111 protein-coding genes, 1 tRNA gene and 1 pseudogene (2 of these 113 cut by a window edge) are annotated in these 113531 nt (G+C 64.8%); 62 read left to right on the forward strand and 51 right to left on the reverse strand.

Translation table 11 applies throughout. From position 1 onward, the window contains the following. Positions 1–862, reverse strand: the 5' portion of a protein-coding gene (locus tag ACVWYO_RS05910; protein ID WP_457349194.1) for a hypothetical protein. Its footprint begins 407 nt before the window's first position; the window shows 862 of its 1269 coding nt (coding positions 1–862); the start codon lies at positions 860–862; the stop codon falls past the left edge of the window. A gap of 229 nt (positions 863–1091) precedes the next feature. Between ACVWYO_RS05910 and ACVWYO_RS05915 the strand changes: the two genes are divergently transcribed. After that, positions 1092–2678, forward strand: a complete 1587-nt coding sequence (locus ACVWYO_RS05915) for a class II 3-deoxy-7-phosphoheptulonate synthase (RefSeq protein WP_457349195.1) — start codon at positions 1092–1094, stop codon at positions 2676–2678. Positions 2679–2699: 21 nt separating this feature from the next. Here ACVWYO_RS05915 and ACVWYO_RS05920 read toward each other — a convergent pair whose 3' ends face one another. Then, a complete protein-coding gene (locus ACVWYO_RS05920) occupies positions 2700–2846 on the reverse strand; it encodes a lmo0937 family membrane protein (RefSeq protein ID WP_140847275.1) in 147 nt (48 codons plus the stop codon). A 160-nt stretch (positions 2847–3006) separates the two neighbouring features. On the opposite strand from ACVWYO_RS05920, the gene ACVWYO_RS05925 reads away from it, so the two are divergent. The 3 genes from ACVWYO_RS05925 (at position 3007) to ACVWYO_RS05935 (ending at position 5168) form a co-directional block, all read left to right on the forward strand. Next, positions 3007–3081, forward strand: a tRNA-Glu gene (locus ACVWYO_RS05925). Positions 3082–3174: 93 nt separating this feature from the next. Continuing rightward, entirely contained in the window at positions 3175–4929 is a 1755-nt protein-coding gene (locus ACVWYO_RS05930) for a DUF6538 domain-containing protein (protein ID WP_457349196.1), read from the forward strand. After that, a complete protein-coding gene (locus ACVWYO_RS05935) occupies positions 4926–5168 on the forward strand; it encodes a hypothetical protein (protein ID WP_457349197.1) in 243 nt (80 codons plus the stop codon). Before ACVWYO_RS05930 ends, ACVWYO_RS05935 begins: the two co-directional genes overlap by 4 nt. A 181-nt stretch (positions 5169–5349) precedes the next feature. Here ACVWYO_RS05935 and ACVWYO_RS05940 read toward each other — a convergent pair whose 3' ends face one another. Further along, complete coding sequence (locus tag ACVWYO_RS05940; RefSeq protein ID WP_457349198.1) at positions 5350–6270, reverse strand: hypothetical protein; 921 nt, start codon at positions 6268–6270, stop codon at positions 5350–5352. A 653-nt stretch (positions 6271–6923) separates the two neighbouring features. On the opposite strand from ACVWYO_RS05940, the gene ACVWYO_RS05945 reads away from it, so the two are divergent. Continuing rightward, entirely contained in the window at positions 6924–7940 is a 1017-nt protein-coding gene (locus ACVWYO_RS05945; protein ID WP_457349199.1) for a hypothetical protein, read from the forward strand. Positions 7941–8196: 256 nt separating this feature from the next. Here the strand turns inward: ACVWYO_RS05945 and ACVWYO_RS05950 are convergent, their stop codons facing one another. Continuing rightward, positions 8197–8421: a hypothetical protein gene (locus tag ACVWYO_RS05950; RefSeq protein WP_457349200.1), complete on the reverse strand. Its 225-nt coding sequence runs from the start codon at positions 8419–8421 to the stop codon at positions 8197–8199. A gap of 26 nt (positions 8422–8447) precedes the next feature. On the opposite strand from ACVWYO_RS05950, the gene ACVWYO_RS05955 reads away from it, so the two are divergent. Next, positions 8448–9392 (forward strand): hypothetical protein, encoded by a 945-nt coding sequence (locus ACVWYO_RS05955; protein ID WP_457349201.1) that lies wholly within the window; start codon positions 8448–8450, stop codon positions 9390–9392. After that, positions 9389–9592, forward strand: coding sequence for a hypothetical protein (locus ACVWYO_RS05960; RefSeq protein WP_457349202.1), 204 nt, complete (start codon positions 9389–9391; stop codon positions 9590–9592). Before ACVWYO_RS05955 ends, ACVWYO_RS05960 begins: the two co-directional genes overlap by 4 nt. A gap of 187 nt (positions 9593–9779) precedes the next feature. Here the strand turns inward: ACVWYO_RS05960 and ACVWYO_RS05965 are convergent, their stop codons facing one another. After that, the gene (locus ACVWYO_RS05965) at positions 9780–10400 is read right to left on the reverse strand and encodes an HD domain-containing protein (protein WP_457349203.1); all 621 of its coding nucleotides are present in this window, start codon (positions 10398–10400) and stop codon (positions 9780–9782) included. 557 nt (positions 10401–10957) lie between these two features. On the opposite strand from ACVWYO_RS05965, the gene ACVWYO_RS05970 reads away from it, so the two are divergent. Next, positions 10958–13879: a TonB-dependent receptor plug domain-containing protein gene (locus ACVWYO_RS05970; protein WP_457349204.1), complete on the forward strand. Its 2922-nt coding sequence runs from the start codon at positions 10958–10960 to the stop codon at positions 13877–13879. Between the two features lie 99 nt (positions 13880–13978). On the opposite strand, the gene ACVWYO_RS05975 is transcribed toward ACVWYO_RS05970, so the two are convergent. Further along, positions 13979–14128 (reverse strand): hypothetical protein, encoded by a 150-nt coding sequence (locus tag ACVWYO_RS05975; RefSeq protein ID WP_457349205.1) that lies wholly within the window; start codon positions 14126–14128, stop codon positions 13979–13981. A gap of 55 nt (positions 14129–14183) precedes the next feature. Continuing rightward, a complete protein-coding gene (locus ACVWYO_RS05980; RefSeq protein ID WP_457349206.1) occupies positions 14184–14585 on the reverse strand; it encodes a VOC family protein in 402 nt (133 codons plus the stop codon). Between the two features lie 255 nt (positions 14586–14840). Here ACVWYO_RS05980 and ACVWYO_RS05985 point away from each other — a divergent pair, with 255 nt between their 5' ends. From ACVWYO_RS05985 to ACVWYO_RS06000, 4 genes are all read left to right on the forward strand, one after another. Beyond that, a complete protein-coding gene (locus ACVWYO_RS05985; protein WP_457349207.1) occupies positions 14841–15545 on the forward strand; it encodes a LysR family transcriptional regulator in 705 nt (234 codons plus the stop codon). Between the two features lie 265 nt (positions 15546–15810). Next, complete coding sequence (locus ACVWYO_RS05990) at positions 15811–16683, forward strand: CPBP family intramembrane glutamic endopeptidase (RefSeq protein ID WP_457349208.1); 873 nt, start codon at positions 15811–15813, stop codon at positions 16681–16683. 299 nt (positions 16684–16982) lie between these two features. Then, positions 16983–17705: an NAD-dependent epimerase/dehydratase family protein gene (locus ACVWYO_RS05995; protein ID WP_457349209.1), complete on the forward strand. Its 723-nt coding sequence runs from the start codon at positions 16983–16985 to the stop codon at positions 17703–17705. A gap of 86 nt (positions 17706–17791) precedes the next feature. Further along, a complete protein-coding gene (locus ACVWYO_RS06000; RefSeq protein WP_457349210.1) occupies positions 17792–18796 on the forward strand; it encodes a zinc-dependent alcohol dehydrogenase family protein in 1005 nt (334 codons plus the stop codon). Positions 18797–18919: 123 nt separating this feature from the next. Here ACVWYO_RS06000 and ACVWYO_RS06005 read toward each other — a convergent pair whose 3' ends face one another. The 3 genes from ACVWYO_RS06005 to ACVWYO_RS06015 form a co-directional block, all read right to left on the reverse strand. After that, positions 18920–19921, reverse strand: coding sequence for an alpha/beta fold hydrolase (locus tag ACVWYO_RS06005; RefSeq protein WP_457349211.1), 1002 nt, complete (start codon positions 19919–19921; stop codon positions 18920–18922). A gap of 153 nt (positions 19922–20074) precedes the next feature. Continuing rightward, positions 20075–20338 (reverse strand): RidA family protein, encoded by a 264-nt coding sequence (locus tag ACVWYO_RS06010; RefSeq protein ID WP_457349212.1) that lies wholly within the window; start codon positions 20336–20338, stop codon positions 20075–20077. A gap of 106 nt (positions 20339–20444) precedes the next feature. Then, positions 20445–21350: a PhzF family phenazine biosynthesis protein gene (locus ACVWYO_RS06015; RefSeq protein ID WP_457349213.1), complete on the reverse strand. Its 906-nt coding sequence runs from the start codon at positions 21348–21350 to the stop codon at positions 20445–20447. Positions 21351–21412: 62 nt separating this feature from the next. Between ACVWYO_RS06015 and ACVWYO_RS06020 the strand changes: the two genes are divergently transcribed. The 7 genes from ACVWYO_RS06020 to ACVWYO_RS06050 all read left to right on the forward strand — a co-directional run bounded on the left by ACVWYO_RS06020 (position 21413) and on the right by ACVWYO_RS06050 (position 27824). Continuing rightward, positions 21413–21715 carry an ArsR/SmtB family transcription factor gene (locus ACVWYO_RS06020; RefSeq protein WP_457349214.1) on the forward strand — a complete coding sequence of 101 codons (303 nt, stop codon included), beginning with the start codon at positions 21413–21415 and terminating at the stop codon, positions 21713–21715. 146 nt (positions 21716–21861) lie between these two features. Further along, complete coding sequence (locus tag ACVWYO_RS06025; protein ID WP_457349215.1) at positions 21862–22776, forward strand: ABC transporter ATP-binding protein; 915 nt, start codon at positions 21862–21864, stop codon at positions 22774–22776. Positions 22777–22790: 14 nt separating this feature from the next. Then, positions 22791–23525 (forward strand): ABC transporter permease, encoded by a 735-nt coding sequence (locus ACVWYO_RS06030; protein WP_457349216.1) that lies wholly within the window; start codon positions 22791–22793, stop codon positions 23523–23525. Between the two features lie 85 nt (positions 23526–23610). Next, on the forward strand, positions 23611–24633 hold the full coding sequence (locus ACVWYO_RS06035; protein WP_457349217.1) for a sensor histidine kinase: 1023 nt from the start codon (positions 23611–23613) through the stop codon (positions 24631–24633). Then, on the forward strand, positions 24630–25235 hold the full coding sequence (locus tag ACVWYO_RS06040; protein WP_457349218.1) for a response regulator transcription factor: 606 nt from the start codon (positions 24630–24632) through the stop codon (positions 25233–25235). Before ACVWYO_RS06035 ends, ACVWYO_RS06040 begins: the two co-directional genes overlap by 4 nt. A gap of 102 nt (positions 25236–25337) precedes the next feature. Next, positions 25338–25655 (forward strand): MBL fold metallo-hydrolase, encoded by a 318-nt coding sequence (locus tag ACVWYO_RS06045; RefSeq protein ID WP_457349219.1) that lies wholly within the window; start codon positions 25338–25340, stop codon positions 25653–25655. A 363-nt stretch (positions 25656–26018) separates the two neighbouring features. Next, positions 26019–27824 carry an aspartyl protease family protein gene (locus ACVWYO_RS06050; protein ID WP_457349220.1) on the forward strand — a complete coding sequence of 602 codons (1806 nt, stop codon included), beginning with the start codon at positions 26019–26021 and terminating at the stop codon, positions 27822–27824. A 226-nt stretch (positions 27825–28050) separates the two neighbouring features. Here ACVWYO_RS06050 and ACVWYO_RS06055 read toward each other — a convergent pair whose 3' ends face one another. After that, positions 28051–28974: a LysR substrate-binding domain-containing protein gene (locus ACVWYO_RS06055; RefSeq protein ID WP_457349221.1), complete on the reverse strand. Its 924-nt coding sequence runs from the start codon at positions 28972–28974 to the stop codon at positions 28051–28053. 98 nt (positions 28975–29072) lie between these two features. Here ACVWYO_RS06055 and ACVWYO_RS06060 point away from each other — a divergent pair, with 98 nt between their 5' ends. The 4 genes from ACVWYO_RS06060 to ACVWYO_RS06075 all read left to right on the forward strand — a co-directional run bounded on the left by ACVWYO_RS06060 (position 29073) and on the right by ACVWYO_RS06075 (position 31467). After that, entirely contained in the window at positions 29073–29648 is a 576-nt protein-coding gene (locus ACVWYO_RS06060; RefSeq protein WP_457349222.1) for a cysteine hydrolase family protein, read from the forward strand. Between the two features lie 110 nt (positions 29649–29758). Continuing rightward, a complete protein-coding gene (locus ACVWYO_RS06065; protein ID WP_457349223.1) occupies positions 29759–30235 on the forward strand; it encodes an OsmC family protein in 477 nt (158 codons plus the stop codon). Between the two features lie 52 nt (positions 30236–30287). Beyond that, positions 30288–30854 carry a carboxymuconolactone decarboxylase family protein gene (locus ACVWYO_RS06070; RefSeq protein WP_457349224.1) on the forward strand — a complete coding sequence of 189 codons (567 nt, stop codon included), beginning with the start codon at positions 30288–30290 and terminating at the stop codon, positions 30852–30854. A 136-nt stretch (positions 30855–30990) separates the two neighbouring features. Beyond that, positions 30991–31467 (forward strand): DUF3291 domain-containing protein, encoded by a 477-nt coding sequence (locus tag ACVWYO_RS06075; protein WP_457354887.1) that lies wholly within the window; start codon positions 30991–30993, stop codon positions 31465–31467. A 6-nt stretch (positions 31468–31473) separates the two neighbouring features. On the opposite strand, the gene ACVWYO_RS06080 is transcribed toward ACVWYO_RS06075, so the two are convergent. From ACVWYO_RS06080 to ACVWYO_RS06095, 4 genes are all read right to left on the reverse strand, one after another. Beyond that, positions 31474–31788: a TetR/AcrR family transcriptional regulator gene (locus tag ACVWYO_RS06080; RefSeq protein ID WP_457349225.1), complete on the reverse strand. Its 315-nt coding sequence runs from the start codon at positions 31786–31788 to the stop codon at positions 31474–31476. 51 nt (positions 31789–31839) lie between these two features. Continuing rightward, the gene (locus ACVWYO_RS06085; protein ID WP_457349226.1) at positions 31840–32178 is read right to left on the reverse strand and encodes an SWIB/MDM2 domain-containing protein; all 339 of its coding nucleotides are present in this window, start codon (positions 32176–32178) and stop codon (positions 31840–31842) included. Positions 32179–32336: 158 nt separating this feature from the next. Further along, positions 32337–33908: an ABC-F family ATP-binding cassette domain-containing protein gene (locus tag ACVWYO_RS06090; protein WP_457349227.1), complete on the reverse strand. Its 1572-nt coding sequence runs from the start codon at positions 33906–33908 to the stop codon at positions 32337–32339. Positions 33909–34466: 558 nt separating this feature from the next. Next, positions 34467–35369 carry a LysR substrate-binding domain-containing protein gene (locus ACVWYO_RS06095; RefSeq protein ID WP_457349228.1) on the reverse strand — a complete coding sequence of 301 codons (903 nt, stop codon included), beginning with the start codon at positions 35367–35369 and terminating at the stop codon, positions 34467–34469. A 97-nt stretch (positions 35370–35466) separates the two neighbouring features. Here ACVWYO_RS06095 and ACVWYO_RS06100 point away from each other — a divergent pair, with 97 nt between their 5' ends. Next, positions 35467–35889 (forward strand): cupin domain-containing protein, encoded by a 423-nt coding sequence (locus tag ACVWYO_RS06100; protein WP_457349229.1) that lies wholly within the window; start codon positions 35467–35469, stop codon positions 35887–35889. A gap of 289 nt (positions 35890–36178) precedes the next feature. Here the strand turns inward: ACVWYO_RS06100 and ACVWYO_RS06105 are convergent, their stop codons facing one another. Then, positions 36179–36502 carry a winged helix-turn-helix transcriptional regulator gene (locus ACVWYO_RS06105; RefSeq protein WP_457349230.1) on the reverse strand — a complete coding sequence of 108 codons (324 nt, stop codon included), beginning with the start codon at positions 36500–36502 and terminating at the stop codon, positions 36179–36181. 222 nt (positions 36503–36724) lie between these two features. On the opposite strand from ACVWYO_RS06105, the gene ACVWYO_RS06110 reads away from it, so the two are divergent. From ACVWYO_RS06110 to ACVWYO_RS06120, 3 genes are all read left to right on the forward strand, one after another. Continuing rightward, positions 36725–37600, forward strand: coding sequence for a LytR/AlgR family response regulator transcription factor (locus ACVWYO_RS06110; RefSeq protein WP_457349231.1), 876 nt, complete (start codon positions 36725–36727; stop codon positions 37598–37600). A gap of 87 nt (positions 37601–37687) precedes the next feature. Further along, entirely contained in the window at positions 37688–38467 is a 780-nt protein-coding gene (locus ACVWYO_RS06115) for a DUF3108 domain-containing protein (protein WP_457349232.1), read from the forward strand. 86 nt (positions 38468–38553) lie between these two features. Then, positions 38554–39540 (forward strand): hypothetical protein, encoded by a 987-nt coding sequence (locus tag ACVWYO_RS06120; RefSeq protein ID WP_457349233.1) that lies wholly within the window; start codon positions 38554–38556, stop codon positions 39538–39540. A 212-nt stretch (positions 39541–39752) separates the two neighbouring features. Here ACVWYO_RS06120 and ACVWYO_RS06125 read toward each other — a convergent pair whose 3' ends face one another. Beyond that, positions 39753–40910 (reverse strand): FAD-dependent monooxygenase, encoded by a 1158-nt coding sequence (locus ACVWYO_RS06125; RefSeq protein WP_457349234.1) that lies wholly within the window; start codon positions 40908–40910, stop codon positions 39753–39755. A 112-nt stretch (positions 40911–41022) separates the two neighbouring features. Here ACVWYO_RS06125 and ACVWYO_RS06130 point away from each other — a divergent pair, with 112 nt between their 5' ends. Beyond that, on the forward strand, positions 41023–41598 hold the full coding sequence (locus tag ACVWYO_RS06130) for a TetR/AcrR family transcriptional regulator (protein ID WP_457349235.1): 576 nt from the start codon (positions 41023–41025) through the stop codon (positions 41596–41598). A gap of 136 nt (positions 41599–41734) precedes the next feature. Here ACVWYO_RS06130 and ACVWYO_RS06135 read toward each other — a convergent pair whose 3' ends face one another. Next, positions 41735–42139: a GFA family protein gene (locus ACVWYO_RS06135; protein ID WP_457349236.1), complete on the reverse strand. Its 405-nt coding sequence runs from the start codon at positions 42137–42139 to the stop codon at positions 41735–41737. 82 nt (positions 42140–42221) lie between these two features. Here ACVWYO_RS06135 and ACVWYO_RS06140 point away from each other — a divergent pair, with 82 nt between their 5' ends. Beyond that, positions 42222–42929, forward strand: a complete 708-nt coding sequence (locus ACVWYO_RS06140; protein ID WP_457349237.1) for a helix-turn-helix transcriptional regulator — start codon at positions 42222–42224, stop codon at positions 42927–42929. Positions 42930–43191: 262 nt separating this feature from the next. Then, positions 43192–43683 (forward strand): DUF4262 domain-containing protein, encoded by a 492-nt coding sequence (locus ACVWYO_RS06145; RefSeq protein ID WP_457349238.1) that lies wholly within the window; start codon positions 43192–43194, stop codon positions 43681–43683. A 71-nt stretch (positions 43684–43754) separates the two neighbouring features. Here the strand turns inward: ACVWYO_RS06145 and ACVWYO_RS06150 are convergent, their stop codons facing one another. After that, positions 43755–44537 carry an isocitrate lyase/PEP mutase family protein gene (locus ACVWYO_RS06150; RefSeq protein WP_457349239.1) on the reverse strand — a complete coding sequence of 261 codons (783 nt, stop codon included), beginning with the start codon at positions 44535–44537 and terminating at the stop codon, positions 43755–43757. Positions 44538–45064: 527 nt separating this feature from the next. Between ACVWYO_RS06150 and ACVWYO_RS06155 the strand changes: the two genes are divergently transcribed. Both ACVWYO_RS06155 and ACVWYO_RS06160 read left to right on the forward strand, forming a co-directional pair. Next, positions 45065–45415 carry a hypothetical protein gene (locus ACVWYO_RS06155; RefSeq protein ID WP_457349240.1) on the forward strand — a complete coding sequence of 117 codons (351 nt, stop codon included), beginning with the start codon at positions 45065–45067 and terminating at the stop codon, positions 45413–45415. A 261-nt stretch (positions 45416–45676) separates the two neighbouring features. Then, positions 45677–46168 carry a hemerythrin domain-containing protein gene (locus ACVWYO_RS06160; protein WP_457349241.1) on the forward strand — a complete coding sequence of 164 codons (492 nt, stop codon included), beginning with the start codon at positions 45677–45679 and terminating at the stop codon, positions 46166–46168. A 111-nt stretch (positions 46169–46279) separates the two neighbouring features. Here the strand turns inward: ACVWYO_RS06160 and ACVWYO_RS06165 are convergent, their stop codons facing one another. Beyond that, entirely contained in the window at positions 46280–47194 is a 915-nt protein-coding gene (locus tag ACVWYO_RS06165; protein ID WP_457349242.1) for an amidohydrolase family protein, read from the reverse strand. Positions 47195–47371: 177 nt separating this feature from the next. Here ACVWYO_RS06165 and ACVWYO_RS06170 point away from each other — a divergent pair, with 177 nt between their 5' ends. From ACVWYO_RS06170 to ACVWYO_RS06190, 5 genes are all read left to right on the forward strand, one after another. Further along, entirely contained in the window at positions 47372–47734 is a 363-nt protein-coding gene (locus ACVWYO_RS06170) for a hypothetical protein (RefSeq protein ID WP_457349243.1), read from the forward strand. After that, the gene (locus tag ACVWYO_RS06175) at positions 47688–48824 is read left to right on the forward strand and encodes a M23 family metallopeptidase (RefSeq protein WP_457349244.1); all 1137 of its coding nucleotides are present in this window, start codon (positions 47688–47690) and stop codon (positions 48822–48824) included. Before ACVWYO_RS06170 ends, ACVWYO_RS06175 begins: the two co-directional genes overlap by 47 nt. Before the next feature lie 340 nt (positions 48825–49164). Then, positions 49165–49623 (forward strand): hypothetical protein, encoded by a 459-nt coding sequence (locus tag ACVWYO_RS06180; protein ID WP_457349245.1) that lies wholly within the window; start codon positions 49165–49167, stop codon positions 49621–49623. A 524-nt stretch (positions 49624–50147) separates the two neighbouring features. Next, a complete protein-coding gene (locus tag ACVWYO_RS06185; RefSeq protein ID WP_457354889.1) occupies positions 50148–50498 on the forward strand; it encodes a GmrSD restriction endonuclease domain-containing protein in 351 nt (116 codons plus the stop codon). Next, on the forward strand, positions 50495–50896 hold the full coding sequence (locus ACVWYO_RS06190; protein ID WP_457349246.1) for a hypothetical protein: 402 nt from the start codon (positions 50495–50497) through the stop codon (positions 50894–50896). The genes ACVWYO_RS06185 and ACVWYO_RS06190 overlap by 4 nt, the downstream gene beginning before the upstream one ends. 2 nt (positions 50897–50898) lie before the next feature. On the opposite strand, the gene ACVWYO_RS06195 is transcribed toward ACVWYO_RS06190, so the two are convergent. The 3 genes from ACVWYO_RS06195 to ACVWYO_RS06205 all read right to left on the reverse strand — a co-directional run bounded on the left by ACVWYO_RS06195 (position 50899) and on the right by ACVWYO_RS06205 (position 52670). After that, entirely contained in the window at positions 50899–51279 is a 381-nt protein-coding gene (locus tag ACVWYO_RS06195; RefSeq protein ID WP_457349247.1) for an antibiotic biosynthesis monooxygenase family protein, read from the reverse strand. Continuing rightward, the gene (locus ACVWYO_RS06200) at positions 51276–51605 is read right to left on the reverse strand and encodes an NIPSNAP family protein (protein WP_457349248.1); all 330 of its coding nucleotides are present in this window, start codon (positions 51603–51605) and stop codon (positions 51276–51278) included. The genes ACVWYO_RS06195 and ACVWYO_RS06200 overlap by 4 nt, the downstream gene beginning before the upstream one ends. A 129-nt stretch (positions 51606–51734) precedes the next feature. Next, positions 51735–52670, reverse strand: coding sequence for an alpha/beta fold hydrolase (locus tag ACVWYO_RS06205; protein WP_457349249.1), 936 nt, complete (start codon positions 52668–52670; stop codon positions 51735–51737). A 167-nt stretch (positions 52671–52837) separates the two neighbouring features. Here ACVWYO_RS06205 and ACVWYO_RS06210 point away from each other — a divergent pair, with 167 nt between their 5' ends. Next, on the forward strand, positions 52838–53512 hold the full coding sequence (locus tag ACVWYO_RS06210) for an ArsR/SmtB family transcription factor (RefSeq protein ID WP_457349250.1): 675 nt from the start codon (positions 52838–52840) through the stop codon (positions 53510–53512). Between the two features lie 132 nt (positions 53513–53644). On the opposite strand, the gene ACVWYO_RS06215 is transcribed toward ACVWYO_RS06210, so the two are convergent. From ACVWYO_RS06215 to ACVWYO_RS06230, 4 genes are all read right to left on the reverse strand, one after another. Continuing rightward, positions 53645–53977 (reverse strand): DHCW motif cupin fold protein, encoded by a 333-nt coding sequence (locus ACVWYO_RS06215; RefSeq protein WP_457349251.1) that lies wholly within the window; start codon positions 53975–53977, stop codon positions 53645–53647. Positions 53978–54146: 169 nt separating this feature from the next. Next, a complete protein-coding gene (locus ACVWYO_RS06220; protein WP_457349252.1) occupies positions 54147–54647 on the reverse strand; it encodes an ATP-binding protein in 501 nt (166 codons plus the stop codon). Positions 54648–54661: 14 nt separating this feature from the next. Beyond that, positions 54662–56773, reverse strand: a complete 2112-nt coding sequence (locus ACVWYO_RS06225; RefSeq protein WP_457349253.1) for an AAA family ATPase — start codon at positions 56771–56773, stop codon at positions 54662–54664. Beyond that, a complete protein-coding gene (locus tag ACVWYO_RS06230) occupies positions 56770–57933 on the reverse strand; it encodes a metallophosphoesterase family protein (protein ID WP_457349254.1) in 1164 nt (387 codons plus the stop codon). Before ACVWYO_RS06230 ends, ACVWYO_RS06225 begins: the two co-directional genes overlap by 4 nt. A 272-nt stretch (positions 57934–58205) precedes the next feature. On the opposite strand from ACVWYO_RS06230, the gene ACVWYO_RS06235 reads away from it, so the two are divergent. The 7 genes from ACVWYO_RS06235 (at position 58206) to ACVWYO_RS06265 (ending at position 66865) form a co-directional block, all read left to right on the forward strand. After that, positions 58206–59267 (forward strand): hypothetical protein, encoded by a 1062-nt coding sequence (locus ACVWYO_RS06235; protein WP_457349255.1) that lies wholly within the window; start codon positions 58206–58208, stop codon positions 59265–59267. 66 nt (positions 59268–59333) lie between these two features. Further along, positions 59334–59813 carry a hypothetical protein gene (locus ACVWYO_RS06240; RefSeq protein WP_457349256.1) on the forward strand — a complete coding sequence of 160 codons (480 nt, stop codon included), beginning with the start codon at positions 59334–59336 and terminating at the stop codon, positions 59811–59813. Between the two features lie 172 nt (positions 59814–59985). Next, positions 59986–60942, forward strand: a complete 957-nt coding sequence (locus tag ACVWYO_RS06245) for a hypothetical protein (RefSeq protein ID WP_457349257.1) — start codon at positions 59986–59988, stop codon at positions 60940–60942. 143 nt (positions 60943–61085) lie between these two features. Further along, positions 61086–62360: a tyrosine-type recombinase/integrase gene (locus ACVWYO_RS06250; RefSeq protein WP_457349258.1), complete on the forward strand. Its 1275-nt coding sequence runs from the start codon at positions 61086–61088 to the stop codon at positions 62358–62360. Continuing rightward, on the forward strand, positions 62357–64276 hold the full coding sequence (locus ACVWYO_RS06255; protein WP_457349259.1) for a hypothetical protein: 1920 nt from the start codon (positions 62357–62359) through the stop codon (positions 64274–64276). Before ACVWYO_RS06250 ends, ACVWYO_RS06255 begins: the two co-directional genes overlap by 4 nt. Positions 64277–64278: 2 nt before the next feature. Then, on the forward strand, positions 64279–66372 hold the full coding sequence (locus ACVWYO_RS06260) for a hypothetical protein (protein WP_457349260.1): 2094 nt from the start codon (positions 64279–64281) through the stop codon (positions 66370–66372). Next, positions 66350–66865, forward strand: a complete 516-nt coding sequence (locus ACVWYO_RS06265) for a hypothetical protein (RefSeq protein ID WP_457349261.1) — start codon at positions 66350–66352, stop codon at positions 66863–66865. Before ACVWYO_RS06260 ends, ACVWYO_RS06265 begins: the two co-directional genes overlap by 23 nt. On the opposite strand, the gene ACVWYO_RS06270 is transcribed toward ACVWYO_RS06265, so the two are convergent. The 4 genes from ACVWYO_RS06270 to ACVWYO_RS06285 are packed head-to-tail and all read right to left on the reverse strand — an operon-like array spanning position 66862 to position 69009. Beyond that, entirely contained in the window at positions 66862–67596 is a 735-nt protein-coding gene (locus ACVWYO_RS06270; RefSeq protein WP_457349262.1) for a hypothetical protein, read from the reverse strand. The two genes, ACVWYO_RS06265 and ACVWYO_RS06270, sit on opposite strands and share 4 nt — an antisense overlap. Positions 67597–67640: 44 nt before the next feature. Then, positions 67641–68366, reverse strand: coding sequence for a hypothetical protein (locus ACVWYO_RS06275; protein WP_457349263.1), 726 nt, complete (start codon positions 68364–68366; stop codon positions 67641–67643). Continuing rightward, positions 68324–68680, reverse strand: coding sequence for a hypothetical protein (locus tag ACVWYO_RS06280; RefSeq protein ID WP_457349264.1), 357 nt, complete (start codon positions 68678–68680; stop codon positions 68324–68326). Before ACVWYO_RS06280 ends, ACVWYO_RS06275 begins: the two co-directional genes overlap by 43 nt. Continuing rightward, the gene (locus ACVWYO_RS06285; protein WP_457349265.1) at positions 68677–69009 is read right to left on the reverse strand and encodes a hypothetical protein; all 333 of its coding nucleotides are present in this window, start codon (positions 69007–69009) and stop codon (positions 68677–68679) included. Before ACVWYO_RS06285 ends, ACVWYO_RS06280 begins: the two co-directional genes overlap by 4 nt. Positions 69010–69242: 233 nt before the next feature. On the opposite strand from ACVWYO_RS06285, the gene ACVWYO_RS06290 reads away from it, so the two are divergent. Next, positions 69243–69497: a helix-turn-helix transcriptional regulator gene (locus tag ACVWYO_RS06290; RefSeq protein WP_457349266.1), complete on the forward strand. Its 255-nt coding sequence runs from the start codon at positions 69243–69245 to the stop codon at positions 69495–69497. A 175-nt stretch (positions 69498–69672) separates the two neighbouring features. Here ACVWYO_RS06290 and ACVWYO_RS06295 read toward each other — a convergent pair whose 3' ends face one another. The 6 genes from ACVWYO_RS06295 to ACVWYO_RS06320 all read right to left on the reverse strand — a co-directional run bounded on the left by ACVWYO_RS06295 (position 69673) and on the right by ACVWYO_RS06320 (position 75527). Continuing rightward, complete coding sequence (locus ACVWYO_RS06295) at positions 69673–71238, reverse strand: S41 family peptidase (protein ID WP_457349267.1); 1566 nt, start codon at positions 71236–71238, stop codon at positions 69673–69675. Between the two features lie 282 nt (positions 71239–71520). Next, positions 71521–71982, reverse strand: a complete 462-nt coding sequence (locus ACVWYO_RS06300) for an EamA family transporter (RefSeq protein ID WP_457349268.1) — start codon at positions 71980–71982, stop codon at positions 71521–71523. A gap of 2 nt (positions 71983–71984) precedes the next feature. Further along, positions 71985–72347 carry an EamA family transporter gene (locus tag ACVWYO_RS06305; protein ID WP_457349269.1) on the reverse strand — a complete coding sequence of 121 codons (363 nt, stop codon included), beginning with the start codon at positions 72345–72347 and terminating at the stop codon, positions 71985–71987. 60 nt (positions 72348–72407) lie between these two features. Next, positions 72408–73304 (reverse strand): dihydrodipicolinate synthase family protein, encoded by an 897-nt coding sequence (locus ACVWYO_RS06310; RefSeq protein ID WP_457349270.1) that lies wholly within the window; start codon positions 73302–73304, stop codon positions 72408–72410. Between the two features lie 145 nt (positions 73305–73449). After that, the gene (locus ACVWYO_RS06315; RefSeq protein WP_457349271.1) at positions 73450–73908 is read right to left on the reverse strand and encodes a hypothetical protein; all 459 of its coding nucleotides are present in this window, start codon (positions 73906–73908) and stop codon (positions 73450–73452) included. Between the two features lie 737 nt (positions 73909–74645). Further along, the gene (locus ACVWYO_RS06320) at positions 74646–75527 is read right to left on the reverse strand and encodes an MOSC domain-containing protein (RefSeq protein ID WP_457349272.1); all 882 of its coding nucleotides are present in this window, start codon (positions 75525–75527) and stop codon (positions 74646–74648) included. Positions 75528–76401: 874 nt separating this feature from the next. On the opposite strand from ACVWYO_RS06320, the gene ACVWYO_RS06325 reads away from it, so the two are divergent. Then, positions 76402–76719 carry an EthD family reductase gene (locus ACVWYO_RS06325; RefSeq protein WP_457349273.1) on the forward strand — a complete coding sequence of 106 codons (318 nt, stop codon included), beginning with the start codon at positions 76402–76404 and terminating at the stop codon, positions 76717–76719. Positions 76720–76965: 246 nt separating this feature from the next. Here ACVWYO_RS06325 and ACVWYO_RS06330 read toward each other — a convergent pair whose 3' ends face one another. The 5 genes from ACVWYO_RS06330 to ACVWYO_RS06350 all read right to left on the reverse strand — a co-directional run bounded on the left by ACVWYO_RS06330 (position 76966) and on the right by ACVWYO_RS06350 (position 80459). After that, positions 76966–77358, reverse strand: a complete 393-nt coding sequence (locus tag ACVWYO_RS06330; RefSeq protein ID WP_457349274.1) for a PhzF family phenazine biosynthesis protein — start codon at positions 77356–77358, stop codon at positions 76966–76968. A gap of 103 nt (positions 77359–77461) precedes the next feature. Beyond that, positions 77462–77830 carry a UrcA family protein gene (locus tag ACVWYO_RS06335; RefSeq protein WP_457349275.1) on the reverse strand — a complete coding sequence of 123 codons (369 nt, stop codon included), beginning with the start codon at positions 77828–77830 and terminating at the stop codon, positions 77462–77464. 640 nt (positions 77831–78470) lie between these two features. Continuing rightward, positions 78471–79331 carry a hypothetical protein gene (locus ACVWYO_RS06340; protein WP_457349276.1) on the reverse strand — a complete coding sequence of 287 codons (861 nt, stop codon included), beginning with the start codon at positions 79329–79331 and terminating at the stop codon, positions 78471–78473. 288 nt (positions 79332–79619) lie between these two features. Next, a complete protein-coding gene (locus ACVWYO_RS06345; protein ID WP_457349277.1) occupies positions 79620–80003 on the reverse strand; it encodes a VOC family protein in 384 nt (127 codons plus the stop codon). 219 nt (positions 80004–80222) lie between these two features. Next, on the reverse strand, positions 80223–80459 hold the full coding sequence (locus tag ACVWYO_RS06350; protein WP_457349278.1) for a hypothetical protein: 237 nt from the start codon (positions 80457–80459) through the stop codon (positions 80223–80225). Positions 80460–81590: 1131 nt separating this feature from the next. Here ACVWYO_RS06350 and ACVWYO_RS06355 point away from each other — a divergent pair. After that, positions 81591–82952 (forward strand): anti-phage deoxyguanosine triphosphatase, encoded by a 1362-nt coding sequence (locus ACVWYO_RS06355; protein ID WP_457349279.1) that lies wholly within the window; start codon positions 81591–81593, stop codon positions 82950–82952. Here ACVWYO_RS06355 and ACVWYO_RS06360 read toward each other — a convergent pair. The 4 genes from ACVWYO_RS06360 to ACVWYO_RS06375 all read right to left on the reverse strand — a co-directional run bounded on the left by ACVWYO_RS06360 (position 82949) and on the right by ACVWYO_RS06375 (position 88758). Continuing rightward, the gene (locus tag ACVWYO_RS06360; RefSeq protein WP_457349280.1) at positions 82949–86335 is read right to left on the reverse strand and encodes a TM0106 family RecB-like putative nuclease; all 3387 of its coding nucleotides are present in this window, start codon (positions 86333–86335) and stop codon (positions 82949–82951) included. The genes ACVWYO_RS06355 and ACVWYO_RS06360 overlap by 4 nt on opposite strands. Before the next feature lie 104 nt (positions 86336–86439). Continuing rightward, complete coding sequence (locus ACVWYO_RS06365; protein WP_457349281.1) at positions 86440–86925, reverse strand: DUF6527 family protein; 486 nt, start codon at positions 86923–86925, stop codon at positions 86440–86442. Next, positions 86922–88121: a ThiF family adenylyltransferase gene (locus tag ACVWYO_RS06370; protein WP_457349282.1), complete on the reverse strand. Its 1200-nt coding sequence runs from the start codon at positions 88119–88121 to the stop codon at positions 86922–86924. The genes ACVWYO_RS06365 and ACVWYO_RS06370 overlap by 4 nt, the downstream gene beginning before the upstream one ends. Further along, entirely contained in the window at positions 88096–88758 is a 663-nt protein-coding gene (locus tag ACVWYO_RS06375; protein WP_457349283.1) for a multiubiquitin domain-containing protein, read from the reverse strand. The genes ACVWYO_RS06370 and ACVWYO_RS06375 overlap by 26 nt, the downstream gene beginning before the upstream one ends. A 152-nt stretch (positions 88759–88910) precedes the next feature. Here ACVWYO_RS06375 and ACVWYO_RS06380 point away from each other — a divergent pair, with 152 nt between their 5' ends. Further along, entirely contained in the window at positions 88911–89297 is a 387-nt protein-coding gene (locus ACVWYO_RS06380) for an MbcA/ParS/Xre antitoxin family protein (RefSeq protein ID WP_457349284.1), read from the forward strand. Positions 89298–89334: 37 nt separating this feature from the next. Beyond that, positions 89335–90033: an RES family NAD+ phosphorylase gene (locus tag ACVWYO_RS06385; RefSeq protein ID WP_457349285.1), complete on the forward strand. Its 699-nt coding sequence runs from the start codon at positions 89335–89337 to the stop codon at positions 90031–90033. Positions 90034–90237: 204 nt separating this feature from the next. Here ACVWYO_RS06385 and ACVWYO_RS06390 read toward each other — a convergent pair whose 3' ends face one another. Continuing rightward, complete coding sequence (locus tag ACVWYO_RS06390; protein ID WP_457349286.1) at positions 90238–90690, reverse strand: hypothetical protein; 453 nt, start codon at positions 90688–90690, stop codon at positions 90238–90240. Between the two features lie 450 nt (positions 90691–91140). Between ACVWYO_RS06390 and ACVWYO_RS06395 the strand changes: the two genes are divergently transcribed. Continuing rightward, complete coding sequence (locus ACVWYO_RS06395; RefSeq protein WP_457349287.1) at positions 91141–91488, forward strand: response regulator; 348 nt, start codon at positions 91141–91143, stop codon at positions 91486–91488. Between the two features lie 20 nt (positions 91489–91508). On the opposite strand, the gene ACVWYO_RS06400 is transcribed toward ACVWYO_RS06395, so the two are convergent. Then, on the reverse strand, positions 91509–93407 hold the full coding sequence (locus ACVWYO_RS06400; protein ID WP_457349288.1) for an HWE histidine kinase domain-containing protein: 1899 nt from the start codon (positions 93405–93407) through the stop codon (positions 91509–91511). Between the two features lie 152 nt (positions 93408–93559). Between ACVWYO_RS06400 and ACVWYO_RS06405 the strand changes: the two are divergent. Next, positions 93560–93763: pseudogene (locus tag ACVWYO_RS06405) on the forward strand (transposase domain-containing protein); the annotation flags it as partial. Here ACVWYO_RS06405 and ACVWYO_RS06410 read toward each other — a convergent pair. From ACVWYO_RS06410 to ACVWYO_RS06420, 3 genes are read right to left on the reverse strand one after another with little or no spacing between them, the layout of a single operon-like run. Next, on the reverse strand, positions 93714–94154 hold the full coding sequence (locus tag ACVWYO_RS06410) for a hypothetical protein (RefSeq protein WP_457349289.1): 441 nt from the start codon (positions 94152–94154) through the stop codon (positions 93714–93716). The pseudogene ACVWYO_RS06405 and the gene ACVWYO_RS06410 overlap by 50 nt on opposite strands. Positions 94155–94159: 5 nt before the next feature. Continuing rightward, the gene (locus tag ACVWYO_RS06415) at positions 94160–94840 is read right to left on the reverse strand and encodes a hypothetical protein (protein WP_457349290.1); all 681 of its coding nucleotides are present in this window, start codon (positions 94838–94840) and stop codon (positions 94160–94162) included. Beyond that, the gene (locus ACVWYO_RS06420; RefSeq protein ID WP_457349291.1) at positions 94837–95187 is read right to left on the reverse strand and encodes a hypothetical protein; all 351 of its coding nucleotides are present in this window, start codon (positions 95185–95187) and stop codon (positions 94837–94839) included. The genes ACVWYO_RS06415 and ACVWYO_RS06420 overlap by 4 nt, the downstream gene beginning before the upstream one ends. Before the next feature lie 90 nt (positions 95188–95277). On the opposite strand from ACVWYO_RS06420, the gene ACVWYO_RS06425 reads away from it, so the two are divergent. From ACVWYO_RS06425 to ACVWYO_RS06470, 10 genes are all read left to right on the forward strand, one after another. Next, on the forward strand, positions 95278–95712 hold the full coding sequence (locus tag ACVWYO_RS06425; RefSeq protein ID WP_457355137.1) for a transposase: 435 nt from the start codon (positions 95278–95280) through the stop codon (positions 95710–95712). Positions 95713–95968: 256 nt separating this feature from the next. Beyond that, positions 95969–97930: an anti-phage ZorAB system protein ZorA gene (zorA, locus tag ACVWYO_RS06430; protein WP_457349292.1), complete on the forward strand. Its 1962-nt coding sequence runs from the start codon at positions 95969–95971 to the stop codon at positions 97928–97930. Further along, positions 97927–98688: an OmpA/MotB family protein gene (locus ACVWYO_RS06435; protein ID WP_457349293.1), complete on the forward strand. Its 762-nt coding sequence runs from the start codon at positions 97927–97929 to the stop codon at positions 98686–98688. The genes zorA and ACVWYO_RS06435 overlap by 4 nt, the downstream gene beginning before the upstream one ends. Further along, a complete protein-coding gene (locus ACVWYO_RS06440; RefSeq protein WP_457349294.1) occupies positions 98685–100106 on the forward strand; it encodes an EH signature domain-containing protein in 1422 nt (473 codons plus the stop codon). The genes ACVWYO_RS06435 and ACVWYO_RS06440 overlap by 4 nt, the downstream gene beginning before the upstream one ends. After that, positions 100099–103794: a DEAD/DEAH box helicase gene (locus ACVWYO_RS06445; RefSeq protein WP_457349295.1), complete on the forward strand. Its 3696-nt coding sequence runs from the start codon at positions 100099–100101 to the stop codon at positions 103792–103794. The genes ACVWYO_RS06440 and ACVWYO_RS06445 overlap by 8 nt, the downstream gene beginning before the upstream one ends. 82 nt (positions 103795–103876) lie before the next feature. Further along, positions 103877–105073, forward strand: a complete 1197-nt coding sequence (locus ACVWYO_RS06450; protein ID WP_457349296.1) for a DUF6361 family protein — start codon at positions 103877–103879, stop codon at positions 105071–105073. Continuing rightward, positions 105070–106878, forward strand: a complete 1809-nt coding sequence (locus ACVWYO_RS06455) for a hypothetical protein (protein WP_457349297.1) — start codon at positions 105070–105072, stop codon at positions 106876–106878. The genes ACVWYO_RS06450 and ACVWYO_RS06455 overlap by 4 nt, the downstream gene beginning before the upstream one ends. Next, a complete protein-coding gene (locus tag ACVWYO_RS06460; RefSeq protein ID WP_457349298.1) occupies positions 106875–109874 on the forward strand; it encodes a DEAD/DEAH box helicase family protein in 3000 nt (999 codons plus the stop codon). The genes ACVWYO_RS06455 and ACVWYO_RS06460 overlap by 4 nt, the downstream gene beginning before the upstream one ends. A gap of 4 nt (positions 109875–109878) precedes the next feature. Continuing rightward, positions 109879–111627, forward strand: a complete 1749-nt coding sequence (locus ACVWYO_RS06465) for a methyltransferase domain-containing protein (protein WP_457349299.1) — start codon at positions 109879–109881, stop codon at positions 111625–111627. Between the two features lie 52 nt (positions 111628–111679). Beyond that, a protein-coding gene (locus tag ACVWYO_RS06470; protein ID WP_457349300.1) for a hypothetical protein crosses the window boundary here: on the forward strand, positions 111680–113531 show its start. Its footprint extends 2639 nt past the window's final position; 1852 of the gene's 4491 nt are visible here — the first part of the coding sequence; it begins with the start codon at positions 111680–111682; the stop codon falls past the right edge of the window.

The raw sequence follows: 113531 nt of genomic DNA on the forward strand, positions 1-113531 counted from the left end.
ATGACCACCAGACGATGTCGCCGGTATCGGTGTTGCCGCGCCGCCCGGCATCCTTCGCCCCCATCATCCAGGCGTAATAGCCGGTCGCCATCGGCACGCCGTTCCACGACAGCTGGACCGCGCCGTCGGGTCCGCCACCGGTGCGCACGTGAAGGCCCTGCAGATAGTCCTGCTGCAGGTTGAAAGTGATCGAAGGCGCGAAGGTCGATTGGATCCGATGATCGCCCAGCAGCGACCCGCCCTGCGGCTGGCGGCCCGACCGTGGGTTGGGCCATTCGGCATAGCTGCGGCTGTTGGCGAGCGTCGGCCCACGATCGACTGGTACGCGGGCGGTGAACAGGTCGGGCGGCATCTGCCCCGCCGCGAGCTTGGAGAAGTCGATCACCACCGGCTGGCCCGGCCGCGCATGCGCGCCACATCCCCAGAAGATGAGCAACCGTCCCTTCGGACGCTCGAACCGTTCGGGCACGTCCTCGCGTCCGCCGGTCCGCTGCGGCGCAAGCAGCGGGACCGAAGCGCCCATCGCCGCTTGGGGAAGGAAATAATGATCGCCCTGCACCGCCCCCGTCGCGCCGAGCGTCGAGCCGAGGCGCAAATGCACCTCATGCTGGTCGCCGTCACGGCGGCCGCCCATGCCCGCCATCATCGCACCGATGTTCGGCTTGCCGCCGCTAGCGGCCATGCCGCCCATTCCGCCGATGCCGGTCGATGTGCCGACATCCATCGCGTACCGCGCCTTGGGGCCGGTAATGGGCTGGCTCGATGTGGGCCGGGGCGTTTTCGGTACGGGCTTGCGCTGGGCGACGACGGAGCCTGCGCTCAACGCTGCGACGGCAGTTGCGATTACGATCAGACGGCGCATTGACGACCCCCCTCTTGAAACGGCGCGGAAATAATAGTCTCAAAACGGCCCCATAACCAGAGCAGGTTTTTCCCGCGCATTGAGCGAGATGCCCGACGCCAGCGGAGAAGTGGCCCGTCCTCACGCCGCGCCGGATATGTAACGCGCCACGAGTCGCGCCTCGGATGATTTACCCCAACAGGGAAAATCGCCCTTGCCTCCATTACCTCATCTGGGTAATGCGACACGTATGACGACGATGGCCGGCCTCAAGATCAAACGTTTCCGCGAAGACCGCGCGCTCACCCGCGCTGCGTTCGGCGCATGGTACGGCGCGCCGGGCTCGACCGTCCAGGGCTGGGAAGAAGATGGCAAGCGCGCCAGCGGCCCAGTCGTCAACCAGATCGCCGCCAACGCGATCGCCACCCACGCCGATTGGTATATTCAGATTCGCACGGAGAATGACATGAGCAGCTGGGCCCCGGATAGCTGGACGCGCGCCGATGCGCGGCAGATGCCGACCTATCCCGACGCCGCCGCGCTCGACGCCGCGACCGACCAGCTCGCCTCCTTCCCGCCGCTCGTCTTCGCGGGTGAAGCGCGCAACCTCACTGCCGACCTCGGTCGCGTCGCCGAGGGCAAGGCGTTTCTGCTGCAGGGCGGCGACTGCGCCGAATCGTTCGCCGAGCACAGCGCGAACAACATTCGCGACACCTTCCGCGTCATCCTGCAGATGGCGGTCGTGCTCACTTTCGCCTCGAAGCTGCCGACGGTGAAGCTCGGGCGGATGGCGGGGCAATTCGCCAAGCCGCGCTCGGCCGATACCGAGACGATCGGCGACGTCACGCTCCCCGCCTATCGCGGCGACATCGTCAACGATATCGACTTCACCGACGCCGGCCGCCAGCCCGACCCGCAGCGGATGATCCGCGCTTACTCGCAATCGGCCGCGACGCTCAACCTGCTGCGCGCCTTCGCAACGGGTGGCTATGCCAACCTGCACCAGGTCCATCGCTGGACGCACGATTATATGGGCCGCAGCCCGTGGGCCGAGAAATACAGCCACGTCGCCGACCGGATCGGTGAGGCGCTCGACTTCATGGAAGCGTGCGGGATCAGCCCCGAGACGGTGCCGCAGCTGGCGCAGACGCAATTCTATACGAGCCACGAGGCGCTGCTGCTGCGTTACGAACAGGCGCTGACGCGCCAGGATTCGCTGACCGGCGACTGGTACGACACGTCGGCGCACTTCCTGTGGATCGGCGACCGCACGCGTTTCGAGGGCAGCGCGCATGTCGAATATCTGCGCGGGATCGGCAACCCGATCGGCATGAAATGCGGCCCGAGCCTCGAGCCCGACGCGTTGCTGCGGCTGCTCGACACGCTCAACCCCAATCGCGTCCCCGGCCGCATGACGCTGATAACGCGCTACGGTCACGACAAGATTGAGGCGGGCCTGCCCAAGCTGGTGCGCGCCGTGCTGCGCGAGGGGCATCCGGTGGTGTGGAGCTGCGATCCGATGCACGGCAACGTCGTCAAGGCCGCCAACGGCTACAAGACGCGGCCGTTTGACAGGATCCTGGCGGAAGTGCGCGGCTTCTTCGCGGTGCATCGCGCCGAAGGCTCGATCGCGGGTGGCATCCATGCCGAGATGACGGGGCAGAACGTGACGGAATGTACCGGTGGTCTGGTCGATGTGACCGAGCAGTCGCTCGCGGACCGCTACCATACGCATTGCGACCCACGGTTAAACGCCGGTCAATCGCTCGAGCTCGCGTTCCTGCTGGCCGAAATGCTCAACGAGGAAATGGCCGAACGGCGGCGCGCGGCGGCCTGAGCCACCGCGCGCTGCCCAGGGTCAGAGGGCGCTGCGGCCCTGCAGCAGGCGGACCACGACGACGATCAGCGCGATCACGAGCAGGATGTGGATCAAGCCACCGCCGATATGAACGGCAAACCCGAGTGCCCAGAGAACGAGCAAGACAACGACGATAGTCCAAAGCATCGGGAAACCCTTTATTTTCGCGGCAGGAAATTCAAACCGTATCTGAAACAAAAACGCCGATCGGCGCGGCAAGTTCCGCTTCACCGGTGAATTGCACCGCCTCGACCGCACCGTCTTGACGGGGCGCCCCCCGGTGGGTATTGCGCCGTTTCGCGCAAGCGGCCCCTTCGTCTAGCGGTTAGGACGACGCCCTCTCACGGCGTAAGCACGAGTTCGATTCTCGTAGGGGTCACCAATTTCGGCTCAATCCGCAGAAATCCAGCATTTACGTTGGTTTCACCTCCTCCTGGTACAGCGAGCAGGTACAGCGGGACGAACTATGGTGGCGATGGCGGAGCCCTGGCGGCATCCTGAAACTGGAACATATTACCTGCGCAGGCAGATCCCGAAGCCGCTCCGCGAGGAGTTCGGCGGGCGGCAGCTGTGGAAGCGTTCTTTGGACACGAAGGATCCTGGCGAGGCGCGCCGAGTGTTCGCCGCGCTCAACGCCGAACTCGAGGCGAACTTCGAGATGGCTCGGCGGGCTATCTCGGAGCGCGCGACCGGCACGCGCCTCACCACAACGCAGGCAGAAGCTGCCCTGTCGAGAGCGTGCGCCCTCCACCGCGGTAGTCGGCTCGATCGCTTCCCCGTTCTGTCCAACCTCTACTGGTCGGAAGAGGCAGCGGTGTCGGCGATCGGGTGCGGACCAATTACCCTTTTCCAAGATCCTTCGCCGGCAGGGTTTGCAGCAATGGACGCGACGCGGCTCCCGGGCGATGTGTGGATGCGCGTCGTCAGGACACGTTCGCGCAAGGACACCCTTTTCATGGCCGAGCACGCGGTCCTATGGATCCATGGTGCCTTCCGGAACGAGGGCGGCTTCGGCGACTTGGTGCGCGACACCGAAAACGACTGGGCGCTCGTCGAGGCAATTACCGCGGCAGTCGAGCGCGAGCAGGCGGACCTGCGTGCGCTGATCGCATCACCGTTCCGGCCGACAAATACCCGCCTGCGCCCCGACATGACGCTGCGCGAGTTGTTCGACGAATGGAAGGTCAAGACGCCTGCGCCCGGCGCACAGGGCGCGCACGAGACCGGAACCACGGTGGAGGACTTCATCGACTTCGCTGGCGACGTGCCCGTAGCGCAGATCAGCGGCGACCACGTCTACAACTTCCGTGACGCAGTGGCGTCACTGCCGAAGGCTATGCCGCTGCACATCAGAGCAATGACCTTCAATGCGCGAATGGCGGCCTGCCGGGCCATAACCGGACCCAAGGTGGCGCCAGCCTCGGTGAAGCGTCGCGTCGGGCACATGCAGTCGCTGCTCACGCACGCGTTCAACCAGCGCTGGATCGAGACGAATTCGGGAAGCGGCATCCGCATCGAGGGCTACACCAAGAACACCGGCGGCCGGCGTCCCTTTCTCGACGACGAGCTCGCCACGCTGTTCGCCAGCGATCTGTTCCTACGGCCCGGTAGCTGGTCTGAGAGGCGGGAGTCGGTCGGAGACATGACGCTCGCCTGGCTGTTCCTCCTCGGTCTCACGAATGGCGCACGCATCGAGGAAATCGGCCAGACCGAGCTCGCGAACGTGAAGCGCGATGGCGGCGTACTATACCTCGACCTCGGTGCGGATGCAGTGGTGAAGAACGAAACCTCACGGCGCATGATCCCGTTGCATGATCTCGTCATAGATCTTGGGTTTGAGGCCTATGTCGCCGCCCTTAGGAAGGCCGGCAGGACGCGTCTGTTCCCGGATCTGAAGCCCAACAAGTTCGACAAGCTGTGTCAGGCGGCCTCGCGGGTCGCCAACCGCCTGATTGACAAGGTCGTGGCGGACGATTCGCGGATCGCGTTTCACTCACTGCGGCACAACTTCAAGGATCTCGCACGCGACGTCCCAATCGAGAAGTACATCGTCGATCAGATCATGGGTCACGCCGGCATCTCCACCGGCGACAAGTACGGCGTCGGGGCCCGGCTCAAAACTCTCAAGCGCGAGCTCGACCGGGTGAAGTTCGAGATGGTCGACTGGACTGCGGTGAGGACCGCTTTCACGATGGTCGATTGGGAAAAGTCAGTGGGCGACCGGACATGATGCACTGCTATGTTGTCTTCACGGACCCGGGTCACGTGTTCGAGAGCATTCACCGGACGGTCGACGGGGCGACCGCGATGGCTGCGAGCATCGGAGCCGCCAGCATGCCAGATGGATCGGAGATCACCATCGACGCGGTCACTGCCGTTCTTCGGCACGCCGCATCCATCTCCTTCGCCTGTCACGCAGAAGATGGAATCGCCACCGCGCACATCGAACGGCACGCGATCCTTGTCTAGCTCTTAGACCACGCAAGGGCGCGGTCCCCCTCCGCACCCTCGGATCCTTCACTCAATCCCTACGGCTCAGGCTTGCGAGGCGATGAAACATTCTCCGGGCCGCGTACGCCAGGTCTCAGCCGGAACACATCTCGACCGCTTTCAAGTACGCTCAAGGTTGCCGCTTTCGATTGGATACCGGTCACGGCGCGGACACCAACTTCGCTACGTAGTACGCATGAAGCATTTGCTGGGCCGCAAGCGCCATACCATGCTCTTCGTGCGCCAACCCCGGAACCTCGGTAAACCAGACGTTCGGGGTGCGACCACTTTCGAGCGCGAGCGATCGCATCACGGAGACCCAGGCGCGCCCCCGCTCCAGGCGCGAGGTTCCGATCTGCCCAAGAGCGGGCGGCCGGGGTTCGACATCCCTCGACCCGACAATCACCTCGACGGGCGCACCCGCCGCAGCCCGGACCCAGGCGACCTTGGAGGGTGCCGCCCGCAGTGACTTTCCGGGGCCCATTCCAAATGGCCATTCGACCAACTCGGTCGGCATCGCGTAGGTGGATGGCGCGCTAAGATAGGCGCACTCGATCCGTTCGGGGTGCGCGACGACGAAGCGCGCGACGAACTGGCCACCTGCCGAGTGGCCGTGGATGCAAAAGCGGCCAGATGAACCAGGCAGCGCGCGCTTGACCGGCCCGTCGGCCAGCGCATCGACGAACGCGTCGGGCGGCACGACGCGGCCCTCGAGCGTCCTGTAATCGAGAAAGTCGGTGCCGCCGAGCACCGGCGCCACGATCAGGACGTGATTGCGCTCGGCGAAGGGTATCCACTCAGCCAAATTCCTCCAAGCGTAGGACAGGATGGTTGCGTCCGAGGCCTCGTCCCATGGATAGCCGAACGCAAGCACGAGAACGTGCCTTGGATGATGGGGGACAAAATAGGTCACCGGAGCGTAGCGCGTCGACAAGATCGCAACGGCACCGGTTCTGTTGAAGCGCCACCTGTCAGCACCTTGGACCGCCGGCGTCGCCTTACCGGAAGCCGGCGTGGGGTGCGCGATGAGGAGGCTGGCGGCACTCAGCGCACACGCTCCAAAGCCCAGGCTGAGTCGCATTGGGTAATGCCTTTCCGCCTCTGACGGTCGCTACAATGTCATCCGATGAATGCGGAATGCCAGACTTTGCCGGATCAGATCAATGCGATTGGGGCAGGCGACCTCCGAGATGTCGCAGACGAAGCCGGGAACCAAACCGCTACCCATCGAGGCCGTAGCACGGTCCGTCTGACAGGCTTTGTGATACGAACGACCGTCTATGCGGCGTAGTTAACAGATCCACGGGTGGACCCATTGCCGCTATCATCTACCGTTATTGCCGAAGAACGGGGTGCGGCCACATCCGCGCCCATCCCACGACAGGAGCAACCGAAATTTCCAGGCAGTCTCGTCAGAGCATCCGATCAACGGCTACGCGCCGACCCGGGCTCAGGATTGCCGCGCTGCTCGTTGCGGCGCTCGGATCAACGGGAACGTCGAGCGCCAACACGTCCCCGACCATCGCACGCGAGCGGGCCGGCTGGCACAGCGACCTTCTTCTGCTCGCGCATGAGCTACCAAGCAGGCACGCCAACGCCTTTCATCTGATCACGCGCGAGAAGTTCAGAACAGAGGTCTTCTCGCTGGAGGCTCGCATACCAACGATCGGCGCCGATGCGTTCTGGGTAGGCCTCGACCAGATCGCGAACTCGATAGGTGACGGGCACACGCTTATGCGCCTGCCGCATGATGCCCCCAGCTTCGCACTCGCGTTCCGGCGGTTCGGCCATGACTACCGGTTGATTGCGGCGCCTGCGGCCGAAAGCACGGGCGCTCTCGTCGGTGCCCGCCTCATAGCGATCGGGCGTCTGCCGGTCGAAAGCATCCGCCGCAAGCTGATGCCGCTGACGCCGGTCGACGAAACGCAGCCCCTCCGAGAGTCCCGGGCAGAGTCACTGCTGATCAGCGGAACCGTCCTCCATGGGCTCGGCATAACTAGTGATGCGTCGCACGCCCGATACACCCTGCAGAAGGACGACGGGCAGATGGTCTCGGTTGACGTCACCAGCTCGAATGCCAAGCCGTCATCTAACTGGAAGTTTGCGAGTCGGACCGCCGCACGCTCACTAGTACGACCGAACACCGGCCTGAACTGTTCCAAGACCGAGGTGCCGACTACGGTCTACTGCTCCTTCACCGCCTATGACGATCTGGCCAGGACTTCGCCCCGCGCACTGGATGTGATCGACCGCTCGGGCACCAACCGGCTGATCCTAGACTTGCGCGAAAATGGTGGCGGCGATTTCTGCGAAGGGCTCAAGTACGTCGTCGAGCCCTTGGCGGCCCGCCGGGTCAACCGCCCAGGCCATCTCGTAGTTCTGGTCGGCCCCCGCACCTTCTCGGCGGCGATGTCCAACGCCGCTCACTTTCGCCAGACCACGAGCGCGCTCCTGATCGGCGAGCCGATCGGGGAGCGCCCGAACAGCTATCAGGAGGCTGACGAAGTCGTTCTGCCCTATACTGGTTGGACATTGCGCTATTCAACCCGCCTCTACCGTTTCTCGCAGTCGCGGGATAATCTCATACGGCCCGATTTCGTGGTTCCCACCAGTTGGAGCGATTTCAATCGGGGCCGCGACGCGCCGCTCGAATTGGCGCTCACGATCAGGTCCGATAAGGCGCCGCGCAGCAATCACCGTCTTCGGACTAGCCATGCATCAGAGAGCGAATCCTGCACTACGCGTCAGTAGTCGGCGCCGCCTCGATCGAAGCGGCGCACACCGAGCGGCACCCCAACCTCGTTCAGCTCGTTCACCGAATCGGCACCGAGCAGATCGGCCCGATGCCCGGATAGACTATGAGCGCCTGTGCCGCTCCATTGGCATCGACGTAGAGACAAATCAGTTCGCTGCGCCGAAGGTTCCTGAGCTTCCTAACCTTCCGACGGCCATCATTAGGTGTGGCGATCCGAGATACGGCGACGCGTGTCATCCGGGCCAACGCGAGTTAGGCGCTCGTCGGGTAGACATTGAATCGACTTGGAAAGGCTGTCGGACTGCCGGAGGCGTGACGGCGCTTAATCGAACTCCCGAAGAAGGACTTCTTGTCGTTCGTCGACGTACGGCAGCCGTTCGTATCCGAGATTTCGCCCGGATCCGTGATCCTGCCGTTCATGCCCTGGCGCGAGCAATAGCTCTTGAGTCCGCGAATATGCGCCATCGTCGCGGTCATTCCGGTCGCGTTGGAGGACGCGGCCAGTGCGGCTTATCGACATAGTGATGCAATCTCCGAAGACGCAGAGCTGCACGGTTGGCCGCGTCACCCGCGACATGCCCGCCGCCGGCGTGCTCGCGTCCGCACTAGACGGCTGTGCCACCCGCTATGTTCTTGATCGGGCCGCGTCCGCGCAGGTCTCGAGACTGGTATCGATTCCAGGTGGTCCGATCGCATACCCGGACGAGCTTACGCGACTGCCCGCAAGACCGTTTTGGCTCGAATGCTGGCCAGACGCGGATCCCTACCCCGTAACCGGCAAGCAAACCCTATGTCGCTACGGCTTCTACGTCGAACCGTTTGCCGATGGGCGCGGGGGAATGGTCGAGTGCGTGGTGGAGACTACGAACGGCGAAGCATGCCTGCTTGCCGCGCACGTTGAGTTCGACCTGACCGAACGAACGCTGTCACCTATCGGGGAGCGATGCCACCGAATGCGACATGCCGAGAACCCGGAGGTGGACCGGCTGCTCGCCATGTCGCGCCTCATCGTCGGAGAGGACTGGATGCGTCTCGCCCGTAACGTCCCGGCGAAATATTCGGAGTTCGTCGCTTGGCAGGCACAGCGTGCTTGGAACTCGGTGCCGCTGCTGCTCGGCTTCTCCGCCCTGCTGAACACGCGTATGGCCTTCATCGAACGGCCTTCGTCGTTGGACCGACTGAACAGTGGCCGAACCTACAAAGGAAGACCGGCGCTGCTCGAGCATATCGAGCTTGGCCTCAATCTCACGCCAGGCGAGACGACCCACCCGGGGGGTCAAGGCGTTGCGGCGGCGCGTCAGACACCCCGCTTCCACTTCGTCCGCGGGCACGACGTTACGCGCGGCGGCCGCACGTTCTGGCGCACCTCCCACTTTCGTGGAGATGGCTCCATAGAACCGACGCGAACATTCCGGGTGACAGCGCGCGGAGGATGTACGGTAACATGACCTTCGAACCGACAGGCCTGCGGCACATCGAGATGGACAATTTGCATCGGATCGACGTCGGCCCCGGCTGCACCCGCTACGATCTGCCGAGCCGGAACGGCATGCGGGCGTGGGTGGTCGACATCGCGGTGCGGTCTGGCCGCATGTGGACCGCCATGATGAGTTCGGTGAGGACATCTTCGTCGTGTCGGGCGAGTTGATTGAGGGCGGCAGGTGCTACGGGCCTGGCTCCTTTCTCCACTTCGAGCCAAACAGCAGCCATCGGCCTCGCAGCGAGGCTGCCGTGCGCCTGTTCGGGGTCAACCTTCAGTGGCAGGAAGCGTCGCTCGCCAGTCCGGCTTTGTAAACAAAGCAATGAGCGCGAGGGTGACCGCAGTGCACCTTGCCCTAGGCGAGAAGGAACCCCTGCGCGACGGCGTCGGTGATCAGCCTCTCCGCGAGGTCGCCGAGATCGGGGGACGCCTCTCCTATCAGCTGCATCTGCTCCCTCACCTGCGAGGCCCGCACGCCGTTCGCCTGCCAGGTCCGTCCCCTAATCTGGTAGCTGTGCAGCAGCGGCTGCAGGCGATCCATTGCACGAGCAAAGCGCGCGTCCGGGCTCTTGCGTGCCTCGAATTCTTCCCAGATCTCGCGAAGGGCCTCCCCCTGATCCGCCGGGAGCAGGGCATAGATCCTGTCGGCCGCTTGCCGCTCTCGATCCTCACGGCCTAGGTTCGCCGCCACATCGTAGACATAGGCATCCCCGGCATCGATCTCCACGAGGTCATGGATGACAAGCATGGTCATGACGCGGAGTATGTCAGTGCCAGGCGGCGCGTATTCGGCGAGAACCACCGCCATCAACGCCATTTCCCAGCTATGCTCAGCGTCATTCTCGACGCGGGAACCGTCAATCAGGACTGTGCGCCTCCAGACTTCCTTTAGCGCGTCGATCTGGCGAATGAACCGGAGCTGCGAGAGGAGCCGCTCCGGAAGCGTCAGCCCGTCTACGGGTTCCATTTCAGCCATCAGACATCCTTGCTCGTAGGCCTATTACTATCCGCCCGTGGGAAATGACCGACAACTGCGGGCGGCTTTCATCGACGGTCCGCCCAGGTCCGCAAGTCACCAGTCGTGAAGGGTCGCAAATCTGGCTTGGACGGCCGCAACCGTTCGCTTGGGATTGCAACATCCCGGGAATGCATCCCGCAGGCGCGACGTCCCCACGACTTAAAGGGAGCGCACGCGGCATTTCCACCGGTCGCAGTCTTGATCGGGTCCATGACAGCGTTGGTCTAGCTCGGATGCAGCCTAGCATGATCTGCGGATTATCTCACTGCAAAGCCTTGGCCTGACAACGCGTTGCCGCAATGCGACGATCGGACGCCAAGTGACGAACGACCGCCAGCACGTCTCGGGCGGCGCTAGCCGGCGAACATTATTTCGACCATTTTCCTATCAATCCTATCCGACGAGATGTCCCGCCGGGTCTTGGATCGCCCCCGTCGGGGCGCGATGCCGGCAGTTCCCATCGATTGGCGCTCCGGGTTCCGTCCCCGCCGATCACATAAAAGGGAACAGACTCCATGCATCGCAACACGACCTTCCTGCTCGCTACGACGGCCGCATTCGCCCAGATCACCAGCGCGGGAGCCGCGCGGGCGCAGGCGATCGCCGACGCGGTTTCGCAGGAGCCATCGGCCCCGGCGACAACGTCGGACGCCGTGGACAAATCGCAGGAGATCGTCGTCACCGGATCGCGGATCGCGCGCACCGGCCTGACCTCGTCGACCCCGGTCTCCGTGATAAGCACGCAAGCGATCCAGAACACCGGCCAGGGCAACATCCAGGACATCGTGGGTGAACTGCCGTCCGTCGGAACACCCAACCTGTCCCGCAGCAGCTCGAACTTCCTCTCGAGCGGCAACGGCTCTGCCACGCTGAATCTGCGCAACCTGGGTCAGTCTCGCACCCTGGCTCTCATCAACGGACGGAGGTCCGTCGGTGTACCGGGCGGTTCCGCGCTGGACGTCAACAATGTCCCGACTGACATGGTCGACCGCATCGAGGTGCTTACGGGTGGCGCATCTGCGACGTACGGGAGCGATGCCGTCGCGGGCGTGGTGAACTTCGTGCTGAAGGAAAAGTTCGACGGCTTGCGGTTGCGGGCCCAGAACACGATCTCGGACAAGGGCGACGCGGCGCGCCAGCTCGTGTCGGTCACCGGCGGTCAGTCCTTTGCGGACGACCGTGGGCACGTCATCGCGAACTTCACCTTCGACAATGACCAGGGGCTTCGCTCGGCGAACCGGGGTTTCTCGGCGCGCGATACGACGAATAGCAGCTATGCCGCGCAGGGTCTTTTCAGCGTGGACGGCAATTTTAGCGGGTCGAATGGGAAGACCTTCACCTTCGACAGGTCGAACAATCTGAAGGCGTATCAAGGTGCGGCCGTGGATGGATACAACCGCAACGGCGACCGCTACTTGGCTGTCCCGGTGCAGAGGCTGCAGGGTGCGGCGCTCGCAAACTTCCAGTTCTCGGACGCGCTCAAGCTGTACGCGGAGGGGGAATACTCCCACGTCTCGTCCCGCTCGAGCCTGGAGCCTGCTCCGGTCGCCAACGCAGGAGCCGGAGCGGCGACGAACTTCGATGGCAGCCCGCTCGCGGGGATTCCGATCACCAATCCCTTCATCCCTGATGCGATTCGAGCGGCGATGATCACCGCCGGGACGACCGCGCTGCCGTTCCGTCGCCGATCGAACGACATCTTCAGTCGCAGCAACGACGACCGTCGCGATTACTGGCGCGCCGTGGGCGGGCTGAAGGGTGACGTTGGCGCTTGGCACTACGACGTTTCCTACGAGCATAGCGAGGACAAGGAGCGCACCCAGACGCAGAACATCTCCGCGGCTGCCTACGGCGCGGCTCTGAATTCGGTCCGTGACGGGAGCGGCAACATCGTTTGCGCGGACCCCGCCGCCCGGGCTGCCGGATGCGTTCCCATCAACATCTTCGGCTTCAACACGGTTACGCCGGCCGCGGCGGCGTTCCTACAGAAGTACCCTGGTGCTTCGAATCCGGCCCTTGGATTGGTGCAGGGTGCGAGCCTGACCTATCTCGACATCTCGAAAGTGCAGCAGGACGACGTGGCCCTGAACGTCACCGGAACGTTATTCCGGCTCCCGGGAGGGCCCGCGACGGTGGCGGTCGGCGGGGAGTATCGCAGGGAGGCCAGTTCAGATCTCCTCGATCCCTACACCCGCGCCGGCGTGACGACTGGTAACCAGATAGGCAACACCGTGGGGAGCTTCGACGTAAAGGAGGAGTACGTCGAAGCGGTTTTCCCCATCCTCAAGGATCGGCCCTTCGTGAACTTCCTGCAGCTCGAGGGTGCATTCCGTCACGCCGACTATTCCACTTCCGGGAGCGTCAACAGCTACAAGTTCGGAGGCGAGTACGCGCCCGTCCCGGACCTTAGGTTCCGTGCGGTCTACGCGCAGGCGACGCGGGCTCCCAACATCGTCGATCTCTATCAGAACAACAGCCAGACCTTCTATGGAAGCATCAGCGACCCGTGCGATCAGGGGGCTGGGCTGGGTGACCGGGCGACCACGTTAAGGACGTTACCCGCTGCATGCAGTGCGATTCCGGGCGTCTCCGCCACCGTAGCGAGGAACGGCTCCTTCACCTACACGACAGCGCAGCTGCAGGGCGTGGACGGTCTGCTCGGAGGCAACACTAAACTGCAGCCGGAGACCGCTCATACCCTCACCGCGGGCGTGGTCTTCACTCCGCGCGCTATCAGAGGGTTCTCCCTCACGGTGGACTACTACCGCATCAACATCGAGAACGCGATCGGCACGATCGATCAGAACCTCTCGGTGCAGCAGTGCGTCGCGACGAGCAATCCCGTCTTCTGCTCGAGCGTCGTTCGCAATGCCGCCGGTTTCGTCACGCGCGTCAACACCTTGTCGGTCAACACGGGCACGGCCAAGGTCGCGGGCATCGACGTGCAGGCGAACTACGCACGGCATTTCGGCACGAACGACGCGCTCACGCTGAACGTCTACTGGAACCACCTTTTGAAACAGCAGACGGTGCCCTACCCTGGTGGTGACGTGCAGAACGAAGTCGGTCAGAGCGACACGTATCCGAATGGCACCCGCCTTGGCTCGGGCTTTCGAGACCGCGTATTCGGCACCGCGACGCTGCAGCATGGGCCAGTCAACCTGAACTACCGCCTCGATTACATGAGTGGTGTGTCCGTAGATAACTCCGACCCCACGGCGCAGCGGATCCCGGCATATCTCTATCACAACGTGCAGCTGCGTTTCGATATCGACCAGGCAAGACGGTTCCAGTTCTTCGCGGGGGTCAACAACATGTTCGACAAGAAGCCCCCGGTCGTGAGCGATGCCTATAATTATCCTGGCACCAACACGATCGCGAGCTCCTACGATCTGTACGGGCGGATGTTGTACTCGGGCGTCGACGTGAAGTTCTAGACTGGAGTTGTAGGGCGGCGCGCGAACTGGTCGTGCGCTGCCCTATTCGAAGATGCCTCATCGAGGTCGTTTATCGTCCCGCCACGGACAGGCAGCAGCTCAGTCGAGCACGTCTCCGTAGAGCGAGACTTGAAGTCCAAAGCGCAGGCGGGGAGCACTTGGCTGGCGCTCCTCGGCGGCGCCGAGCGGATGCTCGCCCTGTAGCTGGTTCCCGAAGTCGTCGAATGCCCTGCCCTCTGCCGCTCTCACGTTCCATCGTGCCCACATACGGCGGCTGCCCGACTTCGTGCTGCCAGCAATAGTTTCACAGCACATCAGACGAGTGATGCTCGATGAGGTCCCACAAGTTTCCGTATAGATCCTCGAATACCGCGACGGTGCCGTACGGCTCACGCTTCGGCGGCCTTACGAAGCGGACCCCCCTTGCGGTGAACGCGGAGTAGTCGCGCCAGAAATCGTCGGTCTGCAGAAAGAGGAACACTCTGCCGCCAGCCTGCCGTCCGATGAACTCGGCCTGCTCCTCGTTTGACGCGCGAGCGAGCAACAGGGAGGTGGTTGACCCCGGCGGGGCTATAGTCACCCAACGCTTTGACTGTTCGGCTACCTCGGTGTCCTCGACAAGCGAGAAGCCCAACACGTCCACATAGAAGGCGATCGCTTCGTCATAGTCCCTTACCAACACCGCGATGTGTACGATCGAACGCACTTATCCCTCCTTTTTCAAGCAGCTCGCTATTTGACCATCAGGCAAAATCGATCCTTCCCGCTAGGACCGGGATGGACGTCAAGGCCTCGCACGACCGTAAAGATAAGCGGCTATATTGGCTCGCAGTCTACGGTCTGCTCGCGCTCGATGGCGAGCAGGACAGCGGTCGTTCGATCGATCGTCGCTGCAGGTGAGTAGATTGCACTTCCCCGCTCCCGTTCGTGCAGAGACCATTCAACCGTACCGGATCACAACATGCACCCTCGCTACCTTCGCACCTTCATCGCCGCCGCGACGACGCTCAACTTCACCCGCGCCGCCTTGGCCGTCCACTTGGCGCCCTCAAGCGTCTCTGAGCAGATGCAGGCGCTTGAGGCGGAGCTAGGCACCCCGCTATTCGACCGGTCGCGCCGCAAAGTGCGCCTCACAGCCGCGGGCGAAGTTCTGCTGACGTACGCTCGTGAGCTCATCGATTTGTCGGACGAGGCAAGGACGTCGGTTGCAACTGCTTCCAGGGGTGATCGCGGCACCCTGACGATCGGTGTCCTCGAGACATTGGCTTCCCACTGGCTGCCACAGGTGCTGGCCGAATTCCATCGAGATCATCCCGGGATAGCGCTCAGTCTGCAGGTAGCGGGGAGCGGCGAACTTAAAGCTGCGGTCCGGGGCGGCACGTTGGACGTGTGTTTCGCCTTCAACACTAAACCAGATCTCGATCTCATTGTCCGCACACTGGACCATACCAGGATGGTCGCCATCGTCCCGTCGGATCACAGATGCGCCGAGATGGATAGGTTGGCGCGGCCAGACCTAGCTACCGAAGCCTTCATCGTTTCGCAAAAGGGATGCGTATACCGCCACCTTTCGCAGGAAGTGCCCGACGCGCGAGGCTTCCCTGCCGTGCCGCCTCAGCCGACCATGGAATCTAGGGCGTACGGCCGCGGCAGCCGGAGTAAGTAAAGCGGTAGGACCTGACTGAGCCCCGCACCTATTTCCCGCCGTTTGGCGGCTCCGCGAGGGGCAATACGCGACGGGCGACCCACTACCGATCCACCGGAAGCGCCGCCGAGAAGTGGGACGCATTCCGAACCCAACGCAGGACCGGATCCGAAAGCGGGGTTGCTGCTGTTGATCCCACAGGAACAGCGGCTCATGCCTTCGATCGCGCCGACGCCGCCACCGCGCGCGAGAGCACAAATGGAAGAGCTCGAAGAGGACCGTAACTATGAAGGACGGACCACAGCAGATGGCCGTCGGCGCGATCACGCTGTTCTTGGCGCTCGTCGCTATCATGAGCCTGCCGCTCGACCTGCTGCTGATCCGCGCGGGCAGGCTAGACATCGGCAGGGGCTTCCCGATCCACACGCTCATGTGGGTTCCCGCCGTTGCCGCCTTGATCACCTGCCTCGCCTATAAAGTGGAGCTCGGCTTCCTCGGCCTCTCCCGCTTCGCCACCAGACGAGCCCTGTTCGGATACCTGCTCGTCTGCGGATACAGTCTGACCACATTCCTGCTGCTCTGGTTGACCAATCTCGCGCCACTCGACTGGCACAGCTTCGCGCTCGCATGCGGCAAGCTCTACGGAGGCAACGCAGGCGCGCCGGTCTTGACGATCCTGTTCACGCTCACCTTCGGCGTCGTACAGAGCGCGGCGTCTGCGCTCGGCGAGGAGATCGGTTGGCGCGGCTTCCTTGTGCCAGCGCTCCGGTCGCGCCTCGGGATGGGTTCGACGCTGGTCGCGAGCGGGTTGATCTGGGCCGTCTGGCACTTCCCGTTGACGATCTTCTCCGACTACGGGGGCGGGGCGCCCCTTCCCTACCAACTCTGCTGCTTCACTATCATGATCGTGGCGACCGGCGCGATCTACGGTCTTCTACGGCTGAAGTCGGGATCGGTCTGGCCCGCAGTGGTTATGCACGCCGTCCACAACGCGGCCATTCAGTGGCTGCTGGATCCGATGACCGTCGAGACTGGTCGCGCAACGTGGTACGCTGGCGAATTCGGTGCCGGACTGGCCCTTGTGACCGCGGTCTTCGCGCTCGCGATGCTCGCCCGTGAACGACAACGCCATCAAGGGGGTGGCGAGATCACTGAGTGATCACGATCCCGTCCGGCCCACGAACCTTAGTCGACGACAGGCGAAACGTAGCAAAGAGGTTCTTGAAACCCCCTCTCGTGCGGTTCGCGACATTTACGATCCGCACGCCATCGGCGGACGGTAGGCCGCTCATACGCGTTCGGGGCACCGAAGTCCGCCTCCCAGTGGACGCTCAGGAAATCGTCACTGGCAAGCGCCCGATATAACAACCCGCTGCCAGACCGCCTCGGTGTCCGATAGATGGAGTCAAGAACTTGAGGCCGTCGCTGCGGTCTCGGCAAGCAGGATGAGACGTGCAAATGACCCGAACCCTGTTTCTCGCTGGCTCCTCGGGCGCGATTGGCAGGCGTCTGACGCCGATGCTGGTCGGCCGCGGCTGGCGTGTATTCGGAACTACACGCTCGGCGGCGCGGAGTGACCTCATCCGTGAAATGGGCGCGGAGCCGGTGGTCGTCGACGTCTTCGATGCGGCCTCCCTCGCGAAGGCGGTCCAGCACGCAGCGCCCGACGTGGTGATCCATCAGCTCACGGATCTGCCAGCCGGTCTCGACCCCGCTCGCATGGTTGCTGCCACGGCCTCCAACGCCCGCGTGCGGGAGATCGGCACCCGCAACCTCGTAGACGCGGCGATAGCGGCAGGCGTTCGGCGGCTGGTGGCCCAAAGCGTGGCGTTCGCCTATGCCGAGGGGCCCCGGCCGCATAACGAGGACGCTCCGCTCGCAGTGCTAGCGGACGGCCGCGCCGGCGTCTCGGCCAGAGGCGTCGCGAGCCTGGAGCAGCAGATAATGGCCGCTGCGCTAGATGGCGTCATCCTACGGTACGGCCACCTGTACGGACCGGGCACCGGGTTTAACGTTCGAACGGGCGAGGCCCCGCTGCATGTTGACGACGCCGCGCTCGCGGCGGCCTTGGCCGCTGAGGGAGGACCGCCGGGTATCTACAACATTGCCGAGGATGACGCCGTCGTCAGCATGGCCAAGGCACGCGTTGGCCTCGGTTGGCGACCGGCCGCGAGAGCGTAAGCACCCGCCACGCACTGCAACGCCCCGCCGCACCGATGCGAGCGAGATTAGAACCAAGCCACCGTAAGCATCTGAAGGAAGCCGGCATGAACGCCATTCAACTCTCGTCGCCGAGTCTCGACGGCTTAGCCCGCATCGTGATCGCCGATCCAGAGGAGCCGGCACGTGGGCAGGCCCTGGTCCGAATGAGGGCGGCAAGCCTGAACTTCCTCGACGTCGCGGTGGCGGACGGCAAATATCCCGCGAGCTTCCCTCTGATCCCGGTAGCTGACGGTGCCGGCGAGGTCGTCGCTATCGGCGACGACGTGACCGGGATCGCGATCGGAGACCGGGTCGCCGTGCATCCCAAGGCGCAGTGGATCGCCGGTCAGGGCACCGCCGAGAACGCCCGGGCAATGCGCGGCGTGAACGCGCCCGGATCGCTCATCGAGGTCGCTACGGTTGATGCGGGCACGCTCGTGAAGGCACCCGACCATCTCACCGCGAGCGAGATCGCGACGCTGCCGATCGCTGCGACGACAGCGTGGAACGCCCTCGAATCCGTGGCTGCCGGTCCAGGCTCGACAGTGGTCCTTCTCGGAACGGGAGGCGTGTCGGTCTTCGCCCTGCAGCTCGCCAAAGCGCGAGGCGCACGCGTCATCATCACGTCCTCGTCCGACGAGAAGTTGGAGCTCATGCGCGCGCTCGGCGCCGACGAGACCGTCAACTATCGCTCTCATCCCCAATGGGACGAACGGGTTCGTTCGATGACCGACGGGCTCGGTGCCGATCTCGTCGTCGAAACGGCAGGTAGCGCGACGTTCGAACGATCGGTCGCGGCTGCCAAGCACGGCGGGACGGTTTTCGCGATCGGCTTCGTGAGCGGCGGCTCTGTCGCGCTGAACCTAATACCTTTGATCGCGAGGGCGATCCGCATCCAGGGCAACAACACCGGTTCGGTCGCAGACCTGCGGCGCGTAGTCGCCGCTATTGCCGCTGCCGAGCTGCGGCCGGTGGTGGCGGAGACTTTCAGCGTGAGTGACCTCCGCTTAGCCTATATAAGGCAGAAGGAGGGCGTGACCGGCAAAATTGCCATTACGCTCGATTGGTGAGCGTGATCTGCAACTAAAGGCCGGGCGATGCGCGCGTTGCGCTACTGCGATCCGTGAGAGTGCGCTAGCAGGGCGGCGGCTCCTCACCCCTCTAAGGAGCACGAAACGACGCTGATTCCGGGGTCAACGGAGCCCTGCGACACTAGCTGACAGGGCGTGGTTGAGCGCCGCAGGTTGCTCGACGTGGATGAAGTGCCCCGCCCGCGGCACCTGCACAATGCGACCGCGGGGCAACGCCGCAACGGTGGCCACCTCCTCGGCTGAGGTAACATGATCGGTCGCGCCCTTCAGGAGGACCACCGGCCCCCGCCATGCGCTCATGCTCGCGAGCATCGGTTCCAGGATCTGCCCATCGTCGAACAACTTCGTCGCCTGAGCCTGCCCCTGACCCCAACGCGCATCGGAAATTCCGGACGATTGTTGCAGGCGACCGAAGAAGCCGCGGTAGCGCTGGTCGTACAGGTAAAGCTGCTGACGCTCCTCACCAAGGCCACCCATGCCCTTCATCGAGCGGTCGAGCAGCGTCCGGGGAGGCAGATCGGAACCCGCCAGCTCCATGGCCTGACGGGCAAGATCCACTTTGCCGAGCTTCGCGTAGAGCGCGGAGGTCGCCCGCAGTGTCGACCGGGTAGACTCGGGAAAGCTGTACGCCGGGTTCTCGAGGTACATCGTGCTGACGCGGGTCGGATGACGAAGCGCATAGCGAAGAGCGTAGTGGCCGCCGAAGGAGTGCCCCAGCAGCGACCAGCGCGCGACCCCGAGGGTTTCACGCAGGGCCTCGATGTCGGCCACCAGATCATCCATCCCGTACCTGGCATCCGCCGGGAGCGGGTCCGATCGGAGGACCCCGCGCTGGTCGAACGCGATGAGGCGCCACCCCCTCGCCAGCAAAGCGCCGGCGTAGCTTGAGAATTCGTAGCACCCGACCCCGGGCCCGCCATGCAGGTAGACCAGCGCCGGCGCTTCCCTCGGTCCCAGGTCCTCCACGTAAAGGCGCGTGCCGTTCACCGTCAGGAGGCGGCCCGGCGATGACGCCGAGATCGAGCTGGCGGACGCGCGTACGGCAAGTGCTAGGGCCAAGCCGGCGCCAAGCGCTTCGCGACGTGAAATCTGCGGACCAAACATGTTCATTCCACTCCGGCCCAAGTGATCCCTTCACTCGACGTCAGCAGCACTTTCCGAGACAGCTCAGTGCCCACCTTCACGAATGCCGACAGGAACACTGTTCTCAATGACCGCATAAACGCCTTCAATCGACGCAAGTTCGACGCTCCACCATCATCTGGCGCTCCGAGAAGCCGTCATCTCGATCTCGATCCGTGCGTTCAGCGGCAGCCCGGCGACCGCGATCGTCGTGCGGGCGGGCGGCGGCGTTCTGAAACGCGTCTCATACGCGGCGTTCATCACCTCGAAGTCCGCCATGTCGACGATGTAGACGACGCAGCGCAACACCTCGTCCAGCGTAAGGCCCGCGGTGGCGAGCACGTGCTCGGCATTCGTGATCGCGGCGTGCGTCTGCGCGGCGACGCCCTCTGCAAGCACATCACTACGAGGCCAACCCGGCCGGAAAGTATCACAAGCCCTGCCGCCTCCACAGCATCTGAATATGAGCCGAGCGAGCGCCCCGCTGCGAAGTGCGCTATGCGAGTCACGCTACCCCCATCTCGCCGAGATCGATGCTACCGCTAAGCATTGGGACGCAACCGCCAGAAACCGTGGCGATGATCGAGTCGGCGGTCCGCTTCGCCTCGACGATGAGCAGGCTCGGCCGGCCCATCTCGAGGCCCTGCCGGATCTCGAACCGGCGTTGGGCAGCGGTGCCGCGGGCGAGAAGCAGCGCCCCAAGCGGTGCGTTGGCGCTTCCCGTCGCAGGATCCTCCCAAGTGCCCGCAAGCGGGGCAAACATCCGCGCCCTGAGACGGTTGCCCTCCCAAGCGTAGACATGGACCGAGAAGCGCCCGTTCAGCGATGGTCGAGCAGCGGCCGCCAGCCTGAACGCGGCAAGGTCGGGGGTGCACTTGGAGAGGGCGCCGAGATCCAGCTCCGCGATGACATACGGATTACCCACCGACGCGATGACCGGCGGGTGCGTTGATGTCTGAACGTCCTCGTGGCGGAGCCCGAGGCACGCCGCGATGGTGTCGGCAGCGACCTCCTCCCCGATCGTGAGGGGCTGCGGTGCCGTGAAGGTGCCGCCGGTCGGACGCCCGGTCTCGTCGCGCAGGACCTTCACGTTCACGACGCCAGCAGGCACCTCGAGGATCAGCGGCCCCGCTGTCCCGAATCCCCTGGTGGCCAGTACATAGCCGGTTCCTACTGTCGGGTGACCGGCGAACGGCATCTCTGTCGTGCGGTTGAAAATCCTTACCCTAGCAGTGTGGGCAGGATCGGAGGGCGGCAGCACAAATGTCGTCTCACTTAAATTGAGCTCGGCCGCGAGCGACTGCATCTCACGGTCCGTGATCCCCTCGGCATTAGGGAAGACCGCAAGCGGGTTCCCCCCGAAGCGCACGTCGGTGAAAACGTCGAGTGTCTCGAATTCGTAACGCCTCATCACTGCTCCCTCCAACGAAGCGAACTATTGACATAACTTCGTTGATTGGCAAAGTAACGAATATGAGTGCGGCCTACATATTTCGGGTATTGGGGAATGAGCGCCGGCTGCAGATCCTCGTCTGGCTGCGCGACCCGACCAAGCACTTCCCGCCGCAGGTCTACGGAGACCTCATAGAGGACGGCGTCTGCGGCCTCTTCATTGCGGAGAAGCTGGGCATCTCCCAGTCGACCCTGAGCGAGCACATGCGATTGCTCGTCGCGACTGGAATCGTCGTGCCCAAGCGGATCAAGCAGTGGACCTTCTACCGGCGCGATACCGAGCGGTGCGCCCAACTCGCCGGGGATTTCGGCAACGAGTTCTGAATTGCGCGCGTAAGCGCCTGCCCCGAATTCGCACACCGGCCTGTTTCAATCCCCCAGGTGACAAGTGTCATGCCGTTCGCATGACCGCCGCCACTGCATTTGCGCCGCCGTCCTGTCACTGTTGGCCAACTCGATGGAGGTTTGGAATGGATGGTCTGGGCAACTCGAATATCGCCACCCTGCGGAACTGCTACAAGCAACTGGGGTCAACGCTCGCGGTCGACGATCTGACGCTGTCGATCCCGGCCGGGCGCGTCACGGCCCTGCTCGGCCCCAACGGAGCGGGCAAGAGCACATCCATCGCGCTTCTGACGGGCCAGCTAGCACCGGACCGCGGGACCGCAAGCCTCTTCGGCAAGGATCCCCGCCAGCCCTCCGCTCGCGCGTCGCTGGGTGTCATGCTTCAGATGGCGGGTCTGCCCTCACAGCTGACCGTAGTGGAGCAGATCAAGCTGTTCTCCGGCTACTACCCGCTGCCGCGCCCGCTCGGCGAGACGATCGATCTAGCCGGACTTCACGGGCTCGAATCACGCCGCTGTCGGGCGCTTTCCGGTGGGCAGCAGCGCCGGCTTCAGTTCGCGCTCGCGATATGCGGGCGACCGCGTCTGCTCGTGCTCGACGAGCCAACCACAGGTCTCGACACCGATTCCAGACGGTTGTTCTGGAACGTAGTGCGCTCCGAGGTCGCCGACGGGACCGCCGTCCTTCTCACAACGCACCTCCTCGAGGAGGCGGACGCGCTCGCGGACCACATCGTCGTCCTCGGGAACGGACATGTCCAAGCGGAATGCACGCCCGCGGCGCTGAAGGCCCGGGTCAAAGGCAGCACGATCCGGTGCCGAACCGTGCTTCCCGAAACAACGATCCTGACAATGCCGGGCGTTCAGCGGTGCATCCGAGACGGAGGCCGCACCGCGATAGTGACGACGTCCGCCCCTAAGACCCTGCGCTCGCTGCTCCGCCTCGACGATGGCGTGCAGGACATCGCCGTCTCCGGCGCGACGCTCGACGCCGCGTTCACGTCGCTCGTAGCGCCGCAGGCTTTGGAGAAAGCAGCGTGAGAACCGGAGACAGGATGCATGTTATCAAGATGTACGCGAGGGAAGCCGCATCGGAACTGCGGAAGCTGGTTCGGTCGCCGCAGTTCCTGGTGCCGACCCTAATCCTGCCGGTGGGATCGTTCGCGATTTCCGCTAGCTTCGCCGCCGCAAACCGTACGGAGGCATTGCTGTCGATGATGGCCGCCTTCTCGATCATGGCCGCGCTCGGCCCCGCCCTCTTCGGCTTCGGCTCGGGCATCGCGACCGAACGCGAGGCCGGTCTGCTAGATCTCAAGCGGGTATCGCCTCTGCCCGCAACAGCCTACCTGGCGGCGAAGCTTGCCGCCTGCATGACCGCCACCGCCATATCCATCTGCGCCATCCTCGTAATCGGCGCACTCCATCACGACGGTCTCGCCTGGTGGCGTTGGCCGCTCCTGATTGCGGCTGGCTCCACCTCGGCCGTCCCCTTCACGCTGGTCGGTTTAAGCATCGGGCTGAGGTTTAGTGCGCAAGCGGCAACGGCAATGTCGAACGTCCTCCTCCTCGCATTCACAGCGCTGGGCGGCATGCTGATCCCAGTCGCCGCGCTGCCGACTCCGCTCGGCGGCGTCTCCGAGGTGCTGCCGACCATCCACTTCGGGCGGCTCGCCCTCGCACTCCTCGGGAACGTCGGGGGGTTCGGCTACCTCGACGCAGTCGAGATGCTGACGTTCACATCGGTCTTCGCGGCGATGGCGCTGAAGGGCTGGCATCGCCCGGTCGCTTAAACTGAAACGGATGCTAGAGGTAGACCGGGAGGGAATGACATTGCTCGGACGCGGTAGGCTGATCGCGGGGCGCGACCCCACCTGGATGGCGCCGCTCGCGCTCTACGCCGCCACCCTGCTCGTCCTCCCGATGCCGGTATGGGCGATTGCAGGCACGCTCGCGGGCCTGTCCTTCCTGATCGTGCTGTGGTTCGCCGCCGCACGCCTCGACGGCACAGCGATCATCCCCCTGATCGTGATCGCCGCCGCCATTGGCATGGCGCTCGCGTCAGGTGGTGGCGCGTGGAGCCTCTTCTTCGCATACGGGGCGGCCATGGCGGGCCGGATCCGGCCGCGCTCGATCGCCATCGCGGCAATGGCAGCGCTTGGCCTGACCCTCGTCGCATACGGCGCCGCACTTGCCTTACCACTGCTCGAGTGGGGTCCAGGTCTGCTGTTCGGGGCAACGGCGGGCATGTCCGCGATGCACCGGCGTGAGCTGGAGCTGAAGAACGGCGCGCTCGCCGCGGCAAATCTTGAGATCAGGCACCTTGCCGCGGTCGCCGAACGCGAGCGTATCGCTCGCGACCTTCACGACCTTCTAGGACAGACGCTAACGCTCGTGGCCATCAAGGCCGATCTAGCCAAACGCCTTATCGGCCGCGATGACGTTGGCGCCGCTCAGGAGGTCGGTGACATCGCCGAGGCTGCGCGTACGGCTCTGGCTGAGGTTCGAGCAGCCGTCTCCGGGATGAGAAGCTCCTCGATAGGTGCGGAGCTCTCGCGGGCTTCGTCGAGCCTCCAGGCCGCCGGCATCGCCGCATCCCTACCGCACGCCGTCGCCGCGATCACGCCAGGCGGAGAGGCGGTCCTCGCGATGGTGCTGCGCGAGGCCGTGACCAACGTGATCCGCCATTCGGGCGCGACAATCTGCAGAGTGGAGGTCGAGCGTCTCGAAGACGACGTCACCCTGACAGTCGAGGATGATGGTGACGGGTCGGAAATGGTCGAAGGATGGGGCCTGACCGGCATGCGCGGACGCCTCGCGGCAGCCGGCGGCGAGCTGTCTGTCGCCGGTGGCCGGGATGGGACCCGGATCATCGCCAAGATGAAGGATGCAGAGCAATGATCAGGATCGCCGTGGCGGAGGATCAGGCGATGGTGCTGGGGGCGCTGGCAGCGCTGCTCTCGCTCGAGCAGGACATCGAGGTCGTCGGCCGCGCGGGCGACGGCGAGGCCGCATGGCGGCTGGTGAACGATGATGCGCCCGACGTGCTCGTCACCGACATCGAGATGCCGCTGCTGGACGGTCTCGAGGTCGCAGCACGGATCAAGGAGGCGGGCCTGCCCACGAAAGTCCTCATCGTGACCACCTTCGGCCGGCCCGGCTATCTCCGTCGCGCCATGGATGCCGGTGTTCGCGGCTACCTTCTGAAGGATGGGCCGAGCGACAAGCTGGCCGAAGCCGTGCGTTTGGTCGTCGCAGGTCGGCGCGTTATCGCGCCCGAACTCGCCGAACTCGCATGGGACGCGCCCTCCAACCCGCTGAACGACCGTGAACGCGAGGTGCTGCGCTGGGCAGAGGCGGGCCTCGGTAACAAGGAGATCGCACAGAGGCTCCGCCTCTCCCCGGGAACGGTGCGGAACTACCTGTCGGAAGCGGCGCAGAAACTGAACGCGTCTAACAGGATCGAGGCTGGACGGGCTGCACGTCTGGCGGGATGGCTATGACATGGTCCGTTTCGCACGCGTCGTACCTGCAATCGGCGTAATGGCCGGCCGCCTGAAGGTTCATCAAAACAAGTTCAGCGATCTTCTTGGAGCCACGTTGTAATGGATCGCAGCGGCGTGAGGTTGACGGTCGTGGCGACTCCGGCGCGGCACCGTCTTCGGGGTGCCGAGCAGAAGCTCGGCGACGTGGCGGGCTTCGTGATCCGCGACGCATCGGGCCGGGACCTCGGCTATGTCACGGGCGACACGTTTTACTACGACGGTGTCGCGGATGTGGCGAAGCGCTTCCATCCGGCGGTCGTGCTGGTGTTCGCTGGCGTCGCGCGGACACGTAGGCCTTTCAATCTCACCATGAGCAATAATGGACGTGCTCGATGCGGCTGCGGCTTTTCCGAAGGCGCGCGTGTTCGTCGCGCATAACGAGGGCTGGGCCCACTTCACCGAAAGCGCGGATCAACTCGAAGTGGTTGCCGGCGCCTTTGGCCTCGAGAACAGATTGGCTAGCCTGATCCCGGGGCAGACCGTGAACATTGACCATTCTAGTGGGGACCGCCGTTAGAGATGACGCGCCCAAACAAAACGGCACCGGGCCCAGGGTGCACCCGCTCGAGCGATCCCGGCTTCCACCGGGCAGTCGGGTTTACAGCTGCCGCGGATGCGTAGGCAGGCATGACATCTGTCATGTGGATCAGCTGACGGACGACACTGCATCGATCATACGGCCTGCGTCATGTTCTCGGAATGGCGGTCCCCGGTGGGGCCTGCAGCCGGAGAACCAACACGATGATCGCCTCACTCGCAGCCCTCGCACTTGCCGCCGGAACCGGCAGCGACCCCCATGCGCTCGCCAACCTCTATCTCGCATGGCGCGGCGGACCACGTCTCGAAAAACTCACCTCGATGCACGCCCGAGGATCGATCAAGGTCATGGGTCTTGGCGGAACGATCGATCGATGGTCGACCTCGGACGGCAGCGAGCGCGAGGACAGGGATCTCACGGTATTCAAGGTCAGCGAGGGCAACGGACCGGCTGGCGGCTGGTCCCGGGGCCCTGGGGGACAGGTCGACCGACTCTCCCCCGCCGCGACTATGGCCCTCGTCGAGGACGCGGGCGTCGATTTTGGGAGCGCGCTACGCGAGCCGCAGGGAGTCGCGCTCACGGAGTTAGGCGATGAGGTTCGTGCCGGCAGGGCCTGGAAAGTGCTCCGGGTCAGCTACGCGTCGGGTTCGACGTACGACATGCTCATCGACGGCGCGACCGGCGAACTCGAAGGCGAGCGGATCACGCGCGATGGCCGCTCCAAGCTCATCGAATTCTCCGACTGGCGAATGGTAGAGGGAGTGCGAGTGGCATTCCGCGAGAGTGCATCCGGGGCGCTCCCGGGCGAGACAAGGCAGGTCGCCTATCTATCCGTCGAGCTAAACGTGCGACCGGGCGCTGCACTACTCTCTCGCCCCGCTCCCCGTGAAATCGCCGTCTTCGACGCCGGGCACCGCTCGACCGGACCGCTTCACATCGACATCTTCGATGGCCGGCGCATCTTCGTCGACGTCAAGGTCGGTGGGCGCAAGGTCGCGGCGATGATAGACAGCGGTGCCGCGAGCAGTGTTGTGGACACCGCCTTCGCGTCAGCGACTGGCGTGCGAAGCAGCGGCGGAGGCTCGGTAATCGGTGCCGGCGGAACGGCCGCGGTCGCAATGGGCTCGTCCGAGGACGTCAGGCTAGGGTCGCTCACTTTGAAGGCGCTGCCGCTCGCGGTCATGGACCTATCGGGAATCTCCTCGCAGCTCGGGCGTAGCCTAAATCTGGTGATCGGCCGCGACCTGTTCGACCAACTCATAGTCACGATAGATGCACAAGCGCGAACGATCACGCTATCCGAACCCGCCTCCTTCAAGCCGAAACGGGGTGCGACCGCCGTCGAGGTCACCGCGGAGGGCCCGCTCCGTATTGTGCAGGCGACAATCGAAGGCGGGAAGCCGGCAAAGCTCCACTTCGACCTCGGCAACGGTACGCCGCTTGTCCTCTACCCCGCCTACTGGCAGCGCGCGGCCCTTGCGGACGGCCGTCGCTCGTCGAGGACACTCGTAGGGGGCGTTGGCGGAAGCGTCGCTGCCGAAACGGTGGCGACGCGCTCACTCGTCTTCGGAGGCGTGCGTTTCAGCGACGTGCCGACCATCCTCATGCCGGCAACCGGCGGCGCTGGAGATAACACCCGTGTTGATGGCAATCTCGGATTCCCCGTACTCTCCCGCTTCCGGATCTCCATCGACTACACCCACGATCGGATGTGGCTCACCCCGACGAAGCGCGGTGCTACCGTCGAATTTGACAGGGACCGCTCCGGCCTGGGATTCCTCGCAGGTCCCAACGGTCTGACGGTAAAGCTCGTCGCGCCTAAGTCGGCTGCGTCCGCGGCCGGCGTACATGCCGGAGACGTCATCGTATCTATCGACGGCAGGAGGGTCGGAGCGGATTACGTCGCGAGCGGACTGTCGCGATGGCGGACGGCACCGGCCGGACGCCACGTCACGCTGACGCTCTCCGACGGATCAATCCGTCGGCTCACCCTGGCCGACTTGTATTAAGCCAGACAGTAGCAGATCCGCACTGGTGACATCACGGAGGCGTGCCAGCGCCATTCCCTCGCTCGGCTCCGGAGCGAGGAATCTCTCCTACGGCTGGCCTGTCGATTGTGGCGCCAATCGGGGGCCGTTTAGTCCCAAAAGTATGTATCCCAGCCGCGTTGATCCTGAAGGCCAAGGGCTTTCGGAGGTGAGTTGCCGCCGCTCTTTCTCGTCGAACAAGCCGGTTTCAGATTGGCCAAGTTTTGGAAGTGGTCCGAAGTAAGACGTCTAGAGACCGTCCGACCGCCGCCTCAAGAGGCAAGCCATCACCTGAGTTCGCTAGCCTCGCTCCGGTAGTCGCGAGAAGCAGCATCGGACGGATGGGGTAGGCCGGGTCCAGGCTCGCGACCTGAGTCCCAGTTTGAGGCCCTCCCATCACATAGGCCGGCAGCGCGCCCAAGGCCGCACCGAGCCCGACACCCCGCTTCACGCCTTCGACGCTCCCCGCGGAACGGATCCGAAGACGCATCCCCGACCGTCCGATCCATTCGGCAAGGTGCGCGGTGAGCTGCCCCGTTGGATCAGGGACTAACAGATCCTGTCCCTCCGACGCTTCGAAAGCGAGCTCGCCAACCCCTGCCCGGTCACCCATTCGGAATATGACAATGGGCACTTCGCCGATCAGCCGCGTAGCCGGCCCGGCGTCCAGCGGCGCCCGAGCCTCCATGGTGAAGCACATGTCGAGGGTCGCCGCGGCCACCATGCCCCGAAGATCCCCGCACAGTCCGACGGTCACTTGCGACGCGATAGCTCGGCCGGGCCGCGAGATCGCAGCAAGCGCCGGGGGAAGGAGGTAGGAACTGATGGACTCCGTCGCCCCCAGCCTCAAGGTCGAACCCACCGCAGGTGTGAGCGACGCCAGGGCATCATCGGCTGCGGCGACCAGTGCGCGGGCATGTCGCAAAAACTCGACGCCGTCGGCGGTGAGTGTCGCCTCCAAGCCATGTCGGCGCACAAGCAGCGGTGATCCGACGACTCGCTCGAGCGCGAGGCACGTCTCCGACACGGTCGACTGAGCCCAGCCCAGCCTGCGGGCGGCGCGCACGAGACCACCCTCCTCGGCCACGGCAATCAACGCCCTGCAGTGTCGAACTTCGAGCTGACGATCCAACGAACACCCATCGGCATGACGATGACCCAATCGCAGCTTTGGCGGACCCAGACCGTGCTGACAACGAGCGATCAACGGTCACTATGGAATAGAATCCGATGAACCTAGGTGAACGACCCGGCCTGCTGATCATAGACGTCCAGATCGGCTTCGAGGATCAGCGTTGGGGACCACGCAACAACCCGAACGCCGAGGCGTCCGTCGCGGAGCTGATCGCCGCGTGGCGCACGGCAGGCCGCCCAATCGTGCACGTGCGGCATGACTCGCAGAGCGCTCTCGGATGCTTCCAGACCCTCACCCGGGGCAACGATCCCAAGCCGGATGCCGAGGCCATCGACGGCGAGCCGATCCATCATAAAACCGTCAACAGCGCTTTCATCGGGACGTCGCTCGAACGCGACCTCCGCTCAGCCGGAATCGACGAGGTCGTCATCGTCGGCCTCACGACGAACCACTGCGTGTCCACGACCGCGCGCATGGCCGCCAATCTGGGCTTCCGTACGATCGTCGTGGCCGATGCGACAGCGACCTTCGACGGCCTGGCGCTCGACGGATCGGTACGGCTTGCGGCCGACGTCCACGCCACCGCCCTCAGTGACCTGAAGGGAGAGTTCGCGGAGATCGAGGACACGGTCGATGTCGTGGCGGCACTTCGTCGGAGCGCATCGGCGTGAAGGCTGGATAAAAGTGGCAGGTCGTCCGATCCATCCGTGCGCGCGTCGATGCCACCTGCATCGACCGTCATCGGGTTGGGTCAGTATCAATCGGTTGGGGAGAAAACGAGATGGCCTTACACACTGCATCGATCAGCTGGACGCGCGGCGACGAGGCCTTCGTCGACAACCGCTACAGCCGCCGTCACGAATGGCGCTTCGACGGTGGCGCGGTGGTACCTGCTTCCAGTTCCCCACATGTCGTCAGGCTTCCATTCTCGGACCCGGCTGCGGTGGATCCGGAGGAGGCCTTCCTGGCCGCGCTCTCGAGCTGTCACATGCTATGGTTCCTGGGCCTTGCGGCGCAGCAGGGCGTGCTGATCGAGCGCTACGACGACGTTCCGGAGGCGCAGCTGGTCAAGGACGATGCCGGCCGGGAGTGGTTCGCGGAGGTCCGCCTAGCGCCCCATGTAGTTATCTCGGGCAAACCGCTCCAGGACGGCGGCGTCGAAGACCTCCATCACCGGGCCCACGAGGCCTGCTTCCTCGCCAACTCGGTCCGTTCGCGCATCCAGATCGACGGCACGTGGACATTTGAGGCCGGATGACACCGGTCATAAAGCGGCGGGGTCGTGCAGCGCCGTTTGAAGGAAAAACGCCATGTCGAGAATGACGCCATTGGAGCCTCCCTACGAGGAGGAGGTCGAGAAGCAGTTCGGCCGGATCATGCAGGAGGGGAAGGAGCCGCTCGCCCTCTTCCGGACGATCGCCCGCAGCCCCCGCGCCTGGAAGAAGTTCCGGTCCGGGTCGCTGCTCGACGACGGCCCGTTGACGCTTCGGGAGCGCGAGATCGTGATCAACAGGGTCTGCGCACGCACGGGCTGCGAATATGAGTGGGGTGTACACGTCGCCGTCTTCGCCGAGCGTGCCGGCCTCACCGAGGCCGAGATAGACGCCACCGTCCATGGATCCGCCGATGCGGACTGCTGGAGCGGAACGGAACAGGTCCTCATAAGCACTGTCGACGCCCTGCACGACCGGTCGACGCTGAGCAGCGACGAGTACCGCGATCTGTCGCAACGTTACGACACGGACCAGATCTTCGAGATCCTCATGCTCGCCGGCTTCTACCGGACCGTGTCATATCTCGCCAACGGCCTTGCGCTCCCCCTCGAGGACAACGCCGCGCGCTTTCCCAAACCGGCTAGCGCGAGCGCTGCTGCCTGAATAGTGGCAACCCAGTGTACCTCGTCACACCCACAGGGCCGTTCGATGATAGCTGGTCCACTGGGTCCAACGATCGCAGCAAGACGCCCGGGCCGTCGATCAGGAGCTTGAGCCGATGTCATACAATCTTGCTCAGATGAACGTTGCCAGGTTCCGGCTTCCGGTCGCGGATCCCGCGAATGCAGACTTCATGAAGGATCTTGCCAGGGTGAACGCCATCGCCGACCGGAGTGCCGGCTTCGTCTGGCGGCTTGTGGGTAGCGGGGATGACGCGACCGATCTGCGTGTCGACCACGATCCGAACCTGGTCGTGAACATGTCGGTGTGGTCGACCATCGATACGCTCTGCGCGTTCGCTTATGGCGATCCCGACCACCTCGCGATCATGCGTCGAAGACGTGAGTGGTTCGACAAGATGGAATTCCACATGGCACTCTGGTGGGTGCCGGCGGGCCACCTCCCGACCGTCGCGGATGGACTCTCGCGTATCGACCTTATCCGGACGCGCGGACCCGGGCCGGACGCGTTCAACTTCAGCTCGCGTTTCCAGCCAACATCTCATCTTCCTCCTTGTTCACAACATCCGGGAGATCGTCATACTCAGCCGACATGAAGCTGCCTAAGCAAAGGCGATTGTCGCGTTCCAAGGACCGACGGAAGCCATCCGGATACCTATGCATGCGGCCTTAGGATCGGATACATCTTCCAGCATGGCCTCCAGATCGGTGACGGTGTCATCCCAGTAGCGCTTCGCCACGGCGAAGCCGACGTCAGCCTTGCTTGGGAAATGATGGTAGATCCTCGCCGCCTTGATGCCGACGTCGGCCGCGAGATCGCGGAAATTCAGTCCGTCATATCCGTGCGACTGGGCGCTGTTCCTTGCAGCCAACAGAATGGCCTCGCCCACAGGCAACGGGACTGCCGCAAGCTGCACCTTCCGCGCCGCACGCCGCTCCGGTAGATTGGTCGTGAGTTCGCTGGCGGCCTATACTTTGGGCGTACTCAGATGGGCGGCCAAGTGCTTGTTCATCTCAAACATGCTCGCCGACTTCTTGCCGAACACCTTCTCGAGCTTGGCGTCGGCGTTGATCTGACGACGGTCCTTGGCATCCTGCAGATCGTGCTTCTTGATGTAGTCCCAGACCTTCTTGACGACCTCGCTTCTAGGTAGGTCGCTTGTGCCAACGATCTCCGCCAGATCTGGCGACGGGGTCACAGGCGCCGTGATGCCGCCACGCGCCCCTCCTGCTGGCTTCGCCGTCGCCTTGACCTTTTTCGTGGAGGCTGTCTCGGCCTTACTCGTCTTTCCAGCTTCTCGCGCCATGGGGTTCTCCGTACGCCGTTGCCCCGCCCTCTGCGGTTGCCTGTGCCGGAGACTGCACCAGCGCACCGCACCGTGCAAGCAACCACGTCCTAGGCGTCGATTGCGCACCTCCACGGTATTTCTAGGCATCCGATCCACCAGATGCCGGGGGCTAAAACCTAAACCGGTACCTCCCGCTCCACCCCAACCGCATCCAGGAAACCTCGGTCGTGACTTACCACCAGCAGCGCACCGTCGAAACCGGCCATTGCCGCCTCAAGCACTTCGATCGCCGCGATATCCAAATGGTTGGTCGGTTCGTCGAGTAGCAGCAACTGCGCCGGCTCCGCCCCACCCAGAACGCACGCCAGCCCCGCACGTAGCCGTTCGCCACCCGACAGCGTCCCGGCCAGCCGGAGCGCGTCCCGGCTGCGGAAGGCGAATTGGGCCAGCGCGGCGTGTGCTTCTTGGAGCCCGAGCGTTGGGTGTAACCGCCGGAAATTGTCGACCAGCGTCGTTTCGCCGTCGAGCAACCCGACACGCTGGTCGAGCATCGCCAGCCGCCCCTCCGCCCGCCGCACGCTTCCGGTCACCGGAGCGGCCAGCCCCATCGCTACACGCAGCAGGCTCGACTTGCCCGCGCCGTTGCGCCCGGTAACAGCGACGCGCTCTGGCCCACGAATCGCGCACGTCCACGGCCCGAGCACGCGTGACCCGACGTCGAGCGTCACCGCGTCCATCACCAGCAGCTCGCGGCCCGACGACAACCCGGTCGGCGGCAAGTCGATCTTTAGCGGGGTCACCACCTCAACCGCCCCGCGCGCCGCCGTCAGTCGGTCGGCCGCGGCGTCGGCCTGGCGCTCGGCCAGTATTTCGCTGCGCGCGCCACTGTTCTCGGCACGCTCAGCCTGGCGCCCCATCAGGATCTTCGGCGCGCTGCCGCTGGCGGCGAAGGCGCGCCCGGCCTTGTCACGCCGGGCCTGCGAGTCTCGCCTTGCCTGCCCCGCGCGATCCACCTCCCGCGCAGCCCGCGCAGCCTGATCCAGCACCTCGGCCGCGCGGGTCCGCTCCGCCTCGCGCACCGCGGCGAAGGCCGACCAGCCGCCGCCGACTTGATGGATGCCTAGCGGAGTCAACTCGACGATGCGGTCGACCTGTTCTAGGAGCACGCGGTCGTGACTGGCGATTATCGCCCCGCCGCGCCAGCGTGCCAGCAACGCCGCGACGCTCGCGCGGCCTGCGGCATCAAGGTTGTTGGTCGGCTCGTCGAGCAGGATCAGGTCGGGCGCTTCGATCAGCAGCCGCGCGATCCCGACCCGAGTGCGCTCCCCGCCCGACAGTGTCGCCATCGTCCGCGACAAATCGATCCCGTCCATCCCGACCTCGCGCAGCGCCGCCGCGACGCGCTCGGGCAGCGTCCAGTCGGCGCCTCCGAAATCACGCGCATCTCCCGCACCGGCCTCGATCCGGTCGAGCACATCCTGCGCCGCCGCCACCCCCAGCGCCTCGGCGGCCGACAGCTCAAGCGCGAAATCTTGCGCCAGCCGCCCGATCCGCCCGCCCGGCACCACGCTCCCGCCCGTCGCCGCTCGCACACCCGCGACGATATCGAGCAGCGTCGATTTGCCGCTGCCGTTGCGCCCGACGAGCCCAATCCGCTCGGCCCCGACCGCCAGCGTCAGGTTGTCAAACAGAATGCGTCCGTCCGGCGTGACGGCGGACAGGCGGTCGAGGGTCAACAGGGCGGACATGGGCGGGCGGAATGCGGCAACAACACCGCGGCGACAACCCGCCACAGCGCCTGCGTGTAGATAGGTGTCGAAAGGGGACCCCACCTCATTAATTTGTAACACTCTAACTTAAAGCGAAAGTTCCGAATTAGATGGGGTCCGGACCGGCGCCGATCGGGATCTCACGGAAAATCAGATCGCAGTTCAGATCCAGTGACTTGTGTTGGAGATAGGTGGGGTCCCGTTTCTAAGCCTATCTACACCGTGACGAACTGGGCGATCTCCACAGCCGGCAGCAGGGGCGCCGAGGAGCTATACCTGACCGTGCTCGATCATAACGCGCGGGCCAAGCGCTTCTACGCGCTGCACCGGCTCACCGAGGTCGGCACATGCACGTTCCAGCTTGGCGACCGGGTCGATGGTGACCGGATCTGGTGCAGGCGCCTGGGCGAAACGAACAGGCGGCCCACTGACACTGATGCGAATTCGTGTCGGCGTGGCCCGAGAACAACGCGGTCAGTTGACTAGCGTCCGAGGAAAACGCCGGTTCGCGGACAGCTCCCGCAGCAGGTGGATCGATCAGCCCATAGTTCGGCGCGCGGAATTCTCGCGAACGGCCGATGCGATAATGCCAGAAAGAAGTGAGACCGCCGGCGTCCCGCCCCCGGGACTGGCGTTCAAGAGTCGGATGCCAACGCCCCGCGAGGGGTTAGGCAGGGCATCCCCAACCACCAGCGCCAACTCGCCAGGCAGTCCGATTGCGCTGCGGAGCGTCACGCCAAGGCCGGCGCTCGTGGCAGCCCAAATCCCGGCTAAGCTGGTGCTTGTGAATGCTATCCGCCATGCAATACCTGCGGCATCGAGCGCCGCCGTCGCCGAAGCACGGAACAGACACGGTCCCTCCATGACGACGAGGGGCACGGGATCCTCTTGGCGCGGATAGCCATTCAGGGAAGAGCCGATCCAGGCCATCGGCACTTCGACGAGCAACTGTCCCTCCCCCTCGTTCCCGCGGTCGCGCTCGTCAGTCCACACAAGGGCGAGATCGAGGTGCCCGATCGCCAGGCGTTCCCGGATCTCTGCGTTGCGGGCGATGCGGGCCTCGATGCGAACGTCAGGATGGGCGCGCGCGAACCTCCCGAGCACCATCGGCAGAATCGCCTCCCCGAAGTCCTCCTGAATCGCCAAGCGGACCCACCCCTCGACCCGGGCACCAGTCACCGCCACGGCGGCCTCGTCGTTCAGGTCGAGCAGCCGCCGCGCATAGCTCAGGAGCTTCTCGCCGGAGTCCGTCGGGACGAGCCCCCTGCCTGACTTTCGCATCAACGGCGTGCCAGCCTGTTCCTCGAGCTTGCGCAGGTGTGCACTGACGGCTGAGGTAGACCGAGCCAGCCGATCGGCTGCCTTGGCGAAGCTGCCAAGTTCATTCCCCGTGACGAATGTCCGGAGCGCTTCAAGGTCGAACGTGACCAGACGTGACATTGAACGTCCTGTTCTGCGGGACGGTCTGTCCCGAACTTTTCGATATTCAGCACGAACCCGATCGTTGATCAAGCTCCGACACAATCGGAGCACCCTCATGGCTGAGCACTATCTCAAAACCGGCGCACTTGTGCTGAGCGCCCTCGGCACAGCCGGCGCCACCGCCCCGTCCGCAGCCCCGAACGTCCAGCGTCATTCAATTCTCGACGTGACCCCGCCCGCCGCTCGCGTCCTCACGAAAGTGGAGGCGTCGACCGTCCGCTTCGGGCCTGGCCAGGCTAGCGGGAGGCACATGCATCCCCACCCCGTGGTCGGCCTCGTCTCGGAGGGAACCTTCATCCTGCAAATCGAGGGCCAGGCGGCGGTGACCCTGAAACAGGGCGACGGCTTCTACGAACCGGCCGACGTGACGATCCTACGATTCGACAACGCTTCGTCAGCCGCGGCAGCGACCATGACGGCCTTCTACCTGGTTGGCGACGCATCGAAGCCCGTCACTGTCATGTTGCCTGACCGGTGAGCGGGACCCGGAAGGCGTTGCAGCGACGAACGGACCTCAAGACTTCTTGCGTCCGCGAAGCTGTCCTCGTTACCTGTCGAGACCAATCTGTCATTCCCGCTCCAGGAGGCCGGGACCACGTAGGGGTGACACCCGCGCCCTCTCGTGCTACGGATTCTGTAGCACAGAAGCGTTGGAGAATGTCGCCAGGCGCGATCCACCGAAATTTGTGTCCCTTGGTCGGCGAGCTTCGGAGCTCGCACCGATCCAGTCATTCGGAGTGATCGGGTGCAAATAACGACTTGCTGTCCTACCCTAACTGCTTGGTCTGCTGCGCGAGCTTCCAGCGATCGGCGAACGCGTATAGCGGCAGGAACGCCTCGATGAGTTCCAGCCCAATCTCCGTGAGGGCATATCCGCCAGAGGGCGCGAGCTCGACCAACCCGGCGTCACGAAGCTCCGTCAGTCGAAGCTGTAGCATCGTGGGCGACGCCTCGCATTGCGACCGCAGCTGCCGCGACGTCAGGCGTCGACTGTCGCGCAGCTCCCACAGGAGCCTCAGCGCCCAGCGACGCTCCAACAGCGCCATGAGCTCCATGATCGGGCGCGCTGGCGTGTCTTCAACCTGTGACATTCATTCCTGCTCGGTGACGCAAGCCCGCCCCGAGGACCAGCACCATGTGAGGCTATCGGCGCCCTCGGCCAGTAGCAAGGAGCTATTGCACACGCTTCGTGTAGGACACAGTTCGGTAAGGAGCGTTGGTCGGTCTGGCCGCAAGAGCTCCGCCGTACGCCGAGGGGCTGCCGCCGCGCGCCAAAGTTCTCCGAACCGGACCTGCCGCATGCGCCGGGCGACATGAGAATCATCGTTTGCGACGACGAGCAAGCGGCATTGCGTCGCCTGCAGATGCTGCTCGAGGACATTCCCGGCGTCGAGCTGATCGATGCGACGACGGATCCACGGGAAGTGCTGCAGCTGATAGCAGAGGGCAGGCCCGACCTCGTCCTTCTCGACATCGACATGCCGGAGATAGACGGCTTCGATGTCGCGGAGGGTCTCATCAGGCTCGGTCTTGAACCCGCCCCCCTGATTGCCTTCGTAACCTCCGAGAGGAGCCTCGCGTGGGAGGCGTACGAGCGCGGCGCCCTAGATCTCCTGCCGAAGCCAGTGCGCGCGTCCCGCCTCCAGCTGACTATCGAGCGCGCCCGCGATGCGCTGGAAGGTCGCGAGGCCCGGTTGTTGCTGCGGGAAGCCGAGCGGCGCCTGGAGGCGCTCGAGGCCAAATCAACGATGCTCGACCCGGCGCACGTCTGGGTCTCACGCCGCGGTGAGACTGTCCGGGTCGATCTCGACCGGGTCGAACGCGTCGCCGCGGAAGGTGCGTACGTTCGACTTCATGTCGGCGACCGCTCATTCCTCCACCGCGAGGCGATCAGCGCGATCTTCGAACGTCTCGACCAGAGGCGCTTCGTCAGGGTGCACCGCTCCCACGTTGTGCGCATCGACCATGTGTCCGCGATCCGGAGGACTTTGCATGGCGGTGGCGAGCTGCTGCTGACCGACGGGGACAACATTCCGCTCGGTCGCAAGTTCTCAAAGGAGGCCCGCCACCGGCTCGTCGATCCGACCGTCGACGACAGACCCAGCGTCAGATTGACCCCTTCGAGCTCAGCAAGCGCCTTCGCCCGTTTCGCACCAACGCGAGATCTCCAGACTGTCTCGTGCACGTGAGGTCGGTGATGCGGTCGACGTCATTGGGCTGGCTGCCCCGCGCCGATTGTCCTCCCACTACCCGCAGATGGTCAACTCGAGGCACCCATGATTAAAGTTCTCGCCGCCGTTTTGATTGCCGCACAATTGACACCGCAACCGCCTCGAACAGTCGTCCGCGTCGGCGACGGGCTAGCGCAGACACGACTGCTACCTTCCGGCACGAGACGCTACGTGCGTTACCTCGTGAAACCGGATGGGAGCCGTCAGCTGCTCGATCTTTGGCAGCGCCGGGTCGAACGCGCCCCTTTGCCCGGCTCGGCACGCCCCGGGCTTCACCTGACCCAGCGCTGGGACTCGGTGCGTGACAATTCTACGCTAATTCAGGACAGCTGGTTCGAGGCGACGACGTTCGAACCCGTCACCCACGTGCGACGAAAGACGAAGGACGGTCAGACGATCGTGCTGGGCTATCGCTTCAGCCATGACAAGGTGACGGGATTGATTGATCTCCCCGACGCCACGAACCCAACCTTTCGAATGGCGCTTTCCGAGCCCTCATTCAATTTCGAATACGACATGGAATTGTTCGAGGCACTTCCCCTCGCGGCGGGAAGCATATTCGATATCCCGTTCTACGACGCAGGCATCGACAAGGCCCCTCAGCGCTACCGCTTCGTAGTCGCCCGCTCCGAAATTCTCTCTGGTCCTGATCGTCAGAAGATCGACTGCTGGGTGCTGACGGGTGACTACCGTACCGGCAAGGTGCTCAACAGCTTCTGGATTGCGAAGAGGTCGCATGTGCTCGTTCGCGAGGAGGGCCTCGGGCCTGACGGCAGCCGACTCGTGAAAGCGCTGCTGCCGCCAGAAGCAGGCGATCCAAGCTGATCAAAAGATCAGTCGCCGCACGGGGCCCCGGCGGGTCCCGACGCCCCTTAACTCTCGGGGACCTGGACAAACTGGAGCTTCCAAGTATGAAATCGTTCATCCTGTCCCTCGCGCTCGTTTCCCAGCTCGTTCCTCCGCAACCGCCCGAGGAGCGACGTAGCGAGCAGCCGATCCCGCTTCCCAGGGACTGGTATCCCGAGAGCCTCGCTCACGGGCCCGACGGAACGATCTACGTAGGAAGCTGGCGCCAAGGGGCGATCGCGCGCGTCCGGCCGAACGGCAACCCCGAGGTGTTCCTCCCGCCCAGTTCGAACGGGCTGGACAACGTGCAGGGGCTGCTCGTGGACGCCAAGGCCGGGCTACTTTACGCATGCACGGGCGCGATCGGCTTCACCACGGTGCCCGCCACGCCTAGCGCGCTTACTACCTTCGATCTTGCGACCGGCGCTCCCCGCGCCCACTATCTTATGCCTGACAAGGGCCACTGCAACGACTTGGCGCAGGACACCGACGGCAGCATCTACGTCACAGATTCCTTCCATCCGCGCATTCTGCGGCTGCGGTCCGGCGCCCGGACTCTCGAAACGTGGATTGAGGATCCCGCGCTCGGGTCGGGATCCACGAAATACTATCTGAACGGCATCGCGATCGACGGGAGGAGCATCTACGTGAGCCCCGTGCTCGCGACTCCCTATGTGCTCCAGCTCGCTATCGAGCGCGACGGAACACCGGGCAGGGTCGCCCGCATCTCGGCACCGAGGCTCCTCCGGAACGTCGACGCCCTGCGCGTGTACGCTCCCGGCCGACTTGTACTATTCGAAAGCAACGCGTTCGGAGGCAACGGACCCTATGGAGGCGCAGTCACGACCGCGCGCGTGGAAGGCAATCGTCTTGCAGATCTGACGACGGTGGCTGCCGGTCTGAACGATCCCTCGTCGGGGTTCGTCCGCGACGGCCGCGTCTACTTCATCGAGTCCAAGTACGCGCTTCTGATGGCCCATCCGAACGACGACGCGGCTATACCCCGCGAAGTCCCCTTCGACATACAGTCGGTGCCCTTGCCGAAGGGGTAGCCGCGTCGCCATCTCCGCACAACATCCGAAGTTGCGAGGCGGCCACTCGCGTAATCGCATCCTGCTTGGCGCCACGCGAGACTGTTGGGCACAGTCGACGGACCGATATCGGCAAAGGACGCTCCTCCCACTGCCTGAGCGGCCATCGGTGATGCCAGCAGACCGTGGAGCGCCGCGAGAGATATCGCAAGCTGGTTCAGTATCTCGACGCCTTAGCGGTAGTCCAGCTCAGAAAGGCGCCTCGCAAGCGCGTCGGTGACAGCCGGCAAGTGGCCGATGGTAAGCATCAGCGCATTCCGGAGAAGTCTCAACGGAGTCGACTGCGCGGTTGCCGCGCGCGTCATCCGGTCGGTCATGCCCACGACGTCCCTGGCGACGGCGTGTCGCCGCGTCGCCCACTCATCAATGCCGGAATCATTCCCGGTGCTGAGCGTGCGGGCCAGGGGTTCAGCAAGCGACGCCGCATCCTGGATGCCCGTGTTCATGCCCTGCCCGCCTGCGGGACTGTGGACGTGTGCCGCGTCTCCGCAGAGCAGCACGCGATCCGCGCGAGGCGCCGAGGTCACACGGTGCTGAAGGTGAAAGCGGGAACCCCAGAGAACCTCGGTAACCTTCGCAGGCCTCGCCTCCGGGCCGCGGCCGTCCAAAAGCATCTGCACGAAGGCGGCGTCCGGACTTTCTGGAGCGTCGGCGATGGTGGCGACGATGCGGAAGCGATCGCCCGGAAGCGGAGCCACGACCATAAGTCCGGTGGGCGAGAAATAGAGATTCACTTCGTCGATGGGCAGCGGCCAATCCATCCGGACGTCGGCAAGCACGAAGTCCTCGTCATAGCTGCCACCCTCGAAGGCAATGCCAGCCTGCGAGCGCACGACGCTGTGGGCGCCATCGCATCCGACCAGCCACTTGGCGCGGATCTCCCGCTCTCCGTCGGCGAAGCGCACCCGCGCCGAGATGTCCGATGAGGATTGGGAAAACGAGATCAGCTCTGCCTGTCTCGTGACCGATCCCCCCAGCGCCGAAAGGCGATCCCGAAGAATGCCCTCCGTCACGTCCTGCGGACACATCAACGTGAATGGATACCGGGTGTCGAGGCCTGCGAAGCTCACCTCCATGAGGCTGCGGTCGCGATCGAGGACGCGGAACGTCGGCACGCGGATCCCGGCCGCAAGGAGTGCAGGCGTCGCGCCTATGCCTTCAAGGACCTCAAGAGTGCGGGCATGAACGACCGCGGCGCGCGAGGTGTTGGCACCGCTCTCGCGCCTTTCGACCAGCAACGTGCGCACGTTGAGGCGCTTCAGCTCTGCCGCCAGGACTAGGCCCGCGGGCCCCGCGCCGACCACCAGCACTTCCGTTTCGTCATCCGCCATAGCTAAGCTCCTAACCGTGTAAACAGTCATTTACTCCAGCGAGGCCCTCGATGTAAACGCTTGTTTGCAAACTCACGGGGTATATGGTCGCCGCCGGCATTCAGGAAACCGCGTGCAACAACCCGCTCCTCCCCGATCACAAGGCACCCGCGACCGCATTCTAGCGGCGGCCCGCACCGTGTTCTCGATGGAGGGCTACGAGCGCGCGACGATCAGGCTCGTGGCGTCCAACGCCGGCATCAACCCAGCGCTCGTGATCCGCTACTTCGGCAGTAAGGAAAACCTGTTCGCATCGGCCGTCACGTTCGACCTCAGGCTACCCGACATGACGAAGGCGTCGAAGGGGGAGGTCGGAACGAAGCTGGTCTCCCACTTCCTCGACCGCTGGGATGCCGACGGTGCTAGCGGCGATCTCCCGGCGCTGCTGCGCGCGGGCATCAGCCATCCGGCCGCGCGCGAACGGCTCCTCGCCATCTTCCAGGACCAGCTGAAGGCCGCGATCTCCTCCGTGACGGGGCCCGCCGAAGCCGGACCGCGAGCGGCGCTCGTCGCTTCGCAGATGCTGGGCTTGGCGCTCGGGCGCTACGTCCTTCGGTTGCCAGACATGGTAGCACTCGATGCAGCGTCGATCGCGCTGACGCTCGGCCCCACCATTCAGCGCTACCTTACACAGCCCTTCGGTGGCTGACGTGAAGAGCTTGCTCCCGTCCACCGCGGCGGACATTTCGCAGTACCTGCCGTCGCCGGCGCTTCCGCAGAGAGCTCTCCAGCCCACATCAGTGCGCGCGTTGCGTTGGCGGTCACCAAGGGGCCCGCACACCCGGCTAGAGATAGGTTGTCACGACAGGTTCGGACCACCAGCTGTTCTCACGGCCGTTGGAAAATCTGACCGGCGCCGCCGCCAGTTCGTCCGGCGTGACGTCGTCCAGGCAGGCGACTGCTATGCTTACGAAATCACCGCCCATCTGTTCGATGTGGCCAGTTCCGAACGGTGCACATCCGCAGCGGCTGCAGAACCGGTGATGGTTCGACATCGTGCCGAACTGGTAATCGGAAAGCGCCTCCTGCCCACGCAAGAGTCGGAATGCATCGGGTTTGACATGAATTCCCCATGCGCGTCGCTTCGTGCAGATCGAGCAGTTGCACTTGCCCGTTCCGGCGCCGAGATCGAGATCGACGGCGAAGCCGATCACCCCGCAGTGGCAGCTTCCCTGATATGTCCTGATCATCTTCGTCTCCAGCTTCTGCCGACGACGTATACGCGTCGGCTGCTGACAGCGTCGTGTCAGCAGCGGAAGGGCTGATGCCATAATGCGACGCGCCGAACGCCTCTTCCAGATCGTTCAGATCATGCGCCGCAGGGGTGGCGTCGTGACCGCGGACTCGCTTGCCGCGGAACTCGAGGTCTCGCAGAGGTGCGTCTATAGAGACATCGCAGCGCTCGTCGGACAGCAGGTCCCGATCCGCGGCGAGGCCGGCCTTGGTTACGTTCTGGAGCCTGGCTTCGATCTTCCACCGCTCATGTTGAGCGTCGACGAGGTGGAGGCCGCGATGCTGGGCGCCCAGTGGGTCTCGGGCCACGGCGATCCCTCCCTGGCCATCGCGGCGCGTGATCTGATCGCGAAGATCGCGGCCGTGATGCCCGCCGGGATGCGGCAGCAGCTGAGCAGTCCCGCCGCGCGTACACCGCCTGGCTGGCAAATCCCCAGCGACGCCGTGGACGCCGCTACTCTTCGCCGTGCCATCCGCAACGGCCGCAAGCTCGACCTGACCTATCAGGACGCAAAGGACACAACATCCGTGCGCGTCGTCTGGCCCGTGCTGATAGCCTACCGCGAAGACACCCGCGCGCTGATCGCATGGTGCGAACTTCGGGCCGCGTTCAGGAATTTTCGACTGGACCGCATATCGAGCGCAGCGATCCTCGACGAACCATGCCCGATCAGGCCGGCCGTGCTCCAGGCTAAGTGGCTTGCCGCAATTCAGACGCCTGTGCCCTGCTCAGAGGAGGCCATATGAGGCGTTGCTGCCTTGAGGCAGTCGATTTGGATGCAAGCCACGGGTCTCATCGCCGAGCCTCTGCTGGCCGTTGCGACGGAGGAGCAACGATCAAATCCGACGTTCCGACATCTGTGGACCATGTGGACAGCAGTTTCCGAAATCAATGTGTCTGACCCAGACGGCATTCCACAGTGTAGCCAATATTCGAAGGGCGGCCGGTTTCGGCTAGAAGAAGTGGGAATGGACGTGAGCGAGAGGGGAATTGTGGATGAGAACAGCCTTGGACGCACCGGTGGAGGCATTGGATGGCCCGGAACAGGCCTTCGTCGCCAAGATCAGGGAGCATGGCTGGTTCCGCACAGGAGTGATGGCGGACGACGGTCAGCTGGGCTTTTCGTTCACGACCGGCTTCTACGTCAGCACGGGCCAACCAGAACTCATGATCTTCAGCATGAAGGACACGATCGCGCATCAGGTGTTCTGGGACCTGTATGAGCTCGCGAAGGCTGGGCAGTTGCCGCCTCGGGGCGTCAGAACCGACGAGATTTTCGGGAACGGCGCAGCCTACCTCTTCGAGGTCGCGAAGCGGCACTATCCGACGCACCTAGGCTGGAGCCGCTGGTTCCACGCAGGCGACGACTTCCCGTGCCTCCAGATCGTCTGGGCTGATCGAACGGGCCTGTTCCCATGGGAGGCCGGGTTTGACCCGGCATTCAACGGGCTGCAGCTGGACCTCAGCGACAGGGGATGGATGGCCGAGCTCGCGCAGTGAGGGTGGACACAACCACTTCGCAAACTCGTGTTGCAGACAACAATGGTCGCTTCAAGGAAGGCCTTCAGCCTTCAAATCGGCTCGCAGCGCCGCAACGCCTCGGCAGCCACGTCGAACGCCTTCCAGGCCGTGCTCGCGAGGCCGCCACCCACACTGCACCGATGCACCCCCAATGCCGCCAGCTGCCGAACCCCCTCGTCGAACTCCTTGATGACGACATTGACCGCTTTAGGCGCAACGGCCGCCACGAGTTCGGCGATCACGCCGTGGTCAAGGATGAACGGCACAAACAGGCAGTCAGCGCCGGCCTCCGCATAGGCAACCGCGCGAGCGATGCTGTCCGCGGCGCTCATGCCGGGAACGCGGAAGTTCTCGTTACGGCCGACTAGCATGACCTCAGGATCGATGGCGTCGATCGCACTCCGGGCGGCGGCGATCCGATCTACTGCCAGAGACCGTTCGTACATGGCGCTACCCGACCAGTCTTCGATGGAGATGCCCGCAACGCCGGTGTCCACGGCCATCGCGACGTTCGCGGCAACTTCGTCCGGAGCGTCCGCGAAGCCGTTCTCGAAATCGGCGTTCACCGGCAGGTCGGTCGCTGCGACCAGCATACGCAGATGCGCCAGCACCTCGTCACGGCTCAGCTCACCGTCGGCCTTTCCCGCCGCCCAGGCGGCGCCAGCGCTCGTCGAGGCCAGTGCCCTGAAGCCGAGGTTGGCGAGTCGCATGGCACTGCCCGCATCCCACGCATTCGGGATGATGAAGAAGCCAGACCCGTGTAGCTCGCGGAAAGCCTTCCTCCTGAAGGCTATCGCCGAAACGCCGCCGCTTGCTTGTTTATCATCAGCCATGAGTGCCTCCAGATCCAAGACCAAGGGATAAGGCATTCGCGCAGCGGCTGACAGCGAAGCCTGGGTCGTTGGTATCGCCTTAGCGGTCGCTGGAAGAAGCTCCGGATCGTTGCCCGGCCTTCACGCAAGTGCATGAAGTCGCACGCGCGGAAGTGCTTCGCGTCACCAAGTGGCCTCATCCCCGGGATCGAGCCTACCGCGACGGATCCACCGGCTCGCGATCAACTTGCAGCTCTCGCCCACGGGCTGACCGGCATAAAACGGAGTGGGATCAGGCCGGCCATCCGCCAATGTGTTACGGGAGACGGCGCGCGTTCGTGGCAGCTGCGTTCGTTGGCACCCTCTCCCGCGCATTTCGTGCATCGGTTGCATCCTTTCAGCTTCACGGTCGGCTAGCCGTTAGCCAACGGACCATGTGCGGAGACGCTCAACGAATGTTGCAGGATCGGACGGGTCCTACCCCCGTCCAGCACGTTGGCTGCTGCCCTAACTGTGGATCGAACATCCGCGGCGGAACTGAGCGGGTCGTGAAGCGCGGCGCCGTTGTCGTTGCGCAGGATCCCGTCGTGGTCACTTGGAACGGGCAACCCGTTCCGCTCTCGCCGACCGAAGCACAGGTCTACTCGCACATCTGCATCCGTGGGCGGGTCACCCATCAGGAGATCGATGACGTCATCCAGCAAATCGGGGCGAACCGCGCGACCAGGTCACTGGTGCTCGGACACATCCGCGGGAAGTTCATGAAAATGGGCGCATGCGATCCCTTCGAGAGAGAGGGGACGAACGCGCTCCGCCTCCGCGTCGATCCGGATGAGCATGGCGCCACCCGCCCGGTGATCGGACTTGAGATGCCGCGCTACGCTACTGCCGCGCGCTGATGGTCGGGAGCATGACACGCACAGGCCGCATCAATGAACGGTTGCTTGATCCGGTCCCGGTGGAAGCCTGCACGTGGACTGCCAATGACCTTCGCGCGCGTGCGAGTCGTCCGATGGCGCTGGAGATCAAGGATGCTTATCCACTTACAGCCGTGCAGCCGGCCGCCCGGGCAATAGCGCTCACTGGGGACTTCGCCAGCCATGACAATTCATCGTTTCGAAACCGCTCCAGATGCATGTCAGCGCTTTGAAGAGACCGGGATGCTCGATAAGCTGCTCTCGGACCACGAGAGGATGCGATCGCTAGGGGACGAGGTCCGGGCATGCCTCACGTCCCTGACTCCCGATCCCGTAAGGATGGAAACGGCCCGCTGGCAGTTGTCGCGGCTCTCCATGCAACACTTCGCGGCCGACGAGCGTCTCGTGCTCGTACCGCTCGAGACCCGAGGCAGCTCAGCCGCAGCAAAGCTCGCCGCCCGGTTTCGGAAGGACCTCGAAAAGTTCTACGAATGGTATCGCAACCACATGGAACGGTGGACCGGGACGGCGATCGAACGAGATCCGACCGGGTTTGGCGGAGCCCTCGATGAAATCCTAGCCTGGCAAAAGGATCGGCTCAAACGCGAGGAACGGGAGCTCTACCCACTGTTGGCGACGCTACGCACCGAAGCCTCACCCCCTCCGGCACGAAACTGGGCGGCCAACGCCTGGGACATCCACGCGAGCATCCATAAACGTCGGTCGGGCGAATGACTCCCGGCAAGCACCTCGCGTTTGACATGACTGAACAATGCCGCGCACCGACCGCGCCCCTCGCGCGGGCATCACCGATAGCGGGCAAGCCGGGAATGTCTGGCAACCCCGCTAGGAAAGACCGAATACGCGTCTTGCGTTCCCTCCGAGAATCGCCTCGGCGGCGGCTGCACCCATCCCAAGCTCCGTCAGACCGGAAAGAGCGTGCTGATGTGAGATCATGGGCCAGTTGGTTCCGAACAGCACCTTCGTACTCCCGTGTCCCCTCATATACTTAACGAGTTCAGCAGGATAGCGCCGGACGGTGTAGGCCGACGTGTCGATGTAGACATTCTCATGCTTCGTCGCGAGGGCGATCGCCTCCTCGGTCCAGGGCCAGCCGATGTGGCCAGCGACAATCACAAGCTCAGGGAAGTCGAGTGCGACCCGGTCGAGGTAGATCGGTCTCCCGACCTCGGAGGACATCAGTGGACCGGTATGTCCGATCTGCGTGCAGAACGGCACGCCGGCGTCGCACAGCGCCGCATAGACCGGATAGAAGCGCCTGTCGGTCGGCGGGACCTCCCAAAGCCACGGCAGGATGCGGATCGCCCTGAACCCCAACTCGCCGATGCACCGACGCACCTCCCGAACCGCTTCCATGGGGCGTGAGATGTCGACCGAACCCACTCCGACCAGCTGCCCGGAAGCACCCTCAACGAAGCCGGCAACCTCGTCGTTCGAGATCATCACGTTGCGTGGGGCATACCAAGCCGAGGCCATCATGCGGCCAACGCCGCCCGCGTCCATGGCCTCCAGGGTCTCGGAGAGGCTCATCTGCTCCGTTCGGACAGGGACACCGGTCCATCTCCAGATCGAGTGGAACATTGGATCCTGACTGTGCCGAAGCGTCGGATGCTGCCCCCAGGCGTCGATAATCTCCATGAGCTGCGGACCCTTCTCAAAGCCAATTCGCGGCGTCGGTCGGTCAGTGACCGAGATTTCACCTGCGCGCGACCGCCGGCCATCGAAGTACGTCGCCTTCATAAGGATTGAATGAGAACTTCTTCAATGACATCCCAGATCACACGAACGTCTCTCGATTTCGGCTGTCTTGGGACTTAAACCGTCATGACTTAGGGATGAGAGAGTGGAGAGATAGTGCACCGAGGAGGTGCAAAACGTCGCTAACCACTAGCGGATTCTTCGCGGTCGCCTCATCAGTTGCCAACACCGTATCAGAGGCAGCCTTTTCGTATCGGCGGGCGATACTGGCGCGCTGTCGCGGCGGCCAACGGCGGCGGCGATGGCGTCGATCATGCTACTCTGCAAATCCCGCGTGTGATCGGCGCGGCGAGCGGAACGTTACAGCCACCGATGCCGGGATTTGCATGGTTGCTGGCGACCCCGACGAGTCTTTCCCGCACTTATACCGTGGCGCAATCGAAGCAAGAGCCGACGAAGGACGAGAGAAATGAACAGAAACCAGCGGTCGATATCTGCGCCGCCACCGCCCTGGCCTTCTCGTTTGATCGCACCGGTGGCCGCGCTGCTGTTAATGGCGCCGGCCCCTGCGATTTCGGCTAGCACCCCGGCACCCTGCACGTCCTCTCTGATATTTAGGGTCCAACCCAAGTCACCCTATGTCGAGAGGCTCGGACTCCGTTCGCTGCTTAACTTCGACTTTCTTGCGGTCAACCGCGGCGCGTCATCACTTGACCTGCGTGAGATCGACCTTGTCGCTAGCGATGCGAGCGGCAAACCGGTGCTCGTCAAGCAGGTCGACCATAATGGTTCGCTTCCGGGAATATCGACCGTGAGGACCGACCCTCTGCGACAGGGGCAGTCCGCCACGCTGTTCAATCCGTTCTTCGACCTTGGAACGGGCATACCACCGGCAAACCTGCGATTCGCATTCACCTTCCGGTCGGTCGACAGCAGCGGCGGGGATGTCACCTGCTCAATCAACGTGCGCCCGCGGTCCTTCGCCACGACCACAACTTTCGCGCTCCCCCTGAGCGGACGCCTGCTCGCCTGGGATACACACGACTTCTTCAGCCACCACCGGCGCCGATCGCTCACGGACGCCGATGCCATCAGCACGGGTCGGACCGAGAACTCGTCGCGCTACGCCTATGATCTCTCAATGGTCGACGCAGCCGGTTCCATGTTCAGTGGGACCGGAACGCGCAACACGGACTGGTATGGCTGGAACCAGCCGGTCCTCGCTGCGGGCAACGGCACCGTAGTGAGGGTGGAATCGGCCCAGCCCGATCAGGATGTCGGAAACCCGGCCTACCCAAAAGCCGCGATCGACGCCGATCCCTGGAACGAGTTCGGCAACTCGGTCGTGATCGACCACGGGAACAACGTCTTCAGCGTGCTGGCGCACATGCGAAAAGGCAGCATCAAGGTCAGACCCGGTCAGCTCGTGCGACGCGGGATGATGGTGGGCCGTGTTGGCTTCTCAGGTGCAGTGCTCACGATCCACACGCACTTTCAACTGCAGGACAGCCCCAACTTCGTCGCAGAGGGGTTGCCGGTGCAATTCAGCAACTTCGTGAGACTTAGGGGCTCGGCGACGATACCAGTCGCCAAGGATGCGATCGCCACCGGCGAGATCGTCTGGGCGCCGAGACCGACACGTCCTCGCGCAGGTGACCGCATGCGAGGCTAGGATCGACGGCAGACATCGTCGCAATTCCATCCAACCAACGGTGGTAGACGTCTCCCGACAGCCCGTTGATAGCGTCGACGTCGAGTAGGGCGCGGCCGGCAAGCTGCCTAGGTTCCTTGCCTACCTCGCGCGGTTGAACATACGGCCCGGAACCCCACTGCCATGGCTTGGTTCGCACCTGCAGAGCACGGTAACGCAACATGCCCGGCAAGGCGCGTTAGCTTGGCTGGGAGCTGAGAACGATACCGAGCTGTCGGGATTCCGACACCTGCTGGAGGGAGCGGGTTTCCTTAAGGGAGACGGCAACGCCTACCGTATAACCGCACAGGGCTATGCGCGGATGGACGAGCTGCGCCGTGGCAGCCTTCCGACGAACCAGGTCTTCGTCGCCATGTGGTTCGGCAAGGAAATGGAGGCAGCCTACGAGAACGCGATACTCCCCGCGATCACGCAAAGCGGCTTCACTTCCATGCGTATCGACCGCAAGGAGCACCTGAACAAGATCGACGACGAGATAGTGGCGGAGATCCGTCGGTCACAGTTCGTCATCGCCGACTTCACGTGCGGGATCGTCGCTGGTGTTGCAAGTCGCATCGCGGTTCCTCGAGGCGGAGTCTACTACGAGGCTGGCCTCGCGCAGGGACTCGGCCTTCCTGTCGTCTGGACCGTTCGCCAGGATCAGATCAACGACGTGCATTTCGACACCAGGCAGTTCAACCATATTGCCTGGGCCGACGAGGATGACCTGAGAGTACGCCTTACCAATCGCATCCGGGCGAACATCGTCGACGCACGCTGATGACAGTCAAGTGCCATAGACGTGAATTGGGTGTCGGGCCCCACCCAGAGGGCGTTCACGCCATTGACGGCCCGACAGTACTGGCGCGCTGAGATCAAGTCTGGAAGTCTGAGCACCATGATAGAGCCAGAGCCTCCACCTGCTTGCCTCCGCGCAGCATGACCTCGCAGCCAAAAAGGCTATTCTCTGTCGCAGCAAAGACGCGCAGACTGCTGATCGCCGATCGGAGCGAGAACCGCGAGTTCTTCCGTGTCTTCGTGGTCGAGGCGGGGGTCAAAACGGCGCGACGAGGGGGCAACTGCGGACATACATCCGCATGACAAGGTGGCCGCTTTCGCGAGCGAAACCTGTGCGAAGACGGCGCGCTTGGAACAAGTGATCAACCGCGAAGAAGCGTGCGACGGGCCAGCAATAGACAACTTCCGAGGGGAACAAATCGTGGCGAATACCGACATCAGCAAGATCTTCGATGCCAAACCCCAGAGCCTCGCGGCGTTCCTCGGAGCTAACGACCAGGGTGCTTCATCCCGTCATACCAACGGGCCTACAGCTGGGGTGCCACGGAGGTGGCTCGGCTCTTCAAAGACACCGTGACGGGCCTCGGCCGCCTTCCGACCTCGCCCAACTCGCTCCGGTTCCTAGGAACCATCATCGCAGTGAACGACAAGGCGCTTCTCGGCGTCGCGGAGCCGATGGACCAGCAGCTGCCCGAGACAGTCATGACACTGATCGACGGGCAACAGCGCCTATGCACGCTGATCACGGTGAACATCCTCCTGCATGACAAGATCGACGCCTCCAGGTCGATCTCGCGGCCGAGGATGCGGCCGATGGCCTGGGACAGATCGTTGGCGACTACCTGTACGATCTGGTGAAGACGTTCCAGTTCGTCGGCCGACCCTCCGACAGCCTGTGGCAGAACTATCCGCGCGTGATCCGCGCCCGTCAGGAGCAATGGGCGCGGCATAAGGACAACGCCCGATACGTTTCCCTGATCGCTCGGCTAATCTGGGCCTACATCGTCCACACCGGGCCAGGGACAGAGGTCGCACCCTTCCGGTACGCGATCGCGGAGGACGTCGAGCTAGGCTCGAGGCATCAAGCGCTCGCCGCCGCCTACAGTCGAACAGCGGACCCGCCGGCGCGGCTGCAAAACGCTGGATACACCCTGATCACGGAGGCATCGCCGAGCAGCGAGCTCTCCATGGACACGCTTGATCAAGCGCGAAAGCGCCACGACCACCAGAAAAGGCGTCCCCTAAAGAAGGCTTAAATTCACGACCGGTCATCGGCTCGAATGACACTAGGCTGGCTGTCGTGCGCCGACCGACTGTCCTGTGGCGCCTCGGCACGCGCGTACATGCCGTAATCGCGCGTTACCTCGGCGACGCGGAGGCGATAGTCGGCGAGGACGCCCGCCCTGCCCTTCCCCTGCGTCGCGCGGTGCGCGCCGGCATTCCGCCATTGGCGAACGGCCTCCTCGTCACGAAAGAAGGACAACGACACCAACCGGCATGTGTCGGCGACGCTGCGGAAGCGTTCGACCGAGATGAAACCCTCAATGTGTTCCAGCTCCTGCGCGAGAGCTGCGGCGAGCGCGAGATACTCCGCCTCCATCCCCTCAGCAGGCTCTACCTCGAAGATGACCGCGATCATGCCTTCACCAGGGGTGCGTGCGGACCAGACGCGAGCCTAAGGAAAAGGCGATCCTCGCGCGTTATGAAGCGCTGACGCTTCGCGAAGGCATAGTTCTCCCGGCCGAGCGGGTCGTCGCGGAGCCGAGCCTTGTAGGCCTCGTATGCCCCCAGGCTCTCCACGTTGTAGATCCCGTAGGCAGTCGTCGCCGAACCCTCGTACGGAGCGAAATAGCCGATCAGATCCGCGCCGCAGCGGGGGATCGCCTGTCCCCAGTTCCGTGCATACTCAGCGAAGTCCTCGACCCCGAAAGGGTCGATCTCGTAGCGAATGAGGCAGGTGATCATCGTCGATTTTCCTTGGTCGTTTGTCCAAAAGTAGTCTGATTCTGTCGGGAAATGCTTCGATCGCGCTGGAAGGATGACACCGCGTTTCGGCGGTCGACGAGGTTGGCGATTCGCTGGCTCGCGCCTAGATCACCGGCGCCCATCCGGGTCGGCGAGGAACGCGTTGGTTGCGGCATACAAAGTCGTCCGGCCGACCTCGAGGTGCATCAGGTGAGTGGCTTTGGGCACAACCACGTCCCGGATAGATGCAGCTCGAACGAGCTGCTCCCGGAGCCAGCGTGCGTCACGCGCGGTCGAGGAGCTGTCCCATTCTCCACGCATCAGCAGCACGGGCGCAGTGATGCCGGACATGTCGTACGGGAAGCGACCGGACCACGTCTCGGCGATGTCGCATGCGGGTCCCGACGGGATCGCCACCGAAGGCGGATGCCGCGATGGACCGCCGGAATCGGATTCCAGATAGGCTTGCGCCCAGCGACCAAACTCGTGCTGCAGGAGCACCGGCGAGTGGGTAGGCGGCACGTCCTTGACGAACCGGGCATGCTGCTGCTCGATAGTCACAAGATCCCACGCCGTGGAGACGGGCTCGCGACCCTCAAAACGTCCTGCGATGGCGCCAAACAGCACCAGCCGGTCCACCAACTCAGGACGCCTCGCAGCGAAGCGACCAGCGACGATCGTTCCCCACGAATGCGAAATGATCGAGACGCGTTTAGCGCCTGTCGATGCGAGAATCAGGTCCACCGTCCGCGCGACCTGACGATCCGCCACAACGGAGCGCCCCTCTGGTAGTCCAGAGCGCGAGGAACCCGCCTCCATCGAGGCGTACCGCTCTGAGCCACCGTATCCCGCGAAATCGAGGCCGAAAACCGTGAAGCCCGCCTCATTGAGGTTGTCGGCCCACGAACGGTCGTCGAACCGGAAAAAGACCGAAAGGTCCGACGGAAAGGTAGCCCCGTGAATGTAGAGAACGGGTCGAGACCGGTCGCCGCTCGCGCAAACCTGCTCGCGGACTCTGAGCCCGGGTTCCCACCCGGCCGCATCTGCCACGCGACCGGCGAGCATGTGATCACGGATCGCTCCTTCTCGGCCCCGCTCGGCTGCACGATGGTGGGTATGTTGTCGGGTCATGTCAGGGTGTCACCTCCGCCCGGCGAATTACAGGGCAAAACGCGGCCGTCGCTTCGCTACCGCTCGAAGCATCGAGACTGTTGATGTGCTAGGAAGACGCGATGAGAGAAGGACCTGACTTCGCGCGCATCGGCAGCCTGATCGGCGACCCTGTCCGCGCGAGTATGCTCCTCGGCCTGCTACGAGTTCCAGCGCTCACAGCCGGAGAATTGGCGAAGGAGGGAGGCGTGACCGCCCCTACTGCGAGTTCGCACCTTGCGCAGCTTTACGACGGGGGGCTAGTCGATGTCGTCACTAGCGGCAGGCATCGGTATTACCGGCTCGCCGACGCCGACGTGGCACATCACCTCGAGCAGTTGCTCGGCCTCGCGCAGCACCTCAGCCATTCGCCCACGCGGCCGGGGCCAAATGAGCCAGCGGTCAGACGTGCACGCGTCTGCTACGATCACCTCGCAGGCGAGATCGCGGTCGAACTGTTCGAGCGGCTGCGGGCCCGCGGCGGCGTTCGCGCCGCCGAAGTTGGCATCACCCTGACCCCTTCGGGACATGCCGCTTTTCTGCAGGTCGGTATCGATCTGAGTGCGACCGGCGGGACGCGCCCGGTCTGCCGCGAGTGCCTCGACTGGAGCGAGCGCAGGCCCCATCTCGCAGGCATCGCCGGCGCCGCGCTGCTATCGCGGATGGTCGAGCTGGGATGGCTTTGCCGAGTCGAGGGGAGCCGGGCGATGACAGTCACGGTGACGGGCGACCGCGCGCTCACGAAGCTGTTTGCGTAAAAGGCAGCTAACCTTGGCCCGCAAGCGAACACCGCTTTCAGCGTGGAATACCTTCCCCCTAGACTTTCAGATACCGTTCGACCAGCCCACCTTGGCACCGCAACGCTGGTCGCCAAACCTACGCACGAACCTTCAATCGACGATGAACAGCTTCGCGCCGGGGAGACTGCTAGAGCGGTGCGACGAGTCCCCGGAGTCCGAGACCTGATAACTCATCCCGGCCGTCAGGACGAAGCGACGGCCGTCCTGCAGCTCGGAAATGAGCTCGCCCTCGAGAACGAGCAGGACATGCCCACGGTCGCACCAATGATCGGCGACGTAGCCTGGGGTGTACTCGACCATCCGGACCCGCAGATCGCCGACCTCCGTGTTTTGCGAGATCGAGCGGCCGCGCTCCCCCGATCGGGCCAACGATGCAACGCTAGCCCAGTCGATGACCGAGAAAGCCTGGTCCGGAAAATTCATGACAGTATTCCAATGAACGTTTAGGCTTGAACGATAGCTGCATGGCTCGAGGCGCCAAGCAGGCCCGAGCCGTTTGTAGCTTGACGAACCCACGGACGAGACCGCCGGCGCGAACAGCGAGCCCCGCGGCGTCAATCACTCAGTCGTCCATCGCGAACACTAGCGCGTCCTAAAGCACGATTCGATTAGCCTCCACATGCCGAAACGCCTTGGAGCGGCAGGTTAGGAGGATTACCTGCATCCTATGCGACGCCTCCAGCAATATGTCGGTCATCGTCTCAAATCGCGCGTCGTCAGAGTAGACCAGCGGGTCGTCGAGGATCAGCGATATTGGAGCGCCATCCTCGAGCAGGAGATCGGCAAAGGCGAGCCGCGTCAGGACCGCGAGCTGCTCCTGCGTGCCCTTGCTGAGGTTTGTGCACGATTCGTCCTGCCCTCCGCGCGAGACCGACGCCAGACCCAGCCCCTCGCCGAACGAAAGGTCGCACCCGGGAAGGAGGCGCTCCACGTAGCGCGCCGCCCGCTTGGTTACGGGTGCGAGGAACGTGCGCGAGGCTTCGTCGGCAGCCTCGGTCAGCGCAGCACGCAGCACCTCCAGCGTATCGGCCTCGCGTTTCAGACGGTCGCGGGCCACCGTTGCGGCGAGCTCCTCCTCGACCGCCTCGGCCACGAGGCCGGCGGGACCTAGCGTGCCCTCCCGCTCGATGGTGGCCTCGAGCCCGGCGATCTTCCGCGCAAGTTCAAGCCGCTCGTCCGCTGCTCGGGCAGACGCCCGGTCCAGATTGTCGATACGGCGGCGGATCGCGTCGACCTCAAACGACCCGGCAGCCTGCTTGGCGAGATCAGCGCCTCGGCCCGCCGCGCCCGCTCGCGCTGCGACTCTTGAAAAGCCGCCAAAAGAGCGGCCTTGTCATCCTCACCCAGAAGAAGGTCAAAACGCTCGGCGGCACCCGCTTCCGCTGACACCGCACCGCTATGTTCCGCGACCGCCGTAGCCAGGTCGCGCTCGGCGTTCGACAGCGCGGTCCGCGCATCGTCGTGCCGTCCGACCGCAGAGGCCTCCCTGGTGCGCGAGTCCAACGCCGCACGGTCAAGCGCGGGCCCGTCGTAGTTCGGCGCTTCGTCCTCGCCAGCATCCTCGCCGAGCGTGGCGACATACGATCGAAGAGCGTCGGCGCCAGCGGCGAGACCAATCACCGGATCTCCCGGACAGAGCGCCGACATCTGCTTCCTAAGGGACGCCAGTTCACGCTTGGCGGAAGCCGCCCGCTCACTGGTCGTAACAGCGGAGGCGTGCGACGCGACACCGACAGTGCGTAACGCAGTGCCGAGTGCCTCATCGGCTGCGGCCACGGCCGCCTCGATCGAAAGACCTGCGCCTCCGGGCGGAACGATGAGAATGCTGCCGGCGTCGCCAAGTGTCAGCCGGGTCGCCTTGACGAGATTCAAGCTGGAGGCATCCTCGGCAGGAACGCCGTCGACAAGAAGGACGACACCTTCCGAGGTAGAAAAGTCCACGCGGACAGTGCCGGCGGCGAACCGGGCCCGCGCCTCGATCGCCGCCCGCTCCAGCTTCGCCAGCGACGCCAACGCCGGAGCATCAACCTCGCCCACCGACTGCGCCTCCATTTCCTCGACCCGTCGCTCGAGCTCGGAGAGCGAACGTCGCAGCTCCCGGGCACGGTTCTTCGCGCGCGCGATGGAATGTTGTTCGACCCGTCCGCGAGCCTCGCGCGACACGCGGTCTGCCTCCTCTCGATCGGATCGCGCCCGATCCAACGCGGCCCGCGCCTCCCGCTCTGCCGAAGCCGCCAGATCGACCGCCACTTGCGCGCCGACGCGGGCCGCATCGCGCTCGCCACGCGCGGCCGCTGCCTCCCCAACCGCTACCGATGCCAGATCGATACGCCTCAACCTTTCGTCTAGAGCACGCGCCACGGCGTCGGCATGCGCGTGCTGCGCCTGGGCCGTCGTCAACCGCAGCTGCGCCGACTCGCCCGTCTGAAGATCGGCGACGAGCGCCACGCGACGCGCTACCGCTTCGGGATCCACGAGGTCACGCTCGACCAGCCGCAAGCGCGTCCGCGCATTCTCCAGCTCACCCAGCGACTGCTCGTGCGACCGCAGCGCGGCCTCCGCCCGCGCCCGCTCGGCGGCGGCCGTGACCACGCGCGTCTCGGCTGCCAACAGATCGCCCTTGGACGCGCCCGTCTTCGCCGTGCGCAGGGCCGTGTAGCCGGCCTCGACGGCGGCGCGGATCGCATCGAAGCGCCGCCCGCCGGTAACCGCACCAACCTCCGCCTCCAGAACTCCGCGGACTGAATCGCGTACGAGGCGTCCAGGCTCGGACACGCTCAGACCCTTCGTCTGCTCAACCCAGAGAAGACCAAGCGGTCCGCGCGCGTCGAGATCCGCCCCCTTTCCGCCCCGCTCGAACCCGAGCAGGCGCTGCAGCTGCTCCTCGGCCGCCTCGCTCTCGTACCGGCCCGTGGGTCCTGTCAGCTTCACGACGCGCCCACGCAGGAACTGCTTCTCCAGCGTCCAGGAACCGGACGGCAGATCGAAGGACATCTCGATGCGAGGCGAGACGTCGTCGTTGAACGGGCAGTATGACTGGACCAGCTGCCCGGTGGCGGAATAGCGGGTGAAGAGGGCGGCCTGCATCGCCTCTAGCACCGTCGACTTGCCAGTCTCGTTGGGCTCGACGACGATGTTGAGGCCGTCCGTGAAGCCATCGATCGACAACGGCGTGCGGAACTTGCGGAAGTTCTCAAGACGGAGCGAGCGCAGCTTCATCGCGCGCCCTCCGCGTCGACGCGCATCGCCTCGACATAGAGCCGCTCGAGCGCAGCTGATGCGATCGCGGCGTTGGGTCCCATCCCGTCCGCCTTCCTGCGCAGCGTTGTGGCGGCGCCCGCGAGCGCGCCCTGGACATCGATGCGAGCAACGTCCTCCTCGGTAGGGAGCGAGACCAGCGATCCGTCATCGACGCCGAGCCAGCGAACCTCGTGCGCAAGCCTGTCGCGTAGCGCTTCCGTAATGCCGACCCTCTCCGCCAAAGACGCGACACCGGTCAATTCGAGCGACAGGAGCATGTCAGCAAGTGCACCCTCGCGCCGTAATTCGCCAATCTGCGCATCGAGCGCCCCCATGCCGTCGACCTCCCAGCGCCGCTCAATCCAGCGGTAGCGGCCCGTCGTCACGCGGTCGACCTCGGGCACGTCTCCGCCGCGCACCGTGACCAGCGCGCATGAGCCCGGCTCGTCGCGGCCGAAGCGATCGACCTCGGGCGTGCCGCTATAGGCGCTGCGGTCACCAAAGCGCATGAACCCATGCCAGTCGCCGAGCGCCAGATAATCGAGGCCAGCGGTCCTGGCGCGGTCTGGCGGGATCAGGTTCGAGCTCTCACCGGATGTGCCGAACTCCGTGATCGAGCCGTGCGCAAGGCCTATGCGCAGCGCTCCCGGAGGTGTGGCCATGTCCACAAGAGCGGAAGTCGGATCTTCCCGCGTCCGCCGGTGCTCGAGCGGCGCCGGCAGCAGCCAGGCCCCCTCCTCCATCTCGACCGGCTCGGCCACATCGACGACGCGCACGTTGCCCGGTGCGCGGGCGCGCACGCGGCTCCACAGCCCATCGGCCCGGGCATGATCGTGATTGCCCGGCATCAGCCACCAGGTCGCCGCCGCCCGCTGCATGCGCGACAGCGCCTGCATCATCACGCGATCACCTGGATCGACGTTGTCGAACACGTCGCCCGCCACGACGACATGACGCGCGCCGCTCGACGCGGCCACCTCGGCGAGACGATCAATCACGTCAAGCCGCGCCTCGGAGAGCGCCGAACGCACGTCCACCGGAAAGCGGCCGAATGGCTTGCCGAGCTGCCAATCGGCGGAATGTATGATCCTCAACGTGGCCACGATATCCTTCCTACGATCATTTGGCGTCTCCCGCACGAGGAGAATGATCGCCTGCGTTCCGCCTTTGTCCAGAAACGAGTCAGGCCGTCCGGCCTTGCTCTAATCGCTTGCCGGCCAGGTTCGACGCGCCGGCAACAACAACGCCGCTGCCGTTCGGATCTCCACCAGCGTCGTTCGTGACTCGGCTCACCTTGGACCCTGAAGCAGTGAGGCGTCTTTTACTTTTCGGCGTCCATCAAGCGGGGCGCCGGCGAGAAACGGGCTTGGGGGAAGGCGGTCGGATTGACCGTTGGAAGGAAAAATACGGAATGAACATGCAGAGCCAGATCGCCGCGGCGAAGATCACAGGACCGAACTTTACGGAGCCCCGCGTCGACCCCACGAAACGGCAAGAGGAGATCGTGGAGATACTCAGGATCGCCAACCAGTCGAGGAAGGGTCTCTCCCGGTTTAGCGAGTTCTCGCTCGCGCCGGCACGCCTCGACGACGCCTACACCTACTTCGCACAGATCCGGGCGGTGCCACGCTCCGGCTTCGGGAATGCCGAGTTCCGCTTCGACATCCCGGCGCGGCACTCGGGTGAACATGAACCGAAGGTGGTGGCCGCGAACGTGCTCGCTGCCGCGCGACTTTACAACCGACACACCCGCGTGGGTCCATACGCGAAGTGCGTACGCGAGTTGGTCGAGGCCGCGATCGAACCGGCGACTAAATGGTTGAAGCCGATGCGCCTTGTCGCGTTTGGCATGTCCGCGAGCGCGCACGGCGACCTTCCCAAGCTGTCGGTGGACCTTGAGATGCTCGGGGAAGACCTGACGGTCGGCATCGACCGCGTCGTCGAACACGACATCGATCGCCTTGAGGAGAAGGTGGCGGAGCAGGTCGCCAAGCACATGGCGCGGGAGAAGCTCTGGACGATCGCGACCGCGTCTCGTGCCTGTGGCTGGATCGACGACATCGCGCTGCGCATCGTAGAGGCGTCGGGCATGACGTGCGGCGAGGTCGTCTCGCGGCTCCGCGATACAGAGTTCCTCGACTTCTGCTTCGGCGGTGAAGAAGGCTACGACGTCAGCGCCTGCCTGAACTGGGAGGACGGCGTCATCAGGGGCCATTTCCGGTCACTGAAGAACGATTGCGACTTCGGCGCTGACCAGCTCACCGTCTTGCGCGACAAGGTTTCCGAAACGGACGTCGCCTCGCTCCCGGGCCGCCGGTTCGCCGATCTCTACGAGCAGCCCTTCATCCCCGCCGATGCTCTTATCACCTCCGTCTTCACGAACGGTGACTGGCTCTACGTCAGGGTGGCCGTCGGCATGAGCCTAATTGACGAGGCGGCGGGCTGCTGTCGGGTCGCGCGATGCGCAGCCTGACCACAGCATCAATCCTGCCGTCCAAGCGCCGGTCGCAGTCGATCAGACAGAAATGCCGAGGTGAAAATGAGAAAAATCGATGAGAGGGTCGCGCAGAAGTTCGCGCTCGCGGCCGCCATCCTGATGACGCGCGTCTTCTCGACGCCACTTCCGACGAACACGCGTCGACTCATGCTCGCCTGTGGTCCCGCCCTCCCCGGCAAGCGGCTCGCCAGACCGAATCCGGAACTGAAGTTCGACGTCCTGGGTCTGGGGTTCAGGCCGGGCAAGGAATGGAAGGGTCCCGCGGAGGTCTTCGTCGAGGAGCTGCGCGATGGAGAGCTGCACTCTTGGACCAGCTGCCAGCTGTATGCGGCGACCGAGACCGGTCCGATCTACGTCCTCACGAACGATCCGGAAGTCTGCTTCAGCTTCGACGGCAACTCACTCATCGTCCTGGTGGGGAGGCCTCACGACAGCGACGAGGGGGTGCTGCGCGCAAGGGCGCTGCTCCGCATAGCAGCGCGCAGAGTGCCGGAAGACATTGAGAAGCAACGGATAATGTAGGAGCGCCGGTCGTTCGCCCTGCCACGTGCGCGACCACCACGTCTCGCCGCGGCGCCGTACTCCCTCGTCGCTCTACTCATAGACACAGCAGGCGCCATCTCAACGACCCGGCCTCGGCCGATCAATCAGTTTCCGTATGGGAACATCACAATACGCAAGGAAGAGGCAAAACATGGAGCAATGGTCGACGACAGAACCGATCCGCGCGCTCTCGCTCGCCGAGCAGCGACTGCTTGGGGTGCTTCCACCGGTAATCGGTCTGGAGGCGAACGAGGGCCTGTGGATTGGGAATGTCCGCGATGCGGTCGCGCTCGATACCAATCCGCCAACCCTCAAGACGGCGTTGTTCCTGACGCCGGAGATGCGCACCGAGGACGTCGACCGCAGGTCTGCCATCGAGCGGCTTGCGTATGGAACGCTCCAGCAGCTGGCGATCTCGCGCGCGTGGCGCAACCTAGGAACGTTCGCCCCGCCCTGGTCGGCGTTTACCGGCAACGCCCTATGGAGCGCGCTGATCAATGCGGACATCGTCGCGCCCCAGAAAGTGGTCGACCGCATCCGCCGCGCGGTGAGCAACGACGGCCTCGACCCCGCCGACCCGCGCGCGCCGTGGACGAGCTGGCGGACAGCTGGCGCGATCCCGGTGCCGCTCGAAGGCGTCCGGAACATAGGCGCGGGCCATCAGGTGACAAGGCGCGAAGATGAACCCTGGCACTCCGGGTGCTACCACGACGACCAGATTGTCGTGCTCGGATACGGCAACGGGGAAGGGTTCGCGATCCGTCCCATCAAGACCATCAAGCGGGCGCACAGATCGCGCATCGTCTACGAGATCGGCACCGAGCGGAAAATCCCCGAGACGATCCTGACGGCGGCGGCGGGTCGGCCCGTGACCGACCTCGTGGACGAGAAGCTCGTCCGCGAGCTCGGCGGCAAGATCCTGTCCGGCACAGCGAGGGTTCGAACCACGAGGCTGCGTGTCGAGGCCGAATTGCCTCTCGAGCCAGGCATGCCGGTCGAGCACGCTGTCGAACTGGCAAAGCAGTTGGCCGGCGTCATCTGGCGGGTGCCGGCAGTGGCGGATGAGGTGGAGCGCGCATTGCTTGGCCACGACGCGGCGGCTTCATGAATACCGCGAAAGCCCACGTCTCTTGCGAAACCTGAGATCTTTCATCGAAAAGCCACGAAATATAAGCGTCCTTATCCGGTGAGGCTTTTCCTTAAACCTTACTCCCCGCCCACATCTCGTTCAGCAGTGGAAAGACCTCACCCATGCGACCCATGGTAACACGCCTTGCGGCCATAGCAAACCCGACCGCCGAGCAGGCGATCATACTTGGTGAACTGGGCGAGGACCGGGCCGAGCCCGGCATGTATTACATCATCGACGACGCCACCCAGGCGATCATATGGCATGCCTTCCTGTTCCTCCGCGCCAACTACGGCTCGACCGGCCGAGTGACGGCAGACAACCCTATGCCGTCCTTCGCCACGAACAAGAAGGACGCCTATAACCTGCGCGAGTGGCTGGCGTTCATCGACGCGATCAAGTGCGACTGGCGCAAGGCGGGCCACGATACGCTCTTCGCCTACGCCGGCTACCAGATCAGCCGTGTCAGTCAGCTCAGCGGAAAGATGCGGGACCCGAATACCGTCGGCATCAAGCTCGGCACTGTCAAGGCATTCTACACATACACCAATGCGATCCGCCTAACCACGGTTACATGGGACGCGAAGGCGATCGCCGCACGCTTCCGGACCAACCGACGCCGTCGCGCGAAAGAGGACGAGAAGATCCGGCCCTTCGGCAAGGACGACGTTCCGCTGATCCGCGAACAGCTGGGAAAGCTGCCGTCGGAACTGCCCAAGGATTCCCTGCGCTCGACGCGCGACCGCCTCCTGTTCGAGACCGGTGTGCGCACTGGAATGCGCGGAGAGGAGATCTGCTATCTGCGAGCAAGCGCGTTCAAGCGCCTGACGCCCGACCCCGAGAGGCCGAACGCCACCCAGCCCATGAGGATTCAGATTACCAAAGGCCGGGTCCACAGGACGGTGGCCATCCCGAACCGACTGATCGGCGAACTGAAGGCATATATAGTCGGAGAGCGCGCGCGCAGCGTGAAGAAACTGCTCGACCGCGGTGTAGCCGACCACGGCTATCTCTTCGTCAATCTCGAGGACGCGTCCCGTCCCGGATCGCAACTGACGACCAACACGATCCAACGCGACTTCACGGCGCTGATGATCCGGTTGAAGATGTTCGAGGAGGCTGTCCGGACCAAGAAGGGCGCGGCGGTAAAGGTCAAGGTGCCCAACCACAGCTTTCACGACACCCGGCACACCTTTGCAGTTCGATACTACGTCGGCTTGAAGCGGGTGGTCGCGAAGAATCCTGCCGCGCTGAACTACGCCGAACCATGGGAGCTCGTGCAGATCGCGCTCGGACACGCCGACTGGGAGACCACCCGAAAACACTATTTGCGCCACGTCGACGATTACGAGGCAGCCATCGGTGAACGGGTCAACGAATGGATGGAGGAAGCATGATGGACGATGCCGAGCATCTTGATCGCCCGTCGGCGACCGAGCAGGACCTGAGGATGTTCATCGCCGAAGGCGGCGGCATAGACACCCTGATCGCCGGTGCGACCCCGATCACGGCGACAGAAACGTCGCTGAGCATCGCCTTCACCAACGACGACGGCAGCGTCGAGACCATCCCACTGGATGTCCTCCTGCCATTGAAGGACCTCAAGGCGCCACTCGCCGAAGTATTGGCGCTCCGGACGCAGGAGATCGAGCGGGTCTCGCTCGAGCAAGACGTTACAAAGCTGGAGAAGTTCGTAACGTTCCTGGCTGAACGCCGCCGCACGCGCATTCGCCTCGAGGAGATCGATAACGCACTGCTCCAGAATTTCCGCGACTGGCTGGATGAGCAACGCACGCCTGAAATCGAGGGGACGAGGCGCTCCCCATACGCCGCCAGGCAGAAGAGCGGCGACCAACCGCTCTCGGTAGGGACGAAAAGCGAATACTACCGGACAGCGGTGAGCTACCTGAACCGCATACGGCTCCAGCCGCAGCACGGCCGGCGCATGCAGCCCGACCTCGACCTGAATTCAGAGAAGGCGTGGAAGAAGCGCGGCAGGCTCGACCCGACGCCCGTGCTAACGCGACCCGAACTGAAGATGCTCGTGCGCCTCTGCCGCGAGGAGGTGGTCGACACGACGATGCGGCTGCGCGCCTTCTGGGCGATATGCGACGGCGTGGCGACTGACGACGACCGTGCGCTCGTTGACGAGGCCCTGGCGCGCGAAGTTTCGGCGATGCGAGAATTCTTTGGGGCCGACCTGCCGCCTAACTGCAAGGATGAGCTCAGGGTCGTGCGCAAAGACGCAGCCAATGTCACTCCCGCGGGAGAGTTCAGGAGACGGACGTTTCCGCTCATTTGGGCCACCAACGGCCCCACCTACCAGGAGGCCGTCGGTCTTCTATATCCTACGCCAGCGAGAATGCTGCCCTTCTGCATGCTCTTCGCCATCTATTTCAGATACAACGCCGGGGTGCTTGGCTCACTGAAGGCAAGCGACCTGAAGCGGCAACCCAGCGTGATGGGCGAACGCCTACACGGCACTCCTTTCAAGAACCGAGCGAAACGCAAGCAGCACGCGTCTTGGCCCATAAACGCCGAGCCGCATAATCCGGCCGAGATGCTCAAGACGATCGAGAGATGGACGTCGGAGATCAAAGCCCACGCGCCCGCACCTGAAGAAAACCATCTCTTCCTCTTCCGCAACCACTATGGCGGGGTGCGCAGCTTCGCGTCCGTCGGTGCGCTGCGGCTGCAGACTGGCCTTTTCGTGCGGCGGCATGCGGTGGAACTCGACGAGAAGCGGTTCACTCCGAAATCGATCAGACCCAGCGTCATCGATCTGGTACATCACCTGTTCGACGGGGATGTGGTCATCGCAAGCCACGCCGGGAACCACAGGCGCGTCGACACGACTATCGAACACTACCTCTCCGATGGCGCCCGCAAGCGCAACGATGAGGGGCTCGCACCCGTCACCGAATCGATGCAGCGATGGGTGGAAACCGCCGGCGTCATCGATCCTCGCAACGGCGGGTCGGCAACCCTGGCGGCGACGCCGGGATGGGAGTGCGAGGACATCCGCTCAGGCGCGATTGCAGGCGAGGAGCCCGGTGTGCCGTGCCGCGCCTACGGACGCTGCGTTTCGTGCGAACTCGGCAAGACCCGACTGGACAGCCCGCTCGCATACGCCCTCAACTTCAAACTGCGGGAAGCCATGCTCCGGGCGCGCACGACAATGCCCGAGCACGCCTGGCTGGCGCGCTGGAGCGGCGAACTCGACCTACTCGAGCGCATCCTAGCACTCGAGTTCAGGGACGAGGCCAAAGCCGCCGCGAACCTTGACATACCCGACCTACCGACGGTGGAGTAACCATGAACGACACGAGCCAAATCATAGCCGAACTGCGCCGAACTGGCATTCATCCGGTCTCGGAAAAAGGCGACCGTCTGATCTCGTCCGCCAGCTCCTGGCAGTGCGAAAGCTGGCTGATCGACCCTCCGACCCGAAACCATAAGAGGACGGGCGTTACGCTCGACTGGACGACGCTCCCCCGAACGCTTGCACCCGTGTTCAAGGAACTGCTTTGGTCGACTTTCATCTCGCGACCCGACGGCCAGCCCTATAGCATCACGCATGCGGTCACCATCTTCACCCGGCTGCGGTATCTGGCGAAATGGATGGAGAGCCGGAAGCTGCGGTCGCTGGCGTCGATCACCCCCGCCTACGTCAACGCGTTCAGATCTGACCTAAAGGCGTATCTCAGAAAGAAAAGCAAGGAGCGCGAGTCCGAATACACGACCGGTTCGGTGACGGGTTACCTCAAGTCGCTCGAACTCGCCTTCGAACAGCGCGCGGCGATCGAGGCTAGCGGGCATCGGAGTCTCGGCTTCCAGCCGTTCGGCGAGGCCTCCGCTTGGAGCATAGCCGAGGAGATCGCGCCCTTCGTCGAGTCCTTTACGCCACCGATCCCCGACGCACTGGTGATCCCGATCGTCAGACAGGCCTACCGGTTCATCCGCGACGTCGCGGACGACGCCATCGAGCTGCAGGGCCAAGTCCTGGCCCTCGAGACACGACGCATCGGGAAGAAGCGACCGCGCACCCTCAGCCGGAAGCAGTTCATAAAGCTGCGGCCCATCCTCATCCGGGAGCTGGCGGCGCAGGGGGCCACCGATCGCGAATGGCTCGTGGCGCTCACGGGCCGGGGCGCGGACGGCGAGCAGGGATCTCCCGTGGAAGCGCTACGTCGTCTGGTGGTCGATGTGGTCGCAGCCGCGGTTGTCGTCGTCCGTTTCAGCACCGGCATCCGGCATGGGGAAATCCTTACCTTCGCCCCTGGCCTCGACGATGAAGGCATGCCGTTGTGCGTGGAGCGAGAGAAGTCCGTAAGCGGCGCCTACGATCTCTTCTTCGTCAAGGGGCTGGTGAGTAAGGGATGGGACCATCCCGAGGGCGCGCGCTGGCTGCTCGCCAGCAGGGTGAACGGAGACGATCGCGTTCCCGATCCCGTCCGCGCGCTTCAGGTCATCGAGCACCTCCTCGCGCCATGGCGGGAACGCAGCACCGATCCCGACGTCCGGACGCAGCTGCTGCTCCAGTTCGGAGTGAGCGGCTTCCCAACTGACCCTGGCAACGTCCTCCCCATGCTGTCCACGCAACTCGCGCTGGTAATGAAGGATTTCTATGAACGCCGCGTCGACCAGTCGGGAATAGACTGGACCGATCCAAAGCTGGCTGACTACGCGGGATCCGGCATCCGGAAGATCCAGTCGAAGCAGTGGCGCAAGACGTGGGCAAACTTTGTCATCCGGACGAACCGAAAGCTGCTCCCGGCGATCGCGCAGCAGTTCCAGCACTTCTCGACGGTGCTCACGCAGGAGGCTTACATCGGCAAGGACGCCGAGCAACTCGGGCTCGTGGGTGACGCCGCCACCGAACGGGCGATCGAGTTCATGCACAACTCGCTCGAGGGAAATCCGGGCGTCGGCGGGATGGCGAGAAAGGCGGTCGACAGCCTCACTGACCTGAAAGTCAAGATGATAGGCCTCGGCGCCGACGAGAAGCGGGACACGCTGCGCGAATGGCTGGTCGAGCGCGACATCACGGTATGGCCCGCCCAACACGGCAAGTGCTTCGTGGGCATGATGCCGGAGGGAAGTCGCTGCCATGCCACTGGCAAGACGCTCGACTGGTCCAACCAGACGCCGAACTTCGTCACCCGGAGCCCCAGGCTATGCTCGGGCTGCGCCTGCTTCGGCGTCGATGAACAGGACATCCCGTTCTGGGCGGACCGCTACCTACGGAACAAGCAGATCTGGGATCAGGCGACCGCGCGCCACCTGGACATCCACTACACCGTCGCGCGCGACCACTACCAGGCGTCCGAGCGTATCCTGCGTTCGCTCGGCGTCGATCTCGACCAACTCGGGAAGGACTACGGAAATGCCGATCAAGACCACCGCTGATCCAAAGGAGCGAGCCAGGGTCGAGCAGGCGCTCGGGAGACTACGCGCCAATGAGCCGCGGTTGCCGCGACACCGGGAGCGGGCCCGGCGCGGCTCGCTGCAGACGAACCTCAACACGCTCTCCGCCGAAGCCGGAGTTAAGCGGCACCGTATCGAGAAGCTCTATCCGGATCTCGCGGCCGAAGCGAACAGCGACCGCGGCGAGAAGGGCACATCCGTCCCCCTGCGCAAGCAACTGGACGACGCCAGGCTCGCCAAACAGGAGGCTGAGCGGAAGCTCGAGCAGTCCAACGGCATCAACCTCCATCTGATGGAGAAGATCGCGCAGCTGCGTGCCGACGTGCAACTGCTGAAGGACAGGGTGGCCGACCTCGAAACCGGGATAGACGACGATCCGAACGGGCTGTTCATCGGCACGGACGACGTCATCGGGATCCCGGCGATGCCCACACGGAAGAGGTCGCGTGGCCGAGCATCCCGAGCGTCCGTCTAAGTGGCTTGGTCTACCAGGACCGACGGTGTTGGCCAATGTCGCCATCCTAGGGTCTCGACGAAGCGGAGGACGCCGCGATCAACGCACACACCGAGACGCGAGAGTAGTCGCGGGTCCACATTCGGGGTGCCGCCGGCAAGACGCACGACCGCCCGGGCGGACGCGGCATCAGCATACCACCTGGCAGCGCTGCCAAGATGCACCCAGGACGCCATCGTAAGAGCAACCTCGAGAGCGGCCGCGAAGGTCGGACGCGCCGAGAGGTCGAGCCCAGAAGCCACGATGTCCTTGCCGAGGTCAGCCTTGGACGGTTGATGCATACCAGCCTCGAGTTCCGGCTCGTCCAAGAACACAAACCCTTCCGCCGTGCGTACCACGCGACCGCGCACCTGCACATTCTCGAGTTCCCCAGTCGGGCGCATCCACACGCAGCGTTCCGCCCGGAGCTCCTGAACAAGCGCACGGACATCGGCGGCGCCTCCGCTCTCCAGACCGCACCTGCGGATAGTGTCGGGATAGCCAGCGACGCTGATGACTTCCGACGAACCGACCCGCTCGACGTCGAAGTCCGCATTGGCGTGCGCACCCAGGTGCGGATTGCGATGCGTCAGCTCGGCCCACGCGCGCCTGATGTTACCCTGCGCACCCGACACGTAAGCGGCCGCGGGAGCACACCCGGCTTCGGCCACAAGGTCGGTGCAACGGGACAGCGAGGCGATAGCGTTCGCCATTGCATCGCCCAGGCCCGGCGAGACCTTGGGGAGAGCGGCCCTGATCACGATGCGTCCGACCCGATCCAGGGCATCTGGAAGTCGACCAAGGGCGCGCGGAACGTTATGACCGGCAATTGGTCCGACAGGTCGGGCTGCACCCGGATCACCCTATAGCCACAACCGAGGAAGATCGGATGCTGGATGATCTGAACCAGCGGTCGGCCAGGCATCGCATCAACCAGCGTCTCCGGCAGAGCATAAGGCAGCTTCAGCAACGCCGACGTGCCGAATGCGCTTAACAGGCACGGTCCGAGGGCAGCGGTGAACCCCAAGACCTTCCCGACCGGGCGGATGGCGAACCTTCCGCGCACTTGATCCGCATCGCGAATCACGACCCCGGGATTGGCGAACGTGCGCCGGAATCGGGCGACCTCCCATTCGCCGACCGTGCTAAGCCAGTCCTTCCGGCGCTGGGAACGGCGCAGCAGAGCCGAGGGGTCGTCGAACAACGGCCGCCATGGCCAGTCGGTGGGCGGATGGATCAGGGTTACGGCATCCCCGACCGAAACGCCTTCGATCGCGGCGAGCGCAGGCAGCAAGGGTGAGATGCGGGTGACCATCGCACCCAAGTGCATCCGGAAGAGATTGAGCCGCTCGGTCTCGGTGCGCACGAGGAAGTCGGCGATGCCGATCGCGACGGCGGCCGCGGAGACGGGGGGAGCGGTCCTCGCCACGGTGTGCACCCTCACGACACCACCCCAAGCGAGTCGACGAGCCAGCGGATCCACTGCGGCGACTCGCCCATCGTCTCGATCGGAGTACGGCCGCTCAGATTGGCGTTTTCGAGCCGGAGCCACGTCCGTACGCGCTCCTGCGAGAAGAGGACGGTCGCTAGGACGGGTGCCAGCTCGACGAGCAGGCGCATTCGCCGTTCGACATCCGGAAACCGGTATGCGTCGACGTCGTCGATCGCTCCCTCGAACCTGACGCCGAGCAACAGCGAGCATTCGTGCTCCTGCAGATCCCAGCGGATGACGACGCGGTCCCAGGACGCGAGTACCTCACGGAGCGGCAGCAGCGCGGGCGTCGCACCGCTGCTCACGAGAACGCTCCCGCCGCGACCATGCGGCAGATGTGCCGCAGGTGTCCCAGGTCGGACATGGCCTCGATCGGCGACAGGAAGAACATGTCCTGCCGCGGGTCTCGAAGCCACTCCGAGAGGTGCCGGCCATGGAGGCCGACCCCGTGCCCTACGTCGATGAGCAGCCGCATCCGCCGTTCCGTGTCGGCCGGCGGGTTGTCCCATCCCTCCCCGCCCTCGGGAAGAAGCATCCCGATCTCCACGGGAGCGAGCTCCCAGCGTTCGGCAAGCGCCCGCCACGCGGCGCGCATCGAGCGCAGCTCGAGCGCACCAATTTCCTCCATCGTCATCTTACGTTCCTTCCGTCGTTCTTGGTGGTCCACGCGCCTGGCGCAGACGTCTTCTCGACTGACGCCGGGACGGACACGGCGTGGGCTTCACAGCGAATGCATGGCGGGACATACTGAACTCCGAGCGTTGATGGGACCCAAAGGCCGGGGACTTAAAAGCCTCTTTTTACATTAGTGTCAAGCCTTGTTCGCGATGCTTTTGCAAAAAAGGCGCGAGATGTTATCGGCGTCGAATGGCGAGCAAGTTCCTGAAGGCCCTTGGTGCAAGGATCCGCGAGTTGAGGAAGTCCGATGGGCGGACCCAGGATGCGTTCGCCCAGTCGGTGGGGCTCGACCGGGCCTTCTACGGGCGGGTCGAACGCGGGAGCCAGAACATCGCGATGATCACCGCCGCCCGGATCGCCGCGACGCTGGACATGCCGATCTCCGATCTCACGGCCGGCCTGCCGCCCTACGACGCGTCGACGGACGAAGTGGAAGCTCCGTAGCTTAGACGCTGCACTGTCGCACTTCGATACGACGACCAGACCCGCCGCTGCGCGACGCAGCGGTCGTCTTCAATAAAAGCGAGCCATTGATGGGCGAGTCCGCGTCAAGAGCTCCGCGCCGTCCATCGCACCGTCCAGGACAGGCGCACCGTGAAGACTTAGCCATGCCGAGACCTCAGGGCCTTGTGGCGTCCGACCGGGCTATCTGTGCCAATACCCACGACTCGAGCGCCGGCGTGTCCGACATGTCGCCCGGGTACGAGATGACCGGGGTGAACGGACCATACCGTATCGGGATGCCGGGCGTGAACGCTTGCAACGTTGAAAACTTCGAGAGGCCGGACGGCATCTCCACCTCCCGCACCTCCGAATAGCGCGTGTTGGCGTCCGTCGTCTGTCCGACCTGCAGCGCTCCCAATGCTACGAGGTCGTGGGTGACGACCAGGCAGGAGCTGAAACACAGGCTGTCGGTGATCACGATCAGCCTGCCGCTCATGAGTGAGGCGGGCGTAGCGGTCGCCGCTTGCGAGGAGGCCGCCGGGCATTCCACTGGACCTGACGTCTCCTTGCCCCGGCGCCTTGCATCGATGGATCTGGAAAGGAGCTGTGCCATGGCATCGGTGAATTCCTTGCCGCGAGACGGTCCCAGCACGTCACGGTAGTAGGTGAGCTGGGCGAGATTGCCCTCCGACAGCCGCCACACCTGGTCGCAGCCATCGTCCGATGGCACTTTCGCGTTCACGAAACCCGGCCCGAACAACGCCTCGGCAATGCGGGTCCCGTAGATTGAACTTCCACCCGTGTTCCCACGCAGATCCACCACTACAAACGGAGCCTTGCGCAACTCGGCAGCCCTGGCCTCTACATCGGTTACCACAGGAGCGGCTGACTCGATCAACGATTGGAGCGAGATCCAGTAACCGGCGCCGGCCTTCCTAACGCCGAAGCCTGCGGCACCCGCCCCTATGGCAGCGCCAATGCGCGGGGTGAGAGCTTCGCGCTTGATGAGACGCCACTTCATTACCGCCGTTCTTTTGCCGCCGGCCACCGAGAACTCGCAGGCCTTCGGCCGCATCACGAACGGATTGTGGTCGTCTATCAGCAACAAGGGAGCCGCGTGAATCTGCTGCGCCCCGATCGACCAGTCGATGCGGAAGCCGCCCAGCTTCTCCTCGGCGAAGCGCTCGACCCCCACTCCGTCGCACGAGATTAACTCAGCACCGACTAGACTGGGCGCATCGCCGAAGACCTCCTCCTCGGCGACGATCCAACGTCCGGCACGCTTTGCCATGATAACGCCGGCCCATTCTGGCCGGTTGATGCCGAAGGTCGCCCTTGACCAGATGTGCGCATCCTTCAGCGCGACCGCGTAGGCTGAGAGCATTGCGGTGTAGCCGTCGTAGCTGTCGACGCGGTCGGCGCGAGCTCGCGCGACCTTAAATGCGCCAGCCTCTGCGTCACGGAAAGCTGGGTCTCGGACCTGCACGAGCATCGCCGGATGGTTAGCCGAGATGAACTCGTGCGCGGCCTTAACGTCCGCCTGTGCCGCCAGTCGCCAGTATGCGGATCCCATTGCGCGCAACCCGGAACCGTCCTGCGCCGCGGCTGCTGCCGCTGTCATGATGCTTACGAAGGCCAGCGCGCTAAGGAAGTTCAACCTCGCCAGTCGAACGAACAAAGTGCCCACGCACCAGAACTTCAGAATCGGCGACCGGTTCGAGCGTTGCGGAGATCTCGGCATCCAACTTCCTTCGTCATGTCGATCGCGCTCCGGCCGTGCGGACACTCAACGGTGAATAACGTGACAAATCGACTGATCTGCGAAAAGTGACGAACGACCGGGATCGAGGCGCCGACGACGCAGGTGGCCATTGGTACATCGAGCTTGGATCAGGCGCTATGATGGACAATATCTTCAGGAATTCCAGACCGCCCCTGCCGCCCGAATGCCTGACCGGTTCGTGCGGTCGCCCAGAAGCGCGCGGGAAGCGCGGAAAGCCCGGCTGAAACCTGTCCGGCCGGCCTAAGCCCAGCGCTTCGCACCTATGACGCATAAAATGACGATCATGGTCGAGGCGATCATCGCACCGGCGACCGGCTCGCCCAAAACCAATCCGGCCAGCAGAAATCCGAGTAAGGGCTGGAGGAGCTGAAGCTGACCAACACCGGCGATCCCGCCCAATGCAAGGCCACGATACCAGAAGACGAAGCCGAGCATCATCGAGAAGATTGAGACGTAGGCGAACCCCGTCCAGGCGCGCCACCCGACCGCAGCGAAGCTCGTTGGCATCGTGGCGAGAGCGATCACCGTCATGATCGGAAGCGCCAAAAGCAAAGCCCAGCTGATGACCTGCCAGCCGCCGAGCCGGCGCGAAAGCGACGCCCCTTCGGCGTAGCCCAGCCCGCACAGTAGGATAGCCAAGATCATGAGCATGTCGCCGGTAAGGGTTCCCCCGCCGTGGCTGTAGAGCGCGAAGCCAGCCACGGTCACACTCCGACGCCCGAGAACATCCAGAAGGCTGGACGTGGCCGCTCGCCGCCACGCACCACACCGAAGATGGCGGTGGCAAGCGGCAGCAGGCCGATGAACACCACCGACTGCGCCGCCGTTATGTGTTGGAGCGCCATACCCGTCAGGAGCGGAAAGCCGCCAAAGACGCCGGTGGCGACGATCCCAAGCGGCACGAGATCCTGCCGTGCGGGCCTAGCCTGACGCAATCCGCTCAGGAACACCGTGCTGATCAGCGCGGCGATCACGGCCCGGCCCGACGTGACGAACAGCGGGGTCAGATCGGCAACGGCGACGCGGGTCGCGGGCAGTGACCCGCTGAAGATGATAACGCCGAGCATTCCGCTGCCCCAACCGGCGGCAAGCCGTCTCATGGCCGCTCGCCCACGTGCACCGCCATATCAGGCAGTCAGGCGATCGAGGGAGTCGGCGACTTGGCGCAGCATATCCTTTCCAACGGGCATGACTGGAGCCGGTGGGCATCCCACCTCCAACCCGAGGTGGTGCGCCACGGCGTAGGCGATCCGAAGGCTACCATGCGCGCGGCAGAGCGACAGGAGCGGATCCATCGACTGCCGCAGCTCCCCGACCTCCGCCGACCTTCCCGCCTTCAAGGCGCGCGTCAGTCTGACCGCAGGGCCGGGCAGCGTCCCGGAGATGGCACTGTAGAAGGCATCCGCGCCGCTCGACATCGCCGAAGCGAGATTCCAGTCGCCGCTGTAACCGACCGAGAAACTCGGGCCGCTCAGCTCCCTCAGACGCGCAATGTCGAGGTCGAAGGCGCCTCCAGGCGGCGGCATCTTGATACCGGCTACATTCGGCACGACGGCGAGACGTTCGATGAGAGTATCGGAAAACGTGAAGTGAGTCGTGCCTGGATTGTTGTAGACGCATAGCGGGAGGTCTGTCGCCGCTGCGACCGCCTCGTAGTGCGTCAACGCCTCATCATCGGTCAAAGGCGTATAGGACATGGGCGCGAGGAGCACCGCGTCCGCACCCGCTCGCTCCGCCTCGCGAGCGAGCTGGATCGCCCAGCTCGTCCGCATCGCACCGACGCCGACCATCAGCGGAACGCGTCCAGCGAGCGCCTCGCTGGCCGCCGCTAGCGCACGCGACCGCTCCCCGCGCTCGAGATACGCGTAGCCGCCTGTGCTGCCCAGAAGGCAGATGGAATCCACACCGGCTAAGACCAGACGGTCGACGAGGACGCCGAGCGCGTCGACGTCAACGGTTCCCTCCGGATCGGCGGGTGTCAGCGGAAAAGCCGACAGGCCAGTCATCGTCGATGGTCTGCTCATGCGAAATCCGCCCGTTGCCTGCAGCCCGGCTGCATCTCCATCGCATCAGCTTTAAGTCGCTTCAACGAGACGCAGACCGACCAAGCGCCTCGCGGTGTTCGAACGTTTGCGCTGCGCCGAACCAGTTTCGCCATCACGCGGACCGTCATGCGCGCGTTCCGGTGTCACGCCGTAACTGAACGACCGGCCCCCGCTCGGCATCCACCTCGAACCCCGAGACGTGGAACCCGTGTCGAAGGTTCAGCTGTATCATCGGATTGTTCGCGGCGCGGCACCTCGTTTCGACCGCAACGTAGCCACCCCTTTCAAGGAGTAGATGCTGGGCCGTCATGAGACCCGTGGCGATCCCTTGACGTCGAGCCTCCGCCCGGACACCACCTAGCCAACTATAGAAGACGCGAGGTTCCCGAACGTAGCCCAGCTTGAATCCGACGTCGCATCCGACGCTGACTGCAACGATCAGGAGCGGGTCGCGCAGGATGGCCAGTCGATCCAGCAGGTAAGCGTCGAGGAACCCTGGGATGACGGATTGGCAAAGCGGGAGAGCCCGCTCGCGAACCGCGACCACGTCACCTTCGATCACGCAATACTCGACGTCGTCCATCGGCCGTCCAGTCTCCACTTGCGCGCCCGCCTCGTTCCAAGTCGCCGATCGGGTCCGCCGGATCAAGCCGGCGAGACGTCGATCGACCTCACGTCGATGCTTCCCCGTTGGCTGCGCCAAGACCAAGTTCGGCATGCAGCCCCAATAATTGGTTCACGGTCGCTTCGATACGGGTCCGGAGGTCTCGACTAAAGTCCAAGGCGATCAAGAGAAGCACCACAGGCTCGAACGACCCTGGATCCCGGCGATCGTTGCGGCAACGAGGTCGCCGTCTTGTCACCGGATGACTGGCACCTCGCCCATAATGAGCCACGATCGCGTTGTCCGGGTCAACTAGGCTAAGGATCGATGGACATGCGGGTTTGCTTGCGGTCGCTGCGCTCGTTCGACCGGGAGCAAATGATGCTGGATGGCACATCCGCGAAGCCACCGGACTAAAGGCGGGTCTCCGCCCCTTCTTCGGATCCCCAAGGTCCGGTACGTCCACTCGCATTATGCAGAGCGGTGGTTCTGCGCGGCGCGAAAGGAACGGAGTTGAGAGTCGACGGTCTCGTCGCTGCCGGACGGCACCTTGGAAGGCATTGGCCGGTCCACGTCGGCAGGCTGCGTTTTCCTCGAAGCATGGCAAGATGCGGCGCCCGCCGCCCGTCGAGATTCTTACGCCGAGATCCAATCGATCCCTGAGCAGTGCGGGCGACGATGACGCTCCGCCAGCGGTTCGATTCCTCATCCCTAGGTCACCGCGAGACCTTCCCGCTCGTAGCGGACACCGGATCCCCCACACGCAGCTCACCACCATTGAGCGGAACGAGGTTCTGTCCGAAGATCGGCCGCCCCTTCGCATCTCGCCGCATCCCGGCGAGGGAGCGGAGCGGCTCACCTCGAGGTAGCCTCTCCCCGGTTTCGGGGTCCAAGGTAATTACGACGCAGCGCGCGCAGGGCTTGGCCGCGGCGAACTCGGTGTTTCCGCAGCGAATCGACGTCCAACCTTCCTCCGCCCAAGGCACCTCCGTCCTAACAACGATGTTGGATCGAAAGCGGTCCATCTCGATCGGCACCGGAGCCGCCGCTGCCTGGAGCGCCTCCAACGAGCCGGTCGTGGTCAACAGCACCGGGTAGCCATCGGCGAAGCTCACGGTGCTATCACTGGGGGCCACGGGGTCGATGAGCGGGCGCGCTCTCGCCGGGTCGTCCATGTAGATCAAACGGCAGCGGGTCCCGATGGTCGCAGTCAGCCAGTCGGCTGCCGCGCAACCTGCCGTCATGCCCGAGACCCGATCTTTCCAGATCCTGACCTCCGCCCTAAGCTCCGGCGACACGGGCGTCGGGAAACGGACATCGCCCCGGCCATCGGCGTTTAGCTGTAGGCCATCGACCATCAGGTTGGCGTTGATCGTCGCCATAATAGGGAACCGCCGCTGGGTGACGAATTCACCGGCCTCGTCGATCACAAGCCAGCGGCGGTCGCCGTCGAGCCCCCACGGATCAACACGGGCCGATTGCACGGAGTGTCCGCGCAGCCCCTTAACAGGATAGATGCGGAGGTCGGTGATAACCGATCGATACCGGCCAGCCGCGGTAGGACCCGTGCCCAAACGATCTGCCACGTCACTCTGCATGCGTCGCGTCCTCCGCTGGGCATGTACCCCTTTTACGATGATCGGGTTGCCAGGCCATGGGGGCAAATTCGACATATGCTCGCATATGCTGTGGTCGCCACGCTCCATGGTGTTCGCATGGCATCGCGGATTCCGTCGCGATGTCCAGCTTCCATGACGCGCGAGCGGTGGCAACATCGCGACGGTCGCGATCGTAATCATATACTAGCCACGTCGCCTCTGACGGGTGCCTGGACATTGAGAAGGTCATCGATAGTTCGCGTGCCAGTACACTGTGGAGGCCGTCGAGCGTGATGGCCTAGTCGGCATGGCAAAAGGGACAAACAGACGCGCGGCGCACATTTTTGGACAACCGGGTGGAAGGGCGAGCGCCAAGGCACAGGCGGCAGGTAGCCCGCGTTCAGTCCGAACCAGCGCCATTACTCTATCCCCTTCGACGCCCAGCCTCTCACTACCCATCCTGGAACGCTTCGCGAGACTGCCGCCCGGCGGCAAGAGCGATGCGTCACATGGTTCCAGCGGCTGGACATGGACGGCCCAGGTCGGCGGAGGGAGCCTTCGCAACCCGGAAACCTCGGGTCCCGGAAATCTCCGAGTTTCACCACTTCCCTCGCAGGTTCACTTCGTCAAAAACCGCAGCGCGCCAGGATTTCGTTGCGGCTCCAGCATAATCGAGAGGTACGCACGTCCCCAAAGGCCCGGAACAGCCTGCGCAGATAGCGGCGCTCGGCCATCAAGAGCCTCAGCGGACACTCTGGTGTCGCTCTCGCGGCCGTCCGTGACACGACGCTTGCCGACTTCGTAGACGACACAGAGCTAACAGCCGACCGATGAGTTGGCACCGAGCGGTCACCGCCACACAGGAGAGATCAAAATGATCAAATGCTCGGTTTTCTATCCCTTCGACGCCGCCAAGACCTTCGACCACGACTACTATCGCACGAACCACATGCCCATGGTGAAGCGCCTGCTGGGTGCAGCCTGCTACCACTATGAGATCGACAGGGGTGCCGCCGATGGTCGGATCCCCGGAGCTCCGCCGACATATATCTGCGTCGGTCACTTCTTCAGCGAGTCGATTGGGGCATATCAACAGGCGATCGCACCGCACCGCGACGACATCCTGGCCGACATACCGAAGTACACGACCATCGTGCCATTCACCCAGTTCAGCGAGGTCGTTCAGATCTGACGCGATGTGTTTGTGTGCGGGTGCATCGCCTCCACCGCGATCCTGATCCAGTGCGTCGCCGGCGCCAGGCGCCGCGCATGCGGCTGGCGCCGCGACGCGTCGTGCGACCCCGCCAAGATCGGATGGGCGGCTGACGACAGGCTCACTCCTTACGTCAACCGTGGTCCAGCGGCGGAGCGTGGCCCGCGCAACGATGTGGACGACCAGGAATCCACGAAGTGGAGCTTTATGCTGGATTGCAGGGCTTCATCGCACACGGAATAGAAACGCCGATGCTCTGCTGCTCGTGGTCGGCGAGGTTAGCGTTGCGCCGAAACCGCATTCGTCCACCCAGCCAGAGACCAGCATGCGCCCGCCATTCAGGTGTAATGGATAGGTTCTTGGACCCTGCGAGCTCGCCAGCACCGCCCCCAAGGCGATCGTCGCGTGACCGCAGAAAGGGACCTCCATTGCCGGCGCGAAACAGCGCGAGCGCCACCCGTCCGGTGCAAGCGCCGCGAACACGGTTTCCGAATACCGGAGTTCCGCGGCGATACCCTGCATACGCGAGGCGGCAGGCCGTTGCTCGGCAATCACGACGCCGGCGGGATTGCCACCGTCGATGCCATCGACGAACGTCGCGACGCGATCGACTGTCATCCCCATCACTTGGATTGGTGCGACCCGGCCGTCGCCCGAGAGATCGCACCTCGCGCCAAACCGGCCGTCAGCTACGCGTGGCTTGGTCGCCATACGCCACCGCTCAAGCACCGGCCTTGGGACCCGCGCTCACGGCGTGGGGCGAGCGCCCCTCTGACTGAACGCTTCTCGGGGTTGAAGCGATGATCTGTTCGACCTGACCGGCCACGGGGCGAAGGACCCGCCGTTGGCACTGCATTATCGGGGATCCCTGCGAGAACGACATGCCGTACGTCGAGCCGCAGATCTGTTCGGCGGCGGCGTTGAGGCGGCGCTTCAGCCTGTGGACGTTTTCTGACCTAGTCAGGTCCAGGTCGGCGGTGTGCACTACGACGGACATGGTGGGGTCCGGATGCTTCGCCGCCGCCGCGCCGGAAAGCGCTAAAGTCAGCGCGACCGTCGACGCGATGGCCTTCGTCGTGTTTCCGAACATTGCCTTGTCTCCTGCAATTGGCTTGATGCGCCCTCATGGCAGGGGGTTCGCGCGCACGCGGGCGCCATGTCGTCAAAGGGCGCGGCGGAGGCACAAGTCACAACCCGTCTCAGATCGTCACCGAACTGCCCGGCGCGGCGCATCGCCCCCGGGCCAAGGTTGGAGAAACGGCGTTGAGGGCCCCGCCGGTCAGCTCACAGATTTGTGCAGGAGGCAACGAAGACAACTGTGCAATTTGGCTGGAAACGCTCGGGCCGCAACCAGCAGCTTGCAGTCGCCTGCGAAGCCCCCGAAACCGCGGCCACATCCCGCTGGCCCCGCAGACCTAGTCGCACCGCACACCGACCATCGCTCCAGGCATCTCTGCGGAGCGACCGGCGATCCACGCCTTTCCGGAAGGTTTCCCAGAGCAGGGTCAACCGATCGCGTCACATCGATAGGAAGGAAAAAAGATAGAGTTTAACGAGCTAATGAGCCTCGCGTACGGACTTCTTCACGGTTGGCAGGCGACGACAGCCCTGCCCCCGATCGCCTTCTTGATCTACGTCGTTGCACTTGGCATCGCCCTCGAATGGTACGAGCGCAGACGGATGCAAAGGAAGATATCGAGGTCCAAACGTTGCAAGAGGGCGGGTTGCACTCACGGTCGAGGGAGCTCACGCCCATCACGGTAGTCGCCAACGACCCAGATCACGCTCTGGACATCGATCATGTCGCGGGGTTCGAGGTCACCGAACGACCGGCGGATTTGGCCGGCGAGGTCAAGTAGCGACTCGTAGCCTCCCAGTTGCAGCTCGGGAACGTAGTCATGCTCGAGCGGATGCTGCACGCGAGCCGCAAAGTCCTTGGTGACCTCCGGCTTCAGGAAGATGTTCTCCTCGGGCTTCCACAGAAACGGAAGATAGGTGACGACCGTCCACTTTGCGTTGTCGTGTGGACGCAGGAGTCTCTCCATGGCAGCCAGGCCAGACTTCCGTTCCCCGAGCGCGAAACGCGCAGCCGCACGAACGAACGCGTCCGCGTCCGGTCCACGCAACAGCCCCTGCAACCGCGTCTTCTCGACGGGGTAAAGCAGGTTTGTACGTCGGAAGGCGGCAAGCACGGCCTCGCCGTGCCCGGATCCGGTCGCCGCTTCGTCGACCTGCGTCGTCGCATCCAGCTGCTCCTTGGCGAGCAGTTTGTAGTTGCGCTCGTCGGCCAGATAGGCCGGCGATTGAAAGCCACCGGCGAACCAATGAAGGAAGCGCTCCCGCGCGCCGGCCCATCCAAACCAGTTGGGCCCAGACTGCGCCAGCTCGCCCTGTAGGGCGGCCCAAACAGCATCGGCGTCCTCACCGCGCATCTGGAACACGGTCTTACCATCCCGGTTAATGATGCCGGCGTAGTCCTTGCCTGTCGCCAGGAGACGCAACGTCGCCTTGCCGGCAGTTCCCTCTCGGATCCCCGCCCTGAGTTCCGTGCCGTCTATCGCCTGCGTCCAACCGTGCACGTGCAACTGCAATCCAGCTTAGAGCAGCTGAGCCCGTTATGGGAACTCGGTTGGGTTGGGGCTTCGGCGATCGCTTTCGTCGGTCTTCCGCGCCTTGACGTAGGGCTGGACATATTCTGTCGACATAAGACGGACTGTGTGGCCGTACAGCGCCAAGGTCCGGTCGTGAAAGTATGCGCCGAAGCATGCCTCGATCGCGATGCCACACGCCGGCAATGTCGCCGAAACCAGATCGCAAGGCTTGATTCGTCTTACGTAGAAAGCCGGGTGTCTATTGCCGCCACGGTACTCAGGCCAGACTCACGTCGGACCAGCTACACCGACGAGGTTTCCCTCGATATCGGTGAAATGGCCTGCAACGACGTTGCCATTGGGATTCGTGACAGGTCCAAGCACACGCCTGCCACCGAGCCTCTCGGCATCCTGTAGCGCAGTCTCGACGTCGGGGACGCTGACGTAAAAGATCGTGTGTGGCGTATGCCCTCCTCCGCCGCCGATACCGCCCGGGATGCCAACCCCTTCCGGTGTCTGGGCGAGGTCTACAAAACCGTAGGAATTCTGGTCAGAGATGGCATCGGCGACGGGTGCGTCGTTGATCGACCATCCGAACAGTTCAGCGTAGTACTTACGTAGATACTCAGGGTTTTTGCCGATGATCTCGAAATGTACGACTGGGGCTATCATCTGTTGTGCCTTTCGAATTTAATCGGCCGTAGGCCGCCCTTCATATGGATCAGGACGCGGCACTCCGGTCGGAACCGCCTGCAAGTGGCCTCCGATGACCGTGTAGGTCGACGATAGCTGCGTGGCCTGAGCCTTCAAGCAACCCCTAATCCGTTGTATCGTCATGATCGCACAGACAAGCCTGCTGGGGCGAACGGCGGGCCCCGCGGCGTCAATCACTCAGGCGTCCATGGCGAACACTCGGGCGCCCTTGAGCACAATTCGATTAGCCATCACATTACGGAACGCCTTGAAGCGGTATTTCAGTAGGATCCCCTGCATCCTCTTCGACGCCTCCAGCAATATGTCGGTCGCTGTCTCAAGTCGCGCGTCGGAATAGACGAGCGGGTCCTCCAGGATCAGCGATCTCAGAGCGCCATCCTCGAGCAGGAGGTCGGCGAAAGCCAGCCGCGTCAAGACCGCGAGCTGCTCCTAGGTGCCCTTGCTGAGGGTGGTGCACGATTAGTCCTGCCCCCCCGCGTGAGACCGATGCCCGCCCCAGGCCTCCGCCGAACGACAGGTCGCACCCAGGGAGAAGGCGCTCGACGTAGCGTGCCGCCCGCTTGGTTACGGGTGCGAGGAACGTGCGCGACGCTTCGTCGGCAGCCTCGGTCAGCGCGGCGCGCAGCACCTCCAGCGTATCAGCCTCGCGTTTCAGACGGTCACGGGCCACCGTTGCGGCGAGCTCCTCCTTTAATGCCTCGGCTTGAAGGTCGGCGGTACCTCGCGTGCCCTCGCGCTCGATGGTGGCCTCTAGCGCGGCGATCTTTCGCGAGAGCTGGAGCCGCCCGTTCCCTGCGGGACGGACGGCTGGTCGGGTTGCCGATGCGTCGTTGGGTCGCCTCAACGTCGAACGACCCGGCAACTTGCTGGGCGAGATTCAGTGCCTCGGCACTTCGCGCCCGCTCGCGCTGCGCGCCGCTGAAGTAACGCGGAGAGATCGGCCCTATCATCCACGCCCAAAAGGAGCTCGAAACGCCCGGCTGCACCCTCCGCTGTCGTCACCGCACCTGCAGGGTCAGCTATCGCGGTAGCGAGGTCCCGCTTCGCCTTCGACAGGCCACCTTATCAGTCGCAACATCTTGTCCGAGACCGTCCACCCCTCCTGCGATCCGTCACGCAGCGAAGGACCGACATGTACCTGGAGCGGCGGCCGTTCGGGCAGAACCGCGATGCTGACTCGCCTCGAACCGATTGGGGCGATCGACGGAATGAGTTCCATCGTCGCCGATGCCCCGTGGCGGCACGATCGTGATTTCGGCGGGCGGTTGCGACGGTATGCCGTGGAATTTGATCGGTCCGGGCATGGCACGGTGGCGCGCGCAGCACTCCTGGGTTGGCCGGAGGCGTCCCGCGCCGTTTCGTTGGTGGTAGGCGCGTGCACGCCTGACCCTCTTACTTTCTCTGCCTAAAATGTTTGGCCCAAGGTATCTCGTCGGAAGCCTGTATGCGTGTCCGGGTCGACAAAGGTGCGAGGTTGCTCCGCGGCGGCGGCGAGCGCATTGACGCTGACCGGCGTTCGCCCGGCAACCATGGTGGGGAACTTGGATGACGGTTTGGCAGGAACGGCGGAGCGGCTGGCAGCGGCATGGCGGGGACGCCCGGTCACACGCCGACATCGACTATGGCCGGATCATACACTCGGCCTCGTTCCGCCGCCTGCAGGGCAAGACGCAGATCCTGAACCTCGGCGACAGCGATTTCTACCGCACCAGACTCACCCATTCGCTTGAGGTGGCCCAGATCGCAGGCAGCGTCTCGCGGCAGCTTGCGCAGGACAACGAGGGCCATCCAGCGGTCGCGCATCTTCCGGGACTCGCGCAGATTCAGGCGATCGGATCGACGCACGACCTGGGCCATCCGCCGTTCGGACACGGCGGGGAGGTCGCGCTGAACTACTGCATGGCAGGTCACGGCGGCTTCGAGGGCAACGGGCAGACGCTGCGAATCCTTACGCGGCTCGAGAAGTACTCGGAGCACAATGGCGCAGACCTAACGCGCCGGACGCTGCTGGGCACGCTGAAATACCCCGTGGGCTATGCCGCCGCCGCCAGTCCGCAGCGCTTGCCGCGGCTCATGGAGGGCAACCACGTGCTCAGGCTGATCGATCGGGAGATGTCGAAGCCACCGAAATGCTACATGGAGTCCGAGAGCGCGGTCGTCGACTGGATCCTGTCGCCCCTATCGGTGGCCGACCGTGACGCATTCTCCGAGCTTTCCCCGCCCGGCGATCCGAATGCGAGGCCGGGTAGGCACCGAAAGGCGCTGCACAAGTCGTTCGACTGCAGCATCATGGACCTGTCGGACGACATCGCATTCGGCGTTCACGACCTGGAGGACTCGCTCGCGCTATCGCTCGTCATGGCCGAGGACTTCGAGCGCTACGTTTCGGCCACGGTGTGCGGGCACTTCCTCGACTGGGTGAACTCGCGGAAGCGCGAGGGCACAAACAACGACGTCTACGGCAACCTCGTCAGGATGCTCTTCGGCGGGAGCGCTTCGCGAAAGCACGCCATCAGCCGGCTGGTCGGCTACTTCGTCGAGCACTGCTCCATCCACGATCTCGAGCGCTTCGAGGAGCCTCTCGTCAGGTATCGCGCGACGATCCACGATGGCGCGGCGGCCCTCCTCGATGCCCTGAAGGCACTGGTCTACGAGGTCGTCATTCGCAGCCCCTCCGTCCAGCACCTTGAGTTCAAGGGGCAGCAGATGGTGGTCGCGGTCTTCGAAGCGCTCCGTTCCGAACCAAAGGCATTCCTGCCCCGCCCTTCCTACGAGGTGTTCGAGCGGGACGGCGGCGACGTGCGGGTCGTGTGCGACCACATCGCGGGGATGACGGACATGTTCCTGTTGAAGACCTACGAGCGTCTGTTCAGTCCGCGCATGGGCTCTGTGTTCGACCGCATCTAGCCGCCGACCGGGGCGGCGCAAGCCGCCGCCTGTTCCAACGCGTAATTCCTCGCCCAGCACAGTCCGTTGACGAGCTCCATCTGTTTGATCGTGTGGCAGGGGATCTCGAGGAGGCGTGGGCTGGCGTAGATTACCGCGAGGCACTTCGCGCGGCTGATCGCCACGTTTAGCCGGTTGCGGCTGTAGAGGAACTCGATGTTGCGCGGCAGATCGTCGCCGCTCGAAGTGGCCATCGAGATCAGTACCACCGCCGCCTCCTGCCCTTGGAATTTGTCTACGGTACCGACGCGTGCGCCTTGCGGAAGCGTGCGGCGAAGCAGCTCCACCTGCATGTTGTAGGGGCTGACGACGAGGATGTCGTCGGTGCCAATCGGCCGCTCCACGCCGTGCCGGTCGCGCCAGGTTCGCCCGAGCAGGGCGCGGTAGGTACGGTCGAGCCTTGCCGCCTCCGCGGCGTTCCGCTGCGTGCAATTGACGCTATCGACGGCGACGAAGCGGAGGCCCTTGGATGCAATGGCCTCTGGATCGTCGGCGGGATCGGCGAGCAGGCGCTGGACCTCAGTGCCGGCGGCGGAACGCAGCCTCCCCTCATAGACCGCTGCCGAGATGAAGCCGCACAGATCGGGGTGCATCCGGCGCGTCTCCGCCAGGAACACGCCGCGCGCGGGCGGAACCGTGGCGTGATCCTGCAGCAGGTGCTGCAGCGCGGAGACGCCGCTATCCCTCGGGTGCGTTCCCTGGATAGGCTGCGCGAGCTGCATCTGGTCGCCGACGAGCACGATGTTGCGAGCGGCGACGCCCATGGCGACGATGTTGGCGAGGCCTACCTGCCCCGCCTCATCGACGAAGAGGTAGTCGAAGGCGCGGTCGTGCTCGGGCCGGGCGAACAGCCACGCGGTGCCGGCGACGAGCTGGTGGTGCGGGCCCACCGCCTTGTTGTCCATCGTCTCCTCGATCCAGCCGCCCGTCCCGAGCATCTGGTCCTCGCGACTGTTCTTCTTGACGCCGCGGAACTCCAGACACTGCGCGGCAGCGAGGGCCTCGACCTCGCGGAGCAACTGATTGATTGCCTTGTGTCCGTTGGATGCGATGCCGACGCGCATTCCGCGCGCCAATAGCGCGACGATCGACTGCGAAGAGGTGTAGGTCTTGCCCGCACCCGGCGGTCCCTGGACGAGCAGATGGCTGCCATCGAGCGCGAGTAGCGCCTCGATCGTACCTTCGAGCGTCTCCTGCCCCTCGGCGATGACAGGTGCACCCGCGGCGCGCCCGGTGAGCGCAGGAAGGTCGCGGCGCAGCACGGACAAGACCGCGGGATACCGCGCCAAGTCGCCGTCGCGGATGGCCTCCGCGAAGCGGTAGACCGCGCCTCGTAGCTCACGGTCGCCGACAGGCCCCGCGGGTATGAGGGCCGTGCCTTCCTCTATAGCGCTGCGCGAGGGTCCGATCTTGAGCTCGATCGTAAGCGCCTCCTCGTAGATCGAGACGACGTCACCGGCCGCCTCGAGCGACCCGGCGCGCTTGGGCTTGTCGCCTGGCTTCAGCTTGAAGTCCTGTGCGGGGAAGCGGAACGTGTGGACCATCGAGCGCTTGTCGGCCCACGGCGCGATGTCGGGATGGGCGGTGAGGCCGGCGAGGCACTCGGCGTCCTCAAGCAGCTCCTCGTACTGCATGTCCTGGCGCGAGAACACCGCCCACCAGCCCGGCTTGCTCTCGCGGCGGTGGAACTCCAACAGATCGACCAGCAGCTGGCGCCACGGCTCCCCCGCCACGTCGCCGGCCAGCAGCGCGTCGGCCATCGCCGCGACGCGTTGCTCCGCCTCGCCACGCTCCTCCGCCTCGCCGGCGCCTGGCGCCTCGGGCAGATAAGCGTACCACGGCGCGTCCTCACGACGCATGCCAACGAGCCAGTCGCGGCACGCAAGCGTCGAGCTGCAGTCGATGCGGTTGTAGTCCTCGATGTCCTGAAGCAGCTGCGGGGTCTGCAGGCTGCGCCACCGCTCGTAGATGACGATGCTGTCACCTGCGGTCTTGACCTCGCCGCCCCGGGCCTTGCCCAGATAGAACTTCTCCATGTTCTTGATCGAGTAGCGTGGCTCGGATGTCCGCAGCGCCTCCTTCACGACGCGGTACAGGTCGACCAGCTTGTGGTTGCGCAGGAGGTCGTCGACCTCTGCCTCGCGCGTCCCGTGCAGCATAGCCAACCGCTTGAGCGCGGTCTCCTCGTAGGCGGCATAGTGGTAGATGTGGGCTCCGGGCCGACGCCGGAGCGTTTCCGTCATGAAGTCGATGGTCTCCTGGAACGCCCGCTTCTCGCCTTCACGGTCGTGCGCCCAGAAGGCGTCGAACCTTTCCACGCCGTCCCTGGCGGTCACGATGCCGAACAGGTACTCGAGACCCTCGTCAAACAGCGGGTCTCCTTCCATGTCAAAGAACATGTCACCTTCGTCGGGGAGTGGCAGGCGTGCGAGCCCCCGTCCCGGCTCGGCGTCGAGCAGCTCGACGGTGCGCACGCCCGTCGCGCGCTGTCCCGCCTGAAGGCGCGCCTGGTTTCGGAGTTTCGACAGCGTGCCGGGTTGGATGCCGGGGATCCTCGCGGCCGCGCCCAGTTCGGCGAGCGCGACGAGGTCGGGCACGCCCGCGCGAACCAGCGCCTCGGTCTGTCCGCGCGTCATGCCGGCGACGATGCTCAGGTGGTTCGCGGCTTCCCACTCGGCATCGCACGCGGTCGCCCAGCGGCAGAAGGTGCAGTGGCCACACGGGGCGCCGGTCGAGACGAGCGTAGGTCGCGCCGCGTTGGCGAGAAATCGCTCACGCGCGAACGAGAAGTAGTGGGCGACGGCGTCGACACGGACGCTCGCCATGCCGCCATCGCCGAGCACGACGTGCATCATCTCGGGCGTGGCGCCCTGCTCGCGCGCGAGAATGTCGGAGTAGATGCACATCTGGAGCAGGTGCTTGGGCTTGGCGGTGCGGGCGAGCTTGGTGTCGGCGACCTCGTAGGACCAGCCGCCGAGCCGCGAGGGCCGCTCCACCCTGAGCAGGAAGTCGGAATACCCCTGCCAGGGGCCTTCCAGGAATGCGCCCTGGTAGATGACGTCCGGTCCTTCCCATAGCGCCGCCCGGGTCATCCGCGCCTTCTCGCCGACGTCCATGTCGCCGACGATCTCGACGATCGACCTGCCTTCCAGGCGCAGCCGCTCGAGATAGGCACGCTCGTGCTCGATGCCCTTCTCCTGGAGGAGAACGGCGGCCTCGTCGTCCGGCGGGAACGACGCGGGGTGCGTCAGGTGTCCGATGTCCTGGAACGTCGCGTGCGCGCATCCCATGAAGTTGACGAGGTCGCTCGCCGAGAAGAGCGTCGCACCGTTCCTTTTCTGCATCCGATCCTCCCTTTGCGAGCGGGGCACCGCCCCCGCCGCCATTGTTCCCGGGTCTAGCCAATGGCCGGACCCCGTCCAGTCGCGACAGATGTCGCGGAAGCCGGTTACCCGCCCAGCCAGCGCCACAGCCGCGCCACCGGGCCCGGCCTCGCGGTCAACGGCACAAGGGCCGCCTCCTGCCCCGGAGCGTCGTCGATGGTCCGAGACTCAGGTGCTCCTTCGCCCTCAGGGCCCGTCTGGCCTCCGGCTGCCTCGAGCGAAGTCTTTCGGCGCCGGTCCCGCCTGCGCCCCTCGGCGACCTCCTCGTCGGTCCAGTCCCCGGCCCAGCGGACCCGGCCCCGATCGACCACGTAGTGCGACCGGCACGCCAGCGACCAGCTGCCGACCGACGGCCATACGGAGATCGCTACGCCGTCGAAGGTCAGTTTCCAGTCGGTGGGCGCGAGCGGTAGCACGACTTCGCTGCCACATCCGCACGCGCAGAGGTGGAGCATGGTCGCATGGCCGAGCGACACGTACAGCACGCCCTCGTCGAGCTGCTCGGGCACCGTGTCCACGAAGTCGTGCCGTAGGCGCAGCGCGGCGCTCATGCCGCCTCCCCTTCGAGATCCTCGTTGAGCAGATGGTTGCCGTCGACCGTGAAGAGCGTGAAGTGCTCCCGCTCGAGGTCGAGGTAGAAGCCGCGCATGCGCTTCCATCGCATGACGGCCAAGCCGGCGTTGACCATGTTTAGGTCTGCGACCTGAATGTTCCGGGCGTAGACGTCGTCGCCACCCGCTCCCGTGAGCGGGATCCGATTCCGGCTGCGTACCTGGTCGCGCATGCCGGGTGTGCTAGTCGTCACTCGGAGCTGGCCCACGAGCGAACCGTCGACCAGATGGAGACCCATGCCGACGTCCACGAACGGCAGGTCAAGCCGCTCAAGCTCCGTGATGATTGCCGCCTTGGCCTCGCCGGCGTCGAGGCACAGGAAGACGAAGGTCGCACCTCCGAGCAGATCAAGGTTTCCGGGAGCGAGCCGCACGGCATGCGGCACGATGCCGCGGTGCATGTGCCCATAGACCCGTGCCCAGTGCTCGACCTTGCTGGGCCGGGCGCGTAGCTCGTCGAGCGAGGCAGCGCCCGGCGCCCGGAAGGCGTTGTGCTGCAGTAGGTCGTCGTCGTCGAACAGGTCGATGCGCTCGACCGGGGTCTTGGCGACCTGATCGAGGACGTAGGACCCGGTGCCACCGAGGCCGACGATGGCCACGCGTTCGCCCACGAGCTTCTGCGACACCTCGCCGATCCCGGCCCGCGACGTCGCGGTGTCGAGGTATGCGAAGGGCGACCCGTCGTCGTCGTTGGCGACCACCCGGCGCGTCCGTGCGGTCGCCTCGGGCTCGATCGCGGCAGCCTCGTTCCCGAGGATGGCCGCGTATGTCGACATCTTCCCATGGTAGTCGTCGTAGTGCCCGCACTCCGGCTTGCTTGAGAGCATGTGGTCGATCAGAAGGCCACCACCGAGGTTCTGGGGTGAGCTTCCGAGCACGACGCGTCCAAGCGGACGGCCCTCGCGGTCGCACGGCATCTCACCGGCGAACAGCGCGACGTGGCTGCCGGGTCGGCCGGTGACGTCGCCCGAGATCCCGTCGAGGGTAGAGACCAAGGCCCCCCGCCTCACGGCGCGCTGCGTCGTGACGTACGGCACGTCGCGCATGACGAGGTGGCCGGCGACGATGGCGATGTCGTACCCATCCTCCTGCAGGCGGGCGAGATCGGCGTTACGACTTATCAGTTGCTGTGACATTGAACGTCATCCCATCGATCACGTGTACGGACTGGCCGGGCAGCAGCGAGCCCTCTGGCCGGGACGGCGGGCCCTTGCGGTAGCTGACCGTGAGCGACACGTTCTGCCCCGCCGGCGGCACCGGGAAGGCCAGCGCGACGAGCTGCTCGAATCTGATCTCGCCAGGGTCCACCTCGCGCATCCGTCCGTTCAGGACGATGCGAACCTTCTGCGGCAGCGCCTTGCGCGAACGCACGCGTTCGACGCCGCCGCCCTCGAGTGCCACCAGGGCGCCACGCTCAATCGCGGCGTCGTGGTCGGAGTCGAGGAAGAGCTCATGATCGTCGGGTATGCCCGCGATCGCGCGAATGTCGGCGTCGCCGATCATCCCCGCGCCCCACTCCCAACCCCGTTCGTCCATAGTCAGCGTGAGGATTTGGTCCGAGCGGAACGACCGGAACCGCGCGAGCTGGCCGGGTTCAAGAGTGACCTCCTCCTCCAGGCCGATCGAGCGGGCGAAGCCGCCGTCCACGCGGATCAGCACGTATTCGCTCGTCGGCGTAAGGTTGGCGATTGTCCTTACCTGCCGACCATCGAGTGTGCGGTCGGACGTCGCGTGGTTCACGCCGTCAACGTCCAGACTGAATGAATGCGGCATCGTGTTGCTCCTCGGCCTGAGCGGACCGTTCGCGGAAGGACACTTGCGGCCAGCTCGTCGGTGGACTAGCTTGCCGTTTCAGTCCCGCTGTGGATTATCTACCACGGGACTAAATCACTTTGCAAGTCCATATGTGGACTTTTAGGAGGATCATGTCGCTTCTGACGCTTCCACGCGACGGAGAGGCCATCGACACGGCGTCCGTCTCCCTCGACGCCTTCACTCCCATCGCGGACGCTTGGCGGCTCTCCACCGAGGAGCAGATCCGTCTTCTCGGTGCACCGCCACGCTCGACGTTCTTCAAGTGGCGCAAGGAAAGCGGAGCGGTGCCCAGAGATACGGCGGAGCGCATTTCCCACATCTGCTCGATCTGGAAGTCGCTGGAGATATTGTTTACCGACCCCGAGCGGTCCGATGGTTGGCTTCGCCGCCCCAACGAGGCGTTCGGCGGCGCCAGCGCGCTCGACCACATGCTGAGCGGCAGCTTCTACGACATAGTACTGGTGCGGCAGTATCTGGACGCCCAGCGTGGTGGCTGAGTTTGAGGTGGTCGAACTAGATCGGTCTTTCCACAATTTGATCCCGTCGCGCTTTCCCACCATCGACCCGTTCGGGCGGATCGCCGGAAGCGAGGTAGACTTCGCAGCGATCGAAAGCCTGACCAACCCGAGGCTGCGCGAGAAGATGCGTCTCACGGCAGGCCTCGCCCCCGTCGACCAGTCCGACCCACGCCTCGCGAACTGGAACCATGCGCCCTTCGCCTATCCGAGTCCGGAGGGCAGCCGTTTCTTCGGACCCGATCGAACGGTACTCGAGCTGTTCGACGACCTGCAGACCGCGGTAGCGGTCTCGGTCGACCGGCGTGGCTCGTTTTTGGCGCGCACGGCCGAGCCAGCGACCACGCTCGAGATGCGGCAGCTGATCCGCCCGGTGCGGGGACGGTTCGCGGATGTGCGCGGCATGACGGGTTCCGATGACCGTGAGCGCCGCCGCGCGGTCGGTCGCGACGTGGTCGCGCTGGCATGCGACGGCATCCTGTTCAGTCCGCCGGAGCGTCCAAGCGCAACCGCCGTCGTGGTGCTGGCGGCCGCCACGCTGGGCAGGCCGGAACAGGGCGACCACTATAAATTCATGTGGGATGGCGGTCGGATCGCTCTCGTCTACTCGTTCACGTTCGACCGCAGCTTCACGCCGGAGGTGCTCGGAGGCGCGGATGACGTTCTGTCGCCGCTCTTTGCCGACACGCGCAAGCGCCTGCGCCTCATGACCGGCTGATTTCATGCGGTCAGCGGACGAGAGCGGCACTGCCTTCAGCCGGACCTATGGAACGTGCGCCGGTCCACAGCCTCGTCGAGAGATCGCCCGCCGCTGCATCGATGTAGCCTAGAGCGGACGGCCTTATCCTCCCTGCAAACCCGGGTGCCGGCGGGTCGCTTGGCAAGTACTGCCAGACCTGACTGCCGCGGTCCGTCGCTGCTATCAGCGAAGCCGTGACTGCGCCGCTGCCAGCACGTCCGCGGTAAAATGAGCCGGATGCCTCAATGCCACCGCCTCAAACGTGTGACTGACCATTCCGCGGTCGATAAGCATCCGGAAACCGTCCGAGGTCTTGCCTAGCACGAGATCCGATACGGTCTTGATCTCCCCATCGCGGGCGATCTTCTGCCGGGTGCGCCCAAGCAGGGTGGTCTTCCCGCGCTCCGACTTGAGCGCATCCTCGAGCGCGTAGACGCTACGCCACACGTCGTGCTCCGGCGTGCCGGCCAGCGCCGAGGGCATGACTTCGTAAAGCCTCAGCGACGCCGCCCTAGCAATTGTTTCGTTCTGCTGACGGCGGGCGTTCGTGATCGTGGTCTTCAGCTTGGCCGGATCGTCGCACCTGGCAATGTAGGTGAGCGTCCGTGCCTCTTCCGTCTGCGCGCTGTCTGTCATTTCCATCCTCCCCCGAGTGGCATCTTCCCAATGAAACGGGTGCTTCGGCAAGCAACTCCGCTGTCGACTGTTGGCTTGTGCGCATAATTCGGCCGCCGGCAAGAGCTGCCGATCTCCGCAATCTTTCTTGAAAAGCCATTGGACCCCCAGGGTGTTCTTCATGCGATAAAGCCCGTGGGTTGATGGCGTGACGGGTGATAAATGCCCATGATGCCACACCTGCGTCCGGAAGGCGCTGGGGACGAAATATGCGGGGTGGCCGATATCCTAATTAGGTAGGCACCTCGGCTACCTCGAAGTGGTTCGAAACCCACCTCACAGCAATCGGTGCGCAGGGCGACGTCAACACCTTTCAGCGGCAACGGCTAAATAACTTCCATTCACCCTTGCGTTGAATTCGGACCCTCTTGCGGAGCTCCGCGTTGACGGATTTCGAGCGAGGAAATTCAGATGTGCCACGTCCTGATTATCGAAGACGAGCCATTCATTGCGATGGATCTGCAGCAGCTCCTCGAAGGTGAAGGCGCCACGTCGTTTGACTTTGCTGACAGCGAGGATGACGCCGTTGCGTCCGCATTGGCAAGGCGACCAGACATCATCACATCGGACGTCAAGCTGTCGCGCGGCACCGGCCCGCATGCGATCACCTCGATCCTGGGCCAGCTTGGAGACATTCCGGTGATCTTTATCACCGGAACACCAAATGACTGTCGGCCTTGCGCGCCCCCGGGTGTCGTTCTTAGCAAGCCTGTAAACGCCCGCGCAGTAATCGAGGCATTCCACCGGTTACAGGCGTGATGGTGCCGCGGCCGGCGATCCTAGGCCGAGATCTGTCCCACCTTCGCGCGTAGCGTCCAAACCACGCCGGTGGGTTCGAATTTCAGCTCTCCGATCCCGCCCATGTCCCTGGCCAGTCCCTTCATAAGACGCGATCCAAAACCGGTGCGCGACGGCAGGTTAACCGGAGGGCCGCCAAACTCACGCCACCGAAAATCGAGCGTTCGATCCTCTCCTTGGCCCTCTAGCGTCCAAGTCAATTCAACATGTCCGACTTCGTTCGACAACGCCCCGTATTTTGCGGCGTTAGTCGATAGCTCGTGAAGCGACATGGAGAATGCGAGCGCTGACTTCGCGGACAACTCCAGGTCGGGTCCAGAGATGAGAAGACGCCCCGGCCGCTCGCCATGCAACCGTGTCGCGCCCTCGACGATCATGAGGAGTGGCGCTGCGGTCCAGCTCGATCGAGTTAGCAGATCATGTGCGTGGCTTAGGGTCGCCAAGCGCTCGCCGATAGCGTCGCGAGCCTCCTCGGGGGTGGCCACGCTGCTCAACGACTGGCTCACGATCGACTGCACGACGGCGAGCGTGTTCTTGATGCGATGTTCGAGCTCTGCGGTCAGGAGGGCGCGATGATTGTCCGCCTCTTTCTGACGGGAGATGTCCCTCACGGTTCCGACAAACCGTTGTTCACCATCCGCAGTCGATGCGAGAGCACCCTTAGCGTGAATCCAGCGTTCTCGTCCGTCGATCGCGCTGATCGTTCGAAATTCCATGTCAGTGGCGCCATCGCCATCGGGACCGAGCGCGAGTGCATTCGCCGCGATCACATGCTCTCGATCATCGGGATGAACGCGGGCCAGGAACGACAGATCATAGTCCAGCGGCTCATCGGGACGGTGCCCGAGCAGCTCGCACGTCCGCGCATCCCAAGTCAGCTCGCGCAGCCCCGGAGACGACTGCCAGGCGCCAAGCTCACCCGCCTCCAGCGCGAGGCGAGTACGCTCCTCGCTGGCAGCGAGGGCTGCGACAACCATATGCTGCTCGGTTCGGTCACGGAGTATTTTGAGAAAGCCGACTGGAACGTCTTGATCATTGGTAAGGGGCGTCATCTCCCCGCTCGCCCAAAAGCGCGAGCCGTCCCTCCTCAAATGCCAGCGTTCGTCCGCTCCACGGCCCAGCTTTAGAGCCGACCCCATTTCGACCGCTGGAACGTTGAGGGCCACGTCTTCAGGTGTGAAGAAGGTTTCGCACGAGTTGTTTACGATCTCCCTCTCTGTCCAGCCCATCAACACGTTGGCACCCGCGTTCCAGCTTGTGATTATCCCGCGGAGGTCCAGCGTCACGATCGCGTAATCGACTGCGCTGTCGAGGATGAGCCGGTTGAGATGCTCTTCGTTCCGCTGGCGACTGAGAGCACGCCGAAGTTCGAGTTGCGTCATCACCTGCCGCGCGAGGACCTCGAGCGTCAGGCGCTGGAATCGAGTTATCCCCTCTGGCCGCGGTTTCCGGTCGAGCACGCAGACGGTGCCGATCGGCAGGCCCTGCGGCGTTTTCAGCAACGCTCCGGCATAGAAGCGCAAGCCGTCATCTGCGGTCACCAACGGATTCGCATTGACCCGTGCATCCAGCCTGGTGTCCGGAATCACCAGCAGGTCGTCCTGCAGGATCGCGTGCGCGCAGATCGACACGTCTAGCGGCAACTCGCGCACGCCGATCCCGATCTCGGCCTTGAACCACTGCCGCTCGCTCGCGATAAGATTCACAACCGCGATCGGCGCGTCGAACGCCTCAGACGCGAGCTGCACTATGTCGTCGAAATCTGGATCTGTGGGTGTGTCCAAGACGTCATAGGCGACCAGTGCAGCGACACGCTCCTCTTCCGACCACCCGACGGGCTCGACTTGAGATCGCAGGGTGGTCGTGACGTCGTCGGGCATCGAAAACGCCTAGCACTGTTCGCAGTCATGCCGAAGGCTTTCGGTTGCGACGGCTTAGACCGACGTGAGATTTCGATTTAGCACGGAAGTCTCCGCCTCCTCGATTGGGAGGGTTCAGCGAGAATGCCAGTTAGCGGCTACCAGTGGACTGTCTGTCCGCCGGATCGAAGTCCGGCGGCGAACGCGCCGCGGCGATTTACACGCTCATCGAGACGGGCAAGCTCAATGGTGTCGAGCCGCACGCTTACATCGCCGATGTCATAGCCAAGATCGCCAGCAACTGGCCCGCATCGCGTTGGGACGAGCTCATGCCCGCAGCTGCTGCGGCTCACTTATCTCTTCGGCATCCTGGGTAGCTTCATGGACCTCCTCGCGAATGATCTTCGTCGTGATCTCGTGAAGGTGCGCGGCGAGCGCGCCGCTTAGTTCCTCGAACTCGGGCCATAGCGTTATCTTCACGAAGCTGGCGGGGGCACGGACGATGACCGTCTGACGGTGCATCCGTGTGTAGCGGAAAGGCTTGATGCCGTAGCGACGACACAGGGCGGTGAAGAGCTGGCGGGACCAAGGATCGGGAATCGAGAATTTGAACTCCTGGGCCTGTTCCGTCTTGCTGGCATTGGCGAATTTAAGTCTGATGCGTTCTGCTGCGGCACCGGCAGCTGACTTCTCACCAGCGGTCTTGGCACCTGCGTAGAGGGCTTCGATCTTGCGCAGCTTGTCGCGGAGTTGGTCTTCGGACTTCATCAGCGTCAGTGCACCGTCGGCTTCTCGGTGAGGATGCCGCCCAACATCTGACGGCGCGCACGCGTGCATGAGAGCACGGCCTCGTGAATCTCGGTCTCCATGATCCTCGTCAGGTCGCGCAAGTGCCCGAAGGTCGTGTCGAGTTGGGTCCGGTCGTCGGCTTCGGGGTCGCGGCATACCAGCTCGCAGATCCCAGCCATCATGGCGCGCAGTTCGGCAAGATGGCGGACCGCCTCATGTGCCCGCTCGGGGAGATCGATAGCGTCCTCGCCATTGAACAGCCCTTCAATGAAACCGTCTAGTTCCTGAAGACGGACGAGACCGTGCTGACCCAGATTAGCCGCGGTTGGCTCCATCGCCATGCGGGTCAACCGAAACGGCTGACTGCGCTTCTGATGTCGGGTCAGGTCGTTCCAGAGCCCCTGCACCAGCGCATCGAGCAGTTTGTTGACCTCATCAATGCTGTCGAAGACCGGAAGTTCGCCGCCCCACAGATCCTTGATGATCTGCAACGGCGCGACCGACATTGCGGGGGTTGCGATATTACCCAGGAAACGCGTGCGCACCGCGTGGAACGGCACCGGACACTGGTGCTTCTCCAGCAGCGCCTGCGCGCTCTTGTTGCTCGGTATCTTGGTCGCGCTCTTCATATCCATCCCGGCATAAACAAAGATCATGATCATCATGCCGTGATCGCGCGATGACAGGGCATCAATAATGTTGCGGCCGGGGCGGCGGCAAGGGTCGGATCGTGCTTCCACAACATGGAGTACGCGAAATGCCGGAACACCCACGCCTCACTCATCCCCATATCGGGACGTTCATGGTCCGGTTGGCCGCCGAAAATTACAAACCAGGAACGATGAAAACCTACAGGAATTTCGGGCAATTCCAACGATAACCGAACCAGAAATGGCCCTACCGTCTCGTCGTAACCGGTCGATCCGTTCCGTTCGGTACCGCTGACGGACGGGAATGCCTTGCCAACGGCACGATTGCACAACCGCGACCTGTCAGAACCGTTCGTGCGCACGGCGCAGATCCTCTCTTTCCTTAAGTCTTGGCTAACTAAGCTGCTCCCGGTTCCGTGGACACCGAGATATGATGTTTTTGGAACTGGAGGATGGAGATTCAACGACGGAAATTCATCCGCGAATTCAAGCTAAAAGCGGTGAAGCTGGTGCGGGAGCAGGGCGTGTCGCTTTCGCAGGCCTCCCGCCAGGCTGTCGGAGCACGCGTAGCCCTAATAATCTACTCTGGTGGCTTTCCCTCTCTATCCACCCTCTCGGCCATCACGCGGCTCGCTTGCGAGGCGAAGGATCCTATGTCTCATTGTGGCGACATGGTCGCTGGCGGCATTCGCAACCCCGGTCACCTCGAGCGCTGCCTAGCCCGGGAGGGCGTGCAACTCAGACCGCACCTAATGGATGAGGACCTGCTTGAGCGAACAGGCGCTGCCGCGGGGAAAACCATCAGTCCCATGGGCAATCTTTCCGGCAGTGCGGTCGAGGATCTTGCCGACTTCATCCGCAAGACGGGCCTCGTGCACGAACAGTAGGAACTTGCACCGATCTCACGTCTGCCCTGCGGCAACATCCGCGGTTGTCCAATGGCGAAGGAGTCGTCACAAGATCAGTACCTGCGAGATGAGGGCGGTAATCTGAAGCGGCTGAGCGCGGCTTCGCGAATCAACGATGCTGAACGCGCAGGATACCTGCTCCGGTGAAAATGACGATTTGGACATCAAAGGCTGCTAGCTAAATTCAGAAAGGCCGTGGGGATGGCTCGCGCTTAGAGGCCAACGGGGGAACGTTTTGGACAAGCTGCTCGACCAGGTTCTGTATCTTCTGGGACTGGTCTACTTCTATCGCTGGGTGGTCCCCTTCGTGATCCTCCCGATCATGCTGGCGATCGCAGGCCTCCTCCATTGGCGGGCCGAGCGCGCGACGCGTCCATTCATCACGGCCGCGCGGCGGCGCGCGAGCAGCCTGGTCGAGGCGCTAGGACCAGATCAGGAGCCGGCAGCCGAGCGAGAGGCGTTCTCACGCTCCTACATCGAGGTCTCGCAGACCATGAGCGCCGAAGCTCTAGGCGCAGATCCCCTCGTTCAGGCGTGGCGAGAATTCCAGGAATCCATCGTCGACGAGGACCAGTCGCCGATCCGAAACACGAGCCGCCCCACCACGTTCTTCATCCGCGTCATACCCCGTCAGACGACCCTCACCTTCGCGTCCAACATCTTCGTGGGCGTCGGGCTGGTCCTTACCTTCCTCGGCCTCATCGTCGCACTCAACACAGCCGCACGCGGCATGTCGGGCGGCGGTGTGGCGGACGCCCAACTCGCGCTGACGGGCCTCCTGACGGTCGCCGGTGCGAAGTTCTTCTCCTCCGTCGCCGGACTGGTCGCCTCGATATGGCTGCGGACCGCGGAACACAGCCTGAGTCGTCGCGCGACCGCGCCGGTGGAGCGTATCTGCGACTTGCTGGAACGCGGCCTGCTGTACATCCCGCCGCAGCGGCTCGCGGTCGAGCAGCTCGAGGTCCTGCGAGAACAGCGCGATCAGCTGAAATTCTTCAACACCGACGTTGCGCTCCAGCTGACCGATCGCATCGGCGAGCAGTTCCGCGCGGCGATGGCTCCGGTGACGCAGTCGCTCGGGGACCTGAACTCAAACATGACTTCGGTTACCCAGGGGATTGGAGCGGGCGCGCGGGAGGCGATCGAGAAGGTCAGCGGCGAGCAGCTGCGTGGGCTTAGCGACACGCTGGCCTCGCTCCGCGAACGGCTGGACGACATCGGCACCAAGGTCGGCTCATCTGGCAGCGACGCGGCCGAGCAGATCAAGGCCGCCGGATCCGAGTTCTCCTCCGCCGCCCGCGACATCCGCGACGCATTCGACAAGCTCGTCGGCAACGTCGACGGCCTGGGACAACGCCTGACGACGCAAGGAGAGGAATCTTCGCGTGCCCAGGACGAGGCCATGGCGCGCATTCGCGAGGGGCTTGAGGGTGCGCAAGCCCGGACGACCGAGATGATGGAGCGCGCTGTCGCGGCGCTACAGGCGGCGGGACGGCAGGCAGCCGAGGATATGCAGCGAGATCTGGGGAACGCGCTGGCCAGCGGCGTCGCGCGGAACCAGGAGACGTTCCGCGTAGCCATGGAGGAGTCGGGCGAGGCGCTCCGCGAAACCTCGGCCGGTCTCGCGCGCGCGATCGCCGGCGCCGCCGACGGCATCGAGCGGGCGGGCGCCAACTTCGCGCGCAGCTCGGACAACGCTTCGAAAAGTGCCGGCGCGATGGGTGATCTGGTCACGAACGCCGACCGAGTTTCATCCTCGCTGCGGCAGGCGACCGAGGGGCTGTCGGGCGCCGCAGCTCCGGTACTTCAGGCATCGCGCGCCGTCGGCGACGCGGCCAACCGGGTCGCGAGCGCCGTCGAGGCGAGCGGCGCGGCGGAGGCGCAGGCACTTCGCGAAATGCGTGAACTCGCTGACGGCGTGAAGCAGACGCACGCCGCGGCGGAGGGTGCGTGGCGCGACTACAGGGCCCGCTTCGAGGGCGTCGATCGAGCTATGGCGGAGACCGCTGATAGGCTCGCCGCCACGCTCGGGGAGTCCCTTACGGAGTTCCGCCGCTTCGCGCAGGACACCGACCGGGAAATGGCTGCAGCAATCGGCAAGCTAGCGACGACGGTCAGCCAGATCGAGGAGTATGCCGAGGCGCTCGACGAGTTCGTGGAGCAGGGTCGCGGTCCTCGACTGGAGCCCGCTGAGTGATACTGGACGAGGCGATCGAACACACCGTTGAGGAGGAGAACTACTTCATCTCCATGACGGACATGATGGTGGGGCTGGTCTTCATCTTCATCGTCCTGCTGATGTACTTCGCGCTCCAGTTCCGCGACGTGACCGAGCAGCTGTCCGGCGCCGATCGGACGCGGACCGAGATCCTGCGGAAGCTCGAGCGCACCTTGAAGGAAAAGGGCGTGCAGGTGACCATCGACACGCAGAACGGCGTCCTTCGGCTACCCGACGCGATCCTGTTCGACAGCGGACGCGCCGAACTGAAGCCGGCCGGCGAAGTCGCGATCGGCCATCTCGCCGAGGCGCTGTCGGACGTCCTGCCCTGCTACACCGAGTTGCCCTCGGCGCAGGGTCGCCCGGCACGCTGCCCACAGACCCCGCACCGCATCGAGTCGCTCTACGTCGAAGGACACACCGACGACGTGCCATTGAACGGGCGGACCCAGTTTGCAGACAACTGGGACCTTTCGGTCGTCCGCGCGACCAACACCTATCGCGCCCTCGCGCGAAATTCACCCGACCTCGCGTCGCGCTGCGCACGCAAGCCCCAAGGCTGCGAACCCGTGCTGAGTGTGAGCGGATACGGACCTCAGCGGCCCATCCACGGCGGTGGCGGATCGCTGGAGGAGCAGCGCCAGCGTGATCGGCGGATCGATCTAAGAATCCTCATGGTTGCGCCCGACGCCGGTGAGACCACCCGTGCCATCGGCAACAGGCTGGCGAGGAAGTGACCTCTCTCGCCACCCTCCTGGCCGATCCGACGGCACTTATCCGCCGCATCTGTGTGAAGGCGCCGAAGCCGGTCGCCATCCGGCGGGAAGTGGCCAAGATAGAGGGCACAGCCACCACTGTGCGAAATCCGGAGATGACGGCCGTGCTGCAGGCACGCGTCGCCGCTCTCGTAAAGGCGGGCGACGTCGAGGCCGTGACCAGGCGCGACCTCCGCGACAGCTGTCGCACCTTCCTCCACGCCCCCCACCCTCCGGGCGAGAACGACCTTATCGGGCGAGCCATCGTCGATCGCGTCCGCAGGACAGGGCGGCGACCAGCCTTCTTCGCGCTCCTCGACGCCTATCTCGACGGCTTCAAGACAAGCGATGCGACCGTGAAGGCGCTGGCGGCGACTTTGAAGTCGTGCGCCGATGGATGGGCATGGCGGCCAGGAGACCCCTGGCGGGACCGGCTCCTAGCGTTCGACCTGCTCGACTCCGACCTTGCTCCGGCGCGGATCGCACGCGCGGTGCTCGCATCCGCGCAGGGTCCGAGGCCAATATTGCAGGCTGCGGGGCTCGATCTCGGTGCACGCCCCAGGGGCGGCATGTCCGAGGCAGCCTTCGTGGAGGCGTGCCGCCTCACCTGCCGCCTGCAGGGCGATGCGGCGAAGGTCGCGCAGACGATGCTGCTGCGCTGGAGCCAGCAGCAGCCCGGCACGAACTCGTTCCCCCGTGCATGGCCGGAATTGGTCAGCGCCTGCCTCCTTCCCTGGCGGAAGAGCGATCCCGAAGCCGCGCACAAAGCGTTCCTGATCGACGAACTCGAGCGGCTCGGTGGCGGCGACCCGCGTACAGCCGGAGGGGGCCGCTGGCCAACTGTCGAGAAGACGGCGCCGGACGCCTACTCCGTCCTCCTGCGCTGGCTGACGCGCGCCTCGGTCATGCAGTTTCTCGAGATCGTCGACCGCTCACTGCGGGAGCCCGACGCTCGCAGGATGTGGTCGTACCGCCGCGCCTTCTGGACGTCCTACCTGCTGGCCGATCAGGGACCCGCGATCGACCAGGCCTGGGTTGCCTTCGGGTCCGACGGCGCGCAGCTGGCGCGGGCCGCCGCCCGCGATTCCAAGGACAAGAGCCTCTCCGTCTTTGGTATCCAGAACGAGAAGTCCAGCCAGCACGCCGCGCTTATCGTGAGGATCGGGGACCTGCTGATCGTCGACTGGAGCCACTCGGGCAAATACAACGTCTGGCACAAGGGCGAAGGCGGCCCCGAGCTCTTCAGGCCGAGCTACGCGGCGGGGACTCTGGACTCCGCACCGCTGCGCGACAGCCACAGCGCCCCCTCGCACTACAACTGGCAGAAGAATCTTGCCTTCATCATCGAGGGGCGCCGCTTCATGAGCGAGAAATCGGCTTGGAGACCGAGAGGTGTTTAAGCGCAAGGCGAGGACGCCGCCTACCAGCTTCGTCAGCCGCGCCGACGGCCAGCACATCATCATCGAACTGCACGAGGCCGGTCGTCCCTTGCCCGTGGATCGCTGGACGGCCGCGCTCCCAGCGAGCGTGACCGCGATGGCGGCACTCGCCGCGGCCGCCGAGGACGTCGGCGGGGCCGACGGCGCGGAGGGGGCCTGCTTCGACGAGAACACGCTGACGCTGGAGGCGCCGCTCGTCGCCCGAATCGACTCCCAGACCGCATCGGCGCTCGGGCTCCCGGCTCCCACCCGTCTCGCGCTCGACATCCGCCCGCACGGCCGCATCGACGAGGATGGGTTCAGGATCACGACGCGGTGGGTCCAGCCCGGCGGATTCCCGGTGAAAGCGAGAGTGGACGGGGCGTTGATCAGCAGCGAGGTGGGTGTCCGCCGCGTCCCCGAGCCACTCTGGTCGCTCCATGCTGCATCGCTCGCGCTCTGCGCTCCCTTGGAACGGACAGAGCGCTTCAAGGCATTGGCCCATCTGCAGCAATTCTGGCCGGAGGACGCCGCAGGCGCCGTGGAGAGCGACAGCTACCTGAAGGATCTGCGCATCCACTACGCGGCCGGTCTGTCGCTCAAGATCGGCACACTCACACCCGACCGAACGGAATTCGATCCGGTGCTCTTCAGCCCCGGGGCGATCGAGGACGCGCCCGAAGGTGGTTTGGACGAGGCGGCGGACGGCGTGCTGTCGCCCGCGGCCCAGAAGCTGTTCGCAACGGACCGCTTTCGCCGCGAGGCCCACGCCCGACCCGTCTACGTCCTGCGAAACGGCGAATACGTCTTCATCGATCCAGCACTGCGTCCCGCGCTGGATGTCGTGCGACGGCTGCAGGACGCGCCCGAGGATGAGCGCCGTCGCTTCGTGCTCAATCCGCGCGCGGTGTTCCGGGAGCGTCTCGGGGAAGAACTGGCGGAGGAGATCGGACTAGAGCGCCTGTTCGTCGAGACCGATCAGTTCTCAGCCCGCGTCTCCGGCGTAGACGTCTGGCGCGCCCCGGTGCTGCCGTGGCTGACCCCCGCCGCCGGCGGCGGCTGGCTGCCCGAGCGCTTCGGCCTAAGGATCGGCGACACCTACCACACCATCGAGGCGAAGGACGTCAAAACCCTCGTCGGGCGCGTCGAGGAGGGCAAGGCCGCCGGTCTCCAGGCCGTCAGGATCGACGACCTGGCCAGGCCGGTCGACGGCTGCAGTTCAGCGGAGGCTACGATGCTCCCGCTCGGCGAGCGGACGGACGCGGCGCTCGAAGCCCTGCGGCCGTTCGCTGGTGCCATTCCCCAGGTCGATGGCTCCGCGTCAGAAGAAACCGGCATCCCCCCTCCTACCTATCCCGGCAAGCTGTTCCTGGTCGTCCGGGACAATTTCGAGGACGTGGAATACATCGCACCGTGGAACGATGCACCGCCCCTGCCCCCGAGCCGGACGGATGCACCCGCGATGCTCCGGTCGCAGCTGAAGCCCCATCAGCAGGTCGGGCTGGACTGGCTCGTCTCGGCGGCTCGCGCCGGCCTGCCGGGGGTGCTGCTGGCGGATGACATGGGCCTCGGCAAGACGCTTCAGGCCATCGCGTTCATGGCCTGGCGGCGCGCCGAGGCGGAGGCTGGCAGGATCGAACCGGCGCCGTGCCTGATCGTGGCGCCGACGGGGCTGCTCGGCACCTGGCGAAAGGAGATCGGGCTTCATCTACTGGAGCCTGCGCTCGGGCCCCTCGTCCCGGCTTTTGGGGGATCGCTCCGCGAACTGCGCGAAGAGGACGCGTTCTCGGGCCGCGACATCGAGACGGGTCGGGCCGCGCTGAGTGCGGAGGCGTGGCGGGACGCCGGAGTCGTCCTCACCACCTACGAGACGATGCGGGACTACCATTTCAGTTTCGCCAGGACGCGCTGGGGCGCCATCGTATTCGACGAGGTGCAGCGCCTCAAGAATCCCGCCAGTCAGGTGTCCCGCGCCTCCCTCTCCCTGAATGCCGACTTCACGATCGGGATGACCGGCACCCCGGTCGAGAACCGGCTCCAGGACCTGTGGTCGATCATGAACGCCGTCGCGCCCGGCGTGCTGGGTTCCAGCCGCGACTTCGAGCGGCGCCACGCAGGCGGCGACCGAGAGGCGCTGATGGCGCTGAAGGACCGGTTGTGCGAGCCCCAGAACGGTCTTCCGCCCCTGCTACTGCGCCGGATGAAGTCCGACATCCTGGCCGGACTGCCACGCAAGCACGTGCATCCGTTCCGCGTCGAGATGCCTCAGCTCCAGGCCGACGCGTACCGCGACGTCGTGGTCCGCGCCGCGACGGCCGCAGCCGCCAACAACCTGGGCAAGAGCGGTATGCTGATGGCGCTGTCAGAGATGCGCGGCATCTCGCTTCATCCACTGGATCCGCGGAACGCGCCGGACGACCTCGACGGCTACGCTGCCCACTCGGCGCGCCTGATCCACTCGCTGGATGTCCTCGACGGAGTGGCGCGCAAGGGCGAGAAGGCGCTGGTGTTCGTCGAGGACCTCGCCATGCAGGAACGGCTGGCGGTCCTCATCCAGTCGAGGTTCAAGCTGAAGCGGCTCCCCTCGCGGATCAACGGGCAGGTCCCCGGGCCACGTCGCCAGCAGATCGTCGACGAGTTCCAGTCGCGGGGCGAGGGCTTCGACGTCCTCATCCTCTCCCCCCGGGCCGGCGGAGTTGGGCTCACGATCACCGCGGCCAACCACGTCATCCATCTGTCCCGCTGGTGGAACCCCGCCGTGGAGGATCAGGCGACCGACCGCGTCTTCCGCATCGGTCAGGAGCGTGAGGTGCACGTCCACCTCCCCCTCGCCGTCCATCCCGACCCCAACATCGGACCTTCCAGCTTCGACCTGCGGCTCGACGCACTAATCGAGCGCAAGCGCGCACTGACTAGCGAGCTATTCCTGCCACCTGAGGCCTCCGACGCGGACGTGAACTACCTGTTCCGCGAAGTTTCGATGGCGGAGGACGTTCCGGAGGGCGCCCTGCCGGAGCAGGATCCTTCCTCGCCCCCCCCTCCGTCCCCCGCGACAGAGGCGGTCGAACCGGACTCGGTCGTGCCGGACGTGGCACCGCCGACGCCGACCAGCGCCGAACCGGTCGCGCCCGCGCCGCGACTTGTCCTCTCGATCGCCGCACCGCTCCGCGAGCCCCAGATCCGGATGTGGCGGCTCGAGGCCGGAGACCGGCGGCCGCTGGATGAGCTGATGGCGATCTTCAGCGGGAAGTCCGTCGCCAACGTCATCATCCGCGACCCATACTGCCTGGGCACGAGCAGCGCGCGATCCGCCCAGGTGCGCTTCATTAAGGCCCTCGCCGACGGTGCCCGCGTCATCGAGAGCGCCTCGCTCGAATACGCGCCCGAGATCGACGGCGACCTCGACGAATCAGGCAGCCGCCGCGACGTGGGTTCGCTGATGGCGCGGGAGTTCCCAGGGGGCGGCGGGCCGCGCCTGAACCTCGTCCGCAGGCGCCGCAGGGGGGGGTCGGACGACTTCCACGACCGTTTCGTCGACATCGACGTTCGCGGAGCAGGCGGCGCTGTAGATCGACACTCGATCTCCATCGGCCGCGGCGTGGAGGCGCTGTTCGACGCGTCCCGGCAGTGCACCGTCACTTACGTCCCGCCGACGCGGGCCATGCTGTGACGGGTCGGACATCGACGACGACGTGCCTCGTTCGCATGGGCAACCGGGCCGTTGGCCGAGCCGGGAAAGATGGGATGAGACGATGATCGCAGACGCTACGGATCCAGCGATCGGCTGGTTCACGCTTTCCGAGGCAGATCGCGCGGCGGCGGCGCGGCATCTCGCCAAGCTCGCTTCGGACGGCACGCGCGACGAACTCGGATTCGCGCCGATCCACTTCGCATTCGCGGACCGCTTCTTCCCAGGCACATCCGTTCAGCACGCCCAGCTTCGCTACGTCCTCTTCGTCGCCTGGGCCTACCAGGAGCTTCTCGAGGCCGATCCAGGAGGCCGCTTCAGCGAGGAGGACCTGCGTGAGATCGAGCGCCGATACTCGCGTCGCCTCATCGACACGGCTCCCCAGCTGCAGAACTCCGGGATCTCCGGCTGGATGAAGTACGAGGCCGGAACACTCCCCGCCGTGCGCGCGAGCACCATCTACTGGACCGCGCTCCGTTCCTGGGGACTAGTCCGGTCACCGATCACCGGCGAGCCGCCGTCGGAAGCGGAATTGCGGAACGCTTGGCCAAGGCTCGTCACGCGGGCGGAGACGGACAGCGGGAAGGTGGCGGCAATCGACATCTTCGAGGGTATCCCGAAACGCCCCGCCGGCTGGACCCGCAGGACGGGACCACTGGACTTCGACCTTAGGCCAGCCGAGGCCAGGTTCCTGCAGGCCCGCTGGCGAACAGCAGGTCAAGGCGGATCGCAGCCGCTCATGAGCAAGGTGGCCGATGCCGGCATCCATACGGGACCGCTTTGGTCCCGGGAGGTCCGGCGCGTCGCCAGCGAGCGCGAACGCGTCTCCCTCGACATCGCGCGACGCGCCGCCTCGATGGCGTGCATCGCTCGCGCCGCCCACGCCGCGCTCATCGAGGCTCGCCGCAACGAGGACCTCGGACGCGACGACGCCCGACACCGCGACGCGCTGCCGAAGCTAGTCGAGCACCATCGCCAAGGCACGCTCGAGCTCGATGTCGAGGCGCTGAGGGTCGAGACCGGGATGGATCACAGGCTCGTCAGCTTCATCGAGCGTATCAAGGCCTGGACCGCCGACGGCGGCCAGCTCGCGGAGCTCGAGGACACGATCGTCCAGCGGGAGCACGAGCTGAAGGGCAGTCGCGCATACCTCTCCAACGAAAAACGGCGGGTGGACTGGAGCAAGGGGATTGCCGAGCCCCTCGACTACAGGTGGCCCACGGTGGCCCATATGGTCGCCAGCGTCCTGGAGGTCGCATGAGCTTCGAGCCGGGCGATGGGGCGTCCGTGTTCGCCGCGATGCGTCCGCGCAAGGGACAGATGCTGACCCGCGCGGTCATCGCCACCTACTCGCTGGACATGGTTGCGCTACTGGGCCTGGTGCTGGCGCTCGGCGGGGACGACGAGGCCGACTTCGCAAGCTCGCCGCTCGGCTTGGTCAAGGCGTTCGAAGAGGTTCGTGGCAAGCTCGTGGTCATGCACCAGCTCGGACGCATATCCGCACCCCGCGCGCACCGCTCGATCCTGCCGCTCCTGGACACCATGCTCCATGCCGTGGCGACCGACGAACGGACGGCCAGCTGGCATCCCAAGATCATGCTCGCGCGATATGCGGGCGATGGTGGCCACGAGTGGCGATTCTGGATCGGGAGCCGGAACCTCACCGGCTCAACCGATCTCGAAGCGGGCCTCCTTCTCGTATCTGGCAACGGCCGCGGGACGAAGCCGATCGCCGACGTCCACGGCCTTGCCGCCGAACTGCTTGCTGGCTGCCTGCAGGAGGGAGAGCTCACCGAGCTAAGGGCCGCCAAGTGGTCCGCGCCAGCCGGTGTGATGGTGCGCCGGCTGCTATGGCGCAGGCCAGGAGAGGAAAAGTCGTTCCTCGATGAGTGGGAGAACCGTCGCCCCGAGCGCATCCGCGCGCTGAGCCCGTTCATCGACAGGACCGGAGTCGGTACTATCCTCGGGGTGATCAGCGGGCCCATGACCCTGATGACGACACGGGAGGCAATGTCGAGCTGCGGGCCGTTGGACCGGGTCGAGTACCGCACAGCCGCCGGGTCCGATCCGGAGGCCGAGGTCCGGGTCGAGGACCAGCAGGAGGAGGCGGCCGGAGACTTCTCCGACCGACCCACCATCGGGGTGCACGCCAAGCTGCTGATGACGACCCGCGGGCAGAAGGCGGAGATGATGCTGGGCAGCGCGAACCTCACGAGACGCGGCCTTCGAGGACCCAATGCGGAAGCGGTCGCGCTCCTGGACATCTCCGACCCAGCGGTATCCGGGCCGCTCGCTGGCTTCATAGACCAAGGGGTCCAACTCTCGGCGGTGCAGCCGAACGAGGAGCGCGAGAAGCGCCTGCGGATCGAGCGGGAGCTCGACCACGCAATCTACGCGCTGCTAGAGCGGCCGATGGCGCTCCAGCTCGACGGTACCGGCCTGCGTCTCTCGATCAACGGGGGGATCGACGATCTGCTCGCCGCCACGACCGTGTCAGCCGCGTCGTTCGGCGCGAGCGGACGGCAGGTTCCTTGGCCCCCCGGAGCGTCCGAGGTCGTGCTATTGGAGCGTCCGCCTCCGCTCGAGGAACAGAGCTCGCTCGTGATCCTGATGGCCTCCAGCGTAAGCGACCCGTCGGTGCAACGCAGCTGGGTGCAGCGGGTGGAGCTACCGGGTCTCGACGAAAAGCGTCGCGACCGCGCCCTGCTCGCGCGATACGTGGGCGCCTCCCGGTTCAGGGCGTGGCTCCGTTCCCTCCTGGACGGCTACGACGCCACCGGAGGCGAGCGTTGGACGGACGGAGCCGCAGATCATGGAGAGGGCACAGCCCTCCCCGTCTCGCAGTTCGAGCATTTCGCGCTGGAGAACATGCTCGCGAGCTGGGCGCGCGACCCGCTCAGGTTCGAGGCACGGCTCAAGGGCGTGACCGCCATGCTCGATACCTTCGAGGAGACGTTCGGAGCCCTCCAAGAGGCGGACGAACGCTCGGCGGCGCTGCGTGAGCTGGGCGAGGTGCGTCCGTTCATCGCGGCCGTGACGCTCGCGATCGGACAGGAAGCGGCATGACCGAGCTCGCCCCCTTCCAGCGCGCCACTGTCGATGCCGCCGCGCGACGCCTCTCCGGCGACCGGCCGCGGCGCTTCCTCGTGGCCGACGAGGTGGGGCTCGGGAAGACGGTGATTGCACGCGCCGTAGCGGAGCAACTCAAGGGCAGGTCGAAGCGGTTCAACGTTTTGTATCTCTGCCCCAGTCTCGAGATCGCCGGGCAGAACCGGCCGAAGTTTGTGTCGCTAACGGGCATTGAGGAAAAGGCCTACCTTCCAGGCGGAGACCGGCTGGCACTAGTCCCGGGTTCGCCTCCGAGCGAGGGCAACGGCTACCGCATCTTCGCCTTCACGCCCGAGACGAGCCTGCCCGGCTGGAAGCCCGGGCCACGGACGGGCCGCAAGGCCGAGCGCTGCCTGATCCGTTCCGTCCTCGCACGCTATCCCGACATTGAGGAGGCGGTGCTCGCCCTAGACGCCGAGCGCGACGCAAGACCCCTCCTCGACGACACCGCCCCCCTGGACGGCTTTACGCACGTCGGAATCGACCGCGCGCTCCGCGACGTCTTCGCGTGCGGGGACGGCGAAGCGCTAGGACCGAAGGTCACCGAATGGCTGCAACGCGGCGACACCGGGCTCGCGGAATTCATTGCGCGGGCGCGGTCGGCGCTGGCGCTGACGACGCTCCGGTCAAAGACGTTCAGGCCCGACCTGGTCATCCTGGACGAGTTCCACCGTTACGCCGACCTCATCCTTCCCCAGCCCGTCGTCGGCGGCAAGGGCATCGAGCGCGAGCGGGCCGCAGTGCATAGGCTCCTCGTGGACGAGCTTACCGCTGGCCCCGAGGCCCCGGCCCTCCTTCTGTTGTCGGCGACCCCCTACAGGCTGCGGCGGCTGGACGGCGAGGAACTTCACGCCGTCGAGCACTACCGGGCGCTGATCGACCTGGCAGGGTTCCTCACCGACGATCAGGGAACGAGGCAGCAAGTGGAGGAGGCAATGCGGGCCTACCACGACGCCCTCCTCGAACCGGACCCGGAAAGGGTGAGGAGTTCTCTACGCGCCGCCAAGCAGCGCATCGAGGCCCTCCTCCAGCCGGTGATCTCGCGGACCGAGCGCGCGCTCGTGCACGAAAAGGATCTGTTCGATCGCCCGGCGACGCCGGTCGTAGTCGAACCCGAGGACCTCAGGGTGTTCCGCCACTTCGCGAAGGCGGCATGCGACGTGGACGCGAAATGGGCCGGCTGGACGCCGGCGATGTGGAGCTCCATCCCCTACCCGACCCAGACCCTGCACGGCTACGCGCTATGGCCGAAGCTGCGCCACGCGACCGGGCAACCCGCGCTGGCAGGATCGGGCCGGGGGCAGCTGGCGCACCCCCAGCTGAGGAAGTTGGCGGAGATCGCTGGAGATCCCAGGCAGCTCAGCCTGCCATGGCAGCCGCCGACCGCCCCCTGGTGGCGGCTGGAGGGACCTTGGTCCGCCGCGAAGCGCCAGCCGGGAAAGACGCTGCTGTTCTCCCGGTGGAAGGCTGCTCCGACCGCGATCTCCGCACTGCTCTCGCTCCAGATCACCGGCGGGATGCGCAAGCCAGGAAGCAAGCCACCCATCCCGCTTCTGAGGCCAGGCGGCGGCGAGGCGGGACCACTGCTCGGCCTGTTCATGCAGTGGCCGACGCTGTCTCACGCGATCGAGCCCACGAAGACGGGCGGAGGCTCGATCCGGGCGGTGCGCACCAAGGCGCGAGACGACCTGCGACACTTCCTCGAGGAAAGGCGGATAGACCTCGACGCGAAGGGGAAGCGCGCCACCTGGCTGGTGGCCTGCGCGCTCGAGAGGCACTTCTCGCGTCAAGGCTTCAACCGCATGAAGAGCGCCGTCCTTGTCACCAACACCGGGCGCGGCGGCCTTGCCTGGGACGACATCGAGGCCACCTCGAGCATCTCCCCGGGCGAGCTGTTGGCGCTCGCCGACCTCTTGATCTCCTCGCCTGGCGCGATCGTAGCACGGTGCGCGCGGCGACACGGCGTGCCTCTGGATACCGCCAAAGAGGCAAGAGCGGTGTTCGCGTTCGCCTGGGGTCGGCTCCGCAGCTATCTCGGACACCGCACCTTCGCGGACACGATCCTGTCGGCCTCGGACCGGAAGCGTTATCCCGACGCGCTGTGCGACGCGATGCTCAAGGGCGGCTTCGAGGCCGTGCTCGACGAACAGATGGGGATCCTCGGCGAGCTCGGCGATGCCAAAGGTCTACAGATCATCGACCGGCTGTCCGCCAGCTTGATGGATCGTCCGGGCCTCGTGCGCCTACGCCGTGGCAAGGCAGATGCGCGCATACCCGTACAGGCGGTCGTACCCTTCTCAGGAGGCGAGCAGCGCCGGACCTCAAAGGGGAAGGGCGGCAAGCTACGAAGCGATGGCCTTCGCCAAGCCTTCAACTCGCCCTTCTGGCCGCATGTCCTGTGCACCACCTCGGTCGGGCAGGAGGGACTGGACTTCCACCTTTGGTGCCGCCGGCTGGTCCACTGGGACCTTCCCTCGGATCCAGTCGACTTCGAACAGCGCGAGGGCCGGATCGCGCGCTACGGCAGTCTCGCGGTGCGCCAGTCCCTCGCCAGCGCCCACGGCCGCCAAGCCGTGGCGGAGGCTGAACGTACGAGCCCGTTCCTGGGGATGTTGAGGATCGCCCGCGAGCAGCCCGCCGGCGGAACCGGGCTGGAACGATGGTGGCTGCCTGCCAACGGTAGACCCGAGAGCATCAGCTTCGACTGGAAGTTCAGCCTGCGGTCCGTCCGCAAGGAGCGGATGCTGAAGGACCTGCTCCTCTACCGGCTGGCGCTGGGACAGCCCGAGCCTGATGCGTTCGTGACGATGCTGCGGCGAATCGGTGCGGACGCCACCGAGGCGCGGAGCCTGGCGATCTGCCTAGCGGCCATATCGAGGGTCAACGCCGCTGCGCCCGCCGTTAACGTGACCGGGCCATCATCGCGGTCGCGGGTGCCGTCGGTGGACGCCTAGTCGGATGGCCACCTACGGGGACGTGATCGCCGCCTACGGGCACCAGGCAGAGGCCCTCGCACCCGGCTACGAGGCCGTGTCCTCAGCGGCCATGCTCGGCGACTCGCTTGCAGGCCTCACCGCCCCCGTCAAAGGCTCGATGGCGCTCGATGTCGGTGCCGGAACGGGACGTGACGCGGCTTGGCTCCTGTCGCTCGGCTACGAGGTAGTCGCGGTCGAGCCAGCGGCCGGCATGCGCCGCATCGCCGCGGAACTCCATACTCACGCGGGCATCCGCTGGATCGACGACGCGCTGCCGGCACTTGATCAGGTCCACGGGCTCGGCATCTCCTTCGACCTGGTCCTCGCCTCAGCCGTCTGGCAGCACGTGCGGCCCGAGGATCGGGGACGGGCGTTGCGGAAGCTGGCAACTCTGACGAAGCCGGGCGGATCGCTCGTCGTGACGCTTCGGGAAGGCCCCTCCCCCGCAGATCGTCCGATGCACCCGACCTCCGCCGGTGAGATCGAGGCACTCGCCCGCTCGCACGGTATGGAGGTCCTTCGGATCACGGCGGCCTTGGATCACCGAGGCCGTGCCGAAGTGAGCTGGCAGACCGCCATCCTGAGGATGCCCGACGACGGCTCCGGCGCGCTGCCCCTCGTCCGCGGCATCGTGCTGTCCGTCAACAAGTCCTCGACCTACAAGCTAGCCCTTCTCCGGGCGGTCGGCCGCGCCGCGGAGCTATCGCCAGCGTCGGCGACGCCGGCGCCGGACGGACGCGACGCCGTCGAGATCCCGCTCGGCTTGGTCGCACTCCACTGGCTCCGTATGTATCTCCCGCTCGTGCGGGCGGGGTTGCCGCAGATGCCCGGCAACCTCGGCCACGATCGGCTCGGCTTCGCCAAGTCCGGCTTTCTCGGACTGCTCGACGCGGGGATCGCAGCGCCAGACCTGCGGATCGGCGCGTCCTTCACGGACGCGGCAGCCATCGATCTCTCGCAAGCGCTCGGCGCGGCCGCGACGACGATCGCCGACATGCCCGCTAACTACACCAGGTATCCCAATGGGGACGACCGCGTGTTCCAAGTCACCCGCGCCCGCGCCAGCCGTCAGACGCAGATCACGCTCGATCTACCGACACTGCGCGGCTGGGGTCTGATCGAGGTCCCCGGCAACCTCTGGCGGGCGATGATGCGCTACGGTGCCTGGATAGAGCCGATGCTGACCAGCGAATGGGCGCGCCTCACGCGAAGCTACGCGGACAGGATGGGGCTCTCCGTCCCCCCGGGCCAGGCCGAGGCGTCGCTGGCTTGGATCGAGCCGGTCCGCAGCGTCTCGGTCGCACGGATGGCAGCACTTCGCCTCTCCCAGGGTGGCGAACCGATCGAGTGCGTCTGGACGGGACGGAGCCTGGCGGCCGACGCTTTCGACGTCGATCACTGCCTCCCATGGTCAGCCTGGCCATGCGGCGACCTCTGGAACCTGATGCCGGCCCACGAACGCACCAACCGCCACGAGAAGCGCGAGCGCCTCCCGTCCGCCGCCGCGCTGGCCGGTGCGAGGAGCAGGATCATCCACTGGTGGAGCCGCGCCTACCTGGACGACGATGCGCTGCGTTCGCGATTCATGCTCGAGGCGTCCGCTGCGTTGCCGCTCCTCGACTCGGACAGTCCAATCTCGGTCCATGCCGCGCTCGACTGGCGGCGGCTGCGGTTGCGGCAGGACCAGCAGGTGCCGGAGTGGACGCCGCGCAACATGCTGTCCGTTGCCTAGACTTCATTCTTGGAGGTTGGCTGATCAGCATCGAACGGACTAATCTGCCCCAATGCTTGATTTCCATTGTCTAAGGGGAGGTCCCGACGGCTGGCGCGGCTCCTTCGAGCGGCTGGTCCAACACCTTGCGGAAGTGAACAGACCGACCGGCGCCACCGAGTTTCGACCGATCGAGGGAGCGGGCGGCGATGGCGGGATCGAGGCCTACTGGGTATTCGCCGACGACAGCGAAGCCGGCTACCAGGCAAAGTTCCACGAGCGCGCCGCCGACATCGACTGGGCCGCTCTCGATGGGTCAGTCCAGACGGCGCTGGCGATGCATCCAAGCCTCGTGCGGCTCATGGTGGCCATGCCGTGCGACCTGACGGACGTGAAGCGTGGCCGTGGCACGTCGGCCCGCGAGAAATGGAACGGCCGCGTGCGCCAATGGAGGGAGGCCGCCGCGCCGCGCGACATCACCTTCGAGTTCCTCGGCGGCAGCCAGATCGAACGTCTGCTCACCGCGCCGAACGCAGCGGGCCTCCGGGAATACTGGTTCTCCGAGCAGGAGCTTTCGGAAGCGTGGTTCGGTGCCCGCTTCGAACGCACGGTCGCGGCGCTGGACGAGCGGTACCATCCCAAAGATCATGTCGATGTCCAGGCGGCGGATCTCTTCAGGGCGCTGCGGGGTAGTCGGGAGTGGCGAACCGGCTTCACCATCCTCGCAAACGACGCAGCGAACGCGATGCCCGCGCCGCCGGACGATGCGGCGGAAATCGCCGGGTCGTACTCGGCACTCGCAAACGCCATCGATCGGCTCCAAGCGCTCACCGGCTCGCGGTCACCCCCCTCCAGTAGACCGTTCCCGACTTCCGAATGGATCGACGCTGTCGAGCAGGGCTTGGCAACGTTGCGCGCGATCGCCGGACAGCTCGATGACGACGGGCGACCCGGGATGGGCAGCTATCAGGCGAGGCGCGCTCGGGAGGAGGTCGGACTGGTCGCGAACGCGCTGTCAACCCTGCAGTCGCGTCTCGGCTCAGAGTATCAGCGTGCCGAAGACAAGCGGTACGCGATCATCGAAGGCGAGGCAGGCGGAGGGAAGTCGCACCTAATGGCCCGCGAGGTCGAGGTGGCACTTGCCGCAGGGGAGCCTGCGATCATGCTGCTCGGGACCGACTTCATCCACGGGGATGAGCCGGGAATGCAGATCGCCAGATCCCTCGAACTCCGCGGCATGTCGACCCAGACGCTGCTCGGGGCGCTCGAGGCAGCGGCCGCCGCCCGCGGCACCCGCGCGCTCATCGCCATCGACGCGTTGAACGAGGGCGCAGGCGCCCGCTACTGGCGTGACAAGCTCGCTGCCTTCGCAACCGAGGTCCAGCGCTTTCCGCGCGTCGCCCTCTGCGTGTCCTGCCGCGACGTCTACTCCGACCGCGTATTCACCGGAGCCGCACGCGCGGGTGCTGCGCAGATCGAGGTAGAAGGCTTTCAGACCGAGGATGAGCAGGAGCACGCCGCAGCCGTCTACATGGACCGGCGCGGGATCGCTCGTCCGGCATCGCCGTGGCTTCCCCCGGAATTCATAAACCCGTTGTTCCTGCGGACGACCTGCGTCGCGCTGGAGCGCCGCGGGCAGCGTCTTTTCCCGCTGGGGTTGCGCGGAGCCCGCGAGATGTTGCGCTTCTACCTGAACGCCGCCGCAGCGACGCTCGGCACGGAGCACGACGGAACGGACGTCCTCGAAGCTCCACTCGTGCGCGCGGTCACCGCAATCGCCTCGGAGATGGCTCGCATGCGCACCGACCACATCGCGCGTGGGATCGCTGCGACGATCGTGGAAGACGCCTTCGGTTCCCATCCCGCCCCGTCCGACGTGGCATGGGTCGACCTCATCGTTCTACGCGGACTCCTGCGCGCCGATC

Source organism: Sphingomonas sp. UYP23 (assembly GCF_054059235.1).

Coding starts and splice junctions, on each gene's coding strand:
- ACVWYO_RS06370 (WP_457349282.1), bottom strand. CDS start 88,121: ATGTCACAGCAACTGATAAGTCGTAACGCCGATCTCGCCCGCCTGCAG.
- ACVWYO_RS06015 (WP_457349213.1), bottom strand. CDS start 21,350: ATGAGGCGTTACGAATTCGAGACACTCGACGTTTTCACCGACGTGCGC.
- ACVWYO_RS06390 (WP_457349286.1), bottom strand. CDS start 90,690: ATGACAGACAGCGCGCAGACGGAAGAGGCACGGACGCTCACCTACATT.
- ACVWYO_RS06020 (WP_457349214.1), top strand. CDS start 21,413: ATGAGTGCGGCCTACATATTTCGGGTATTGGGGAATGAGCGCCGGCTG.
- ACVWYO_RS06460 (WP_457349298.1), top strand. CDS start 106,875: ATGACCGAGCTCGCCCCCTTCCAGCGCGCCACTGTCGATGCCGCCGCG.
- ACVWYO_RS06180 (WP_457349245.1), top strand. CDS start 49,165: ATGGACGAGCTGCGCCGTGGCAGCCTTCCGACGAACCAGGTCTTCGTC.
- ACVWYO_RS06355 (WP_457349279.1), top strand. CDS start 81,591: ATGACGGTTTGGCAGGAACGGCGGAGCGGCTGGCAGCGGCATGGCGGG.
- ACVWYO_RS06255 (WP_457349259.1), top strand. CDS start 62,357: ATGATGGACGATGCCGAGCATCTTGATCGCCCGTCGGCGACCGAGCAG.
- ACVWYO_RS06150 (WP_457349239.1), bottom strand. CDS start 44,537: ATGGCTGATGATAAACAAGCAAGCGGCGGCGTTTCGGCGATAGCCTTC.
- ACVWYO_RS06455 (WP_457349297.1), top strand. CDS start 105,070: ATGAGCTTCGAGCCGGGCGATGGGGCGTCCGTGTTCGCCGCGATGCGT.
- ACVWYO_RS06210 (WP_457349250.1), top strand. CDS start 52,838: ATGAGAGAAGGACCTGACTTCGCGCGCATCGGCAGCCTGATCGGCGAC.
- ACVWYO_RS06315 (WP_457349271.1), bottom strand. CDS start 73,908: ATGGACGACGTCGAGTATTGCGTGATCGAAGGTGACGTGGTCGCGGTT.
- ACVWYO_RS05965 (WP_457349203.1), bottom strand. CDS start 10,400: ATGGCTGAAATGGAACCCGTAGACGGGCTGACGCTTCCGGAGCGGCTC.
- ACVWYO_RS06365 (WP_457349281.1), bottom strand. CDS start 86,925: ATGAGCGCCGCGCTGCGCCTACGGCACGACTTCGTGGACACGGTGCCC.
- ACVWYO_RS06285 (WP_457349265.1), bottom strand. CDS start 69,009: ATGACGATGGAGGAAATTGGTGCGCTCGAGCTGCGCTCGATGCGCGCC.
- ACVWYO_RS05935 (WP_457349197.1), top strand. CDS start 4,926: ATGATGCACTGCTATGTTGTCTTCACGGACCCGGGTCACGTGTTCGAG.
- ACVWYO_RS05930 (WP_457349196.1), top strand. CDS start 3,175: ATGGCGGAGCCCTGGCGGCATCCTGAAACTGGAACATATTACCTGCGC.
- ACVWYO_RS06090 (WP_457349227.1), bottom strand. CDS start 33,908: ATGTCCGCCCTGTTGACCCTCGACCGCCTGTCCGCCGTCACGCCGGAC.
- ACVWYO_RS06050 (WP_457349220.1), top strand. CDS start 26,019: ATGATCGCCTCACTCGCAGCCCTCGCACTTGCCGCCGGAACCGGCAGC.
- ACVWYO_RS06345 (WP_457349277.1), bottom strand. CDS start 80,003: ATGATAGCCCCAGTCGTACATTTCGAGATCATCGGCAAAAACCCTGAG.
- ACVWYO_RS06245 (WP_457349257.1), top strand. CDS start 59,986: ATGGAGCAATGGTCGACGACAGAACCGATCCGCGCGCTCTCGCTCGCC.
- ACVWYO_RS06325 (WP_457349273.1), top strand. CDS start 76,402: ATGATCAAATGCTCGGTTTTCTATCCCTTCGACGCCGCCAAGACCTTC.
- ACVWYO_RS06395 (WP_457349287.1), top strand. CDS start 91,141: ATGTGCCACGTCCTGATTATCGAAGACGAGCCATTCATTGCGATGGAT.
- ACVWYO_RS05995 (WP_457349209.1), top strand. CDS start 16,983: ATGACCCGAACCCTGTTTCTCGCTGGCTCCTCGGGCGCGATTGGCAGG.
- ACVWYO_RS06270 (WP_457349262.1), bottom strand. CDS start 67,596: ATGGCGAACGCTATCGCCTCGCTGTCCCGTTGCACCGACCTTGTGGCC.
- ACVWYO_RS06105 (WP_457349230.1), bottom strand. CDS start 36,502: ATGTCACAGGTTGAAGACACGCCAGCGCGCCCGATCATGGAGCTCATG.
- ACVWYO_RS06005 (WP_457349211.1), bottom strand. CDS start 19,921: ATGTTTGGTCCGCAGATTTCACGTCGCGAAGCGCTTGGCGCCGGCTTG.
- ACVWYO_RS06415 (WP_457349290.1), bottom strand. CDS start 94,840: ATGATGATCATGATCTTTGTTTATGCCGGGATGGATATGAAGAGCGCG.
- ACVWYO_RS06125 (WP_457349234.1), bottom strand. CDS start 40,910: ATGGCGGATGACGAAACGGAAGTGCTGGTGGTCGGCGCGGGGCCCGCG.
- ACVWYO_RS06260 (WP_457349260.1), top strand. CDS start 64,279: ATGAACGACACGAGCCAAATCATAGCCGAACTGCGCCGAACTGGCATT.
- ACVWYO_RS06425 (WP_457355137.1), top strand. CDS start 95,278: ATGGAGATTCAACGACGGAAATTCATCCGCGAATTCAAGCTAAAAGCG.
- ACVWYO_RS06450 (WP_457349296.1), top strand. CDS start 103,877: ATGATCGCAGACGCTACGGATCCAGCGATCGGCTGGTTCACGCTTTCC.
- ACVWYO_RS06465 (WP_457349299.1), top strand. CDS start 109,879: ATGGCCACCTACGGGGACGTGATCGCCGCCTACGGGCACCAGGCAGAG.
- ACVWYO_RS06040 (WP_457349218.1), top strand. CDS start 24,630: ATGATCAGGATCGCCGTGGCGGAGGATCAGGCGATGGTGCTGGGGGCG.
- ACVWYO_RS06045 (WP_457349219.1), top strand. CDS start 25,338: ATGGATCGCAGCGGCGTGAGGTTGACGGTCGTGGCGACTCCGGCGCGG.
- ACVWYO_RS05915 (WP_457349195.1), top strand. CDS start 1,092: ATGACGACGATGGCCGGCCTCAAGATCAAACGTTTCCGCGAAGACCGC.
- ACVWYO_RS06320 (WP_457349272.1), bottom strand. CDS start 75,527: ATGCAGAGTGACGTGGCAGATCGTTTGGGCACGGGTCCTACCGCGGCT.
- ACVWYO_RS06035 (WP_457349217.1), top strand. CDS start 23,611: ATGGCGCCGCTCGCGCTCTACGCCGCCACCCTGCTCGTCCTCCCGATG.
- ACVWYO_RS06295 (WP_457349267.1), bottom strand. CDS start 71,238: ATGCCGAGATCTCCGCAACGCTCGAACCGGTCGCCGATTCTGAAGTTC.
- ACVWYO_RS05920 (WP_140847275.1), bottom strand. CDS start 2,846: ATGCTTTGGACTATCGTCGTTGTCTTGCTCGTTCTCTGGGCACTCGGG.
- ACVWYO_RS06100 (WP_457349229.1), top strand. CDS start 35,467: ATGGCTGAGCACTATCTCAAAACCGGCGCACTTGTGCTGAGCGCCCTC.
- ACVWYO_RS06060 (WP_457349222.1), top strand. CDS start 29,073: ATGAACCTAGGTGAACGACCCGGCCTGCTGATCATAGACGTCCAGATC.
- ACVWYO_RS06310 (WP_457349270.1), bottom strand. CDS start 73,304: ATGAGCAGACCATCGACGATGACTGGCCTGTCGGCTTTTCCGCTGACA.
- ACVWYO_RS06200 (WP_457349248.1), bottom strand. CDS start 51,605: ATGATCACCTGCCTCATTCGCTACGAGATCGACCCTTTCGGGGTCGAG.
- ACVWYO_RS06075 (WP_457354887.1), top strand. CDS start 30,991: ATGAACGTTGCCAGGTTCCGGCTTCCGGTCGCGGATCCCGCGAATGCA.
- ACVWYO_RS06265 (WP_457349261.1), top strand. CDS start 66,350: ATGCCGATCAAGACCACCGCTGATCCAAAGGAGCGAGCCAGGGTCGAG.
- ACVWYO_RS06165 (WP_457349242.1), bottom strand. CDS start 47,194: ATGAAGGCGACGTACTTCGATGGCCGGCGGTCGCGCGCAGGTGAAATC.
- ACVWYO_RS06250 (WP_457349258.1), top strand. CDS start 61,086: ATGCGACCCATGGTAACACGCCTTGCGGCCATAGCAAACCCGACCGCC.
- ACVWYO_RS06290 (WP_457349266.1), top strand. CDS start 69,243: ATGGCGAGCAAGTTCCTGAAGGCCCTTGGTGCAAGGATCCGCGAGTTG.
- ACVWYO_RS05940 (WP_457349198.1), bottom strand. CDS start 6,270: ATGCGACTCAGCCTGGGCTTTGGAGCGTGTGCGCTGAGTGCCGCCAGC.
- ACVWYO_RS06335 (WP_457349275.1), bottom strand. CDS start 77,830: ATGTTCGGAAACACGACGAAGGCCATCGCGTCGACGGTCGCGCTGACT.
- ACVWYO_RS06115 (WP_457349232.1), top strand. CDS start 37,688: ATGATTAAAGTTCTCGCCGCCGTTTTGATTGCCGCACAATTGACACCG.
- ACVWYO_RS05985 (WP_457349207.1), top strand. CDS start 14,841: ATGCACCCTCGCTACCTTCGCACCTTCATCGCCGCCGCGACGACGCTC.
- ACVWYO_RS06000 (WP_457349210.1), top strand. CDS start 17,792: ATGAACGCCATTCAACTCTCGTCGCCGAGTCTCGACGGCTTAGCCCGC.
- ACVWYO_RS06070 (WP_457349224.1), top strand. CDS start 30,288: ATGTCGAGAATGACGCCATTGGAGCCTCCCTACGAGGAGGAGGTCGAG.
- ACVWYO_RS06120 (WP_457349233.1), top strand. CDS start 38,554: ATGAAATCGTTCATCCTGTCCCTCGCGCTCGTTTCCCAGCTCGTTCCT.
- ACVWYO_RS06135 (WP_457349236.1), bottom strand. CDS start 42,139: ATGATCAGGACATATCAGGGAAGCTGCCACTGCGGGGTGATCGGCTTC.
- ACVWYO_RS06360 (WP_457349280.1), bottom strand. CDS start 86,335: ATGCAGAAAAGGAACGGTGCGACGCTCTTCTCGGCGAGCGACCTCGTC.
- ACVWYO_RS06085 (WP_457349226.1), bottom strand. CDS start 32,178: ATGGCGCGAGAAGCTGGAAAGACGAGTAAGGCCGAGACAGCCTCCACG.
- ACVWYO_RS06065 (WP_457349223.1), top strand. CDS start 29,759: ATGGCCTTACACACTGCATCGATCAGCTGGACGCGCGGCGACGAGGCC.
- ACVWYO_RS06160 (WP_457349241.1), top strand. CDS start 45,677: ATGCTCGATAAGCTGCTCTCGGACCACGAGAGGATGCGATCGCTAGGG.
- ACVWYO_RS06215 (WP_457349251.1), bottom strand. CDS start 53,977: ATGAATTTTCCGGACCAGGCTTTCTCGGTCATCGACTGGGCTAGCGTT.
- ACVWYO_RS06410 (WP_457349289.1), bottom strand. CDS start 94,154: ATGAAGTCCGAAGACCAACTCCGCGACAAGCTGCGCAAGATCGAAGCC.
- ACVWYO_RS06375 (WP_457349283.1), bottom strand. CDS start 88,758: ATGCCGCATTCATTCAGTCTGGACGTTGACGGCGTGAACCACGCGACG.
- ACVWYO_RS06380 (WP_457349284.1), top strand. CDS start 88,911: ATGTCGCTTCTGACGCTTCCACGCGACGGAGAGGCCATCGACACGGCG.
- ACVWYO_RS06205 (WP_457349249.1), bottom strand. CDS start 52,670: ATGCTCGCCGGTCGCGTGGCAGATGCGGCCGGGTGGGAACCCGGGCTC.
- ACVWYO_RS06235 (WP_457349255.1), top strand. CDS start 58,206: ATGAACATGCAGAGCCAGATCGCCGCGGCGAAGATCACAGGACCGAAC.
- ACVWYO_RS06330 (WP_457349274.1), bottom strand. CDS start 77,358: ATGACAGTCGATCGCGTCGCGACGTTCGTCGATGGCATCGACGGTGGC.
- ACVWYO_RS06400 (WP_457349288.1), bottom strand. CDS start 93,407: ATGCCCGACGACGTCACGACCACCCTGCGATCTCAAGTCGAGCCCGTC.
- ACVWYO_RS05950 (WP_457349200.1), bottom strand. CDS start 8,421: ATGACCGCGACGATGGCGCATATTCGCGGACTCAAGAGCTATTGCTCG.
- ACVWYO_RS05945 (WP_457349199.1), top strand. CDS start 6,924: ATGCGCCTGCCGCATGATGCCCCCAGCTTCGCACTCGCGTTCCGGCGG.
- ACVWYO_RS06025 (WP_457349215.1), top strand. CDS start 21,862: ATGGATGGTCTGGGCAACTCGAATATCGCCACCCTGCGGAACTGCTAC.
- ACVWYO_RS05960 (WP_457349202.1), top strand. CDS start 9,389: ATGACCTTCGAACCGACAGGCCTGCGGCACATCGAGATGGACAATTTG.
- ACVWYO_RS06225 (WP_457349253.1), bottom strand. CDS start 56,773: ATGAAGCTGCGCTCGCTCCGTCTTGAGAACTTCCGCAAGTTCCGCACG.
- ACVWYO_RS06140 (WP_457349237.1), top strand. CDS start 42,222: ATGCGACGCGCCGAACGCCTCTTCCAGATCGTTCAGATCATGCGCCGC.
- ACVWYO_RS06240 (WP_457349256.1), top strand. CDS start 59,334: ATGAGAAAAATCGATGAGAGGGTCGCGCAGAAGTTCGCGCTCGCGGCC.
- ACVWYO_RS06110 (WP_457349231.1), top strand. CDS start 36,725: ATGAGAATCATCGTTTGCGACGACGAGCAAGCGGCATTGCGTCGCCTG.
- ACVWYO_RS06305 (WP_457349269.1), bottom strand. CDS start 72,347: ATGCTCGGCGTTATCATCTTCAGCGGGTCACTGCCCGCGACCCGCGTC.
- ACVWYO_RS05990 (WP_457349208.1), top strand. CDS start 15,811: ATGAAGGACGGACCACAGCAGATGGCCGTCGGCGCGATCACGCTGTTC.
- ACVWYO_RS06095 (WP_457349228.1), bottom strand. CDS start 35,369: ATGTCACGTCTGGTCACGTTCGACCTTGAAGCGCTCCGGACATTCGTC.
- ACVWYO_RS06030 (WP_457349216.1), top strand. CDS start 22,791: ATGCATGTTATCAAGATGTACGCGAGGGAAGCCGCATCGGAACTGCGG.
- ACVWYO_RS05970 (WP_457349204.1), top strand. CDS start 10,958: ATGCATCGCAACACGACCTTCCTGCTCGCTACGACGGCCGCATTCGCC.
- ACVWYO_RS06195 (WP_457349247.1), bottom strand. CDS start 51,279: ATGATCGCGGTCATCTTCGAGGTAGAGCCTGCTGAGGGGATGGAGGCG.